The organism is Aeromonas genomosp. paramedia (genome assembly GCF_023093515.1).
GTDB lineage: Bacteria > Pseudomonadota > Gammaproteobacteria > Enterobacterales > Aeromonadaceae > Aeromonas.
The window spans coordinates 228,638-324,853 of record NZ_JAAROG010000003.1 but is presented as its reverse complement, the minus strand read 5'-3'; the positions used below and the strand labels follow the sequence as shown (position 1 = coordinate 324,853).

The window sequence follows — 96,216 nt, the reverse complement described above, 5'->3', positions numbered from 1 at the left end:
GCCCAGTCGGAGGCCTACCCATGCCTGCATCCTTGAGCCCTGTTCACGCCGGGCCACCTGCGGGAGAGGCTCCCATCTTGTTCACCCCATCAGAGGAATACCCATGTCTGCACCCCTGATCCATACCCAGATCGACCGTCGCGACGGTGAAGACGTCTGGTTCCGCTTCACCCTGAGCCAGCTCCCGGCCAGCCCCTGGAAGCTGCACTTCTGCCTGACCCGCCACATAGATCCCCAGTCGGTGGAGGGGGGCTCCCTGGCGCGCCAGAGCGGCAGCTACAAGGTACTGGTGCCCCATGAGGGGGTCAGCGAGCTGCGTTTTTGCTGCCGCAACACCCCCATCAAACGCTACTCCGATCTGCCCCAGGGCTTCTTCCTCAGCCTGACGGACCAAGGCGCCCAGGCCCAGCTGCAACCCGTGGTGCAGGCGGGCCAGGATCTCGGCCTGCCGCCGAGCCCGGCGGCGGCCCCCGATCTGCCCGAGGTGGAGCCCGCCAACGGCATAGTGCCCCAGCCGGCTCAGCTGCGGCTGCCGGAGGGCAACTTCCGCCTGGCCGAGCGGGCCCATGTCAGCGGCCCTGTCTCCCTCGCTCCCCTGCTGGCCCATTTCAACGAGCTGACGGGGCTTGCCCTGACTCAGGATCACGACGCCGAGATCCACCTGGTCGAGGCCCAGCTCCCCCAAGAGGCATACCAGCTCGTCATCACCCCCGAGGAGATCCGCATCCGGGCCGCCGGCGAGGCGGGCTGGCGCCACGGTCTGGTGACCCTGGCCCAGTGGGCCCTGCAACACGGGGAGAGCCTGCCCTGCCTCGAGGTGGAGGATGCGCCGCGCTTCGGTTTTCGCGGCATCTTCCTCGACTGCGCCCGCCACTTCCACTCCATCGCCACCCTCAAGCGCCTGCTCAAGCAGATGAGCCTCTACAAGTTCAACCGCTTCCACTGGCACCTGACCGATGACGAGGGGTGGCGCCTCGAGATCAAGGCCTTCCCCCAGCTGACCGAGGTGGCGGCCTGGCGGGGACATGGCCTGGCGGTCGGTCCCCAGCTCAGCGGCGGCCCCGAGCCCTATGGCGGCTACTACACCCAGAGCGAGGTGCGCGAACTGGTGGCCTATGCCACCGGGCTCGGCATCACCATCATCCCGGAGATAGACATCCCGGGTCACTGCCACGCGGCCATCAAGGCGCTGCCCGAGCTGCTGCGGGAAGAGGCGGACCACTCCCGCTACCTCTCGGTGCAATATTTTGACGACAACGTGCTCAACCCTGCCCTGCCCGGCACCTATCGCTTCCTGGAGGCGGTGATCGACGAGGTGTGTGCGCTCTTCCCCGGCACTCAGGTGCACATGGGGGGGGACGAGGTACCGACCGGGGTCTGGACCGACAGTCCCGCCTGTCAGCAGTTGATGGCTGAGCAGGGCTACTCCGATTGCCGGGAGCTGCAGGGCCACCTGCTGCGCCACTGCCAGCAATACCTGGCGGCCAGGGGCAAGCAGATGCTGGGGTGGGAGGAGATACTGCACGGGGACAAGGTGAGCCGGGACGCCACCATCTTCGCCTGGACCAGCTTCCAGGCAGGGCTGGATGCCGCCTCCGCGGGCTACCCCGTGGTGATGGCCCCGGCCCAGTCTCTCTATCTGGATCTCGCCTGGAGCCCGGACATCCATGAACCCGGGCTCTACTGGGCGGGAACCCTCAATCTGGAGCAGGTCTACCGATGTGATCCTGCGCCAGCCGATTTCCATGCCAACGATAACATCCTGGGGGTGCTGAGCCCCTTGTGGTCGGAACTGATCACCTCTCGCGATCGTCTCGACTACATGTTGTTCCCGCGCATGCTCGCCACGGCCGAGGTGGCCTGGAGCGACCCCGCCCGCAAGGCCTGGGATCACTTCGCCGCCCGTCTGCCCGGCCAGCTGCAGATCCTCGATCAGTTACAGGTGCGTTACCGGGTGCCACAGAGGTAGTGTTGTCTTTCTCTTTTTGGCGACCTTTTGGTCGCCATTTTTTTACCACCAAACAACAGAAATCCAACCTGGCCCCTACTTTTACTCCGCCTTTGTTGGCAAAATAAGGCCCCCGATGAGGCCGGGCAAGACGCACTGCGCCCGGGCCAGCATCCGGCTCAACCACAATAACAACCAGCAACGCATCGGAGCTTATCCCTATGGCCCGCAAACACGTCCAGATCCAGGACAGTGAAGTTGAGTTCCCCGCCGACGTGCAACTCGTCTCCACCACGGATCTGCGCGGCGTCATCACCTACGCCAACCCCGCCTTCTGCCGCATCGCTGGCTACCATGTCGATGAACTGGTCGGACACAACCACAACCTGGTGCGTCACCCCGACATGCCCAAGGCCGCCTTCGCCGACCTCTGGGATCGCCTCAAGGAGGGCAACCCCTGGCGCGGCATGGTCAAGAACCGCTGCAAGGATGGCCGCTATTACTGGGTCGACGCCTATGTGACCCCCATCTACGAGAACGGCAAGATAAGCGGCTACCAGTCGGTGCGCTGCAAGCCGGAGCCCCAACTCAAGCGGGTCGCCGCCCAGGCCTATCAGGCTCTGCTCAAGGCCGAACAGGGCGGCGCCAGCAAGCTGCCCTCCCTGCACAGTGCCAGACCCCTGCTGCTTGGCCTGCTGATGCTGGTGCTCTTTGGCTGGGCGGCCTTCTCCCAGGGGGCCCTGACGGTGCTGCTGATGCTGCTGCCCCTGCTGGCCGTCGCCGGCACTTACTGGCGCGAACTCATCTCGCTGCCACGCTACCTCAAGCGGCTCGGCCAGCAATATGACAGTCTGACCCGGCTGGTCTACTCGGGGGACGCCCCCGGCGCCATCGCCGATTTCCATCTCAAGATGCTGCAGGCCCGCATTCGTACCGTGCTGGGTCGGGTCAACGACGCCACCCATCCCCTGCAGACCCTGGCGACCGACCTGCAGGACTCTTCCCATCAAGCCTTCCTCGACATCAACGAGCAGGATGCCCAGACCCAGCAGATGGCCGCCGCCATGACCCAGATGGCCAGCACGGCCCACGAGATAGCGCGCAACATCCAGGACACCAACAGCCAGGTGACAGAGGCACGCAGCAGTTGCCAGCACACTGTGCAGCAGCTGGATCAGACCGAGCAGCAGATGGAGCTGCTGGCCAGGCAGGCGGAGCATGCCTTCCACTCCGCCGTCGAGCTGGCGAACGAATCCGAGCGGATCGGCAGCGTCATGGGCGAGATCCAGGGCATCGCCGAGCAGACCAACCTGCTGGCGCTCAACGCCGCCATCGAGGCGGCCCGGGCCGGTGAGCAGGGACGCGGCTTTGCGGTGGTGGCGGACGAGGTGCGCACCCTCTCCACCCGCACCCACAAGGCGACCGAGCAGATCCAGGGCAGTATCCGCCAGATCCAGCAGACCCTGGGTCGCTGGCAGGGGATGATGCAGGACAACCTGGCCCAGACCCGTGAGTGCGCCCTGATGACGCGCCAGGGCTCCGGCAACCTGCATCTGGTGCTGGGGGAGATAGATCAGGTGACCGAGTTCTCCACCCAGATAGCCGCCGCGGCCGAACAGCAACAGGCGGTGGTGGAGGAGATCAGCCGCAACATCCACCAGATCTCCCAGTACTCCCGCGCCAACAGCCAGAAGATCCAGGCGGTGGACAACTCCAGCCAGGAGCTGCTCAAGCGCGCCAGCGAGCTCAGGGGGCTGAGCCAGACCTTCGGCTGAGCCGGCTCCCCTGTTGCCCCCCAGACCACGGAAGCGCCACAATGATGGCGCTTTTGTCTCACGCCGAGTAACGCACCATGATGATGACCCCTCCCCCTTCCCCCTTGAACAAGGTGGCGCGCATCGAGGCTATCCTGGCCCTGATCCCGGTCGGCCGGGTGGTGAGCTACGGCCAGGTCGCCGATCTCGCGGGCCTGCCCGGGCGGGCGCGGCTGGTGGGAAAAGTGTTGCGGGAGACGGACAAGACGCTGCCCTGGCATCGCGTGCTGGGCGCAGGCGGTGCCATCTCCTTGCCCAAGGGCTCGGCGGGTTTTGCTGAACAGGTAGGAAGATTGCAGGAAGAGGGGGTGCCGGTGATCAAGGGGCGGGTCAGGATGCGGGAGTGGCAGTGGCAGCCCGACCTCGCCGAGCTGCTCTTTCTGATCCCGTTCTAGTCCCTTTCTGGGCGATTTCGCTAGTCGCTGGCAAGGGGGCCCAGGATGTCGTCGCAACGTACCTGCACCGGTATGGTCTCGTCTTCCCGCTGCAGCAATACCAGCAGACTCTGCCTGTCCACTTCCAGCACATAGGCCGTTCCTTCCCGCGTCAGGCAGGTCATGCCTGGCCGGATTTCATGTATCTCCATGACAACCTCCCTGTCTTGTGCTGCCATCCATGCAGCCCTCTCAGTATACCGCCATCTCCCAATAAAAAGGCCCCTGTACGGGGCCTCTTTCATCATGATGTGAGCAATGGCGCGATCAGGACTTCTTCGCCTTGGCCAGACTTTCCTGCCACTTCCCGTTGTCGTAATGGGCGGTCCAGCCCGTCGCCTTGCCGTTCACCTCCGTCATCACGTACTGCTCCTTGCTCTTGCGGCTGAAGCGCACCACGGATGCGTTACCGTCAGGATCTGACGCCGGGGCGTCGGCCAGGTACTGATGCTTGGGCGACAACCGATCGCGGAAGCGCTTGAGCTCCTCCACCAGAGGCGCGCGAGTCTCACGGGATTTCGGGAAGTTGCTGGCGGCCAGGAACAGGCCGGCGGCGCCATCACGGAGCACGAAGTGGGCGTCGGACTGGGTGCACTTGAGCTCGGGCAGCGGCACCGGATCTTCCTTCGGCGGCGCTATGTCACCGTTTTTCAGGATCTTGCGGGTGTTCTTGCAGGTCTCGTTGGTGCAACCCATGTACTTGCCGAAGCGGCCGTTCTTGAGCTGCATCTCGGAGCCGCAGCGATCGCACTCGATGCTCGGCCCTTCATATCCCTTGAGCTTGAACTGGCCCTGCTCGATTTCGTAACCGTCGCAGTCCGGGTTGCGGCCACAGACGTGCAGCTTGCGGCTGTCATCGATGATGTAGGCATCCATGGCGGTGCCGCAGACGCCGCAGCGGTGCTTGGCACGCAGCGCCTCGGTTTCGGCCTCATCCCCGTCGGTGGCGGAGACGAACTCGTCGGCGCTGACCAGGTTGATGGTTTTCTTGCAGCGCTCTTTGGGCGGCAGGGCATAGCCGGAACAGCCGAGGAAGACCCCTGTGGTGGCGGTACGGATCCCCATCTTGCGGCCGCAATCCGGGCAGTCGATGTCGGTCAGCACCATCTGGTTGGCGCGCATGCCCCCCTCTTCCGCCGGCTTGTCGGCCTGCTCCAGCTCCTGGGTAAACTCGGCGTAGAAGGCGTCCAGCACCTTCTTCCACTCCAGGCTGCCTTCGGCGATGCCATCGAGCTTGTCTTCCATCTTGGCGGTGAACTCGTAGTTCATCAGCTCGACGAAGTTCTCCACCAGGCGGTCGGTGACGATCTCACCCATCTTCTCGGCGAAGAAGCGGCGGCTCTCGACCCGCACATAGCCGCGATCGACGATGGTGGAGATGATGGAGGCGTAGGTGGACGGACGGCCGATGCCGCGTTTTTCCAGCTCGCGCACCAGGGCCGCCTCGGTGAAGCGGGCGGGCGGCTTGGTGAAGTGCTGACGGGGATCCAGCTTGACCAGTTTGAGGATCTCGCCGACGGTCACCGCCGGCAGCTGGCTGTCTTCCCCCTTGCGGCCCATGGGCGGCAGGGCCTTGGTCCAACCGGCGAAGCGCAGGGTGCGGCCACGGGCCTTGAGCTCGAACTCGCCCGCCTTGACGGTCAGGGTGGAGGAGTCGTACTGGGCCGGGGTCATCTGGCACGCCACAAACTGGCGCCAGATGAGGTCATAGAGCCGCATGGCGTCCGGCTCCATCCCTTCCAGCATCTCGGCAGTCACCTGCACGCTGGAGGGACGGATCGCCTCGTGGGCCTCCTGGGCATTGGCCTTGGCACCATAGAGGTTCGGCTCGCTCGGCAGATAGGCGGCGCCATACTGCTCGCCGATATATTCGCGCACCGCCTCGACCGCCTCTTTGCTGAGGTTGGTGGAGTCGGTACGCATATAGGTGATGTAACCCGCTTCGTAGAGACGCTGGGCCATCATCATGGTCTTCTTGACCCCGAAGCTCAGCCGGGTGGAGGCCGCCTGCTGCAGGGTGGAGGTGATGAAGGGAGCGGACGGCTTGGAGCCGGTCGGCTTGTCTTCCCGGTTCACCACCTTGTAGTCGACCCCTTCGAGGGCGGCCACGGCGGCGAAGGTCTCGGCCTGGGTCACCGGCTTGAAGTCGACGCCGTTGCGGCTGACCACTTCCATCCGCAGCTCGCTCTTCTCGGCGGTGAGCAGGTCGGCGTTGAGATCCCAGAACTCCACCGGCACGAAGGCCTTGATCTCGCGCTCTTTGTCGACGATGAGGCGCACCGCGACAGATTGCACCCGGCCGGCGGAGAGACCGCGGGCCAGCTTCTTCCACAAGAGCGGGGAGACCATGTAGCCCACCACCCGGTCGAGGAAACGACGGGCCTGCTGGGCGTTGACGCGGTGGATGTTCAGCTCGGACGGCTGGGCGAACGCTTCCTGGATCGCGGTCTTGGTGATCTCGTTGAACACCACCCGCTTGTAGCGGCTGTCGTCGCCGCCGATGATCTCCCGCAGGTGCCAGGCGATCGCTTCCCCTTCTCTATCCAAGTCGGTTGCGAGATAGATGGTGTCGGCCTTGGCGGCCAGACTTTGCAACTCGCTGACCACTTTTTCCTTGCCGGGCAAAATCTGGTAGTTGGCCTGCCAGCCGGCGGTCGGGTTGATCCCCATCCTGGAGAACAGGGCGTTGCGATCCTTGGCCGCCTTCTCGGATTCGCTGAGCTTGATGCCGCGAATGACAGGTTTTTTGGGCTCTGTGCTGGCGCTGCCGCTGGTCGGCAGATCGCGCACGTGACCGACGCTGGATTTCACCACGTAGTCCTTGCCCAAATATTTGTTGATGGTCTTGGCCTTGGCCGGAGACTCCACTATGACCAGTGATTTGCCCATGCTGTAACTATTATCCTCATTGCACCCGACGGGGTTGGCGTGCGGTTTTGTGGGGCTGTATAAGAGATTTGACGGGAAAAAGCAATCTTGTGAACAAATTTGCCATGCAGCCCGAACCGCCTTGCTTCTTTATTTATTAATGCGAAGGGGACGCGCGGGAAGCAACCGCTTTTTTGTTTTTATGCTATATCCCCCCCTTTTTTAGATTGGAAATGACATATCCAGCCACCCCCGTCACATAAAAAACCATCTTGGTTATCAGCTTGTTACAAAGGATGAAATCTCTTTATAATGGCCGCACGCCGCAGCTTTGTGCGCGGAAGGAACCGCTCCCCATATAAAAATCGAAAGGATGTAGTCATGAAGCACTTCGAGGTCAACTTCGACGGCCTGGTCGGCCCCACCCACAACTATGCCGGTCTCTCCTATGGCAACGTGGCGTCCCAGAGCAACGCCAAGGAGGCGTCCAATCCGAAGGAGGCCGCCAAGCAGGGGCTGCGCAAAATGAAGGCGCTGACCGAGCTCGGCATGACGCAAGGGGTGCTGGCGCCGCAGGAGCGGCCGGATCTCGCCACCCTGCGCCGCCTCGGCTTCACCGGCAACGATGCCAGCGTGCTGGCCCAGGCCGCGAAACAGGCCCCCGCCGTGCTGGCCGCCTGTTACTCCGCCTCCAGCATGTGGACCGCCAACGCCGCCACCGTCTCGCCGAGCGCCGACACCCAGGATGGCCGCATCCATTTCACCCCCGCCAACCTGACCAACAAGTTCCACCGCTCCCTGGAGCCCGAAGTGACCGGTCGCATCCTGCGCGCCGTGTTCAACAACGACCGTCACTTCAGCCACCACCAGCACCTGCCGGAGAACGACCACTTCGGTGACGAGGGGGCAGCCAACCACACCCGGCTGTGCCGCGCCTATGGCGAGGCCGGGGTCGAGCTGTTCGTCTATGGCCGCAGCGCCTTCGACGTCTCCCAGCCGGCTCCCAAGCGCTACCCGGCCCGCCAGACCCTGGAGGCGAGCCAGGCCATCGCCCGCCTGCACGGCCTGGGGGAAGAGAGCGCCGTCTTTATCCAGCAGAACCCGGACGTGATCGATCAGGGGGTGTTCCACAACGACGTGATCGCGGTGGGCAACCAGAACGTGCTCTTCTTCCACCAGCAGGCGTTCCTCAACACCGCCTCGGCCCTGGCCGAGGTGCGCACCAAGTTCGGCGAGGGGGAGCTGCACTTCATCGAGGTGCCGACTGCCGAGGTGTCGGTGCAGGATGCGGTGAAATCCTATCTGTTCAACACCCAGATCCTGACCCTGCCCTCCGGCGAGATGGCGATCATCGCCCCCACCGAGTGCCGTGACAACCCGGCGGTATCCGCTTATCTGGCCAGGCTGGTGACCCTGGGCACCCCCATCAAGGGGGTACATTTCATGGACGTGAAGCAGAGCATGCGCAACGGCGGCGGCCCCGCCTGCCTGCGCCTGCGGGTCGCCATGAACGACGCCGAGCTCGCGGCGGTCAACCCGGCCTGCCTCATCAACGACAGCCAGTTTGCCCGTCTGGACAACTGGGTCGAGCGTCACTACCGCGACAGCCTGTCGCTGGACGATCTGCGCGATCCTGCCCTGGTGCTGGAAACCCGCACCGCCCTGGACGAGCTGACCCAGATCCTCAAACTCGGATCCGTCTACCCCTTCCAGCGCTGAGCACAGGCTCGCAGCGAAGCCGCGACATCAGCATAAACAGAGAGCCGGGCAATGCCCGGCTCTCTTGTTAGTCCTTTGCACTGAGCTATAAAACCTGTTCACGAGCTGTAGCGAGAGATCGTCAGCAAGGTGAAGAGCAGCACAGGAACCGGAGTGTGTAGATACACATGAGAACTCTTGGTTACAAACAAGCGAGCAGCACATGAGCCTTGATCACGACCTCGCAGTAAGCTCGAAACAGGTTCTCAGCGCCAGGGGCTCTGCTGCCACAGGCGACCAAGGGCGCCTTCCAGCGCCTGGGCCCCCTGCTGACCCAGCCGCTGGGTCAGGCTCTTGGGCTTGCGGTAGCTGATGCCGACCACCTTGTGGTGGCTGGCCTGGGCCAGCAGGTAGTCATCGCTGGTGCAGAGTGCATCCACCAGACCGAGCTGCTTGGCCTGACTCGCCAGCCAGTGCTCCCCCGTGGTGACCTTGTCGATGTCGAGGCCGGGTCTGTGCTCGGCCACGAACCCCTTGAAGCGCTCGTGGATGGCTCCCAGCTCCTCGCGAAACTTCTCCCGCCCCAGATCGTCGTTCTCGCCGAACATGGTGATGGTGCGCTTGTACTGGCCGGCGGTGTGCATCTCGAACTCGATGTCATGCTTTTTCAGGAGTTTGTTGAAGTTCGGCAACTGGGCTATCACCCCGATGGAGCCGACGATGGCGAAGGGCGCCGCCAGTATCTTGTCCGCCACGCAGGCCATCATGTAGCCGCCGCTCGCCGCCACCTTGTCGATGGCCACCGTCAGCGTGATGTCCTTGTCCCGCAGGCGCTGCAGCTGGGAGGCCGCCAGGCCATAGCCGTGCACCACGCCGCCGCCGGACTCGAGGCGCAGCAGCACCTCGTCACCGGGCCGGGCGACCCCAATCACGGCGCTCACCTCTTCCCGCAGGGAGGCCACCTCCCTGGCGTCCATGCTGCCGTGAAAATCGAGCACAAAGAGCCGGCTGCGCTCGTCCTCTGTCTTGGCGCGCGCCTTCTCCTCGGCCTTGCGCGCCTTGTCCATCTGCTTGCGCTCGGCCTTGCCTGCCAGGGCCGATTGCAGCTGATGACGCCCCTGCTCCAGCTCCCGGGAGAGATCGGTCACCACCAGCTCCCCCTTGCGGGCCCTGGGCTGACGGCTGCTCACCACCATCAGGACGACGGCGCCTATGGCCAGCAGTAAGGTGAGGGTCTTGGCCAGAAACAGGCCGTATTCGGTCAGAAATGCCACTTGATGCTCCGCGCTATGTTCGGTTTTTTCACATAGTAAGGAGTTTGGCTGCATGGTGCAAAAACTCTGCCATGGGCCAGGGGCAGGCAGCGCCAATTCAGGCTAGCGCCCTGTTTTCTTCACATTTTTGCCGTCTCATACTGGTCAACGGCAGGGCCGGATCAGTACACTTGCCTCCTCTATTGTCGCGCCCATCCGTCACGGATTTGTTAACAGGAGTGCACATGCTCGATTATCAGGCCCCCCGGGATCTGCTCAAGGACAAGGTCATTCTGGTAACGGGTGCCGGTGACGGCATCGGCCGCGAAGCGGCGCTCACCTATGCCGCCCACGGCGCTACCGTGGTGCTGCTCGGGCGCACCAGCGCCAAGCTCGAGGCGGTCTACGACCAGATAGAGGCGGCCGGTCACCCCCTGCCCGCCATAGTCCCTGTGGACCTGAAAGGGGCCACCGCCGCTCACTACCGGGGCATGGCCGAGACCTTCGCCCAGCAGTTCGGCCGCCTCGACGGCGTGCTGTTCAATGCCGGCCTGCTCGGCACCCTCTCCCCCTTCGAGCACATCCAGGAGAAGGAGTGGGACGAGGTGATGCAGGTCAACGTCAAATCCGAATTCCTGCTGACCCAGGCCCTGCTGCCCCTCATTCGCCAGACCGCCAAGGAGCACGGCGAGGCCTCCATCGTCTACACCTCCTCCAGCGTGGGACGAAAAGGGCGCGCCTACTGGGGCACCTATGCCATCTCCAAGTTCGCCGTAGAGGGCATGATGGAAGTGCTGGCGGACGAGCTGGAGAATACCGGGGTGCGGGTCAACACCCTGAACCCGGGCGGCACCCGCACCAGGATGCGGGCCAGCGCCTTCCCGGCGGAAGATCCCCAGTTGCTGAAGACCCCGGCCGACCTGATGCCGCTCTATCTCTATCTGATGGGGCCGGACAGCCGTGGCAAGACAGGCCAGACCTTCGTGGCCCAGCCCAAATAAATCAACAAACTAACCAGATAGGGTTAAAGTGAAGAGGGGTGCCAGTCGCGCCCTGTTGAATCCCATCGGCCCCTGACAGGTTGCACTATGTTTCGTCCCAAGAGCACGTTTGAGCAATGGCGGATCTTCCAGGCCGTGGTGGACTGTGGCGGTTACGCCCAGGCCGCAGAGGCGCTGAACAAGAGCCAATCCTCCCTCAATCATGCGGTCGCCAAGCTGCAACAGAGCCTGGGGCTGGCCCTGCTGGAGGTGAGGGGGCGCAAGGCGGTGCTGACACCGGCGGGGGAGATCTTCCTCAAACGGGCCCGTCAGCTCAGCCAGCAGGTGGAAGAGCTGGAGAACCTGGCCAACAACCTGGAGCGCCAGTGGGAGCCGCAGATCAACCTCTATGTCTCCGCGCTGCAGCCCAGAGACCGGCTCTACCGGGCGCTGGCGCACTTCCACCCCCGCAGCCGGGGTTGCCGCATCAATCTGCACGAGCGGATCCATTGCCACTTCAATGCGCTCCAGGTGGGGGATCTGATGCTCTCCGAGCACCTGCCCCACGATCGCACCGGCCTGCCGCTGGACGAGGTCTGCCTGCTGCCGCTGTGCGCGGCCGGGCATCCCCTCGCCGGGCAGGAGGAGCCCATCACGGCGGAGCTGCTCGCCAGCCATAACCAGATAAGCCTGCACCCGCCCATCCACCGCTCGGTGGACTGGAACGATGCGGACGACACCGGCTGGAAGGCGACCCACTATCACGAGGTGCTCAGCATGGTGCGCCTCGGCCTTGGCTACGCCTGGGTACCTGGCCACCTGGTGCGGGAGGAGCTCGCCAGCGGCGCCCTGGTGCAGCTCGATCTGGCCGGCGGCAGCGAGCGCTACCTCTACACCTACCTGCTCACCCCCTCCACCGATGCCCTGGGCCCGGCGGCCGAGCTGCTGCTGCGCTGCCTGCGCAACGAATACCAGGCCGACAACGGCAAGTAATGCTCCGCCGGCCACCACGGCCGGCCTCTTCTTATGCCGCCGGCGTCAATGCCGCAGTGCCCGCCAGGGGCGCCTCACACATTGGGCACCCGCCAGCAGGCGGCCAGCGCAGCCAGCGCCAATGCGGTGGCCACCATGAAGACCCCGTGAAAACTCCAGATCTCCGCCACGGTCCCCGCGATGGCACCCGCCATGATGGAGCCGGTGCGGATGCTGTTGGCAAACAACGTGGTCGCCACCCCGGCCCGACCCGGCATCAGATCCTGGAAATAGGACATGCCGATGCCGGCGACTATGCCGATGAAGATGGCGTTGAGCAGCTGCAGCGCGATGAGGGCCCCCTGGCTCGACAGCGTCACCAGGCCGGCGTAGAAACCGACCCCGGCCAGCACCGCCAGCAGCATCATGGGCCGCTTGCCAAAGCGCCGGGTGTAGTAACCCGCCAGCAGCATGAAGGGGATCTCCAGGGCCGCCGCCGTGCCCATCAGGATGCCGGCCAGCTTCTCCTCCAGCCCCAGCTCGCGGGTGATGTAGAGCGGCATGTTGATGAGGTACATGCTGTTGCAGGTCCACATCAGGGTGGAAGCGATGAAGAGCGCCCGCACCGAAGGATCTCGCCAGCTGCTGACCCGCTCCCCCCCGCCCTGGCTGCTCGGCAGCGGCAGGGAGGGCAGCCAGCGCCAGACCACCAGGGCGCAGATCAGATAGGCCAGGGCGGAAGCCAGATACATCACCTCGAAGCCGTAGCCGATGGCGAGCGCGAAGGCGGCCGGCGGCCCTATCACCCAGGCCAGGGAGAACTGGGCCCGCAGCACAGAGCTGAACATGTCCGCCCGCTTGTTGCGGCTGTCGGCGTATTCCCGCGCCAGGGCAAACAGCTGGGGGCTGGCGGTGGCGGTCAGGCTCGCCAGCACCACCCCCAGGCTCACCAGCAGCCAGTATTGCCGGTTCCAGGCAAACAGCAGGGAGAGCACTATGCCAGCAAGGCAGCAGCGCAGGATCAGCTGCTTGCGATCCCCCCCGTTGTCGGAGCGATGGCCGAGCCACTGGCTGATGAGGATGCCGATCACCGCGTTGACGGTATAGAAGAGCCCCACCAGGAAGGGGCGCACCTGTACCTCTTCGGCCAGAAACAGGCTCAAGGTGGGCACCTGGAGTGCCACCGCCACCCCGGTCATGAAGGTCACGGCGAGGAAAGAGAGAGAGACGGGATCCGGCCTCTTGCGGGCAGCACTCAGCAAACTCATAGAGATACCATTGATATGGAAGAGAAAAGGAAGCCAGAAGCCGGCGGATGTACAGCATGACGGCGATTATTTTATGCGATTATCAACAGCCACCTCAAGGCTTGCGAGGCCACGTCCAAGTCCGTACATTGGTAAACCCTCTGGCCAGTACAAGGATTTCACATGTTTGATTTTGATCGGGAGATAGATCGCAGCGGCACCATGAGCCTGAAGTGGGACAAGTACAAGGGTCAGGATGTCATGCCCATGTGGGTGGCCGACACCGATTTCGCCTCGCCCCCCGCCGTCATCGAGGCCCTCACCGCGCGGGTGGCCCACGGCGTCTTCGGCTATTCCCGCCCCTCCCCCCCGCTGATCGAACTCATCATCACCCGTCTGCAGCAGCGCTATGGCTGGACCATATCCCCGGAGTGGCTGGTCTTCCTGCCGGGGGTGGTGCCCGGTCTGAACCTCGCCTGCAAGGCCTGGAGCCAGCACGGCCGTGGCATCATCACCCCCAAGCCGGTCTATTACCCCTTCCTGCAGGCACCGGGCTTCAACGATCGCCCCCTGCTGACCGTCCCCATGATGGAGGAGGCCGGACGCTGGGTGCTGGATCTGGAAGAGCTGGAGCGCCAGGCTCCCTCCGCCGACCTGCTGCTGCTGTGCAACCCGCAGAATCCGGGGGGCACCGTCTTCACCCGCGAGGAGCTGCTCGCCATCGACGCCATCGCCGAGCGCCACAATCTGGTGGTCTGCTCGGATGAGATCCACTGCGATCTGCTGCTGGACAAGGATGCCCGCCACATTCCCTACGGTGCCCTGAACCCGTCGGCCGCCGAGCGCTCTGCGGTCATGATGGCGCCGAGCAAGACCTTCAACATCGCCGGCCTGTGCTGCTCCTTCGCCGTGATCCCCAACCCCCGCCTGCGGCTCAAGCTGCAACAGGCGATGCGCGGCATCAGCGCCGACGTCAACCTGCTGGGCTTTGTCGCCGCCGAGGCGGCCTACGAGGGTGGCGAGCAGTGGCTCAGCGAACAGCTCGACTATCTGAGGGCCAACCTGGCGCTGATCGAGCAGGCGGTGGCCCGCTGGCCTGGCGTCAAGCTGGCAAAGAATCAGGCGACCTATCTCGCCTGGATCGATGTGAGCGCCCTCGGGCTGGATGATCCCGTCGCCTTCTTCGAGCAGGCGGGGGTCGGTCTCTCCCCGGGCGCCCAGTTTGGCGACGGCCAGTTCGTGCGCCTCAACTTTGGCTGCACCCGGGCTCGCCTCATCCAAGCCTTGGCGCGCATGGAGAAGGCCATTCTCCAGCGCACGATCTGACAAGGAGTCCCCTTGACGGGAATGGTGAAAGCCATTCAGGTTCACATCTGATATAGATAAGATGTGACACATGACGGGATGAGCCTGGCTCATCCTTTTTTCAGCCATTGTTCCGGTTCACTATGCACCCACGAGCCCTGCGTCACCTGTCGCGCCTGTCACTTGCCGCCCTGCCCTGGCTGGCGGCCATGCTGGCACAGCCCCTCTCGGCCACCCCCGCCTATGTCACCATAGGCACGGGGGCGCTCAACGGCGTCTACTACCCCACGGGGGGCGCCATCTGCCGTCTGCTCAACGACGACAGCAGCAACCACGGGCTGCACTGCACCGTGCAGAGCACCTCGGGCTCCATCGCCAACCTGGCCGCGCTGGCCAAGGGCGACATCCAGCTGGCGCTGGTGCAGTCGGATGTCCTGTACCATGCGGCCCACGGCAGCGGCCCCTTCGCGGGCCAGAGCCCGAACGCGCAGCTGCGCAGCCTGCTGCGGCTCCACAAGGAGTCCCTGACCCTGCTCGCCAGCGCCACCAGCAACATCACCACCCTGGCGGACATCGAAGGCAAGCGGGTCGATCTCGGCGCCCCCAACTCCGGGGACAGGGTCACCAGCCGGGCACTGCTCGACGCCATGGGCTGGCAGGAGAGCCAGTTCGCCGTGCCCCCCGTCGCCTCTGCAGGCAACCGGCTGGAGGGGCTCTGCAACGGCACCCTGGATGCCGCCTTCCTGGTCGCCGGCCACCCCAACCAGGCAATAGGCGATCTGACCGGTCGCTGCCAGGCCCGCCTCATTCCCATCGAGGGGGAGCAGGTCGACAAGCTGCTCAAGCAGTATCCCTACTATGAGCGCAGCCGCATCGGCGCCAACCTCTACCCGGGGCAGACCAGCTCCGTCGCCACCTTTGCGGTGACCGCCGAGCTGGTGGCCGAGGCCAGCCTGCCTGAAGATCAGGTGCGCACCCTGCGCGACGTGCTGAGCCGCAATCTCAAGCAGTTCACTCGCCTGCACCCGGCGCTCACCACGCTCACCCCCGAATCCATGCAGGCGGGAGACATACTCCCGCTCCACCCCGGCATGCTGGATGCCACGCCGACCCTGTTGCCCGACGCTCCCTCCGGGGCCGAGGCCACCTCGGGGGCGCTCCCCACGGCGCCGTCCGCCCCCACCAGTGCGGCCACCCCGCTGGAAGGAGCTGAGGTGCTGCCGGAGCAACCCGCCGGCGCCACCCTGCCGGCCAGTTCGGATGCGGTGACGACCGAACAAGCCCCGGCACTGACCACGCAACCTACGCCGGCAGAGGCAAGGTCGGCGCAGGGCAGCGAGCCGGACGCGGCCGGGATCACCACCCCCTCGGCGGCAAAGGGCACAGCGCAAGCACCGACCGAGGCGCCCGCACCGGGCAGCCCAAGCGGTGCCTCGCCGCTCACCGGCGAGACGCCTGCCTCCGCCCAATGACGGGGAGAGCACAATGCAAGAGGCCACCCAAGGGTGGCCTCTTGTCATCCGGATGTGCGCCGACGAGCGGCGCCGGGCCTATCCCTTGGGAAGCGGCAGCGAGTCCGGGCGCTGGATCTCCTCCTCCACCCAGTGCAGCAACTGCTTGATGGCCCGCGACAGCACCTGGTTCTGACGCACCACATACCCCAGGCTGGTGCCGGGGAAGTCGGTGAGCCGGGTCACCGGGGCGGTGAGCTTGAGCCGCGGATGGAGGGAGAAATCCGGCACTATGGCGACGCCAAAGCCCGCCTCCGCCCAGTCGAGCTGGGCATCCACGCTGCCCACCTCCATGATGCGGCAGCTCGGCAGCCCGAGCAGGGGCAAGGAAGGGTCGATCAGTGCCCGGGTGCGGGTGTCGTGCCCCAGCAGGATGAGGGTGGGCTCGTCGAGGGGATCGCTCTCCCCGGCCTTGGCACGGGCCTGCCAGCGGGTGAGCCCCTGCCCCAGCGCGCACCAGGTCACCTGCTGCAATTCGGTGTAGAAGAGCGGCTCGCTGCGCTTTTGCGCCATCACGAAGCCGAGATCCGCCTTGCCCGCCCTGACCAGATCCGCCGCCTGATCCGAGGTGGTGTTGAACAGGGTGAGATCGATGCCGGGAAAGGCCTGCTTGAAGCGCTGGAACGGCTGGATCAGCAGCAGGCGCGAGATGATGTCGCTGGCGGCGATGGCGAGCGTCCCCTGGCTCAGCTGGCTGAGGGCGTTGAGATCGGACTGGCAGAGCTGCAACTCGTTGATGGCGCGCTCGGCGCTTTGCAGCAATCGCTCCCCCGCCTGGGTCAGTCGAAACGGGCTGCGTTCAATCAGCTTGACCCGGGTGGCCTGCTCCAGGTTCTTGAGGTGCAGGCTGACGTTGGGCTGGGTCATGTGCAATTCGGTGGCGGTCTGGCCGAAGTGCTGCAGGCGAGCCAGGGTGACGAAGGTATTTAACCAGTGAATATCCAACATGAGGTAACTCTCACCCACGGCCGGCGCGGGGTGGCGCGTCATGGCGGGGCTTTGCCGATAAATTGGCCATAATTATATGACTTACTTATCGGAATTATAAAGATAATTAATTTTTCTAATCCGCACAGGGCTCCTAGGATGGACGCCTAACGTCTTAGGAGAAAGAGTCATGTCGTCTATCGTAGTCGTAGGTGCTAACTGGGGTGATGAAGGCAAAGGCCGCATCGTCGATTATCTGGCAGGCCAGTCCGCCGCCAGCATCCGTTTCCAGGGCGGCAACAACGCCGGCCACACCGTGGTCAACGATCTTGGCACCTTCAAGCTGCACCAGCTGCCAAGCGGCGTCTTCAACCCGGATTGCCTGGTCGTGCTCGGCCCTGGCATGGTCATCAGCCCGGAGCCGCTGACCAAGGAACTGGCCGAAGTGAAGGCCGCCGGCGTGACTCCCAAACTCGCCATCTCTGACAGAGCCACCTTCTGCCTGCCGATCCACGCCCTGGAAGACACCCTGGAAGAAGTCCGTCTGGGTGATGGCGCCTATGGCTCCACCCGTCAGGGCATTGCCCCGGCTTACGGTGATCGGGTCATGAAAAAGGCGATCCTGGTGGGCTGGCTGAAACAGCCGGACGTGCTGGTCGAGCGTATCCAGTTCTTCCTCGACTGGAAACTGCCGCAGCTCAAAGCCCTCTACCCCAGCTTCGAATTCAAGCAGACCGCCCAGGAGATGGCCGACTGGCTGCTGGAAGTGTCCGCCCCCTGGATCGACGCCGTCTGCAACGTCAGCGAGCCGCTCAAGGCCATCCAGGCACAGAACGGCACACTGCTGTTCGAAGCCCAGCTGGGCGCCGGCCGTGACCTCATCTACGGCGAGTACCCCTGGGTGACCTCCTCCCACGTCTCCGGCGCCTACGCCGGCATCGGTGGCGGCCTGCCGGCCCTGCGCCCCGAGCGCGTGATTGCCGTGGCCAAGGCGTTCAGTACCTCGGTCGGTACCGGCACCCTGATCACCGCCATGGAGAACCAGGAAGAGTTCCGCAAGTTCGCCAACGAGTTCGGCGCCACCACCGGCCGTCCCCGTGACATCGGTTACTTCGATGCGGTCGCCACCAAGCAGGGTCTGGAGATCCAGGCTGCCAACGAGATCGCCCTGACCAAGCTGGACTGCCTCTCCGGCATGCCGGATCTGAAGATCTGCGTGGCCTACGAAGGTGCCAACACCGAGAACCCGATCTGGCCGCAAACCGCCGGTCTGAAGCCGGTGTACGAGTCCATGGAAGCCTGGAGCGAAGACATCTCCCACATCCGCAAGTTCGAAGACTTGCCCAAGGCTGCCCAGCACTATGTGCTGCGCATCGAAGCCCTGCTGGGTGTGCCGGTTCCCATGGTCTCCGTCGGCCCGGGCCGCGAGCAGATGATACTGCGCTAAGCCGCCCGCGGCTGTCAGCAAGATGTCAAAACCGGCCTCATGGAGGCCGGTTTTTTTATGGCCGGCCCGCTCCCCGCCGAGTGGCTGACGGACGCCCAGGCCACGCCGCAGCGGAAGCCGCGCCTTGAGATAAGCCCGGCTCTGACATTCTGCTTCGAGCGGGTTTGCTCCATGGCCAGCCGCACGATGAGTCAGACCACCCAAGCCCAGGTGCGCATGAGCCACGCCCTCACCCTGCTGCAACAGGGACTGAACCCGCTGGAGGCGGCCCTCGCCTGCGGTTACGACGCCCCCAGCCGCTTCGCCGCCCGCTTCAAGCAGGCGTTCGGTCTGACCCCCTACCAATATCTGCGCACCTGCCCCCGCAACTGACCCGCAACGCCAAGTAAATAGTTACTAAAAACAACTCCTGTGTAACCTCATGTAACCCGGTGATCCCGATCACACAGTTCCCCGCCCGGAGTGTGACGCAGCGCCAACCTTTCCGCTTTCTTTCCCCTAGAATGGCCATGAAAACGTTTTTACTAAAATAAACACAAAAAAGCACCTTCCTTAACCTACAAAATCGTCATTGTAGCGAGATATGTTTCGTAAAAGTTTACTTTCCATCGCCCTGGGTGTCGCCCTGTTTGGCCTGGCCGCCTGCAACGGCAATGACTCGAATGCCCCGACCCCAGCCGGCGCCACCCTGGCGAACCAGTACAGGAACGTGATCGATCGCACCGGCACCCCGCTCCAGTTCCGTGACTTTGACAGCTACTCCAACCTCAAATACAACCCCCTGCTCGATCTCGGGGCCTGGCACGGCTTCCTGCTGCCCAAAAGCGACAACGAGTGGGGGGGCTTCACCGGCCCCATGGTGATCGCCGAAGAGTACAGCCTCTTCTTCGCCAGCGAGCTGGACAAGCTGACCCTGAGCGATGAGAGCGGCCGTCAGTACCCGCTCACCAGCGCCAGCAAGCATGAGATCTACGCCATCCCCGGCGCCCTGGTGCAGCGCTTCGAGTTCGAGCCCTTCACCCTGGAGCTGGAGCTGCGCTACGGCGATGCCCGCACTGCGCTGATCCGCACCCGTCTGGTGAACAATCAGGATGCGCCCCTCACCCTGACCCTCAACTGGCAGGGGGAGCTGCTCCAGCAGTGGGATGCCAACAAGACGGTCGCCGAGCAGTATCCCGACTGGCGCCGCACCATCAGCCAGAGCGAGCGCGGCGTGGCATTCCAGTTCGGCGAGCTGCGCAGCACCTGGAACATCATGCAAAGCGGCAGCGCCAGCTACCGCATCGATCGCACCCTGCCCAGTCGCACCACCCTCGACGAGCAGGGGCTCGGCTACGTGAGCGAGGCCAGCCTCACCCTGGCCGCCAAGGGCCAGCAGGATATCTACACCCTGCAGAGCTATGTCCACAGCAGTGCTGACGCAAACCGCTTCCAGCAGAGCCGCAACGCTCTGCTGGCCAAGCCTGCCAGCTATTTCGACGACTCCATCCGCCGCTGGGAGGATTACCTGGCGCGCGGCCTCTCCAATCAGGGGATCCCGGAGTCGGAGCGCCGCATCGCGGTCAAGGCGATGGAGACCCTCAACGGCAATTGGCGCTCACCGGCTGGCGCCATCCTTCATGACGGGGTGACCCCCTCCAACACCGCCCGCTGGTTCGACGGTGTCTGGGCCTGGGACAGCTGGAAACACGCCTACGCCATGGCCCACTTCAACCCGGAGGTGGCCAAAAATAACGTGCGCGCCATGTATGACTATCAGGTGCAGCCGGACGATCCGGTGCGGCCGCAGGATGCGGGCATGGTGATCGATGCCGTCTTCTACAACAAGCTCGCCGATCGCGGTGGTGACGGCGGCAACTGGAACGAGCGCGATACCAAGCCGCCCCTCTCCGCCTGGGCCATCTGGGAGATCTACAGCGCCACCAAGGACAAGGCCTTCATCGCCGAGATGTATCCGAAGATCCAGGCCTATCACGACTGGTGGTACAGGGCGCGGGACAACAACCACAACGGCATCATCGAGTACGGCGCCACCCGTCACGTCGAGCACAACGACGAGTTCGGCAACATCACCTTCAAGGTGCGATATGGGAGTGGCGTGCCCGCCGGGCTGGATCTCACCAGCTGTACCGACGAGGGGGACGGCTGGTACGGCTGCGCCGGCATGGCGCTTTACCAGCAGATGCTGAGCGTTGGCGGTTACGACGAGATGGATATCGGCGCCCAGCACGGCGCCGGCTGGGAGTCCGGCATGGACAACGCCGCCCGCTTCGGCTTTATCGAGCAAGACCAGTTACAACGTTATGCCGACAAGGCCTATGGCGGCGACATCGACAAAGCCCGCCAGGACTGGAACGTGGCCTTCTTCGAGAACCATGAAGGCAGTGGTGAGCTGATCGGTTTCTCCATCGATCAGGAGTCGGTGGAGCTCAACGCCTTCCTTGCGAAAGAGAAGCGTATCCTGGCGGACATGGCCGAGCTGCTCGGCAAGCCGGACGAAGGGATCCGCTACCGCGAAGGGGCGACCCAGCTCGCCGGCTATATCAACAGCTGCCTGTTCGATGAGGCCTCCGGCTTCTATTACGATCGCCAGATAGCCCAGGGGGATTTGCCCGACGCCAACGGCTGCGTCGGCAAACTGCTGACCGCCCGTGGCCGTGGCCCGGAAGGGTGGAGCCCGCTCTGGGCCGAGGTGGCGGACAAGGAGAAGGCGGCGCGGGTGCGCGAGGTGATGCTCAACGCCCGGGAGTTCAACACCAAGGTGCCGCTAGGCACCGCGGCACTGACCAACCCGGCCTACGACCCCGATATCTACTGGCGCGGCCGGGTCTGGCTGGATCAGTTCTACTTCGGGGTGAAGGGGCTGGAGAACTACGGCTATCGCAGCGATGCCCAGCTGCTGGTCAACAAGCTGTTTGCCAACGCCGAGGGGCTGGCGGGCAGCGGCCCCATCCGCGAGAACTACAACCCGGAGACCGGCGCCATGCAGGGGGCCAGCAACTTCAGCTGGAGCTCGGCCCACCTCTATATGCTCTATCGCAACTTCCTGAAGCAGAGTGACACTGCCGGGTCCCCAGCCCAAAACAGAAAGGCCTCCGCTAGGGAGGCCTTTCTTATGGCGGCGCCAGGGGCTGGCGACTTACTTGACGGTCACCCGGGCAAACTTGCGCTTGCCGACCTGATAGACGGCGGTGCCGGCGCCGACCAGCGCCTTGCCATCCTCCAGCTTGTCGCCATCACGCTTGACCGCGCCCTGCTTGATCATCCGCAGCGCCTCGGAGGTGGTCTCCACCAGACCGGCATCCTTGAGCAGGTTGGCGATGGCCAGCCCTTCCCCTTCCAGGGCCAGTTCGACCTCAGGCATCTCGTCCGGGATGGCGTTCTTGGAGAAGCGCTGAGTGAAGTCTTCGTGGGCCGCTTCGGCCGCCGCTTCGTCGTGATAGCGGGTGATGATCTCTTTGGCCAGCCAGATCTTCACGTCGCGCGGGTTGAGAGTACCGGCAGCGATGCCTGCCTTGAACTCTTCAATTTCAGCCAGCGGACGGAAGGAGAGCAGCTCGTAGTAGTTCCACATCAGATCGTCGGTGATGGACATGATCTTGCCGAACATCTCGCCCGGGGCATCGTGTACGCCGATGTAGTTGGCGGCGGATTTGGACATCTTCTTGACGCCGTCCAGACCCACCAGCAGCGGCATCATCAGCACGCACTGGGCGGCCATGCCGGCATCTTTTTGCAGCTCGCGGCCCATCAGCAGGTTGAACTTCTGATCGGTACCACCGAGCTCGACGTCCGCCTTCAGCGCGACCGAGTCATAGCCTTGCAGCAGCGGATAGAGGAATTCGTGAATCGCGATGGATTGGCCGCCGGTGTAGCGCTTTTTGAAGTCGTCGCGCTCCATCATGCGGGCCACGGTCTGCTTGGCCGCCAGCTTGATCATACCGGTCGCGCCCAGCTCGCCCAGCCAGCTGGAGTTGTACTCGATGCGGGTCTTCGCGGGATCCAGGATCTTGAACGCCTGCTCCGCATAGGTGAGGGCGTTGTGCTTGATCGCCTCTTCGGAGAGCGGCGGGCGGGTGCTGTTCTTGCCGGAGGGATCCCCCACCATGGCGGTGAAGTCGCCGATCAGCAGGATGATCTCGTGGCCCAGATCCTGGAAGGTCTTCAGCTTGTTGAGGATCACGGTATGACCCAGGTGAATGTCCGGAGCCGTCGGGTCCATCCCCAGCTTGATGCGCAGCGGGCGCCCTTCCTTCAACTTGGCGACAAGTTCTTCTTCAACCAGAATTTCTTCCGCTCCGCGCTTGATCTCGGCTAGCGCCACCTCGAGCTGGGACATTTTTTGACTCTCCAATCACGATTCCACAGGGCCAGACATATTACTGGAATGGCAGGCCAATTGGAAAGGCGGTAAACTCCGACCTTCTTCTGGGTTCAACTTCGTCAGCTTCTCATGGTCATTTGGCACGCCTTCAACTCTCTTCCTACCTGGCACCGCAAGATGGTGCTTATTCTGAGCATCCTGGTGATGATGCTGGCGGCCTGGCCAAGCGAACAGGCGGTCGCCACCCGGGTCGATGACAACGGCAACGAGCTTGCCCTGCGCCAGCCCGCCGACGCGGCCGCAGCGACCGATGAACTCGAGGCCGCGCAGCCCCTCACCCCGCCCAAGCCGCGCTACATCACCAAGCAGGTGAAGGTACGCCGGGGCGATAACATGGGGGTCATCTTCCAGCGCATCGGGCTCAATACCACGGATCTGCACCTCATCGATCAGCTCGACGGCAGCGATCCCCTGCGCATGCTGCAGCCGGGGCAGGAGCTCACCTTCAAGCTCACCGAACAGGGCGAGCTGCACAGCCTCTACTACCCCCACAGCCTGGAGCAGGCACTCAAGGTGGGCCGCAAGGACGACGGCTTCGTGGCCAGACCGGTGCGCCTTGAGCTCGACACCCGCGAGCAGGTGGCGAAGGGGGAGATCCGATCCAGCTTCTGGGGCGCCGCCAGCGAGGCAGGCATGACGGAGGATCAGATCATGGATCTCGCCGCCATCTTCGGCTGGGACATCGATTTTGCCCAGGACCTGCAGCCGGGAGACAGCTTTCGGGTGGTCTACGAAGACAAGTACCAGGATGACGAGCGAGTGGCCTCCGGCGACATCCTGGCCGCCGAGTTCATCAACCAGGGGGCCATCTATCGCGCCGTGCTGAACCAGGATGGCAACTACTACACCCCGGAAGGCAAGGCGATGCGCAAGAGCTTCCTGCGCGCCCCGGTCAACTTCAAATACATCAGCTCCAACTTCAATCCGCGTCGCCTGCACCCGGTCACCGGCAAGGTGCGCCCCCACAACGGCATCGACTACGTGGCCCCCGTGGGCACCCCCATCATGGCGGCGGGCTCGGGCAGCGTGGTGGCCGCCGGTTACAACCAGTTCAACGGCAACTATGTCTTTATCAAGCACGCCGGCAACTATGTGACCAAGTACCTGCACCTCTCCAAGCGCACCGTGAACAAGGGGCAGCGGGTGAAACAGGGGCAGACCATAGGCCTCTTGGGAGGCACGGGCCGGGTCACAGGCCCGCACCTGCACTATGAATTCGTGGTGGGCGGCGTGCACAAGAACCCGCGCACCCTCACCCTGCCCCAGGCCGAGACCCTCACCGGACGGGCGCTGGCCAGCTTCAAGGCCGAGGCCAGACCGCAACTGGCCAAGCTCGACAGTAACGAGCTGCAACTGGCACAGAACAAGCGGGACAGCAACGGCAGCTAAGGCCAGAGGGGCTGGCGGGATAATGCCCCGCCAGCCCTTTTTATTCAGCCCACTCTTGGCAACCAGATTGAGGAGAGCTCATGGCTGAGCGTTATATCGGATTAAGGTCGGGCACCAGAATATGGCATGGCATTGAGGCCGTGACCCTATTCCCCAATCTCCAGCTCTCTATCACGACCCGCAATTGAGGAGACACCATGGCTGAGCGCTATATCGGATTGATGTCGGGTACCAGAATATGGCATGGCATTGAGGCCATGACCCTATTCCCCAATCTCCTGCTCTCTATCACGACCCGCAATTGAGGAGACACCATGGCTGAGCGCTATATCGGATTGATGTCGGGTACCAGCATGGATGGCATCGATGCCGTGCTGGTCACTCTGGATGGGGAAACCCTTCGGGTGGAGGCGGCACTCTGCCACCCCTGGCCAGAGGCAACGGCCCGCGAGCTTCACGCCCTCTGCACCCCAGGGGAGAACGAGATAGACCGCATGGGGGTGGCCGACAACCTAGTAGCCCGCGAATTTGCCGCCGCCACCCTGGCGCTGCTTGCCAAGGCCGGGCTTGAGCCCAAGGATATCCGCGCCATCGGCTCCCACGGCCAGACAGTGCGCCACCGCCCCCAGCTCGGCTTTACCCTGCAGATCGGCAATGCGGCCCTGCTGGCTGCCTTGACCGGCATCGATGTGGTGGCCGATTTTCGCGCCCTGGACATGGCCCTCGGCGGTCAGGGGGCGCCCCTGGTGCCCGCCTTCCATCAGGCGATTTTTGCCAAACCCCATGCCCTGCGGGTGGTGCTGAACCTCGGCGGCATCGCCAACATCTCTGTGCTGCCGGGCCAGGCCGACGGCGTCTATGGCTTCGATACCGGCCCGGCCAACACCCTGCTCGATGGCTGGTATCGCCGCCATCAGCCCGACGGCGGCAACTACGACGCCGGTGGCCAGTGGGCGGCCAGCGGCCAGCTTGTTCCCGAGCTGCTAGCCAAGCTGCTGGCTCACCCCTACTTCGCCGCCCTCGCCCCCAAGAGCACGGGACGGGAGATGTTCACCCTGGAGTGGCTAGACCACGAGCTGGCAGGCACGGCATACGCCCCGGTGGATGTGCAGCGCACCCTGCAGGCGCTGACCTGCCACAGCATAGTCCGCCAACTGCCCGCGGTGGATGAGACGCAAACCAGGCCAGAGCTGTTCGTCTGCGGCGGCGGCGCCCACAATGGCCCCCTGCTGGGGGAGCTCGCCGCCCTGTTGCCCCGCTGGCGCCTTGCCAGCACGGCCGAGCTGGGGCTCGCCCCCGACTGGGTGGAAGGAGCGGCCTTTGCCTGGCTGGCACAGCGTTTCGTGACGCGCCAGCCCGGTAACCTGCCCGCCGTCACCGGCGCCAGCCGACCGGCTGTGCTCGGTGCCCTCTACCCCGCCTGAGCGGGCAACCTGCGCACACGAACAGAGAGGGCGGCATATGCCGCCCTCTCTGTCATTGTCCGGCTCTGTCGTCAGCCGTTATCGACCTTGTTCATTCCCCTTCTATTTCCCGCTGCAATTTCATTGCATAAATCTGGATGTCATATGCAGCCCGTATTGGTTGATTACGGCGGCTCGCTTGCGTCAATGACATCGTCGTCATGCAGCCTGGGTGAATGATATTTCCCGCCGCTGTTTCAAGGGTCGAAAACGGACACTGGCTAGCATATTTTTAAGGTCGCTGACAGCCCCGTCCATGGGCATAAAATGCATAGCCATTCATATTTAAATGCATGAACAGCAAAATATTGCCGATGATTAACCCTTTATTCACAGAATTGATCAACGTCGATCCGGCACAAACCCACGCACTGCGGCCATTTCCCTTATAAGGCGCGTTATGACATCCGGCCAGCCGTTATATATGGTGAATTGAACCACATTTTAGCTATATTTCAGAGCATTGAGCCACTTCATAGAAATGCGATCCCGGTTTGCATCCCCTGGTCGACCCCCCATAGAATCCCCCTGTCTGAATCATCAACCCGATCCATTTCTTCATCAGCCGTTCGCCCACGCAGGCGACGTCGAAGCAAGACTCGAAACAGCGATGACTGTTTTCCGTATCACCCGTCGTCATTCGTCGGGAACGGGCAACTGTTGCCGAAATAAAGCGAGACGTGCGGCAATCGAGGAGGGAAGGCGTTGACCCTACATCAATAAAGAGAAAGGAGTATCGCCATGAGTGGTACCATCATCAAATCCGCCAGAAATACCCCCAATGCCCCCCAGGATCTGGGCCCCAGCACCCAGAGCGTGGCCTTCTCCCACTACAACAATATTGCCGCCCAGCTGCCGGTCGATCCCAGGACAGGCAAACTGGTGAGTGGCGATATCCAGACCCAGGCCAGACAGTGCCTGACCAATATCAAGGCCATAGTCGAGAGCATCGGCCACGTCATGGACGACATGGTGAAAGTCACCCTCTTCCTCAAGAACATGGGAGATCTGGAGGCGGTCAACGCCGTTTATCGGGAATTCTTCCCCCGCAACCTGCCGACCCGTACCGTGCTGGCCGTGGCCGCCCTGCCGCTAGGCGCCGCCATTCAGATGGACGCCCTGCTCTCCAACGGGGAAGGTACCTTCCCGCAGGCCCCCTGCCCCCTGATCAAGCTCGCCCGAAACAGCTGCCGGGCGCCGGCCGACCCGCTCTCGACCCATACGGTGGCCTTCTCCCACTACAACAATATCGGTGCCCAGTTGCCGGTGGATGCCGCCACCGGCCAGCTGGTTGCCGGCGGCATCCAGGAGCAGGCGGCCCAGTGCCTGCGCAATATCAAAAACGTGCTGGAGAGCATAGATGTGCCCTTTGACGATATCGTCAAGGTGACCCTCTATCTGACCAGCCTCGCGGATCTGGAGGCCGTCAACGACGTCTACCGCACCTTCTTCCCCGACTCCGCCATCGCCCGCGCCGTCGCCTATCTGCCCGCCCGCAGCGTGATCGCGGCCTCTGCCCTGCCCATGGGCGCCCGGGTGCAGATGGATGCGGTCATCTCCCACGGTGACGGCACCCCGCCCCAACTGGTGGAAGACAGGCACAACCTGGTGATCCGCGCCCGCAACACCGACCAGGCACCACGCAGCCCGCTCCATAGCCAGAGCGTCGCCTTCTCCCACTACAACCATATCGCCGGCCAGCTGCCGCTCGACATGGCCACCGGCAAGGTGCTGACCGGCTGCATCAAAGAGCAGACCGCCCAGTGCCTCGGCCATATCAAGACCATCGTCGAGAGCATCGGCCATGTGATGGACGATATCGTCAAGGTGAATATCCAGGTGAAGAACATCGAGGATCTGGACACAGTAAACGCCATCTACACCAAATACTTCCCGAGCTATCTGCCGGCCCGTACCGTCATTGGCGTGAGCGAACTGCCCGCCGGCGCCCTGATCCAGATGGATGCCGTACTCTCCAATGCGGAAAGTACCCCGCCGCAAGCGTAAGGGTTGTTGCTAATGACAAAAAAGACACCGGCTTAGGCCGGTGTCTTTTTATCGGGTGTCAATATTGACGACCTTATGCTTAAAACTGACCTGTATTATCCGAGAATCTGTTTAAGCTCAGCTTCTTTCAATTTAAAAATCTCATACTCCCGCACATTTCTGCTCTTGGCGGCAGTGATCCATTGCACGCCGGTTTCATCGGCATGTTTAAATTCCAGTCTGAATACGTATTTTGCACTGGTGGCCATCGCCATCACCATACCTGCCAGAAAAGCGACTGCGGGAAGAAATAACGTCATTCCCTTTCCCTGCGCTTCAGTCGGTATAAAGTAAAATAGGATACTTGATGTGATTAACCCAAATAACAACATGTTTGTCAGTTTATCTTTCCATGTAAGTTCTTTTACTTGTACATCGGAGATCCGATTCAAATCATACGAATCAGAATTTATCTTCAGCTTTCCCTCTGACTTATCAATCAATACAGAACAAGCCATTGTAAATACTCCATCTTTTTTTAAAAAACTAGATATCACCTGATTAACTTCAAAAACCATTCACTACAATGTTAGGTCGACAAAATAACTCGCCAGTCCTATATCACTGGAAATAATACTGCATTTAACGCAGATTAATCTCCATTCAGACGCATAGAATATTACAAGCAGCACCATATGGCACCAAAAAAAATATCGTGACATAGCGAAACTTTAGACAGTTAAAATACCCAGTGGTAAACCTGAGTTATTCATCCAGGATGAATCAGGTTGCCTGAAAGAGAATTTTTCTTATAAAAAACGCCCCCCATCTTGCGATGGAGGGCGTTTTATTTTCCGGCTATTGGGCCAGTGCGACCCAATGGTCAGTGATTACAGGGGCTGTTACAGGGATTCAGCGGTCGCAACCACGTTTTCCACGGTAAAGCCAAATTCCTTGAACAGCAGCTCGGCCGGGGCGGACTCACCGAAGGTGGTCATGCCGATGATCTTGCCGCCGAAGCCCACGTACTTGTACCAGTAGTCGGCGATACCTGCTTCGATGGCGACACGCTTGGTGACGCTGGACGGCAGGACGGACTCCTTGTACTCGGCAGATTGGGCGTCGAACACGTCGGTGGCCGGCAGGGAGACCACACGCACGGCGCGGCCCTTGGCGGTCAGCTGCTCGTAAGCTGCAACGGCCAGCTCCACTTCGGAACCGGTGGCAATCAGGAGAAGCTCCGGGGTACCGGCGCAATCCTTCAGCACGTAGCCACCCTTGGCCACATCGGCCAGTTGCTGGGCGGTGCGGTCCATCTGGGGCAGGTTCTGACGGGAGAAGATCAGGGAGGTCGGGCCGTCGGTACGCTCGATGGCGTGCTTCCAGGCGATGGCAGACTCGACCTGGTCACAGGGGCGCCAGGTGCTCATGTTCGGGGTCAGACGCAGGGAGGCGATCTGCTCGACCGGCTGGTGAGTCGGGCCATCTTCACCCAGACCGATGGAGTCGTGGGTGTAGACGAAGATGGCGCGCTGCTTCATCAGGGCGGCCATGCGCAGGGCGTTGCGGGCGTACTCCATGAACATCAGGAAGGTGGCGCCGTAGGGGATGAAACCACCGTGCAGGGCGATGCCGTTCATGATGGCGGACATGGCGAACTCGCGCACACCGTAGTGGATGTAGTTGCCTGCCGCGCTCTCGGGAGTCAGGGACTTGGAGCCGGACCACATGGTCAGGTTGGACGGAGCCAGGTCGGCGGAACCACCCATGAACTCAGGCAGCAGCTTGCCGAAGGCTTCCAGGGCGTTCTGGGAGGCCTTGCGAGTCGCGATCTTGGCCGGGTTCGCTTGCAGGGTCTCGATGACCTTGGCGGATTCAGCGGCCCAGTTGGCAGGCAGCTCGCCAGTGGTGCGGCGCTTGAACTCGGCAGCCAGGGTCGGGTGCGCGGCTTCATAGGCGGCAAACTTGGCAGCCCAGTCGGATTCGAGCTTGGTGCCCTTTTCCTGCGCATTCCACTCGGCGGCGATCTCGGACGGGATGACGAAGGGCGCGTGATCCCACTTCAGGAAGGCACGGGCGGCGGCGATCTCGTCGTTGCCCAGCGGTGAGCCGTGGCAGTCGTGGGAGCCGGACTTGTTCGGTGAGCCGTAGCCGATGATGGTGCGGCAGCAGATCAGGGTCGGCTTGCCGGTCTCGGCCTTGGCGGCTTCGATGGCGGCGTTGATGGCTTCCGGGTTGTGACCGTCAACGGCCGGGATGACGTGCCAGCCGTAGGCTTCGAAACGCTTGGGGGTGTCGTCGGTGAACCAGCCTTCCACGTGACCGTCGATGGAGATGCCGTTGTCATCCCAGAACGCGATCAGTTTGCCCAGGCCCAGGGTGCCGGCCAGGGAGCAAGCCTCGTGGGAGATACCTTCCATCAGGCAGCCGTCGCCCATGAAGGCGTAGGTGTAATGGTCGACGATGTCGTGACCCGGCTGGTTGAACTGCTCGGCCATGGCCTTCTCGGCGATCGCCATGCCCACGGCATTGGTGATGCCCTGACCCAGCGGGCCAGTGGTGGTTTCGATGCCAGGGGCATAACCGTACTCCGGGTGACCCGGGGTGCGAGAGTGCAGTTGACGGAAGTTTTTCAGATCATCGATGGAGAGGTCGTAACCGGAGAGATGCAGCAGGGAGTACAGCAGCATGGAGCCGTGGCCGTTGGACAGCACGAAGCGGTCACGGTCGGCCCACTTGGGGTTGTTCGGGTTGTGCTTGAGGTGGCCACGCCACAGCACTTCGGCGATATCTGCCATTCCCATGGGGGCGCCCGGGTGACCGGAGTTGGCTTTTTGAACGGCATCCATACTCAATGCGCGAATGGCATTGGCAAGCTCTTTACGAGAAGGCATCTGTATCTCCTGCGATTGCTTCATTTGATGGCCAAGATTAAGGCGCGTTATTGTCCCAGCAGGGCGGGCGCGGTGCAAATATTATCTGGGCGAATAAAGTGGCTTTGGGAGCACAATCGCTTTTCTGGCCCGGGAAAACGATTCAATCCGCCCCCTCTCTTACCCCCATCGGGGTGGTTGCCCCCTCAGCCTTGGCCCGGGCGGGTCCAACCCCAAATAGTGCTGGCAATCACCCAGTGACCTAATTAAAATAGACGTCCAGATGTAGATACCTCTACAGATATACTGTCATTTTCCGGTTATGGCCAAGGCGATAACCCCATACGAATCGAGAACCAATCATGGCAAAGCTGTTTACTTCCGAGTCGGTCTCCGAAGGCCATCCCGATAAAATCGCCGACCAGATCTCCGATGCGGTGCTGGACGCCATCCTGGTGCAAGACACCAAGGCGCGCGTCGCCTGCGAGACCCTGGTCAAGACCGGCATGGTGATGGTGGCTGGCGAAGTAACCACCTCTGCCTGGGTCGACATCGAGCAGATCGTGCGCGACACCGTGCGCGAAATCGGTTACACCCACTCCGACATGGGCTTCGATGCCGACTCCTGCGCCGTGCTGAACGCCATCGGCAAGCAGTCCCCGGACATCAACCAGGGTGTGGACCGTACCGATCCGCTGGAGCAGGGTGCCGGTGACCAGGGCCTGATGTTCGGCTACGCCACCAACGAAACCGACGTGCTGATGCCCGCCCCCATCACCTACTCCCACCTGCTGGTGAAGCGTCAGGCCGAAGTGCGCAAGAACGGCACCCTGCCGTGGCTGCGCCCGGATGCCAAGAGCCAGCTCACCTTCGCCTACGACAGCGAAGGCAAGATCCTGGGTGTGGATGCCGTGGTGCTCTCTACCCAGCATTGCGACTCCATCAGCCACAAGGATCTGGTGGAAGCGGTGCGCGAGGAGATCATCAAGCCGGTGCTGCCGGCCGAGTGGATCAACAAGGACACCAAGTACTTCATCAACCCGACCGGCCGTTTCGTCATCGGCGGCCCCATGGGTGACTGCGGTCTGACCGGTCGCAAGATCATCGTCGACACCTACGGCGGCATGGCCCGTCACGGTGGTGGCGCCTTCTCCGGCAAGGATCCGTCCAAGGTGGACCGCTCCGCCGCCTATGCCGCCCGCTACGTGGCCAAGAACATAGTCGCCGCCGGTCTGGCTGCCCGCTGTGAAGTCCAGGTCTCCTACGCCATCGGCGTGGCCGAGCCGACCTCCATCAGCGTCGAGACCTTCGGCACCGGCAAGGTAGCCGAGGAGCTGCTGGTCAAGCTGGTGCGCGAGTTCTTCGAGCTGCGTCCCTACGGCCTCATCGAGATGCTGGATCTCAAGCGTCCCATCTACCAGGCGACCGCTGCCTACGGCCACTTCGGCCGTGACGAGTTCCCCTGGGAGAAGACCGACAAGGCCGCTCTGCTGCGCGACGCCGCCGGTCTGTAAGGCTGGCTGTTGTGATAAAAGGGGAGCCTGGCTCCCCTTTTGCTTATCCGCTACCCGACGAGACCTCGATGTCAGCCACCAGAGTCCAACTCGACGCATCCCTGCTCCAGCTGCTGCACCAGCGGGTCGACGCCTGCTTAGTGCAGGCGGAGACACGCCTCGGCCGCCCCTTCCCGCGCCCGCAGATCCACTGCAACATGCGGGGCCGGGCGGCGGGGTCGGCGCGGCTGCAAACCTGGGAGCTGCGCTTCAACCCGGCGCTCTATCAGGCCAACCAGCAGGCCTTTCTGGCCGAGGTGGTGCCCCATGAGGTGGCGCACCTGCTGGTCTATGCACTCTGGGGGGAAGGGCGCGGCAAGTCGCGGGTGCTGCCCCACGGCCGCCAGTGGCAGTCGGTGATGCGGGAGGTGTTCGGCCTCGCCCCCAACACCACCCACAGCTTCGATCTCGCCGTGCTGGCCCAGCGTACCCATGCCTACGCCTGTGCCTGCCAGCAGCATCAGCTCTCGGTGCGTCGTCACAACAAGGTGGTGCGCGGCGAGGCTCGCTATCACTGCCGCCGCTGTCGCCAGCCCCTGGTGCTGACAGCGGATTGAGTCAACCCGTGTCGCGCCCCTGTGTTAGGGTGCGCAGCTTCTTCATTCACTCGTTTCATTGCCAAGGATCTTCATGTTTCGCCCTCTGATTTCCCTCTGCCTGGCCTTGCTGGTCAGTGCCCCGGCCCATGCCCAGGCCCCCCAGACCTTTCGCGCCGCCAAGCAGGATCTGAACAAGCTCTACCAGAGCCACCCCACCACCTTCTATTGCGGCTGCAACATCAAGTTCAGCGGCAAGCAGATGGCCCCGGACTGGGAGAGCTGCGGCTACCTGCCGCGCAAGCAGGCCAATCGCGCCTCTCGCATCGAGTGGGAGCACGTGGTCCCCGCCTGGGAGTTCGGCCACCAGCTCCAGTGCTGGCAGGAGGGCGGGCGCAAGAACTGCGGCAAGAGCGACGAGTTCAACAAGATGGAGGGGGACATGCACAACCTCTTCCCCGCCATCGGCGAGGTGAACGGCGATCGGGCCAACTACCGATTCTCCGACTGGAACGGCAAGCCGAACCAGTACGGCAAGTGCCAGATGCTGGTGGACTTCAAGGATCGCCGGGTGCAACCGCCCAAGGGGCCGGTGCGCGGCCAGATAGCCCGTGCCTACCTCTACATGGGCCAGCAGTATGGGCTGCGCCTGGCCGCCCAACAGCGTAAACTGTTCGAGGCCTGGGACAGGCAGTACCCGGCCGACCGCTGGGAGTGCGAGCGCAACAGCCGCATCGGCAAACTGCAGGGCAATACCAACCCCTTCATTGAAAAGCAGTGCCAATAGCCCCATTTGACAGGGAAGGTCACCCCTCCCATCACCCAACGCGTTCAAGCCAAGAGATTGTGATCAGCCATGCGCATTCCACGTATCTATGAACCGGCCGCCCTGCAGGTGGGCCAGACTCTCGCCCTGTCGGAAGACGGTGCCAACCACATAGGCCGGGTGCTGCGCATGCAGCCGGGTCAGCAGCTCGAGCTGTTCAACGGCGACGGCAACCAATATGCCGCCACCATCACAGGCGTCGGCAAGAAGTCGGTGGAGGTGCGCATCGACAGCTGCGAGGCCCGCTCGGTGGAATCCCCCTTAGCCATCCATCTGGGCCAGGTGATCAGCCGTGGCGACAAGATGGACTTCACCATCCAGAAATCCGTGGAGCTCGGCGTCACCTGCATCACCCCGCTCTTCTCCGAGCGCTGCGGCGTCAAGCTGCCCGCCGATCGGCTGGAGAAAAAGCGCGAGCAGTGGCAGAAGGTGGTGATCAGCGCCTGCGAGCAGTGCGGTCGCAATGTGGTGCCACAAGTGCGCATGCCCATGGAGCTGGACGCCTGGCTGCGCGAAGAGACCCAGGAGCTCAAGCTCAACCTGCACCCGCGCGCCCCGTACAGCATCAACACCCTGCCGGTCCCCGAGCACGGGGTGCGGCTGCTGATCGGCCCGGAAGGGGGCTTGTCCAGCGACGAGATCGCCCGTACCGTGCAAGAGGATTTCAAGGAGATGCTGCTGGGGCCGCGGGTGCTGCGCACCGAAACCGCCGCCCTGACCGCCATCACTGCGCTGCAGTGCCGCTTCGGCGATCTCGCTTAATACCAGAGGGCAGCGTCGACAAGCCGCGTGGCGGCATCGAATGATTGCAGCCTCAAACGGCCGATTAGGCTTCGCCAATCGCCCCTACCACCCAATCGAGCCACCAGAAGGAATCTCGGATGACCATCAAACTCGGCATAGTGATGGACCCCATCTCGGCCATCAACATCAAGAAGGACTCCAGCTTCGCCATGCTCGAAGAGGCGCAAAAGCGCGGCTACGAGCTCTTCTATCTGGAGATGAAGGATCTTTACATGCAGGCCGGACGGGCGTTTGGCACCATGCGCCCGCTCACCGTCAAGCATGACTACGCCCACTGGTTCAGCCTGGGGGAGGTGGTGGATCAGCCGCTCTCCAGCCTGGACGTGATCCTGATGCGCAAGGATCCCCCCTTCGACACCGAGTTCATCTACGCCACCTACATGCTGGAGCGGGCCGAGGACGAGGGTTGCCTCATCGTCAACAAGCCCCAGAGCCTGCGCGACGCCAACGAGAAGCTCTACACCGCCTGGTTTGCCGAGCACACCCCGACCACCCTGGTCACTCGCCGCGCCGACAAGCTGCGCGCCTTCCACGCCGAGCACAAGGACGTGATCCTGAAGCCCCTGGACGGCATGGGCGGCGCCTCCATCTTCCGCATGAAGGAAGATGACGCCAACGTGGGGGTCATCATCGAGACCCTCACCGCCCACGGCAGCCAGTACTGCATGGCCCAGACCTTCCTGCCCGCCATCAAGGACGGCGACAAGCGGGTGCTGGTGGTGGACGGCGAGCCCGTGCCCTACTGCCTGGCCCGCATTCCGGCCCAGGGAGAGACCCGTGGCAACCTGGCGGCCGGCGGCCGTGGCGAGGCACGCCCCCTGAGCGAGGCGGACTGGGCCATCGCCCGTGCGGTGGGCCCCACCCTGAAAGAGAAGGGGCTCATCTTCGTCGGGCTCGACATCATAGGCGACCGCCTGACCGAGATTAACGTCACCAGCCCGACCTGCATCCGCGAAATCGAGGCGGCCTTCCCGGTGCATATCACCGGCATGCTGATGGATGCCATCGAGCGCCGACTGGGAAAATAACCCAGGGTGACGCCCCTTGAGGCCGTCAACCAGACAGTGACACCACAGGGGCCGACGCGGCCCCTGCTCTTTTCTGTTGCGTGACGATGTGAGCCAGCCCCCGGACTTCCGGGTTTTCTGCGCGAAAAAGCGGTTTTGCCCGCCGCCGTCAACTGCCATAATCACCCCAAATACCTTTGCACTCTTTGATATCTATGCAAACACTGCAAAACCATTTTCTGCTCGCCATGCCGAGCCTCACGGACGCCTACTTCGAACGCTCCCTGGTCTATCTGTGCGAGCACAGCAGCGAGGGGGCCATGGGGCTGGTAGTCAACATCCCGGTGGACATGTCCCTGGATGCCATGCTGACCAAGCTCAAGCTGAGCCCGCCCGCCACTGCCGAGATGAAACAGCCGGTGCTGCAGGGGGGGCCGGTCCATGCCGATCGCGGCTTCGTGCTGCACAGTTTCAGGCCCGGCTTCAACTCCACCCTGCAGGTGAGCGACGAGATGATGGTCACCACCTCCAAGGACATCCTCGAGACCCTGGGCACGGACGAGGCCCCTGACCACTGGCTGGTGGCGCTGGGTTACGCCGGCTGGAGCGCCGGGCAGCTCGAGCAGGAGCTGGTGGATGGCGCCTGGCTGGTGATCCCCCCCAACCCCAGGCTGGTGTTCGACACCCCCATTCACCAGCGCTGGCAGCAGGCCGCCGCCAGCATAGGCGTCAACCCTCTGCATCTCTCCAGCCAGGTGGGGCACAGCTGATGATGTTCGACACACAGATTCACCAGCGCTGGCGGCAGGCCATGGTCGTCATCAGCATAGGCGTCAACCCTCTGCATCTATCCAGCCAGATGGGGCATAGCTGATGATGTTTGACACACAGATTCACCAGCGCTGGCAGCAGGCCATTGTCGTCATCAGCATAGGCGTCAACCCTCTGCATCTCTCCAGCCAGGTGGGACACAGTTAGATCCCTTGCCACGTTCTTTAGTTGATGCAGTTCCCATTTAGTGCCCCTCATCCCCAGCCCTTCTCCCGCGAGGGGAGAAGGGGGTAAATCGGCACGTTTCGGATATATCTACGGCAACCTGTCAGCTAAAACGGAGTTAGCCAGATTCGAGCGAGCATAACCTCGATCGGTTCCCTCTCCCTTCGGGAGAGGGCTAGGGTGAGGGGATACGACATCTTTTTATTCATCTTTTTTCGAGGACATCCATGTCATCACGCAGCATCATGGGCTTTGACTACGGCACCAAGAGCATTGGCGTCGCCATCGGCCAGGAGCTCACGGGCACGGCCCAACCCCTTCGTTCCCTCAAGGCCAACGACGGCATTCCCAACTGGGACGAGATTGAAAAGTTGCTCAAGGAGTGGCAGCCGGATCTGCTCATCGTCGGCCTGCCGCTGAACATGGATGGCACGGATCAGGAGATCACGGTGCGGGCCCGCAAGTTCGGCAACCGCCTCCATGGCCGCTTCGGCAAGCCGGTGGAGTTCAAGGACGAGCGGCTCACCACCACGGATGCCCGTGCCCGCCTGTTCGAACGCGGCGGCTACAAGGCGCTGGACAAGGGCAGCGTGGACGGGGTCTCCGCCCAGCTAATCGTCGAAGCCTGGATGGAAGAGCAATACGGTTGAACCCGGGGGGCCGGCCAGGCTCCCCGCATCAGGCATCTCCCGCCGGTGCCAGCGCCGCCCCTTCCCCGCCCCACGGGAACAGGGCCAGTCCCTGCGCCGCCTGGCCATAGAGCCGCTTCGTCTCATTGCGCAGCCACATCACCTTGGCATCCTGGTTATGGCGTTTGTGCCACAGCAGGATGAAGGCTATCTCCAGTTGTACATAGAGTGCCTCGGGGAGCGGCAGGGGCATGGCGATCAGGTTGCCGTGGTGACTGGCGGCATAGCCAGCGCAATAGGAGGGCGCCACGGCGATCAGTTCGTGACTCGACTGGGAGGCGATGTGCAGGGCCTGCTCGAAGCTCTCGACCATGATGGGCACCTCCCGCCTCTGCCCCTCATCCTCCAGCAGATCGTCCAGCGCCCAGCTGTCGCTGGCCTCCCACACCACGCTTATCTGGGGACAGGCCAGAAAGTTTTCCAGCGACCACGTCCGCCCGAGCAGGGTGTGATCCTTGCGCAGGAACACCACGGGGCGATCGGTGAACAGCACCTCGTGATCGATGTAGTAGGGCAGCCGGTTGACCCTGGCCTGGGAGCGACCATGGGTCTCCCGGGCGCAGAAGCCGAGATCCGCATCCCCGTTTACTATGTCGTTGAGGGAGTGGTGATCCCACCCCAGCATCCTGACCACAGAGTGGGGGTACTTCTGGTAGATGGTCATGGGCAGCTCGCTCAGGAAGCTGATGCCAAAGGGGGACTCCATCACCAGACTGAAGCGGGCCCCCTCGGGGATCGCCTCGCTGTTGAGAGCAGTGATGCTGCCTGTCAGCAGGAACCAGGCCTTGAGCTCCTCCTCCAGGGTCAGGGAGAGCTGGGTCGGCTGCAGCCCCTGCCGCACCCGCACCAGAAGGGGATCGTCAAACCAGTCCCGCAGCTTGGCGAGCGCCTTGCTCACCGTCGAGGGGGTGACGCAGAGCTTCTTGGCCGCCCCTGACACGCTGCGCTCCTGCATCAGGTGCTTGAAGACCACCAGCAGGTTCAAATCCAGTTCACCCAGGTTGCGCATCTTTCCTCTCCCCTTATCCCCGCGACCGCGCTTCGCGCAGCGCGAGCCATGGTAACAGCCCTTTGACGGCCAGGTAACTGAGCAGGGTCAACAGCAGGGCAGAGATCAGCATCCCGGATGGGGTAACGCCAAGCTGGCCCAGCAGCCAGATATAGAGGCCGGAGAGGCTGATCTGCATGATGCAGAGCAGGGCGCTGGCAAATGCCGCCTGGTGCCGACACTCCCCCAGCGCCTCCCCCATCGCCACCCCGAAGCCGCAGGAGAAACCGATGCAGACCAGGGCAAAGCCCGGCAGCAGCAAGCGGACGTCATCCCCCAGCTGCCAGTGGCCGAGCAGGAGGCAGGCCGCCAGCAGGTAGGCCAGATGGGAGAGCGCCAGCACCCTCTGCTTGCCCTGCCAGCGCAGCAGCAACGGTGTCAGGAAAGAGGCGGACATGCTCACCCCGGCCATCACCATCATCACCAGGGCGTACTGCTCGGTGGTGAAGCCAAGCCCCTGCATCAGGATCAGCGGCGAGACGCTCACATAGACCAGGATGGCGGTGACGCTGGCACTGGTCAGCAGCGAGTGCAGCATGAAGTGCGGGGAGCCCAGCAGGGCAAAGGGCCGGGTCGCGCCACTCTGCTGGCGGGCCGGACGGGTCTCCCTGAGCAACAGCAGGTTGACCAGGCCGCTGACGGCGGCCACCAGCGCCATCGCCACGAAGATCCCGCGCCAATCAAAATGCGACAGGATGAGATAACCGAGCACCGGCGCCAGCACCGGGATGACGCAGATCACCCCGTTGATCATGGAGAGCGCCATCGCCAGCCGCCCCTGACTCAGCACATCCCGCAGCACGGTAAAGGTCATGATGTAGAGGGCCCCCGCCCCGGCCCCCTGCCAGAAACGGCCCAGATAGAACTGACTGATCCCCGTCGCATTGGCCGCCACCAGGGAGGCGATGACAAAGATGAGGGCGCCCCCCAGCACTACCCAGCGCCGGCCATGGCGATCCGCAATGATCCCCCCCAGCAGCACTGTGGCCGCCATGCCGAACAGGTAGATGGAGAAGGCGGTGTGGATCTGCGCCTCACTTGCCTGCAGGATATCGGCAATCCGGGGCACGGCCACCAGATAGAGATCGATCCCGAGCGGGTAGAGGATGATCATCAGGAAAGTGCACAGCAGGAAAATGCCCATGGATGCTCCATTGCGAAGGGCCCGCCCACTCAGACCGTCGATGGCATGAGCATGGGGGACAGGATGTATATGGGCAGCACTATAGGAGGGGGCCCCGCTCGCATCGAGTGAAGAGATGGCGAACGGTAGATTCCAGTTTGGAAATCCAGTGGCGAGAGGCAGGCCATTGGAGCCATTCGCCTAGGCGTGACAGTGCCGGGCAGCACCAAAAAGTACGCCGGGCTGTCCCGGCGCACTCACCTCAATCAACGGGGCCGAACCCTCACTCCGTCAGCTTGCTCAGGATGGCGTGGGCCGCCTTGACTCGGGCCTCGTTCGGATAGTTGCGATTGGCCAGCATGACGATGCCGACGCCCTTCGCGGGCACGAAGGCCACGTAGGCACCGAAGCCGTTGGTCGCGCCTGTCTTGTTGTAGAGCCGCGCCTCCCCCGTCTTCCGGGACCCGGCAACGGGGCTGACCTGATTGGCCTTGAAGCTCACCGCCGGGGAGTTGCCCGCCAGCAGCGCCGCTTCGCTGACAGGATAGGGATAGCTCTCCCAGCCGAGCCCCTGGGTCATGGCGCCCACCGAGTAAAGCCCCTTGTGGGTCATGGCAATCGCCTGCTGCATCGCCTCGTCGCCACCGCCTGTGATGTTGGCGCCGACAAAGGCCAGCAGATCCGCCGAGCTGGTCTTGATGCCATAGGCCTCGTCCGCCAGGACGCCCGGGTTGACCCGGATGGGCTTGTCCTCTTTCGAGTAGCCATAGGCGTAGTGCCCCATGGCCGCGGCGGGCACCTTGAGATAGGTGTGGGCCAGACCAAGCCTGGGCAGCAGGGTCTGGCTCATCAGCTGCTCAAAGGGTTGCTCCAGGCTCTGGGCCGCGAGATGGCCGAACAGACCGATGCTGGGGTTGGAGTACTGGCGATGGGTGCCCGCCGGGTAGGCTGGCGTCCACTGGCGATAGTAGGCGCGCATCTTGTCGGTGGAATCCACCTCGTCGGGGAATTGCAGCGGCAGGCCCCCGGCGCTGTAGGTGGCGAGCTCGGCCATGGTGATGCCGTCGAAGGCGGAACCTTTGAGCCAGGGGGCGTGCTGGCTCACCCTGTCATCGAGCTGGAAGCCGCCCTTGACCACGGCGTAGGCCCCAAGCGTTGCCGTAAAGGTCTTGCTGACCGAGCCTATCTCGAACAGGGTCTGCTCGCTGACACGGGCCCCGCTCTCCCGGTTCGCCACCCCGTAGTTGAAGTAGTGGGCCTTGCCATCCTTCAGCACGGCCACCGCCATGCCCGGGATCCTGTGCTCCTTGAGCACGGGCCGGATGCTGGCATCCACCAGGGGGCGCAGGGGATCGCCCTGGGGGGCCGCCGTGGCCTGCGCCAGACCGGTCCAGAGCAGCGTGCCCGCCGTCAGCAATGTCATCCGCACCTGTTGTTGCATGGTTATTTCATCCTCTCGGTTGTTTGGGATCGCCGCACCAGCGACGAGCTGTGGGGCCAGCATAACGGGCCAAGGTGTGCTGGATGTGAAGTGGCGTGAAGTCTCGTCGCTGATGCCAAGGAGGCTCCCAGCCAACCCCCCTTTGAGTCCATCACCCTATGCACCGCCTCGGGCAGGCACAAGTCCATATAGAAGAGGGGAGCCCATGGCTCCCCTCTTTCATTATCCAACCGGATCAACGCAGGGCTCAGGCCTGCTTGCTCTTGGGCGGGTTGTCCCAGATCCCCTCTTCCAGCTGACTGCGCAGCTCGGGGTACTTGTTGGCATCGAAGGTGGGAACGCGACCCACCTTGAGCTGGTCGTTGTAGTCCTTGGCCAGCTTGATGGCAACCCCGGAGAGCAGCAGTATGGCGATCAGGTTGACGATGGCCATCAGCCCCATGGAGACATCCGCCAGGGCCCACACGGTCGGCAGCTCGCCCACGGAGCCGAACATCACCATGCCCAGCACGAACATCCGGAACAGCATCAGGCCGCCCTTGTGGTTGTGCTCCAGGAACACCAGGTTGGTCTCGGCGTAGGAGTAGTTCGCCACTATGGAGGTGAAGGCGAAGAAGAAGATGGCCGCCGCGATGAAGATGTTGCCACCGCCACCGACCTGGGAGGAGAGCGCACGCTGGGTCAGCTCGACCCCGGTCACGCCGGAGCCCGGCTCGAACTGGCCTGACATCAGTATGATGGCGGCAGTACAGGTACAGATGACGATGGTGTCGAGGAAGACCCCCAGCATCTGCACATAGCCCTGGGACGCCGGGTGCGGCGGATAGGGGGTCGCGGTCGCGGCGGCGTTGGGGGCTGAGCCCATGCCGGCTTCGTTGGAGAAGAGACCGCGCTTGATGCCGTTGATCATCGCCTGGGAGATGGCGTAACCCATGGCGCCGGACCCCGCCTGCTCGATGCCGAAGGCAGACTTGATGATGAGGACAAAGACCCCGGGCAGCTCGCTGATGTTCATGGCCACCACGAACAGCGCCATCAATATGTAGGCCAGCGCCATGAAGGGCACCACCAGTTCGGCGAAGCGGGCGATGCCACGGATGCCGCCGAAGATGATGAGACCGGACAGCACCACCAGGGCCAGGCCGCTGACCCAGTCAGGGATGCCGAAGGCGACGTTCATGGCCAGGCTGATGGAGTTGGCCTGCACCGCATTGAACACCAGACCGAAGGCCAGCAGCAGACAGAGGGAGAAGACCACCCCCATCCAGCGCATGCCGAGGCCGCGTTCCATGTAGTAGGCGGGGCCGCCACGGTAGTTGCCGTCTTCGTCCTTGACCTTGTAGAGCTGGGCCAGGGTACTTTCCACAAACGCGGTGGCCATGCCGATAAAGGCGATCAGCCACATCCAGAAGATGGCGCCCGGGCCACCCAGATAGATGGCGACGGCCACGCCGGCCAGGTTGCCGGTGCCCACACGGGCGGCCAGGCTGGTACACAGGGCCTGGAAGGAGGAGATGCCGGCACTGTCGGATTTGCGGCTATTGCGCAGTACCGAGAACATGTGGCCGAAGTGGCGGATCTGGATAAACCCCAGGCGGAAAGTAAAGAAGAGTCCGACCCCGATCAGCAGGTAAATGAGCACGGCTCCCCACATCAGGTCGTTAATCATTGCAATCAAGGTGTCCATAATTCTCTCGTTGTTATCACATCCATGGTCAGTCTGCGCTGACCGCTCTCTGTCAATTTCCGAATTAGCATTGCGCCGAAGGGGCGGAATCTAGCATAGGGAGGGGATTCAGAATAGTGATTAGGTTCACTGGAAAGACAAAAAACGAGCGATTTGATGCAAAAAAGCTTCATTTAGCACGCAAATAATCAACAAAACTTGATGTGCGCTGCTACAGTCGACAAATAAGACCCGAAAGGGGCTCACCTGTCGATATACCCATGGCGGCAAAAACAGATGCCTTGACGGGCCGCGGGAAGACAAGCGTTTGCCTTTGATGCCGCCCAGCCAGGGGCTGGTCGCGCCAAACGTTTTACACGTAATTAAATTTCAAGTAGCTGACAAGAGTATTTGTGTGACATACTGCACAAATTGAAGAATCAACTAAAAAAGTTGCTTTTGTGCCGGCCGGCGGACGCTGCCAAAAGATAAGTAAAAGTCGTTTTTTATCAGACACTTTCCTCCTATCACTCCCCCCCTTCCCGCCACCTGGATGATTCACGTACAAGGCTCCCTATTGCAGGAAGCGCCACATCCGTATTAATTAGGCAGGCAGTGGCGATGGGCCACCCCCATCGTGCTTTTCTGAGCCTGAGTCGCCGGGATTTTGTAATTTTATTTCAGAACGGCCGTCTCACGCCCGCAACCCCTGGGATTGCTCCCTCATATAGAGATGATATTTGCTATGGCCGATAAATTAACCCAGCTGAAAGCCCTGACCACGGTAGTTGCCGACACCGGCGACATCGAAGCCATCAAGCGCTACCAGCCCATCGATGCCACCACCAACCCCTCCCTGGTGTTGAAGGCATCCGAGATCCCCGAGTACGCGGCTCTGATCGAAGACGCCATCAACTGGGCCAAGTCCCAGAGCCAGGACAAGGCACAGCAAATCATCGACGCGGGCGACAAGCTGGCGGTCAACATAGGTCTGGAAATCCTGAAAATCGTCCCGGGCCGCATCTCCACCGAGGTGGATGCCCGTCTCTCCTTCGACACCGACGCCAGCATCGCCAAGGCACGCAAGCTGATCCGCCTCTACAACGAAGCCGGCATCAGCAACGATCGCATCCTGATCAAGCTGGCCTCCACCTGGGAAGGGATCCGTGCCGCCGAAGTGCTGGAGAAAGAGGGCATCCAGTGCAACCTGACCCTGCTGTTCTCCTTCGCCCAGGCCCGTGCCTGTGCCGAAGCCGGTGCCTTCCTGATCTCCCCGTTCGTGGGCCGCATCCTCGACTGGTACAAGGCCAAGCACAACCGTGACTACACCGCCAGCGAAGATCCGGGCGTGGTCTCCGTCACCGCCATCTACAACTACTACAAGCAGCACGACTACCCGACCGTGGTGATGGGTGCGAGCTTCCGCAACACCGGCGAGATCCTGGAGCTGGCTGGCTGTGACCGCCTGACCATAGGTCCTGCCCTGCTGGAAGAGCTGAGCAAGACCGAAGGCGCCGTGGTTCGCAAACTGGACTACACCGGCGAGCGCAAGGCCAAACCGACCCCGATGACCGAAGCGCAGTTCCGCTGGGAGCTGAACCAGGACGCCATGGCTCACGAGAAGCTGGGCGAAGGCATCCGCATGTTCGCCATCGATCAGGGCAAGCTGGAAACCATGCTGGCCAGCCGCCTGTAAAAAGACGGCCTAAGCCATCTCGGCCAGCCCCTCCACAAGGGGGGGTTGCGCCGATAAAACCGGGCTCCCGACAGGGCAGCCCGGTTTTTTTTATCCACCCTCCCGATTGTCACAACCTGGTCATAAAAACGTTTTATTTTCAAATGCGTCGTGTTATACGAATGGTGAAAACCATAAAACCAAGGAGGGAGCCATGGACATGTTCAACTTCGATTTTGACGAGGTCGTTGAGCTGGGTTCACGTAGCCGCGGGACAACGGGAAAGAAACGCAAATGGCGTGAGATAGAGGCGCTTAAAGACAAGCACCGCCTGCAGAAGGAGCTGCAAGCCATCGACATCGCCTATGAAGGTTCGGAAGAACTGGAGCTGTAGCGCTGCCGGCGTTACCGATGACGGCACAGACCCGCCGACACAGTAAAACAAGACGCCCCGGCCAAGCCGGGGCGTCGTTTTTTGGTCCGCCTGCCATTTCAGGATGAGGGGGGCAGCGAGAGCTGCTTGGCCAGCGCCTGGAAGTGCTGGCTCACCTCGGCCCCGAACAGGGGATCATTGATGGCCCTGTTCTGCCAGAGCTGCTCCAGGTGGCGCCAGTCATCCTCGGTCAGGGAGTCACGCAGATGGGGGAAGATCACCCCCTCCTCGTAGTTCATGTGGGCCTCCTGCTGCTCGATGAACTGCTCCAGCTTGGCGGTGAACTGCTCAAGCGGAATGACGGCGTCCATCAGTATCATCTCCACCATCTCCTTGAGCTCGGTGCCAGCCACCAGCAGGCGGGCGTGCTCCTCATGCAGCCGGTTGGCGACCTCCCCCTCCACCACCCTGTACTTCAGGTAGTAGTCATAGATCATGTCTTCCTTGGGGTGATGGAACTTGTCGGAGACCTCCCGCAAGTAGTCCACCACGTCCCGGAGCAGGAAATAGCTCACCGGCTGCTCATTGCGGATGGCTGCCAGCTTGTGCTTGAGCAGCGTCAGCAACCTGGCGATGTTGAGGTGGTCCTTATGGAGACTGGATAACATGAGCACTCCTTGCGCTGAATTGAAAAAGAGACTGTCTCGAGTATACGGTCATTTATTACCCGAACTTTGCACTCAATCAAATCAGTTGCAGACAATCCCCGCCCCGGCGGCGCAGACCAGCAGGTAGGCCTGCATGCCCTGGGCAGGAAGACGGTCAGGCCGGCACGGGCTGGTCATGGCAGACCGAGAGCCAGTCGATGGGGCTCATCCCCTGCTGCACCAGCAGGCGGTTTGCCTCGGAGAAGTGGCCGCAGCCGATGAAGCCGCGGTGAGCGGACAATGGGCTGGGATGGGGAGCCGTCAGCACATGGTGACGCTGCCTGTCGATGAAGCGCCCCTTCTTCTGGGCATGGGCTCCCCACAGCAGGAAGACTACCCCCTGGCAGTGGGAGTTGATCCGCTCTATGACCCTGTCGGTAAAGGTCTCCCAGCCCAGGTGGGCATGGGAGTGGGCCATGCCCGCCTGCACCGTCAGCACCGTATTGAGCAGCAGCACCCCCTGGGTGGCCCAGGACTCCAGATAACCGTGACCGGGTGTGACAAAACCCGGCAGATCCCGCTGCATCTCCTTGTAGATGTTGACCAGGGAGGGGGGCGTGCGCACCCCGGGCAGCACGGAGAAGCAGAGGCCGTGCGCCTGGCTCGGTCCGTGATAGGGGTCTTGCCCCAGGATCACCACCTTGACACTGTCCAGCTCGGTCAGCTTGAAGGCATTGAACACCTCGGTGGCCGGGGGGTAGATCACCTTGCCCGCTTCCCGCTCCTCCCTGACGGTCGCCAGGGTTGCCTTGAAATAGTCCTGCTCTTTCTCAGAACCGATCACGTCCTTCCAGGTCAGCACGCCAGTCTCCTCTCTCTGTGAATCCACTGCCTCTGGCACCCCGATATCCTCGATGAATGCCGCAAGGGGCTCAGGATAGGGGGCCGGGCAGCAAGACGCAACCGCGACTCGGCTCAGGGAGATGGCCGCACCTGCATCCCGGTGCCCTCTTTCCCCTGGCACCCTGGCTATCGAGATGACGGTCGATGGCCTCAGCCATCGGCGCCCTGGCGGCCGCTCCCCCGGCCATCCAGCGGCGCCCTCCCCCTGACCTGATAAGACGCCCCGCCCTGACCTTATAAAGAGAATAACGGCTAAAGGTGTAGTTAAATTACTAGATATACCCAATAAAAAATGCATAATTTATATATCTTACGGAATCATAAAAATGATCTCTTTTTGATTAATCTCAATGAATTAATCCCTTTTCTCGCGCGCAAATCGCGCATTTATTGATTTGGATCAATTTTCGTATTATTACCATCGTGATATATATGACCCCAACGAAGTAAAGGTGTAAGGCAAGGCCCCGTTAAATCATCCCGTCACCAAGGTGGTTTAAAAACATCAGGGTAATGTGCTTACCGTTGAATCCGCTTTCCTATGAGGAGTCATACCATGATCAAGGGCATCCAAATCACCCAGTCCGCCAACGCCGCACTGCTGAACTCTTTCTGGCTGCTGGATGAAGAGAAGCAGCAGGCTCGCTGCATCTGCGCCAAGGGCGACAGCTTCGTCGCCGATCAGGAAGTCGCACTGTCCGATCTGGGCCAGTTCGAATACCGTGAACTGCCGGTCCAGACCGAACCCGTGGTCGAAGGTGGTCAACACCTGAACGTCAACGTGCTGCGCCGCGAGACCCTGGAAGACGCCATCGCCAATCCGGAGAAATACCCGCAGCTCACCATCCGCGTGTCCGGCTACGCAGTGCGTTTCAACGCCCTGACCCCGGAACAGCAGCGTGATGTGGTCACCCGCACCTTCACCCAGAGCCTGTAAGTCGCTCTGCGGTCATCTGCACCATGAAAAACGGCCCACTCGGGCCGTTTTTTTATGGGCAAGCCACAGTGCCTGCCCATCCTCGCCTCGCAGGCCACGCCCGCCGGCTATCCGTGCTGGTCGACCTTCAGCCCCTTGACCGGGTTGGCGAGCACCTCGTTCATCTTCTGCTCGTCGAGCTGATCGCAGTAGCGCGCCACCACCAGGGTCGCCACACCGTTGCCGATGAGGTTGGTCAGGGCCCGCGCCTCGGACATGAAGCGATCTATCCCCAGGATCAGCGCCAGTCCGGCGAGCGGCAGGTGCCCCACCGCCGAGATGGTGGCAGCCAGCACGATGAAGCCACTGCCGGTGACCCCGGCCGCCCCCTTGGAGGAGATGAGCAGCACCACCAGCAGGGTGAGCTGCTGGAACAGATCCAGCGGCGTATTGGTCGCCTGGGCGATGAAGACGGCCGCCATGGTCAGGTAGATGGAGGTGCCATCCAGATTGAAGGAGTAACCGGTCGGGATCACCAGGCCCACCACCGACTTCTTGCAGCCGAGCGACTCCATCTTCACCAGCATGCGCGGCAATACGGATTCGGAAGAGGAAGTACCCAGCACGATCAGCAGCTCTTCCCGGATGTAGGAAATAAAGCGCACTATGCTGAAACCATTTGCCCTGGCAATGCTGCCCAGCACCATGAAGATGAAAAGCAGACAGGTCACATAGAAGCAGGCAATTAACTGACCGAGCTGAACCAGCGAGCCGATACCATATTTTCCTATGGTAAACGCCATGGCACCAAAGGCGCCAACCGGTGCCAATTTCATGATCATGTTGATGATGCCGAAAATAACCTGGGAGAAGCTGTCGATCATATTGAAGACCAGTTTCCCCTTCTCGCCGATATGATGCAGGGAGAAGCCAAACAGCACCGCAAACAGCAACACCTGAAGAATGTTGCCGCTGGCAAAGGCGCCGATCACGCTGCCCGGGATCACGTCAAGCAGGAAGGCGATGATGCCCTGGGACTTGGCTTGCTCGGCATAGGCCGAGATGGTGCTGGCATCCAGCGTGGCGGGATCCACGTTCATGCCAACCCCGGGTTGCAGCAGGTTGACCACGCACAGCCCGATGACCAGGGCTATGGTACTCACCACTTCAAAGTAGAGCAGCGCGATGGCACCGGTTTTCCCCACCGCCTTCATGCTCTCCATGCCGGCGATGCCGGTCACTACGGTGCAGAAAATAACGGGGGCAATGATCATCTTGATTAATTTCACGAAGCCATCACCCAGCGGCTTCATATCAGCCCCGAGATCGGGATAGACATGTCCCAGAAATACCCCCAGGGTGATCGCAAGCAACACCTGGAAATAAAGGCTGCTGAATACTTTCTTGTGCATGATTAACGTCCTGTTAATTAATTGACAGCTCATATGGCAGAAATAGGCATGCAGGGAGCCGTCACGAGAAAATATCCTTCTCTCGCCGGCGTCATGCTATTTCGTCATCGCAACGGCGCCACTTTCACACGTTATAAGAAGCAATTAAGAGACATTAATCACACAACATATTTAACATCATTAACACCACGGCAACCATGATATGTTTGGTCGGTGATGTATTTGGGCTCCCAATGAAAACATGCTGGATAAAAAAATGCCCCGCATGGCGGGGCATTTGGCATCACTCAACCGGCGTGCTGGATCAGACGGAGGTATCCAGGGGCTCGAAGCCCTTGATGAGATCGTCGATGGCCTTCATCTGCTTGAGGAAGCCTTCCAGCTTCTCCAGCGGCAGGGCGCTCGGGCCGTCGCAGCGGGCGATCTTGGGATCCGGGTGGGATTCGATAAAGAGACCCGCCAGACCGACTGCCATGCCGGCACGGGCCAGCTCGGTCACCTGCTCGCGGCGACCACCGGAGGCCGCCCCCAGCGGGTCGCGGCACTGCAGGGAGTGGGTCACGTCGAAGATGACGGGGTAGCCGCCGGTGCTCTTCTTCATTACGCCAAGGCCCAGCATGTCCACCACCAGGTTGTCGTAGCCGAAGCTGGCACCGCGCTCGCACAGGATCAGGCGATCGTTGCCGCACTCCTCGAACTTGTCGGTGATGTTCTTCATCTGGCTCGGGCTCAGGAACTGCGGCTTCTTGATGTTGATGACGTTGCCGGTGCGGGCCATGGCCTCCACCAGATCGGTCTGGCGCGCCAGGAAGGCGGGCAGCTGGATGACATCCACCACTTCCGCCACCGGCTTGGCCTGATGGGGCTCGTGCAGATCGGAGATGACCGGCATGCCGAAGGTCGCCTTGAGCTCCTGGAAGATCTTCATCCCCTCTTCCAGACCCGGGCCGCGGTAGGAGTGGATGGAGGAGCGGTTCGCCTTGTCCCAGCTCGCCTTGAACACGAATGGTATGCCCAGCTTGCTGGTCACTTCCACGTACTTCTCGCACACCGCCATCGCCATGTCGCGGGATTCCAGCACGTTCATGCCACCGAACAGCACGAAGGGCTTGTCGTTGGCGACGTCGATCGCGTTGATCTTGATATTCTTCTGTTCCATCTCAGCATCCTTAAGTGAAAGGGCTTCCCCAGAGGCCCTCAATGGAGGGGCTTGGGGCTAAGATCCAGGCTGGCCAGCTGGGTTTTCAGCACGTCGGCCACAGGATCGTCCGGGCATTGTTCAATAAAGTATTCAAAATCGTCGGCGGCGAAACGGGGGCAGTCGAGCTGCTCGTAGATGAAGCCCCTATCCCGCGTCTCCAGCGGATCACCGGGCTTCATGCGCAGCAGCAGCTCGCTGGTGCGCAACGCCTCGGCCATGCGCTCCTCCCGCAGCAGGGCCCCCTTGCTGACGTTGAGCAGGCGTTCGATGATCTCCCACTGCCCCGCAGGCTGCAAATGGTCATCGCTCAGGGTCGCCAGGTTGCCGAGGGCCCCGCGCAGCAGCAGCTCGATGCGGTGCAGGCTCAGCTCGTCCCCGTTGAAGGGGTCCACATAGACCTCCCCCTCCAGGCCGGCGAAGCTCACCAGGAAATGGCCCGGGAAGCAGATCCCCTCCACATCCAGGCCAATCTTGCGACCCAGCTGGATGATGAGGATGCCAAGGCTCACCGGTATGCCCTTGCGCTGCACCAGCACCTGGTTCAGGTCGCAGTTGGCGGCAGAGAAGTAATCCTGCCAGTCGCCCCGAAACCCCAGGGTCTGGTAGAAGCCCTGCAACAGCTGACGGCGCACCTCGTCACAGTCACCTTCGACTATGGCCTCGTCCAGCCAGCTATCGAGGCGGGCCAGCTCGGCCTCTCCCGCGCCGCCATGGCCCAGGATCTCGTCGCTCACCGACAGCGCCAGTTCGGCCAGGTCGTGGGCCTCGAAGTCGGTCCACTCATCCACACGTATCATCGTCGTCATCCCTAACCGAACAGGTTGGCCTGCTTTTGCACCGCCAGCTTGGCGATAAAGAAGATCCACCCCAGGGCGCCCAGGAAGGCAAACCAGCGGATGCTGTTGCTGCGCGCCAGGCGCAGCGCCATCATGCCGAGGAAGGCCACCGCCAGCACGGCGCTCAGCTTCTCGCTGAGCCAGGGGATCCCGTTGTTGAGGGGATTGAGATCCAGCACCATGCACAGCAGCACGCCGGAGAGCACCACCAGGCCATTGAGCCAGCCGCTGGCCTGCAGCACCCGACCGTTACGGGCATGAATGGAGCCGGTTTGGGCCCAGTAAAAGCGCAGCATGAACATCAGCACGGCCCCGACAATCAGGGTGAGGTGCAGATGTTTGAGAGCAACATACATATGATTTCCTTGCACAGGGGCGGACAGTTCCGCCCGTCATCATCACGGCGCCAGACGACCCAGGGTCACCCGCTCGTTATCCCCATAATCCCGCACGGTTTCCACCTGGCAGTAGCCCTGTTGCAGCAGAAGCTGACGCACCGCGGCTCCCTGCTCCCAGCCGTGCTCCAGCAGGAGCCAGCCCCCCGGGCACAGATGGGCGGGGGCACCGGCGATTATCAGGCGAATGTCCGCCAGCCCCTGCTCGTCCGCCACCAGGGCGGAGCGCGGCTCGAAGCGCACGTCCCCCTCGTCGAGATGAGGATCCGCCCCGTCGATATAGGGCGGATTGGAGACGATCATCGCAAAACGCGGTGCATCCGCCAGGGGCGCAAACCAGCTGCCGTCCCGCACTTCGATGGGCAACCCCAGGGCGGCGCTGTTGGCGCGGGCCAGGGCGGCGGCGTCCGGCATCCGATCCACCGCCCATACATCGGCATCGGGCCGCTCTGACTTGAGCGCCAGCGCGATGGCGCCGGTGCCGGTGCCCAGATCCAGCAGGGCACAGGGGCCGGCCGGCAAGCGCGCCAGCGCCTGCTCCACCAGCACCTCGGTGTCGGGGCGCGGGATCAGGGTGGCCGGGCTCACCTTCAGCGGCAGGGACCAGAACTCCCGCTCGCCGATGAGGTGGGCTATGGGTTCACCGGCCAGCCGACGGTCAAGCCACCCTTGCAGGGTGGCCTGCTGGTCGGCATCGAGCTCGCGCTCCGGCCAGGTCATCAGGTAGCTGCGCCGGCACCCCAGCAGATGGCAGAGCAGCGCATCGGCGTCGGCACGGGGGGATTCCCCAGAGGCCAGGGTCGCCATGATGTGGGCACGAGCCTGCTGGATCTGCATGGGCATTAGTTGCTCTCGGCCAGGGAGGCGAGCTGATCCGCCTGGTATTCCTGCACCAGGGGGGTGATGACGCAATCCAGATCCCCTTCGAGGATCTCCCCCAGCCGATAGAGGGTGAGGTTGATGCGGTGCTCGGAGAGGCGACCCTGGGGGTAGTTGTAGGTGCGGATGCGCTCGGAGCGATCGCCGGAGCCCACCAGGTTGCGGCGGGTGCTCTGCTCGGCGGCACGGTGACGCTCGTCCTCGGCCGCCTGCAGGCGGGCGGAGAGCACCGACATCGCCTTGGCGCGGTTCTTGTGCTGGGAGCGCTCATCCTGGCACTCCACCACCAGCCCGGTGGGCAGGTGGGTGATGCGGATGGCGGAGTCGGTCTTGTTGACGTGCTGGCCACCGGCCCCAGAGGCGCGGAAGGTGTCGATCTTCAGCTCTGAGGGGTTGATCTCGATCTGTTCGGCTTCCGGCACTTCCGGCAGCACGGCCACGGTACAGGCGGAGGTGTGCACCCGGCCCTGGGATTCGGTCTCGGGTACCCGCTGCACCCGGTGACCGCCGGACTCGAACTTGAGGCGGCCGTAGACGTGCTCGCCATCCACCTTGGCGATCACCTCCTTGTAGCCACCGTGCTCGCCGTCGTTGCAGCTGACGATGGAGACGCGCCAGCCCTGGCGTTCGGCGTAACGGGAGTACATGCGGAACAGATCCCCCGCGAAGATGGCCGCCTCGTCGCCACCGGCGCCGGCACGGATCTCGAGATAGCAGTTGTTGTCATCCTTGGGGTCGCGCGGCAGCAGCATCACCTGCAGCGCCTGCTCCTGCTCCTCGAAGGTCGCCTTGGCGAGCGGCAGCTCCTCCTGCGCCATTTCGCGCAGGTCGGCGTCGTCCTCTTCCAGCATCATCTTGGTGGTCTCGAGGTTCTCCTCGGCCTGACGGAAGCGCTGGAAGGCGTGCACTATGTCTTCGAGCTGGGCATATTCCCGGGTCAGGGCACGGTATCTGTCCTGATCCGAGGCGACCCCGGGCTCCCCGAGCAGGGCCTGTACTTCTTCGTGGCGCTCGATGAGGCCTTCCAGCTTTCTGATCAATGACGGGTTCATAAATCTTGTGTTCTCGATGGAGGAGGGGCAGCCGGCTGGCCACCCCCAAACTATGACTCTTGTGACAACCCCAGCACCTGGCGCAGCTGGGACAGCTTGTGGCTGTCCCCCTGGGCGGCGGCCTGGCGCAGGGCCTGGGTCGGTGCGTGGATCAACTTGTTGGTGAGGCGGTGGGCCAGGGCCTTGAGCGCCTGCTCGGCATTCTCGCCCTGTTGCAGGGCCAGCAGGGCACGCTGCAACTCTTCATCCGCCACCTGCTGGGCTTGGTGGCGGTAGTCGCGAATGAGATCCACCGAGTGCTGGCTGCGATACCAGCCCATGAAGTCGTCGCGCTCTTCCTGCACGATGAGCTCGGCCTCGGCGGCCGCCCGCTTGCGGGTCTCGAGGTTCTGCTCGATGATGCCCTGCAGATCGTCCACCGTGTAGAGATAGGCGTCGGAGAGCTCGTCCACCTCGGCTTCGATGTCGCGGGGCACGGCGATGTCCACCAGGAACATGGGTCTGAAGCGGCGGGCCTTGAGGGCGCGCTCCACCATGCCCTTGCCGATGATGGGCAGGGGGCTGGCGGTGGAGCTGATGACGATGTCCGCCTCGTGCAGGTAGTCCGGGATCTCTTCGAGGGTCATCACTTGGGCGCCGAACTCCTCGGCCAGCAGCTGGGCCCGCTGCAGGGTGCGGTTCGCCACCATCATCTGGGTGACGCTCTGCTCGCGCAGATGCCGAGCGACGAGCTCTATGGTCTCGCCCGCCCCCACCAGCAGCACCTTGGTCTGGGAGAGATCGGAGAAGATGCGGCGGGCCAGGCTCACGGCGGCGAAGGCCACCGAGACCGCACTGGCGCCGATCTCGGTGTCGGTACGCACCCGTTTCGCCACCGAGAAGGATTTCTGGAACAGGCGCTCGAGGGAACCCTTCACCGCTTCCGCCTGCTGGGCGTGGGCGTAGGACTGCTTGATCTGCCCCAGGATCTGCGGCTCTCCCAGCACCAGGGAGTCGAGCCCGCAGGCGACCCGCATCAGGTGGCGCACCGCCTCCTCGTCCTGGTGGCGGTAGATGGCGGAGAGCACCTCGCTCGCCTCCAGCGCGTGGAACCGCTGCAGCCAGCTCAGCACCTGCTCCCCCTGCCCTTGCTCCAGGCTGCAGTACAGCTCGGTGCGATTGCAGGTGGAGACGATCACCGCCTCGCTGACGCCGGGCTGCTCCACCAGCTCACGCAAGGCGCGATCGATGCAGTCCGGGCCAAATGCGACCCGTTCCCGCAAGGCGACACTGGCGGTGTTGTGGTTGATTCCGAGGGCAAGCAGACTCATGGGTGGGTGATGATCGTTTCGTGCACAGGGTATGAAGGCCGACAATTGTACGAGAAAGGGTAAGTCTTTAAAAGCAATACGGCCGCCCCTTATACTGTGGCAAATCTCTTATCCGGAGCACGACCTTGTTGTTGCGTATCTTCTCCCTCGCCTGCCTGCTGGTACTGGCCGGCTGTACCACCACTCAACCCCAGCGGGATCAGGTCAACTGGCAGCAGGAACGGGCCCGTCTCGAGCAGCTGACCCACTGGGAGCTGTCGGGCAAGATGGCCATCATCACGGCGCGCCAGAAGGGCAGCGCCCGCCTCAACTGGCAGCAGAACGGCGATGACTATCGCCTCAACCTCACCAGCCTCATCGGCACCCATATCCTGGAACTCTCCCGCAGCAAGGGGGAGATCACCCTGACCGACAACGAGGGCAAGGTGCATCAGAGCCAGGATGCCGAGGCCCTCGTCTATCAGCTCACCGGCTGGAATATTCCGGTCGCCGGGTTGCCGGAGTGGATCAAGGGACTGCCGGGTGAGGCCGAATTCGAGCTCAACCCCGACGCCAGCCTGGCCTCGGTGCGCGACGGCCAGTGGCAGATCGTCTATGGGGACTACCGGGATCAGGACAGCTACCGGCTGCCGCACCTGCTGACCATGACGGGCCAGGGCAGCCGCCTCAAGTTGCAGATCAACCAATGGACCCTGGCGCCATGATGCAGGATACCATCCGGCAGGCGCCGATCCGCTGGCCGGCACCGGCCAAGCTCAACCTCTTCCTGCACGTCAACGGCCGCCGTCCCGACGGCTACCACGAGCTGCAGACCCTGTTCATCTTCCTCAATCACGGCGACTGGCTGGAATTCGAGCCGCTCGCCGATACCGACCTGCTCACCCTGAGCCCGGCCATCCCCGGGGTGCCGGATGAACAGAACCTCATCATCCGGGCCGCCCGCCTGTTGCAGGCCAGGCTGCCAAGCCCGATGGGGGCCCATATCCGGCTGGAGAAGGTGTTGCCCATGGGGGGCGGCATCGGCGGCGGCTCGTCTGACGCCGCCACCACGCTGGTGGCGCTGAATCATCTCTGGCAGGCGGGGCTCGACGAAGAGGAGCTGGCACAGCTCGGCGTGCAGCTGGGGGCCGACGTGCCTGTGTTCGTGCGCGGCCGGGCCGCGTTTGCAGAAGGGGTCGGCGAGAAGCTGCAACCGGTGGAGCTGCCGAGCGCCTGGTATCTGGTACTCAAGCCCGATTGTCATGTGGCAACGGCGGCAGTGTTTCAGGATCCCGAGCTGCCCCGCGACACCCCCAGGATGACATTGCACAACCTGCTGGAAGGGGTGTGGAAAAACGATTGCGAATTGCTGGTGAAAAAGCGCCACCCCGAGGTTGCCAATGCGCTCGGCTGGTTGCTAGAATACGCGCCGTCAAGAATGACGGGCACTGGCGCCTGCGTCTTTGCTCAATTTGAAGACGAAGTGGCTGCTCGGAAGGTGTTGGCAAGGGTGCCGGAAGGCTGGGATGGGTTTGTCGCCAAGGGCGAGAACATATCACCACTCTTCGTCACTTTGCAACAAGTCAGTGATTGGGGTATCGCCAAGCGGTAAGGCAGCGGGTTTTGATCTCGCCATTCCTAGGTTCGAATCCTAGTACCCCAGCCAATCTGACATAATGGCGCCTGAGGTGGTGGCTCTGCCGTCCACCCGGGTAATCCGGCGCCACCATGAACTTCCAGAGACCTTGTCCGTTATCTTGATAAATCGTTTGCCCCCAAACGATACGGGTCTGAATCAGACTCCCCACATACTGGATGCAACCCCGAGGTTTCAAACCGTGCCTGACATGAAGCTGTTTGCTGGTAACGCAACGCCGGAACTAGCCCAGAAGATCGCAGATCGCCTGTTTATCAAACTCGGCAATGCTGCCGTAGGTCGCTTTAGCGACGGCGAGATCAGCGTACAGATCAATGAGAATGTACGCGGTGGCGATATCTTCATCATTCAATCCACCTGTGCCCCGACCAACGACAATTTGATGGAATTGATCGTCATGGTGGATGCACTGCGTCGTGCTTCAGCTGGCCGTATCACTGCCGTTATTCCCTACTTTGGTTATGCCCGTCAGGACCGCCGCGTCCGCTCCGCCCGTGTGCCCATCACCGCCAAGGTCGTCGCCGACTTCCTCTCCAGCGTGGGTGTGGATCGCGTGCTGACCGTTGACCTGCATGCCGAGCAAATCCAGGGCTTCTTCGATGTCCCCGTAGACAACGTGTTCGGCAGCCCTGTGCTGCTGGAAGACATGAAGTCCAAGAACCTCGAATCCCCCGTGGTCGTGTCGCCGGACATCGGCGGCGTGGTCCGTGCCCGTGCCATCGCCAAGCTGCTGGACGACACCGACATCGCCATCATCGACAAGCGTCGTCCCCGTCCGAACGTCTCCCAGGTCATGCACCTGATCGGTGATGTGGCTGGCCGTGACTGCGTCATCGTCGACGACATGATCGACACCGGCGGCACCCTGTGCAAGGCCGCAGAAGCGCTGAAAGAGCGCGGTGCCAAGCGCGTGTTCGCCTATGCGACCCACCCGGTCTTCTCCGGCACCGCAGTGGAGAACATCAAGAACTCGGTCATCGACGAGCTGATCATCACCGACTCCATCCCGCTCACCGCGGAGATGAAAGCCGTCGGCAAGGTCAAGCAGCTGACCCTCTCCTCCGTGCTGGCCGAGGCCATCCGTCGTATCAGCAACGAAGAGTCCATCTCTGCCATGTTTGAGCATTGATAGACCCCGTTGTGACAAAAACCGCCAACTGGCGGTTTTTGTTTTTTCAAGCCTGGTCAATGTAATGCCCTGCCCCCGCAGGTTAAGGATGTCCCCATGAAGTGCTTGCGTCTCCTCACTCTCCTCCCGCTGTGCGCCCTGCTCTCTGCCTGCCTGACCGGCCAGCAGGATCCGCCCTTCACCCTGACCCTGGCACACATGAACGACACCCACTCCCAGTTCGACTCGGTCAATGCCGAGCTGAAGGGGCCCCTCTTCGGCAAACAGGGGGAAACCGACACCCTCTACACCCGCCTCGGCGGTTATCCGCGCCTGCTCACCATGACGAAAGCCTTCCAGGCCGAGGCGCTCGCCAAGAACCAGCCGATACTGCTGCTGCACGGCGGCGATGCCTGGCAGGGCAGCGGCTACTTCAAGCTCAACGAGGGGATGGCCAATGCCGAGCTGCTGAGCCAGTTCGGCCTGGATGCCATGGCCCTTGGCAACCACGAGTTCGATCTCGACAACCAGAAGCTGGCCCGCTTCATCCAGGGGGTGAACTTCCCGGTGCTGGCCGCCAATCTGGACAGCCGCGACGATCCGGATCTGAGCCAGGCCAGCAACCTCAAGCCCTTCGTGGTCTATGCCTTCGATGGCAACCAGAAGAGCCCAGTCACCGATCTCGACCATCTGCCCGCAGACAAGCAGCTGGTCGCCGTCATCGGGCTGGTGCTGGAAGACATGGCCAACATCTCCCCCAACGTCGGCAAGCTGCGCTTTGCCAAGGAGGTGACCTCGGCCCAGGCCACGGTCGACCTGCTGCAGGCCAGAGGGATCAACCGGATCGTCGCCCTCACCCACATCGGCAACGCCCGGGATCTGGCGCTGGCGGCCAGGGTGAATGGTCTCGATGCCATCGTCGGCGGCCACTCCCACAGCCTGCTCGGCGATTTTCACAACATCGGCTGGGGCAAGACGGGGGAATACGCGGCGCTGGTCACCAATCCGGACGGCGTCGGCCTGACCTGCGTGGTGCAGGCGGGATCCTACGCCCAGGCCATCGGTCTTGCCCGGGTCAGCTTCGACGCCCAGGGCCGGGTCATCGCCTGCAAGGGTCAGAACCAGCTGCTGGCCAGCCGCGACTTCTTCGCCGATCCGGCCCGCCAACAGACGCTGGACAAGACCCGCAGCCAGCAGGCCGGCAAGTTCATCGACGCCCAGCCCAACCTGGTGACGGTGGATGAGGATCCGCGCCTGCGCGGCATCATCGACAGCCACTACAAACCGGCGCTGGAGCAGGCCTACGGCCCCGTCATCGGCACCCTTCCCGCACCGTTGCAAAATGCCCGCCGCCCCGGTGACAACGGCAGCGACCACCACGGCTCCGACGTCGCGCCCCTGGTGGCGGAAGGCCAATATTTTTGGGCCAACACCGCGCAGGTGCAGGCCCTGACCGGCGGCCCGGTCGACTTCGCCCTGCTGGCTGTGGGGGGCGTGCGCGCCGACTTGCCCGCCGGTGAACTGCGTGAAGGGGAGGCGGCCCTCAGCCTGCTGCCGTTCAAGAACCCGCTCACCGTGCTGACCCTCACCGGCGCCGAGGTGCGGGCCCTGCTGACCGAGACCATCACCGCCACCCTGCCCGCCAGCGCCCATGCGGGCAAGTTCCCCTATGGCGGCCACCTGCGTTACAGCTTCCAGGAGACCGACGCAGGCAAGGCGGGCCAGCTGACCCGCCTGCAGTGGAAAACGGCCGGGGGTCAGTGGCAGGATCTGGTGGATACAAAGCGCTACCGGGTGGTGACCAACGCCTACAGCGCCAACGGCAACGACGGCTGGCAGGCCCTGGCACGGGCCCAGCGCCACAGTCCAGAGAACCAGGGTCCAGAGAGCCAGAGTGCCGAGCGGGTGGATCTCGCCTGGGTCGCGGGCCAGCTGACCGCCTTCCCGGTGCTGGCAGTGGCACAGCGCGGCGAGCAGCTCAGCGCCGTCTATGGGCCGGGCAAGGCCCTCGACTGCAAGGCGGCCAAGGTGGATTGCGGCACAGACGCAGCCTCGTTCGTGGACTATGTGCGTCATGCCCGCCCCCTGGTGACCGCCCTGGATGAAGAGACGGTGACCCTGCTGCGTGCCGGTCAAGCCGACGCCCCTTGAGTCGCTGGGTCAGAAACGGGCCTGACCAGGCCCGTTTTGGCGATCGTTGACACCCGGTTCCCGGGTTATTCCCCCCGCTCGCCGAGCTTTGGTTGAGTGATCGCCACTCGGCGGCTAGAATATTGCGTCCCATTGCCCCGGGCCATCCGCTCATGGCAAGTAGCGAGTGAAGACATCAAGCGTGACCCATCAAATCAAACTGATTGTCGGGCTGGGTAATCCCGGCCCCGAATATGCCAAGACCCGCCACAACGCGGGGGCCTGGTATGTGGAGCAGTTAGCCCGCTGGCACAATGTCAGCCTGCGCGAAGAGCCCAAGTTCTTCGGCCACACCGCCCGCTTCCTGGTGGAGGGGCAGGATGTGCGGCTGCTCATCCCGAACACCTACATGAACCTCTCCGGCAAGGCGGTGGCGGCCTTGGCCCGCTTCTACCAGATAGTCCCGGAGGAGATCCTGGTGGCCCACGACGAACTGGACCTGCCCCCCGGCATCGCCAAGTTCAAGCAGGGCGGCGGTCACGGCGGCCACAACGGCCTGAAAGACATCATCGCCAGGATGGGCAACAACAATAACTTCTTCCGGCTGCGCCTCGGGATAGGTCATCCCGGTGCCAAGGAGCTGGTCGCCGGTTTCGTGCTGACCAAGGCGCCCAGCAGTGAACAGAGCCTGATCGAGGCCGCACTGGATGAGTCTTTGCGCGCCACCGACATCCTGTTCAAGCAGGACATGACCAAGGCCATGAACCGGCTGCACAGCTTCAAGGCCGAGAAAGTCTGAATACAGATGCCTGACATGAGTCAGGCTCGCACAATATGACAGGGCTGCCCGCGTGGCCCCTCAACAGCATCCATCACGTAAGGTAACAATTCATGGGTTTTAAATGCGGTATCGTGGGCCTGCCCAATGTAGGCAAATCCACCCTGTTCAATGCGCTGACCAAGGCCGGCATCGAAGCCGCCAACTTCCCGTTCTGCACCATTGAGCCGAACACGGGTGTGGTCCCCATGCCGGATCCCCGCCTCGACCAGCTGGCGGCCATCATCAACCCCCAGCGCGTGGTGCCGACCACCATGGAGTTCGTGGACATCGCCGGTCTGGTGGCGGGCGCCTCCAAGGGCGAGGGTCTGGGCAACCAGTTCCTGGCCAACATCCGCGAGACCGAAGCCATAGGTCACGTGGTGCGCTGCTTCGAGGACGAGAACATCATCCACGTGGCGGGCAAGGTCTCCCCGGCCGATGACATCGAGGTGATCAACACCGAACTGGCCCTGTCGGATCTGGACGCCTGCGAGCGCGCCATCCACCGTCAGTCCAAGCGCGCCAAGGGCGGCGACAAGGATGCCAAGCTGGAAGTGGAGACCCTGGAAAAGATTCGGGTTGCCCTGGAAAACGGCCAGATGATCCGCGGCATGAAGCTGGACAAGGAAGAGCTGGCGGCCGTTGCCCACCTCAACTTCCTGACCCTGAAACCCACCATGTACATCGCCAACGTGGCGGAAGATGGCTTCGACAACAATCCCTTCCTCGACAAGGTGCGTGAGATCGCCGCCGCCGAGAACGCCGTTGTGGTGGTGGTCTGCTGCGCCATCGAGGCGGACATCGCCGAGCTGGACGACGCCGACCGCGCCGAGTTCATGGCCGATCTGGGGATCGAAGAGCCGGGCCTGAACCGGGTGATCCGCTCAGGTTACGAGCTGCTGAACCTGCAGACCTACTTCACCGCCGGGGTGAAGGAAGTGCGCGCCTGGACCATTCCGGTCGGCGCCACCGCCCCGCAGGCGGCGGGCAAGATCCACACCGACTTTGAAAAAGGCTTTATTCGCGCCCAGACCATCGCCTTCGACGACTTTATCACCTACAAGGGTGAGCAAGGCGCCAAGGAAGCGGGCAAGATGCGCGCCGAAGGGAAAGACTACATCGTCAAGGATGGCGATATCATGAACTTCCTGTTCAACGTCTAACCCCATGAGAGGCCAGCATTTGCTGGCCTCTTTGTTATGGTCGCAGGTTGCGGATCTGCTGCCAAATGTCGCAAAAAAAACCAGATTGTTGGGCTTTTGCGCGACAGCGTCCAATAACTCGCCAAACGCACCCAAATTCGGTTTTTCTGGCAAAAAAAGGGTTGACGCCCCAGAGCCAGATACGCATAATTCCGGCCGCACAGTGACGAGGCAACGACTCACTGGAAGCACGGTTGGCTATGTAGCTCAGTTGGTTAGAGCATCGCACTCATAATGCGAGGGTCACAGGTTCGAATCCCGTCATAGCCACCATTAATCATTCAGTTGGGGTATCGCCAAGCGGTAAGGCAGCGGGTTTTGATCTCGCCATCCCTAGGTTCGAATCCTAGTACCCCAGCCATTTTTAAAAGTTCTTTGGCCAGTCTCATGACTGTCGAGGAGCACTGTTGGGGTATCGCCAAGCGGTAAGGCAGCGGGTTTTGATCTCGCCATCCCTAGGTTCGAATCCTAGTACCCCAGCCATTTTTACTTGTTTTCGACGAGAGTCGGTCACAAGACGGCTATGTAGCTCAGTTGGTTAGAGCATCGCACTCATAATGCGAGGGTCACAGGTTCGAATCCCGTCATAGCCACCATTAATCATTCAGTTGGGGTATCGCCAAGCGGTAAGGCAGCGGGTTTTGATCTCGCCATCCCTAGGTTCGAATCCTAGTACCCCAGCCATTATTGCCGTTCATCGAACTTGTCGGTGAACACTGTGGTAAACGTAAGAGGTTTTTAATCTCGTCAACGTTCCTAGGTTCGTATCCTAGTGCCACAGCCATTTTTAAAAGTTCTTTGGCCAGTCTCATGACTGTCGAGGAGCACTGTTGGGGTATCGCCAAGCGGTAAGGCAGCGGGTTTTGATCTCGCCATCCCTAGGTTCGAATCCTAGTACCCCAGCCATTTTTACTTGTTTTCGACGAGAGTCGGTCACAAGACGGCTATGTAGCTCAGTTGGTTAGAGCATCGCACTCATAATGCGGGGGTCACAGGTTCGAATCCCGTCATAGCCACCATTAATATTGCGGAAGTGGCGAAATTGGTAGACGCACCAGATTTAGGTTCTGGCGCCCTAGGCGTGAGAGTTCGAGTCTCTCCTTCCGCACCATCAAGGCAGTACCAAACAGACCAGCTCATGCTGGTTTTTTTGTGCCCGGATTTCAGCCCTTGTCTCCTCTCCTTCCCTGCCGTTCTCCCTGCTCACTGGCTTGTCAGCCCAGGACCTCCCCCGCAGCGGCGGGATTGATGGCCACTAAAAAGCGGCCCGCAGGCCGCTTGTCTCTGTTTCCCCTTGTCAGAACGGGAAGAACCAGGGAATGGCGATGACGCTCACCACCATCACCAGCAGGGTAAAGGGCACGCCCACGCGGATGAAGTCCATGAACTTGTAGTTGCCGGGCCCGAGCACCAGGGTATTGACCGGTGAGGAGACCGGCGTCATGAAGGCCGCCGAGGCGGCAATGGCGATGGTCATGGCGAAGGGATAGGGAGAGACCCCCATCTGCTGGGCCGTACCGAGCGCAATGGGGGCCATCAGCACAGCGGTGGCGGTGTTGGAGATGAAGAGCCCGATGGCCGCACAGAGAACGAACAGGCTGGCCAGCATGACACGGGGCCCCATCTCCCCCACCGCCGAGATCAGCCCGCCGACGATGAGGTCCACCCCGCCGGTCTTCTGCAACGCCAGGGCGAAGGGCAACATGCCGACGATCAGGATCAGGGTCGGCCAGTGGATGGACTTGTAGGCGCTTTCCATGTCGATGCAGCGGAACTTGCCCATCAGCAGGCAGGCGATGATCGCCGCTATGACGTTGGGCACGGGATCCGTCACCATCAGCACTATCATGACCGCGAGGGCGATCAGGGCGTGGATGGCCTGGCTGCGGGCCGGCGCCATCTCGTCCACCTCGGCGGGCAGGCCGAGCAGCAGGAAATCCCTGTGGTGGGTCTGCAACTGGCGAATGAGGCTCCAGTTGCCCACCACCAGCAGGCTGTCCCCCATCAGCAGCGGCTCATCCACCAGCTTGCCGGTGAGCGCCTCGCCGTTGCGGCGGATCCCCACCACGCTCAGGCCGTAGCGGGAACGGAAGGTCACCTCGCGGATGCTCTTGCCGAGCAGCCGGGATCCCGGAATGAGGGAGACCTCGGCCATGCCCACCTCCCGCGCCTGATCCGAGAAGTACTCCCCGCGCAATATCATGGGTTCGAGCCGCGCCTCGCTGCAAAACTCCCGCACATCTACCTCGGGGTCGGACATGTCGATAAGCAGCACGTCCTTGGCCTGGAACTCGGTGACGCCGGAGACGGTCACCATCACCCGCCGAAACTTGCGCCAGCGCTCCAGCCCGATGACGTTGGCCCCGAAGCGGGCACGCAGTTGCAGCTCGTCCAGGGTCTGGCCTATCAGGGGAGAGTCGGGGCGGATCGCCAGGCGGCGCGCCCGGCCGGCCAGGCGATAGTCGCGGATGAGATCGCGCATTGTGCTGCGCCCCGCCTGCTTGCCCTTGCCCTCTTCCCCCTCGTGCACCAGACGGTGACGCATCAGCAGCATGTAGATCACCCCCAGCCCGAGGATCAGCACCCCCATGGGGGTGAAACCGAAGAAGCCGAAGCCCTGGATGCCATGGCGCATCAGCTCGCTGTTCACCACCATGTTGGGCGGCGTGGCCACCAGCGTCATCATGCCGCTGATGAGACCGGCAAAGCCGAGGGGCATCATCAGCCGTCCCGCCGGGATCCCCATCCGGTTCGCCACGCTCAGCACCACGGGGATGAAGATGGCCACCACCCCTGTGCTGCTCATCACGGCCCCCAGGGTCGCCACCGCCACCATCAGCAGCACCAGCAGCCGGGTCTCGCTGCTGCCCGCCACCTTCACCAGGGCATCCCCCACCTGGTAGGCGATGCCGGTGCGCACCAGCCCCTCCCCCACCACGAACAGGGCGGCGATCAGGATGACGTTGGGATCGCTGAACCCCGCCAGCGCCTGTGGCAGCGTCAGGGTGCCGCTCAACACGAACAGGATGATGATCAACAAGGCCACCACATCCATGCGCACCCTGTTGGTAATAAACAGGAAGATGGCGCCCACCAGCATACTGAGCACCCAGATCAACTCGGAATTCACACTCGCTCCTTTCGTTCATGTCCGCCGGGCGGAGAACCGCGCCAGACGCCATCAGACCACAGCCAGTCCCCCTCCATTTTGTTACATATCAAGAAAGAGGAGCCCACATCATCGCACATTCGGGTTCAGTTGCGGCCACTTTGCAGGGCAGAGCAAGGGCGCCGGCGCCCGCCCCTCGCACGCCCGGGCAAAAAGTGCTGCGCGCCCTCAATGACGCACCTAGAATGGGCCAGCCGCTGGCTGATCCGGCCCCTGCCCACCCCTTGTCCTTCGGAGAGAAGATGTCTGTTCACACCCCAACCTACCCGGAATTCACCTTCTTCGGCCGCTTCGTCGCCGATATCCAGTCCGGCCGCAAGACCATCACCATCCGCGACGAGAGCGAGGCCAACTGGCAGCCCGGCCAGCGGCTCGCGCTCTTCACCAATCCGGAGCACCAGCCCTTTGGTGCCATAGAGGTGCTCTCGGTCACCCCCGTGGCCTTCGATGAGCTGACCGACGAGCACGCTCGCCAGGAGAACATGACCCTCGCCGAGCTCAAAACCGTCATCCGGGACATCTACCCCGCACTGCCGCCGCTCTATGTGATTGAATTCACACTGATTGAAGCCTGATTTTGTGAGCTGCCTCAGCTAACGCCGGTTGCGCTCCCGGGCCAAAAGCGCACAATACCTGTTTTTATATACAGTTGATGGGTGCGTTATGGATACACAACTTGAACCGGCCATTGCGGCCATGGTGGCGGATTTCATTGCAGCAGGTCGCCCCAAGGCAAGCAAGCTAAGCTGGCAGGCCAGGCGTGAGGGCTATCTTGCCTCTGCCGTCTTGGGGGGCGAGCGGGCAGAGGTGGGCGCCATCGAAGAGTGGCAGGCCGATCACTACGCCATCCGGCTCTACCAGCCCAAGTGCCCCCCTTGCCCCGCCTATCCGGTGCTGATCTATTTCCACGGCGGCTGTTTCGTCAGCGGGGATTTCGAGACCCACGATCGCCAGATGCGGATGCTGTGCAACAGCGCCCATGCCCTGGTGTTTGCCGTGCACACCCGCCTCGCCCCCGAGCATACCTATCCTGCCGCCCATGACGACGCGCTGGCAGCGACCCTCGCCATCCTGGCCGCGCTGCCGCAGTGGCACGGCGATCCCGGGCGGGTCGCACTCGCAGGCGACAGTGCCGGTGGCCACCTCGCCCTGGTCACCACCTTGCGGCTCAAGGCGGCGGGAGCACCACTGCCCGCCGCCCAGATCCTCATCTATCCCATGCTCGATGCTGCGGGCGACAGTGACAGCTATCAACAGCTCGGTGAGGACTACCTTATCACCCGTGACATGCTGCTCAGCGGATTTCAGGCCTATCTGGGCGAGCTGCCCGCCAGCCATCCCGAGGCGAGCCCGCTGCACCATCCTGATCTTGCGGGGCTGCCGCCCACCCATATCCTCACGGCCGAGTACGATCCCCTGCGTGACGAGGGGGAGGCCCTCTATGGCAAACTGCTGCAAGCCGGTGTCACGACTACCTGTCAGCGACAGCTCGGGGTGATCCACGGTTTCTTCCAGCTGGCGGGCATCAGCCCTGCGGCCCGTCATGCCATCGCGCAGGTCGCCATGCTGCTCAAGGGGCTCTGAGTTGGATCCGGCCCCATGCCGTGCTAAAAGTGTCTCTTTTGAATCAGCGAGGTAATCCCAGTGTTTGAGATAGCGAGCCTGAAAGAGGGCATGATGCACGGGGTCGAGCTGTTCCAGCTGCTGCTGGAGATCATCTCCATCGCCTGCGTGGTGATTGGGCTTGGCAAGACCCTCTGGCTGGCGGCGCGGGTGCGGGATCACGAGCCCGGTTTTCCGCGCATTCGCCTCTGCTTCGGCAGCTGGCTCATCCTGGCCCTGGAGTTCCAGCTCGCCGCCGACATCCTGGCCACCACGGTCGCGCCGAGCAAGGAGGAGCTCGTCCGCCTCGCCATCATCGCGGTGATCCGCACCTTCCTGAACTACTTCCTCGGCAAGGAGCTGGACGCCCAGGCCGAGCGTCAGCGGGCACCCGGCGCCGGACAGACCGAAGCGACCCGATAAGGGCCCATGGCGGCGACCATATGAGTTCGCCGCCATCCCGACCACGCTCTGGTCGGGATGGCGCTGTTGTGACCCTGCCCGCAGTTTTGGCAATCAGCCAATAATGGAACCCTTTTCAAGGCCCTCCCCACCCTGTCGTCCCCGACGCCCTCTGCGTAACATGGCAGGACCACTTCGCCACCGGCCGCGCTGATGCATCCTCACCCCGTTTTCGCTCTCGAGCAGTGCGTTATCTACCAGATCTACCCCATGAGTTTTCAGGACAGCGACGGCGATGGCATGGGGGACATCAACGGCATCCGCCAGCGCCTGGACTACCTGGCGACGCTCGGGGTCGACCTGCTCTGGCTCACCCCTGTCTATCGCTCCCCCAGGCGGGACAACGGCTACGACGTGGCGGATTACCGCGCCATCGACCCCGCCTTCGGCACCCTGGCGGAGATGGACTCGCTCATTGCCGAGGCGGCCGCCCACGGCATGGGCATCATGATGGACATAGTCGCCAACCACACCTCCACCGAACATCAGTGGTTCAGGCAGGCGCTGGCGGGGGATCCCCGCTATCAGGCCTACTACGTCTTTCGAGACCAGGCCTTCGTCGATGCCCACCCGGTGGACTCCATCTTCGGCGGCAGCGCCTGGGAATTCGTGCCTGCGCTCGGCAGCTACTACCTGCACAACTTCGATGCGAGCCAAGCCGATCTGGACTGGGACAACCCGGCGGTGCGGGCCGAGATGGCGGAAGTGATCAACTTCTGGCTGGCCAGGGGCATCAAGGGGTTTCGCTTCGATGTGATCGACATGGTGAGCAAAGAGTGGTCGCCCCTTGCCATGAGCAACGGCCCCCGCCTGCACGACTATATCCGCGAACTCAATGCCGCCAGCTTCGGCGGCAAGGGGATCATCACGGTCGGTGAAACCTGGGGGGCAGATCTGGCCCAGATGAGGCGCTATTCGAACCCGGATGACAGCGAGTTCAGCATGGTGTTCAACTTCGAGCACCTGGGGCTGGGGCAGGGCAAATGGACCTCCCGCTTTGACCCCCTCACCTTCAAAGGCGCCATGGCCCGCCACCAGAGCGGGCTGCACGGCCAAGGCTGGAACAGCCTGTTTCTGGGTAACCACGACCTGCCCCGCGCCGTCTCCCGCTTCGGCAACGACAGCGCCGAATGGCGCGAGCTGAGTGCCAAGCAGTGGGCCCTGGTGCTGCACATGATGCAGGGCACCCCCTTCATCTATCAGGGGGAGGAGCTTGGCATGACCAATCGCCGCTGGCAGCCAGATGAGCTGCGCGATGTGGAGGCCATCAACTACAGCGCCAGCCAGCCGGATCTGGCGCCCGCCGAGCTCGCCCGCCGCCTCGATGCCATCGGCCGCGACAACGCCCGCACACCCATGCAGTGGGACTCGGGCCCCCGGGCCAGTTTCAGCACGGCAGAGCCCTGGATCGCGCTCAACGCCAACCACGTTGAAATCAACGCCGCCGAGCAGCTGGCCCGCCCCGACTCCCTGTTTCACTGCTATCGCCGGCTGATTGCATTGCGCAAGGCCCACCCCGTCATTCGCCATGGCGACTTCGAGCTGCTGGATGGAGACGATCCCCTGCGTATCGGCTATCGCCGCCGGTGGCGGGATCCCGCCACCGGCCAGACGCAAGTGCTGCTGCTGCTCGCCAATCTCACCGCAGACCCCTTGCCCATGCCCCATTTTGACAAGCTAGCCAGCGGCGCCAGTTTGTTGATGGGCAACTACCCCGGCCAGCCAGAGTGCTGCTTTGCCCCCTACCAGACGGCGGTCTGGCTTCTCGTGGAGCCCGCCATGGCGCTCCCGCCAGACCCCCATAGAACCGAGCTGAGCAGGCCTGGTCAGGGGCGTTCGGGTTGACTCTCCCCCGGGATCTGCGTATTTTGCGTCCAGATTTCATGTTGGACTGCTCTGCAATGTTGTACATCCTGTTCAAATGCTCTGTCAGGAGGCTGTGCTCCGTGCACTAACACGATGAAGTGTTGCCCGGAGCCCATCTCTTCTGAATCTTCATCAGATAGCGCTTGCGCCCTCCAGAGAGGGAGGCGACCCCGCATCTGATGAGAACAGGAAAAAGGCCGGCGAGATGCTTCATCGCCGGCCTTTTTGTTTCTGATCTTCAGGACAAAGTTTCAATATTGCTTGAAACGGGGGCCGGTACGCCAAGTACCGCCCCCGTTTTTTATGGATATAGCACCATGAGTCTGCTCAGCATTCACCATCTGACCTGTCACCTCGGTGACAAGACACTGTACCAGGACGCCAGCTTCACCCTGCTTCCCCGCGAACATATCTGCATCAGCGGCAGGAACGGCGTCGGCAAAAGCACCCTGCTCAAGCTGCTCCAGGGGGAGCGCCAGCCTGACGCCGGGGATATTCTCTGGCAGCCCGGTCTTGACCGGGGCTATCTCGACCAGCATGCCCAGCTGGACGGGCAACTGACGATACGGGCATATCTGCAAACGGCCTTTGCCCCCCTCTATCGGGCCGAGGCGGAGATGATGGCCATCTATGCCAGTCCGGCGCGCTGTGCCCAACCCCATCAGCTGGCCCTGGCCGCCAGCCTCCAGACCACCCTGGAGAGCCAGTCGTTTTACCAGATAGAGAGCCGGATCGACGAGGTGGCCGCCGGCCTTGGCCTCACCCAGCTCGGCATGCAGACCCGCCTGGCCAATCTGAGCGGCGGCCAGCGCCACAAGGTGATGCTGGCCGGCTTGCTGCTGCGCTCGCCGGATCTGCTGCTGCTCGATGAGCCGACCAACTACCTGGACAGCGCCCACGTCGCCTGGCTGGCAAGCTACCTGGAGGGCTTCGCGGGCGCCTTCCTGGTGGTCTCCCACGACAGGGATTTCGTGAACCGCATCGCCACCGGCATCTGCGATATCGATCGCCTGCAGCTTCGCAAATACCAGGGCAACCTCGACAAGGCCATGGCCCAGAAGGGGGCGGATGATGTCGCTCACGCCCGGCAATACCAGGCGCAGCAGAGGCAGATCGACAAGCTGGAGCGGTTCATCGCCAAGAACGGCGCCGGGGTCAACGCCAGCATCGCCAACGGTCGCAAGAAGCAGCTGGCGCGCATCGAGCGCCTGACCAGCCCGGAGCGGGACAAGGGGGTCTCCCTCGCGTTTCGCAGCGCCGGGGGCGGCGGCCAGCAGGTGCTCGCCGCCTCTGAACTGGTCATCGGCCATGATCGCGCGCTGCTGGCGCCCCTGACCCTGACCCTCAGCCGGGGGGAGAAGGTGGTGATCGCCGGGTTCAACGGCGTCGGCAAGTCCACCCTGCTCAAGACGCTGGCGGGGGAGCTGGCCCCCCTGGGCGGTGGGCTCAGTCTCGCCCCCGGGGTCAAGGCGGGCTACTTCGAACAGGCGCTGCACTGGCCCCATCCGGATGCCAGCCCGCTCGCCCTGGTGAAGGCCGCCTGCCCCGCCCTCGATGACAAGGGCGCCAGGCTGCATCTGGCCCGGGTCGGCATCACGGGCAAGCTGGCACTGCAACCGATCGCCGCCCTGAGTGGCGGGGAGCAGACCAGGGTGAAACTGTGCCGTCTGGCCCTGCAACCCAGCAACCTGCTGCTCCTGGACGAACCGACCACCCACCTGGATGCCGCCCTCAAGGCGGCCCTGCAACAGGCGTTGCAGGACTATGCCGGGACTGTGGTGGTGGTCTGCCACGAGCAGGCCTTCGTGGCCGGCTGGCCGGATCGGGTGCTGGACATTCACGCCCTCGCGGCCACCAACTCGGTATCACATGCGTAAGGTGAAGATCATGTTATTGAAAGTATTGCTCTTTTTTATTGCGTTCCTGGTGGGTGCCGATGAGCTGATGCTGGGCCCCCTGCTGACTCCCATAGGCCGGGAGCTGGGGGTCCAGCCCGAGCGGGTCACGCTGTTCATCACCGCCTACAGCCTGGCGCTGGCGCTGATCGCCCCCCTGCTCGGCAGCCTCTCGGATCGCCTCGGCAGGGTGAGCATCATGCTGCCCGCCGCCCTGCTGTTCGGGGCCGCCTCCCTCGCCACCGGCCTGGTCGATGGCTTCGAGTGGGGGCTGGCAAGCCGGGTGCTCACCGGCCTCGCCAGTGCCGGCATGCTGCCCATCGCCTTTGCCCTGGCGGCAGACGGCACTGGGAGGGATGCCATGAAGCGCATTGCCTGGGTGCAGTCCGGCCTGACGCTGGGCATGATAGCGAGCCCGGCACTGGGGGCGCTGCTCGCGCAGTGGCACTCCTGGCGCGCCGCCTTTATCCTGCTCGGCCTCTGTGCCTGGGGAGTGGCGGCGGCCCTGGCCCTGTTGCCCGCCGGCAGGTCTTTGGCAGACACATCGGCGCCGCAGCAGGAGGAGAAGGGCGTCCGCCTGCTGGCCATCCCGGGGGCGGTCGGCGCCCTGCTGGCCATGTGCCTGGGCCTGGGCGGCGGCATTGGCCTGTTCAATCTGGTCGGCCAGCACCTGCGCGACACCCTGGGTCTGTCGATGGGGTCTGTGGGGCTCCTCTATGGGGCTCTCGGCATCATCAGCGTCATCGGCAACCTGCTGATGCCCCGCTTGTCTGGCCGGGTCGAGAGCGGGCGCGTCCTGATGCGCCTGGCCCTGGTGGTCTGCGTGCCGGTCAGCGTCGGCTTCTATCTCTCTCCCGCCTCACTGCCTGCCCTGCTGCTGCCGCTCGGACTGTGGGCGCTGGCGGGCGGCATAGGATCCCCCGCCCTGCAGGGCCACATTGCCGGGCTCTCGTCGGCCCACAGGGGCATGCTGATGTCGCTGGCGATGACCATGATGCACCTCGGGGTGGCGCTCTGGTCCGCCGTCGCCGGGTTTGCCTACAGTGCGGGGCCTGTGGCCCTGGCACTGCTGGCCATGGCGCTCTTTGGCGGGGCCATCGTCGCCCTGCGCCCCGTCCGACCCGGGGCCTGATGGGCAGATCCGCACTATCACACGCAAACAAGGGCTCCCTCGGGAGCCCTTTTTCGTCTCAAGGGAGCGCATCAGGCCGGGATGCTGGCCAGCTCGTGGCGCTTCAACGCCAGCAACGTGATGAGGAAGGCGGCGCTGGCGATCAGCGCCATGCCCACATAGGTGGCGCTGAACCCCGGGGCCAGCTCGGCCGGGCTCAGGCTCGCCAGGTTGTGGCTGGTCCCGGCCGGCAGGGCCCCGTGGAACAGCACGGCGCAGATGGCCACCCCGACCGCGCCCCCCAGCTCGCGACCGAAGTTGAACAGGGACATGCCGATGCCGCGATCTTCCCGCGGCAGGGCGTTTTGCACCACCACAGAGAGGGCCGGCAGCACCAGTCCCAGCCCCAGACCGGCGAAGCCCAGCCCCAGATTGGCAAAGAGATCGAAATGGATCTGCCACAGCGCCAGCGCCGCCAGGGCGAAGCCCGCCACCACGAAGCGCTTGTAATGACCGGAGTGGCCGATCAGCTTGCCGCCGACGAAGGCCCCCGCCGTGATGCAGACCATGAAGATCACCATGTAGAGGCCGCTCTCGCTGGCCCCCATCCCCTTCTGCCACTGCATCTGCAGCGGCAGGTAGACCAGCACGGCGAACATCAGCAGTTGCGAGGCCAGCGCCAGCAGCACGCTCACCAGATAACCGGGCAAGCGGGCCAGATGGGCGGGCAGTATGGGGTCGTGGGCGCGCCGCTCCACCAGGATCAGCAGCAGCAGGGCTATCGCCAGTCCTGCCGCCAGCCAGATGGCAGGCAGAGCTGTCTCGGGCGAGAGCAGCAACAGGCTCAGCGTGGTGACTGTGATCAGCAGCGCCGCCCCCTTCCAGTCGAAGCGACTGTGGCGGCGCACATTGAGGTGGCCCAGATTGCGGTTCACCAGCCAGAGCGCCAGGGCCCCGAGGGGCAGGTTGATCCAGAAGATCCAGCGCCAGCTCAGCTGCTCGGTGAAATAACCCCCGAGCAGGGGGCCGGCGATGCTGGAGACCGCATAGACCGCCGAGATGTAGCCCTGATACTTGCCCACCTCCCGCGGGGGAATGCAGTCGGCGATGACGGTGAAGGCGAGCGCGATCAGGCCACCGCCCCCCAATCCTTGCAGCACACGAGCCGCCAGCAGGGTCGGCAGATCCTGGGCCAGGGCGCAGGCCACCGACCCCGCCAGAAACAGGCCTATGCCGATGTTGAGCATCCGCACCCGGCCGAACAGATCGCTCAGCTTGCCGTAGATGGGCAGGGCGGCGGTGGCCGCCAGCAGGTAGGCGGTCACCACCCAGGTGAGGGCGGCGCCGGCGTTCAGCTCGGCTCCTATGATGGGCAAGGGGGTGGTGACTATGCTCTTTTCCAGTGAGCCCAGGGCGATCACCAGGGCCACGCTTGAGAAGACGGTTTTTGGGGACATAAAAGAGGCTCGCTACAGTGAGTTGCCGGCACCCGAGGCGCAGAGCGCATTATTGTCTCATAAATCAGCAGCCCATGGTCAAACCCGCCGCCTGCCCAGGCCATGACGGCGGTCGCGGCATCCGGGGAGCGGATCTGGTACTGTGCTCTTTTGGCCGAGGAGGAAGTACCCCATGTCCGAGCAGTTCCAGTTTGAGCAATACGACGCCCTGATCTTCGATATGGACGGCACCCTGGTGGACTCCATGCCCCTGCACCTGGATGCCTGGGAAACCACCAGCGCCGAGTTCGGCCTGCCGTTCGATCGGGCACTGCTCAACGAGTACGGTGGCATTCCCACCCGCAAGATAGTGGCCATGCTGGCCGAGCAGCACGGGCTGGCCATCGACGTGGAGGCCTTCGCCCGCCGCAAGATAGCCCTCTACCTGGAGCGGATCGACAAGGTCCGCGTCTTCCCCGCCATGTGGGAGCTGGTCAAGCGCTGCCACGGCAAAGTGCCCATGGGCATAGGCACAGGCTCAACCCGGGATCATGCGACGCACATACTGAGAAATACCGGCCTCGATGCCTTCATCCCCGTGCTGGTGAGCGCCGACGACGTGACCAACCACAAGCCCCATCCCGACACCTTCCTGAGAGTGGCCGAGCTGCTCGGCGCCAACCCGGCCAACTGCCTGGTGTTTGAAGACACCCCCATCGGCATCCAGGCGGGCAAGGCTGGCGGCATGACCACCTTGCTGGCCACCGAAGGGGCGCTGCAACGGGTGTGAGACCGGGTTAGCGAAGCCCCCGCCACTGCTGCCAGAGTCCGCCAAGGAAGGCGAGCAGGAAGAGGCCCAGGGCCATCTCCCAATGGAAAGTGAAATAGAGATCCGCCGGCAGGGACGCCAGATAGATAAACAGGACGCTGAACAGGCCGCGACAGAGCGGCCCTTTCAAGACAGACCAGCGCAGCAGCGTGGCAACGCCGGCCCCCTTGCCAGACAGGGCCATCAGCTCATCCCCAGCAGGCCGAGAATGCCGGCGACTGTGTACCACGGATTGTGCACCCTGCGCTCCTCTTCCAGCGCCTCATGATCCTGCAACAGCATCAGCGCCTCGGCCGGGGTATCGGCAAAAGAGGGGGCAACGACAGTCACAAACCCCTGCTCGACCAGTTGGCGACGCTCATCGTCATAACCGACCGCCCAGGTATCGAGATAGGTAAATGACCGGCCTTGTTTGAAGAAGTGATAGCGAGACATGGTGGGCTCCGAGGCATTGGACCCCCACTCTACACCGGCGGTTGCAAACTGGCTCACCCCGAATGGGTAGCCAGCTCACACTCAGTTTGCCGTCACCTCATCCTCCCCTTCCCCCTTGTCGCCGCCAGGGGCAGCGCCCGTCGGCCTGGCAAAGCCCAGCTTGGCCATGCAGCCGTCAAATTCGGCCTCCCCCGGTTTGCCACTCTCCTCGCAGCTCTCGAACGCCGCCTTCATCTCGGCCGACATCTCGCGGGGTGGCTTGGGCGGGGTGCGGCTGCCCTGATCCGCCGCCATGGCGATGCAGGTAACCAGGGACAACAGCAGGGGCAGAACAATCTTCATGGCATGACTCCGTGCAACGAGTGTCATCGACCGGCAGAGGGCGGCGATGGCCCGGCAGTCCGGGCGGGATCATGCTAGCGAATAACGCGGCGCTTCGGGGTCAAGGGGGCGTAAAGGGGGCGTAGGCCAGGCGCAAAGTGCCATAAAAAAACGCCCCGTCCGGGGCGTTTTTACCAACAACCGCCGTTACATGGCGTTGGTGGATTCGAAGATCTTGTCCGCCGACGCCTCGACGAAGCCCGGGTAGAGCACGCCATCCGGCTGCGGGTAGCGCAGGGCAAACTCGTAGAAGCAGCTCGGTATGGTGCGCACGCCGTCGCTGAAGGGCACCTCGGCCTTGTCCGCCATGGTGGAGGATTGCTCCAGCATCACCTGGGGATCCCCCTTCACCTCGCCGCCGACGGTATTGAGCACGAAGCCCGCCGCCTTGAGCGCTGCATTGACCTGCTGGATGGTGTCGAAGTCCTTCAGGCGGTTGATGTTGACGGTGAAGTGGTTGGCACGATAGCCCCAGGCGGCCATCCAGGCGGCATACTCGCTCTCCGCCAGCAGGGTCTGGTAGTCGGCGTGGGAGACCTGCCAGGGGGCGCCGGCGTAGAGGAAGGCCGGGGTGTCGGTCAGGTGGTCGGGCACCTGATCCACCAGCTTGTGGATGATGGCCTGGGCGCCTTCGGAGAGCTCTTCCACCTTCAGCTCGCTGATGAACACCTTGGGGGCATCGGGATCGGCATGTTCGAAGTGCTTGGCATAGAGCTTCTTGGCCTTGAACACATACTCGCCCTTCTCCTCGTACCCCAGGGCACGGAAGTGGGCCGCCAGTTTCTCGAGACCGAGCTTGGGCAGGTTGTAGGTCCGAAACGCCACGTGATCGTTGATGATGGGGGCACCGCCCCCCAGCAGTTGGTGAACCTTGTGGGCACTGGGGGTGACTTGAATGTAGTTGTCCCACAGATGGCCAAACAGGGTCTCGATATCCTTTTGCATCTCTCTTTCCTTTGATTGCGGGTACAGACAAGGGCACCTGTTCAGTGCCCCTCTTTTATTTTCTTGTTATCAGAAGGTCAGACCGGGAGACAGCTGATCCGGCATGCTCGCCTTGCTGTCTTCTACCGAGGCAACCGGGTACGCACAGTAGTCGGCGGCGTAGTAGGCGCTCGCCCTGTGGTTGCCGGAGGCACCGATACCGCCGAAGGGCGCGGCGCTGGAGGCGCCCGTGATGGGCTTGTTCCAGTTGACTATGCCGGCGCGGATCCGCTTGAAGAAGTGGTTCCAGTCCGCCTCGTTGTCGCCGAGCAGGCCGGCGGAGAGGCCGAAGCTGGTGGCGTTGCCCTGGTCGATGGCGGCATCGAAGTCGTCGTAGCGGATGAGCTGCAGCAGCGGGCCGAAGTACTCTTCATCCGGCAGCGCGCTGACCGCGGTCACGTCTATGATGCCCGGAGAGACGAAGCCGGTGCCCGCTTCCAGGTGCTTGAGGCTGAGCAGGCTCTCGCCGCCGAGCGCTTGCAGCTTGGCTTGTGCCTCGACCATGCCGAGCGCCGCCTTCTCGCTGATCATGGCGCCCATAAAGGGCTGCTCGGCGGCGTCATAGAGACCGACCCTGATCTGGCCGACCACCTCTACCAGGCGCCTGACCAGGGCATCGCCCTGGGCGCCGCGCTCCACGAACAGGCGGCGGGAGCAGGTGCAGCGCTGGCCGGAAGTAATAAAAGCAGACTGGACGATGGCATGGACAGCGCCGTCGATGTCGCTCACATCCTTGACGATGAGCGGGTTGTTGCCCCCCATCTCGAGGGCCAGGATCTTGCCCGGCTGGCCGGCAAACTGCTGGTGCAGGAAGTGGCCGGTGCGGGACGAGCCGGTGAAGAAGAGGCCGTCGATGTCCGGATTGCCGGCCAGCGCCTTGCCTGTCTCCACTTCGCCCTGCACCAGATTGAGCACCCCCTTGGGCAGCCCAGCCTCCTGCCAGATCTTCAGCATGGCCTCGGCCACCATGGGGGTCAGCTCGGAGGGCTTGAACACCACCGCATTGCCGGCGATGAGCGCAGGCACTATGTGGCCGTTGGGCAGGTGGCCCGGGAAGTTGTAGGGGCCGAACACGGCGACCACGCCGTGGGGCTTGTGGCGCACGAACGCCTTGGCACCGGGCATCGGGTTCTCCACCGTGCCGGTACGCTCGTCATGGGCGCGGATGGAGATGGCGATCTTGCCCTGCATGGCCGCCACTTCGGTGCGAGTCTCCCACAGCGGCTTGCCGGTTTCCCGGGCTATGGTCAGGGCCAGTGCCTCCTTGTGCTCGCCGAGCAGATCGGCATAGCGGCGCACTATGGCCAGACGATCCTCGAGGGCCAGATCGGACCAATGGTAGAAGGCCGCGCGGGCAGCCTTGACGGCGGCGTCCACCTGGGCTGCGCTCGCAGCCTCCCCGCGCCAGATCACTTCGTTCCTGGCCGGATCTTTTGATTCGAACGGCTTGCCTTCACCGGCCAGCCACTGGCCATCGATAAACTGGACTAAAGACATCATCAATTCACTCCCTGTGGTGCACAGGCCGCCTCGGCAGCCTGCTTCAATGCGGTGATATGGACCCGTTATTCCAGATCGACGACCCGCACCATGTCGCCATTCTCCACCTTGAGGGCGGCCGCCATCTTGGGCGGAATGATGACTTCGTGCTTGTCCAGATCGACCCGGATGTTGCCGTAGCAGGCGCGGTATTGCTCGAACCTGGTGTTGCAGATGAGGTAGGTGTGACCGCCGATGGGCTCGCCCACCAGCACCGCCAGCTTCTGGCTGCGGCGCACGCTGCGGATGTGCTTCACGTCGCATTCGACGGTGGGGCCGGCATCGAAGATGTCGACATAGCCACGGTTCACGAAGCCCTCGTCCTGCAGCATCTTGATGGCCGGGCGGGTCTTCTCGTGGGTCTGGCCTATGACGGCCCGCGCCTCGTTGCTCAGCAGGTTCACGTAGATGGGGTACTTGGGCATCAGCTCGGCGATGAAGCGCTTCTTGCCGATGCCGGTGAGGTAATCGACGGTGGGAAAGTCCATCGAGAAGAAATGCTTTTGCAGCCACTCGTAGAAGGGGCTGTGACCGTTCTCATCGGAGACGCCGCGCATCTCGGCGAAGACGGTCTTGTCAAACAGCTCGGGGTGCTCGGCCATGAACAGGAAGCGGTGCTTGGAGAGCAGACGGCCATTGAGCCCCTCGCGGGCACATTCGCGCAGAAACAGGGTGCACAGCTCGGAGTTGCCGGTGTAGTCGTTGGAGAGCGTGAGCGTCTCCACCACGTTGTAGATGCCGAGCTTGGGGGAAGAGTGCACCACCTTGCCGATGTGGTAGTTGTAAAACGGCTGGGACAGGCCGACCGCCGCGTCTATGGCGCAGGTACCGACCATCTCGCCGGTCTCCAGGTCTTCGGCCACGAAGAAGTAGAGGCAATCGCCCTTGCCGGCGGGCTTGTCCAGGAAGGTCTGGGTCGAGGCATCGATCTTGCGTTGCAGCAGTTCATCGTTGACCGGCAACGAGGTCATGCCGGTGCCGGATTCGATGGCACAGGTCTTGAGGCCGGCGAAGTCGCGCTGCTCGATAGGACGGATAACCAACATAAATGACAACTCCCTTTCATTGACGACAGGTGGGGTCCCGGCTCCTGCCGGGAGGGCTCCCCACCTCAACTTGGATCAGGCGTTGACCACCTGAGCAACCGCTTTCTCAAACCGTGCCAGCCCTTCCTTGATGTCCGCTTCCGGGATCACCAGGGAGGGGGCGAAACGCACCACGTTGGTGCCTGCCACCAGCGCCATCAACCCCTGGTCGATGGAGGCCAGCAGGAAGTCACGGGAGCGTCCCTTGTAGTCATCGTTCAGCACGGCACCCAGCAGCAGGCCCTGACCACGCACTTCGCTGAAGCAGTGGTACTTGGCGTTGATGGCGGCGAGACCGTCACGGAACAGTTGCTCGCGCTGCTTGATGCCGCTCAGCACCTCCGGGGTGTTGACCACGTCCAGCACGGCTTCGGCCACGGCGCAGGCCAGCGGGTTGCCGCCGTAGGTGGAGCCGTGAGTGCCCACTTTCAGGTGAGAGGCGATCTCGGTGGTGGTCAGCATGGCGCCGATGGGGAAGCCGCCGCCGAGCGCCTTGGCGCTGGTGAGGATGTCCGGCGTGACGCCAAGGCCCATGTAGGCGAACAGCTCGCCGGTACGACCGACCCCGGATTGCACCTCGTCATAGATCAGCAGGGCATTGTGCTTGTCGCACAGCTCGCGTACCCCTTTGGCAAACTCGTCGGTGGGGCTGATGATGCCGCCCTCCCCTTGCAGCGGCTCCATCACCACGGCGCAGGTATTGTCGGAGATGACGGAGGCAAGCTCAGCCAGATCGTTGTAGGTCACGTGAGTGATGTCGGCGGGCTTGGGACCGAAGCCATCGGAGTAGGCCGCCTGGCCGCCGACGCTCACGGTGAAGAAGGTGCGACCGTGGAAGCCCTGGTGGAAGGCGATGATCTGGGTCTTGTGGGCACCGAACTTGTCGATGGCGTAACGACGGGCCAGCTTGAGGGCGGCTTCGTTCGCTTCGGCGCCGGAGTTGCAGAAATAGACCTTCTCGGCAAAGGTGGCGGCGACCAGCTTCTTGGCCAGGCGCAGGGCCGGCTCGTTGGTCATCACGTTGGAGAGGTGCCACAGCTTCTCGCCCTGGGTTTTCAGGGCTTCGACCAGCTTGGGATGGCAATGGCCCAGACCATTGACCGCGATCCCGCCCGCGAAGTCGACATACTCGCGGCCTTCCTGATCCCAGACACGTGATCCCTCACCGCGCACCGGAATGATCTTGGCGGGCGCATAGTTGGGAACCATCACTTCATCAAACACTTCACGTGTCACTGCCAACAACTCTGACATATTGCTCTCCTGCTAGCTCGCGGCAGAATAATCCACCGCCCAAAAGTTAAATCCGTGTAAACGTGGCGGAATTATCACAGAAAAAAAGTAAAAAGTCTGTAACTTAACCGCCAATGAGGAACAATGTTCGATTGCCCGTGAGATTTTAGGCAACCGCATTGCATAACGGCTCAGGGGGTGTTGGCAAGAGATAATTTGGGCAGGAAGCAGGGTGAATAAAGTGTCAGGGAAAAGTTTTTTGGCCTCATTTCGATTATGAGACGAGGATCACGATTTTTTCAGGAAACGGCCAAAAAGTTGGCCAGCAACTGGTGGCCCTGATCGCTCAAAATACTCTCCGGATGGAACTGAACCCCTTCCAGCGCCACTGTTTTATGGCGCAGCCCCATGATCTCGTCCATGGAGCCATCGGCGTGTTCGCTCCAGGCGGTCACCTCGAAACAGTCGGGCAGGGTTGCGCGCTCCACGATGAGGGAATGGTAGCGGGTGACCCGCAGTGGATCCTTGAGCCCCTTGAACACCCCCTCCCCCGTATGGCGGATGAGGGAGGTCTTGCCGTGCATCACCTGACGGGCACGGACCACATGGGCGCCGAACGCCTGGGCCAGGGACTGGTGACCGAGGCATACCCCAAGAATGGGTATCTCACCGGCAAAACGGGAGATGGCCGCCAGCGAGATGCCCGCCTCGTTCGGCGTGCAGGGGCCGGGAGAGATCACCAGATGGCTTGGGGCAAGCCGGGCTATCTCTTCAAGGCTGAGCTCGTCGTTGCGCCTGACCACCACCTCCTGGCCCAGGGCGCCGAAATATTGCACCAGGTTCCAGGTAAAGGAGTCGTAGTTGTCGATGAGTAACAGCATGCAAAAGCCCTGAGAAGGAAGTCGAGGCGGTGATCGGACAGCCCATTGTGGCTATCTACGGACAAACGCCGCGCATTCTGGCATGTCTGCCCGGGTTAATAAACCGCTGAGGGGCTGTCGCACGGGTATGGAGACGGCCTCTTTACTACAAGATTAACTGTCTGTCAGCTCGACGGCATTGCCCCATGCAACCCATGCCCTTTAGCAGGGAGGCAAACGAGAGCAGGCAGAAGACGCCGGATAGCCCATGACTGGACTGGGGAAAAGGCGAAGCAAGGCGCGAGGGCCAAAAGCGGGGTGTGAAATGGCGGCCCATCGGCAGATGGGCAGAGCCCGGGAGCGCCTCAGCGATCCAGATAACGCCCCTGCTCCAGCTCGCGCTCGCGCTGGCATTCGGCCAGATAGATGGCGGCGGCGATGGCCGGGGTCTTGTGGTGCTTGTCGATGGCATTGGAGACCATCAGCTGCAGGGTGTTGAGGTTCTTGGCCTTGCGGAACTTGCGCAGCCAGTGGCCCTTGTCACTCAGTTCTTCAATCACTGTATTTGATTCGACAGACATGCTTTCTCTTGGGGCAAGCGCCCGCGTTTGACATTGGAATAGGAGATGACGAACCAGGGGTCGGGTAAAACAAAGAAAGCCAGGCAAATACCCAGCTCTCTACAACTACACCTTCCCAGTATGTCAGGCTCGAGGAACGAAGCCGACAACATCATATACGCTGATCAGGGTTTTTTCAGCCCTTTCCCGCGCCTTTTGTGCGCCAGCCGCCAAAATTGCCTGCAGATGAGTCTCATCCTGACGCAGCTCGCGGAAGCGGGCCTGGATGGGCTCCAGCAGGGCGACCACGGCATCGGCCGTCTCGCTCTTGAGGTGGCCATACATCTTGCCCTCGAAGTGCTGCTCGAGCTCGGGGATGGAGCGACCAGTCACCCCGGACATCAGGGTCAGCAGGTTGGAGACCCCTGGCTTGTTCTCGGGATCGAAGCGCACCACGGCCGGCTCGTCGGAGTCGGTCATCGCCCGCTTGATCTTCTTGACGATCTGCTTGGGATCTTCCAGCAGGCCGATGAAGTTCGCCTCGTTGTCGTCGGACTTGGACATCTTCTTGGTGGGATCCTGCAGGCTCATCACCCGGGCACCGTCGGTCGGGATGAAGGGCTCAGGCAGGGTGAACACCTCGCCGTAGAGGTTGTTGAACCGGGTACAGATGTCGCGGGTCAGCTCCAGATGCTGCTTCTGGTCGTTGCCGACCGGCACCTGGTTGGCCTGATAGAGCAGGATGTCCGCCGCCATCAGCACCGGATAGCCGAACAGGCCGACGTTGACATTGTTCTCGAAACGGGCGGACTTGTCCTTGAACTGGGTCATGCGCGACAGCTCGCCCATCTGGGTGTAGCAGTTCAGGATCCAGCCGAGCTCGGCGTGCTGAGGCACGTGGGACTGGATGAAGACGGTGCTCTTGGCCGGATCTATGCCGACCGCCAGATAGAGGGCAGCGGCATCCAGGCACGCCTTGCGCAGGGCGGCAGGCTCCTGGCGGGTGGTGATGGCGTGCAGATCGACGATGCAGTAGAGGCAGTCGAAGTCATCCTGCATGTTGACCCACTGACGCAAGGCTCCCATGTAGTTGCCTATGGTCAGCTGGCCCGAGGGTTGGGCCCCGCTCAATACGATTGGTTTAGCCATGAATGTGTTGATCCTTGTTATTCAGCCAACAGGGCATCGAGCTCTGCAAACTGCTCGCATACCCAGTCAGGGCGGGAATCTGCGATGGGACGGCCATAGTTGTAGCCGTAGGTGAGCCCCACCACCTTCATGCCGGCAGCCTGGGCGGCCAGCACATCATTTTCGGAGTCCCCCACCATCAGGGTGCGGGACGGGCTGACCCCAAGCTCGTGGCAGGCGTGCAGCAGCGGATCCGGGCTCGGCTTCTTGACGGGCACGCAGTTGCCCCCCAGCCAGAGAGCGAAACAGTCGCCGATGCCGAGGGCATCCAGAATGGGCTGCACGAAGTGACTCGGCTTGTTGGTCACCACGGCCTGCCGGTAACCGAGCGCCTGCAGGCGACGCAGGCTCTGCTCCACCCCGTCATACATGGCCAGCCCTTGCAGCAGGCAAGCCTGATAGTGCTGGTCGAACAGGGGGCGGGCCTTGGCAAACAGCTCGGGCGCCTCGCGGTAGTCCAGCGCACGCTGGATCAGCTTGTCGGCGCCGTTGCCGACCCAGGTGCGTACCACGGCCTCATCGGCCTCGGCCAGCCCCAGATCGGTCAGGGTGCGGTTGACTGCCAGCGCCAGCTGGGAGGCGCTGTCAATCAGGGTGCCATCCAGATCGAACAGTACCAGATCGAAGGGACGTTCAACGGACATGAGCCAGCTCCGCCCGCATCTGGTCGATCACCGCCTTGTAATCCGGCTTGCCGAAGATGGCGGAGCCCGCCACGAACATGTCAGCCCCGGCGGCAGCGATGTCGCGGATGTTCTCCACCTTGACGCCACCGTCGATCTCGAGGCGAATGTCACGGCCGCTCTCGTTAATCAGGCGACGCACCTGACGCAGCTTGTCGAGGGTGCCGGGGATGAAGCTCTGACCACCAAAGCCCGGGTTCACCGACATCAGCAGGATCACGTCCAGCTTGTCCATCACGTACTCCAGGCAGGTGAGCGGCGTGGCCGGGTTCAGCACCAGACCGGCCTGGCAACCCTGCTCCTTGATGAGACCCAGGGTACGGTCCACGTGATCGGAGGCTTCCGGGTGGAAGGTGATCAGGTTGGCACCCGCCTTGGCAAAATCGGGCACGATGCGATCCACCGGCTTGACCATCAGGTGCACATCGATGGGAGCCTCGATGCCGTAGTCACGCAGGGCCTGGCAGACCATGGGGCCTATGGTCAGGTTGGGGACATAGTGGTTGTCCATCACGTCGAAGTGCACCACGTCGGCTCCGGCGGCCAGCACCTTGGCCACATCCTCGCCCAGACGGGCAAAGTCGGCGGAGAGGATAGAGGGGGCAATCAGAAAGTCTTTCATCAGCGTCATCCATTGGCAGCGTGGCAGAAAAAGCGGCGCAATTTTACCGCAAACGTGGAATGAAAACGACCCGCAAGTGCAGAAGACGCAAGCAGCGAGTCTCACCGCAAACACGGAATGAAAACGACCCGCAAGTGCAGAAGACGCGGACCACGAGTCTCACCACAAACACGGAATGAAAACGACCCGCAAGTGCAGAAGACGCGGACCGCGAGTCTCACCGCAAAGGTGGGATGAACACGACCCGCACCTGCAGAAGACGCGGGCCCGTGCTTACCCGACCAGACAGGCGCAATGCCCGGGCAGAAACGACAACGGTCCCCGCAGGGACCGTTCATGACTCAGCCGACAGAGACCAGCTCGGCCTCACCGGGGTAATGGCCCTGCTCGGGGGCTATGCCGGGCGGATAGAGCGCCAGCAGCTCGGCCACCTTGTTGCGGCTGCCACCGTTGCGGCTGATGGTTCGCTTGACCAGGATCTCGTCCAGCCGGGCCCCGCGGTAGAGTTCCCGGGTCAGCTCGATGTCGTGGTTGCTGATGAGCACGGGCACCCCCTTGTGGGCGGCGGTATGACGGGCCAGCCTGGCCAGCAGGGCCTGATCGTCCAGGGTGAAGCCGCCGGCCGAGTAGGTGGTGAAACTCGCCGTGGTGGAGAGCGGCGCATAGGGGGGATCGCAGTAGATCACCCAGTCCTCCTCCGCCCTGGCCATGGCATCGGCATAACTCTCGCAGATGAAGGTGGCCTTCTGGGCCTTCTCGGCGAAGGCCCACAGCTCTTTCTCCGGGAAATAGGGCTTCTTGTACGAGCCGAACGGCACGTTGAAGCCGCCCTTCTTGTTGTAGCGGCACAGGCCGTTGAACCCGTGGCGATTCAGAAACAGGAACAGCTGAGCCCGTTCGAACCCGGCTTCGGTCTGGTTGAACTGGGTACGCAGCCGATAATAGGCGGTCTTGTGGTTGTGCTCGGCCACAAACAGCTTGCGCGCCTCGCGGATGAAGTTGTCCGGCTGCCGCTTGAGGTGATTGTAGAGACCGATCAGATCCGGATTGATGTCGTTGAGCACATAGGCATCGTAATCCGTGTTGAGAAACACCGAGCCCGCTCCGACGAAGGGCTCCAGCAACACACGCCCGGCCGGCAAGCGCTCGGCAATCTCTTCGACCAGGGAGTATTTTCCCCCGGCCCATTTTAAAAACGCGCGTGTTTTTTTCATGGAAGTCCGGTGTTAAGAAGGCAATGCCCAAAAAAGGGGGACGATTCTACCCCCTTCCCCGGGCGACTGGCTATTGCTTCAATTCTTTTTGTATCTGGGCAAACGACTTGGGCCAGGGTTGTCCCTTGAGCAAGGCGGGGGAGAGCTTGCGGATCGCCGCCTTGGCCTGGGTGCTGTTGGCATAGTCGCCCTGCACCACCACGTACCAGGGGCTGCCACGGAAGCGGGTCTTGTAGACCCAGACCTTGCCCGCCAGCCCATGCTCGGCCACGAAGCTGTCGACCGCCTGGGTGTTGCTCGCCCCCATCAGCTGGATGCTGTAGTGGTTCCTCGCCTTCTTGTTGAGGGTCGCCACCGGCGTCAGGGCCACCCTGGGTGCCGGCGCCGCGGCGGGCGCAGTCGCGGCAGGAGTGGCAGTCGTCTTGGCAACGGGCGCCGTGCTCTGTGCCTGTGCCGCCGCCCCGGTCGGAGCAGCACGGGAACTACCTCCGACCAGCTCGTCCACCACGGCCGTCGGCAGGGCACCGCTGACGTTGGGCTGTGTCATCAGTTTCTCAACCACTTCGTCGGAGATGACGACCCGGCGCCCCTCGTAATTGCTCGATTCGGTGGTGACCGTCTCGCTCTCGACCTTCTTGGGCAAGGTCTTGGCATCGGGCTGCCAATCCCGGGCGACCTGGTTGCCTGAAGTGCTGGCATCGGCGCCACTGCTCGCCTGGCTCCCCTGGGCACCGCTCGCCGCGCCGACGCTCAGCGGATCGGTCGCGACGGGGTCGGGCAACGCCATCCCCTGGGTCGAGGTCTGGGGTTGCTCCTTGCCCGCCTCCTCGAACAGGGGGAGATAGCTCAGGGCCAGCAAACCGGCGGCCGCCAGGGCCAGCACGGTCGCAATCTTCTTGACGGGCAACTCGGCCTGACGTTTCTTGGGCCTTCTGTCGGTCATGACATCCTCCAATGACTGCATGATGGCGGACGGGTGTCCCCCCGCCCCCTTCAGGATCTCTTCCACTTTCGGCTTGGGCAAGAGGGCCGCCGGGATCTTCAGCTCCTTGGCCTTCTCATACAGGAAAATCCGTTGCTCAGGCGCGCTCAGTGGCGCGACTTCCAGCTCGAGCGCGGGCATGGCACGCCCCTTGAGGGCACTCTTCTGATCGCGACACCAGACGTCACAGCCCGAGAGCAGGATGGCCAGTTTATGGGGAGAGGCCAGGGTATCGTTGTGGCGACAGACTGCCCACAGCTCCCCCACCAGTTCGGCGGGCAAGGTGTCGGCGCGCTCGATCATGAGCAGCATGCTGGAAGGCTTACCCTCCTGCATGCGGAAGAAGCTGTCGGCCAGTGCATCCTGCGCATTGAACAGGGGGCGCGCCACCACCTGCTGAAGCAGCAACTGGCGCACGTCCGCCATCTTCATGGCCGGGCTGCCGATAAGGCTCACCACCCGAACCGAGTCAGGCAGTTGGGCAAGCAGGGATTCACACAGGGTGCCACGGCCGCTGCCGGGCTTGCCCGAGAGAAAAATAAAGGGGTGATTGAACTCAATCAGATGCAGCAGCCGGTCAACCAGCTGCCGCTGGGAAGGCAATTTCAGCAATTTGTTATTGGTCACGACCAGACTCGATCACCGCCATCAATTGCGCATCCGTCACATCGGCCACTACCTGGGCCTGTCCGATCCCGATTGGCAACACCAGCCGCAGCTTGCCTTCCAGCACCTTCTTGTCACGGCGCATATGGCGAATGAAGGCGGCAAAATCCATCTCGGGCGGCGCCAGCACCGGCAGGTCCGCCGCCAGCAGCAGATCGCGGACTCGTGCAACCTCTTGCGCCGTCATGTCGCCACGGGCCAGGGCAGTCTCGGCCGCCAGCATCATGCCCGCCGCCACCGCCTCCCCATGGAGCCAGTTGCCATAGCCCTTCTCGGCCTCGATGGCATGGCCGAAGGTGTGACCCAGGTTCAGCAGGGCGCGCACGCCATGCTCGGTCTCGTCCTGACCGACCACGTCGGCCTTGATTTCGCAGCAACGGCGAATGGCATAAGAAAGGGCATCGGCGTCAAGGCGTTGCAGCCGCGCCATGTTGACTTCGAGCCAGGAGAAGAAGGCCGCATCCCAGATGATGCCGTACTTGATCACCTCGGCCATGCCGGCGGCAAATTCCCGCGCAGGCAGGGTCTTGAGGCAATCGGTATCGATGATCACATGCTTGGGCTGATAGAAGGCACCCACCATGTTTTTGCCAAGAGGGTGGTTGACGGCGGTCTTGCCGCCGACGGAGGAGTCAACCTGGGAGAGCAGTGTGGTAGGCACCTGAATGAACGGAATGCCTCGTTGATAGCTTGCCGCAGCAAAGCCGACAACGTCGCCTATCACGCCGCCCCCCAGGGCGATGAGGGTGGTGTCACGACCATGACTGGTTTCCAGCAGAGCAGACATGATCCGCTCGAAGGTAGCCAGGGTCTTGTAGGCCTCGCCATCCGGCAGGATCAGGTGTTCAACCTGAAAACCGGGCAGCAACTGAATGATCTGCTCAAGATACAAGGGGGCGACGACAGTGTTGGTCACTATCATGACCCGCTTGCCCTTGATCGTCTGCGCCAGCACCTCGGGGCGTTGCAACAGACCAGCAGCTATCTCAATCGGGTAGCTGCGCTCACCCAGTTCGACCTTCAACCTTTCCATGGACGTCCTCTATTGATTACATGCCAATCAACTTAACGATTTGATTAGCTACAACTTTTGCACTTTGATCATCCGTCTGGATGACAAAGTCAGCGACTTCTTCATACAGGGCGTTGCGCTCGAGGGCCAGACGCTCCAGCACTTCGCGGGGCGGCTCTTCGGTTTGCAACAAGGGGCGACGCTTGTCTCTCTGGGTACGCGCCAGTTGCTTTTCAATGGTGGTTTCGAGGTAGACCACGATGCCGCGCGCAGAGAGTTTGTTGCGGGTTTCACGGCTCTTGATGGCGCCGCCGCCCGTTGCCAGCACGATACCCTGCTGCTCGGCGAGTTCACCGATCACCTTCTCTTCGCGGATCCGGAAACCCTCTTCGCCTTCAACATCGAACACCCAGCCGATATCGGCACCACTGCGGCGCTCAATCTCATGATCTGAGTCGAAAAACTCCATGTGCAGTTGTTCTGCCAGATGTCTACCTATGGTGCTCTTGCCCGCACCCATGGGACCTATCAGGAAAATATTGCGTTTCTCAGCCATGTCTTTTCGTTAGTAATTACAAACTGTATGGCCCCGGTAACTACTCGACCGGGGTACCTATGAACCTTATCTTGCGATGGATCAGGAGGGGGATTATCTCAATAGAAACCAGGACTGGCAACCGCAGCCCTTACGCCCCAGCCTCATCGGGGCGTAAGGTTATATGTGTTTTACCCTCACATGTAAAGTTTTCAGAGGGCGTCGGTGACTATCCTCGGGGTCACGAAGATCAGCAGTTCACGCTTCTTGTTCTCGCTGGTGGTTTTCTTGAACAGGTAACCGAGACCGGGAATATCCCCCAGCAACGGCACCTTGCTGACGTCGCTCTTGATGGTCTGCTGATAGATGCCGCCCAGCACCAGGGTCTCGCCGTTGTTGACCAGCACCTGGGTGGTGATGGACTGAGCGTTGATCGAGACCGCATCCCCGGTACCGGTCGGGACGGTTTCCCCCTTGGTATCCTGAGTCACGGTCAAATCCAGGATGACCCTGTTGTCCGGGGTGATCTGTGGCGTGACCTTGAGACTCAGCACCGCCTTCTTGAAGGTGACCGAGGTCGCCCCGCTGGACGAGGACTCCACATAGGGGATCTCTGTCCCCTGCTCGATCAGGGCCGGCTTCTGGTTCGCCGTGGTGACCCGAGGACTCGCGATGATCTCGGCCTTGCTCTCCTTCTCCAGCGCCGACAGTTCAAGGTCGAGCAGAGTGCCATTGGCCAGACGGGCAACCTGGAAGGCCAGGGTACCGGCGGCATTGGTCACCGGCAGGTTGACGTTCAGCCTGTCTTCAATCTCAGGACGAGTATTTATCCCTGTACCATTACCCGACCCGTCATTGCCCTCTATGGTGCCCGAGGTACTGTTACCGTGACCGTCATTCTTGGTCACCCCCCACCGCACCCCCAATGCCTCGTCGAAGCCGTCGTCTATGGTCACCATGCGCGCCTCGATCACCACCTGCTTGACCGGAATATCGAGGATGTCCAGCATCCGTTTGACGTTGCCGATGACATCCGCCGTGTCCTTGACCACCAGCACGTTGGTGCGCTCATCCACGCTCACCGCCCCTCTGGGAGAGAGCAGCTTGGTACTCTCGGAGGAGAGCAGGGCCGCCACTTCGGATGCCTTGGCATAGTTGATCTGCAGATATTCGGTATAGAGCGGTGCGAGATCGGCCACCTGGTTGCGGCTCTCCAGCTGCTGTTTCTCTCGTGCGGCAATCTCGTCCGCCGGGGCCACCAGCAGTATGTTGTTGTCCAGCCGCTTGTCGAGCCCTCTGACCTTGAGGATGATGTCGAGCGCCTGCTCCCAGGGCACACCGTCGAGGCGCAACGTGATGTTGCCGGAGACGGAATCCGTGGTCACCAGGTTGAGATTATTGAAGTCGGCGATGATCTGCAGCACGGTTCGTACAGGAATATCCTGGAAGTTCAACGAGATTGGCTTGCCCTGATATTGTTTCGCTGTCGTGGTGGCAACCCGTTTTTTCACCTCTATGATGAACATCTTGTCGGCCTGGTCGTAGCGATAATCAAACTGGCCGTTGACCGAGAGCTCAAACAGGGTGTCATTGCCCTGGCGGAACACCTCCACCTGAGAGACCGGGGTCGCAAAATCCTGCACATTGATAAGATTCAGCTGATCATCCGGGATCCGGGTACCGTGGAACTTGGCGAGCACCTTCTGGCCACGACTGCTCACATCCACCGCCGCCGAGCTGTTGTCCAGGGTCACGAGAAACTCCCCCTGCCCCTCCTTGCCACGGCGAAAATCCACCCCCTTGACCGAGTTGAAATAAGCGCCGCCCGCATTCGCCTGAGAGACGGACAGCACGGGTTTGCTGGCCGCAACGGGGGCGGGAGCCGCCACGGGAGAGGAGACAGCCGCGGGCTGGTACTGAGACTGGTTCTGGGCAACCCGCTGGGTATCAATCAGTGCAGACTGGGTCACAGGCTGACTCCTGACTAGTGCCGACGGACTGGCAGCAGGGGAGCTCGTCGTCGCAGCCACCGGCTGGCCGGCCTTCTCTCCCAATGACACCAGCAATTTGTTGCCCTGCTGATGGACCTGATAAGGGGTCAGTTGATCGAGCGCTATCTTGATATCCAGCCCCTCTCCCTTGCCCTCCACCTTGAGGTTGTCCACCCCCTGCTGCTTGATGGGCAGCGGATTGACCGTCAGCGCCCCTATGGCGCCTGGCACGTGCAGCAGGAGCTGATTGGGCTCATACGACAGTCTGTCGGTAAATCCGCTCACTGGCTCGCTGAAGCTCAGCTCCAGCAGGAGTTGATCGGCCAGCAGCGGATTCACCTTGACCTCCTGCAACGCCGGCACCGCCCACACCTGGGTACATGCGCCCAGCCACAGCAGCGCCACACCCCTCATCCTTCTTATTGTTGTTCTCATCTCTGCTCATCCCTGATCATAGTTTTGCGTCGAGATTGGCCATGGCCAGCTGAGTTTCTCGGGTGACCCAGCATCCTTTGCCATCCGGTACCGTTTCCATCAAGTCAACATGGGTATTCGTTATCTTGATGACTCTTCCCTGATCCAGTCCCATGTACTGATTGAGCCCCACACGCACGGCTTGCCCGTCCGGAGTCCTGATCAGTGCCCACAACTGTCCCTGCTTGCCGATGGACCCCTTCATGCTCAGACTGGCCAGCGAGTAACGCTCCAGCACCTCCTTCTCCCGACTGGCCACTATCTGGGCGCAGTCCGGCTTGGTCTTGGCATCCACCCTGGAGCTGGTCTCCGGTTGCGGTTCAATGAAGGGACTGCGCTGATCGCTGTGCTGATAGGCCATAGGGGAGAATGGCTTTATCTCCGGCAAGGGCTCGATCGGGATGGGTTTCCTCGCCTTGGTTTGTTGTACGTACTCGTCCATGTCCTCCTGCCCGCCGCAGGCCGTCAACAACAGCACCGGCAAGAGGAGTGCGATCACTCTCATGCTCATGGCTTCTGCTCCAGGTTTTTACCGTTGTATTTGTAGGTCTTGGCCTGCATGGACATGCCTATCAACTCGTCCTGACCCGGGCCTTGATTGAGCTGAAACGACTCCAGGATCACGATGCGCGGCAACGCGGCCATGTCTGCCGTGAACTTGCCGAGCTCATGATAGGTGCCCACCACCTCGATGCGCATGGGCAGTTCGGTCGAGAACTCGTGTTTGACCTCTGCCTCCCAGTTGATCCTGTTCAATTTGAGCCCGTTATCGGTGGCAATGAAGCTGATGTCATCCAGCAACCCCGCCACTTCATGGGTGTTGGGCAACTGCTTGAGCTGGGTATCCACCAGATGCTCCAGTTGCACCATCTGCTTCCTGTACGCCTCCAGATTGGCGGCCAGCATGGCCTTGCTCTCGAATTGGGCCTTCAGCTCCTGCTCTTTAGCGGCTTCCTGGCGCAAGGCCGTCAGGGAGTTGGCAATCACATAGTAGTAAATGGCGCCGCCCAGCAGGGCGCAGCAGAACAGGATGAAGATCCCCTTGGCGACTTTCGGCCAGCGCGCAATGTCATTGAGATCCAGGTCATTGAGCTGTTGCAGGTTCATTGTTGCCCCTTAGTCGCGACCGGAGCGACGCCGGCAATCTGGAACATCATGGAGAACTGGCTGAGAGCCACGGGCGCCACGTCTGCCGAGAAGATGGTACTGAGCTGGGACTGTCCCAACCAGCCAGACCCGTCGATGCGCCTCATCATGCTGGCAACCCGGCCATAAGCTTCTGCCTTGCCGTTGACATCGATTCTGTTTGCCTGCAAGGCCAGGGTATTGAGATAGACCCCATTGGGCACCAGCACGGGTAGCTGGTTGAACAGACGTACCGGTATGTTGCGCCTTGTCTGCAACTGCTCGATAAGCTGCATTCGATCGATCAGCTCCTTGCGGCGCTCCTTGAGCAGCCGGATCTCGCCGAGCTGGGTATCGAGCGTGGCCATCTCCTGCTGCAGACGCTGGTTGCGTTGCTGTTGAGACCCGATCTGCTGCTGCACCAGCCAGTCGACAGCAAAGGCAAGAGAGGCGGTGGCCGCCAGAAAAAGGCCGATCATGATGCCAAACTGCTTCTTCTGGCGCTGGGCCCTGGCCAGCCGCCATGGCAGGAGGTTTATATTTGACATGGTGTGAAGCTCCGCAGTGCCAGACCGAATGCCGCCATGTATTTGGCTCCATGGATGAGGCCGCCCTCCCCCTTCGGCTTGCCAAACAAGGCGAAGGGGTCGGGATGCAGCACTTCACAGTTGAGCTCGCTGCCTATCTGCCCGACGAGACCAGGCAGCAGACTGCCCCCTCCCGTCAGCACCAGTTTTGACAGCTCCTTGTTGCCGGACGAGCTGCAAAAGAGCTGCACATTGCGCCTGACCTGCAGCACCAGGGTGCTGAGGTGGGGCAACAACACATCCACTTCATGGTCGGCAGGCAAGCTGCCCTGAACCTTGGCAAGCTCCGCCTCGTCCAGGCTCATGCTGTAAAAAGAGGCCAGGGCCTGGCTGTATTGATCGCCACCGAAATTCTGCAGGCGGGAGTAGACGACCTCCCCCCTGAGCAGGGCGGCAAAGGTCATGGCACTGGCGCCGATGTCGACGATGCCGACCGGCTTGTCCCAGGTTTGCAGCTCGGGCAGACAGGCCAGCACGGCACGTCCCAGCGCATGGGCCCCCACGTCCACCACCATGGTATTCATGCCTGCCTCCGTCAGCGCACTGACCCGACCGTTGACGCTCTCGGTGCGCGCCGCGCTCAGCAGCACCTCCTGGCGGCTCTCGTCGGCCGTCAGGCCGAGGATCTCGAAATCCAGGCTGACCTCGTCGAGGGGGAAGGGAATGAGCTGTTCTGCCTCCAGGTGAACCTGGTTCTCCAGCTCGTTCTCGTTGATGTTGGCATCAACCTGAATAACCTTGGTGATGACATTGGAGCCTGTCACGGCGGTGGCCACCTGCTGACAATCCCCTTGAATGAGCCGCTTGAGCGACTTGAGGGACTGGCTGACCCGTTCAATGTCCTGCAGTTGATAATCGACCAGGGTGCCCTTGGGCATGGGTATCTCGGCAACCGATTCGAGATGCACCTTGCCAGGACGTCCGCTGAGGGTGACGGCCTTGATGGTTTGACTGCCAAAATCAATGCCCGCCAAGGAGAGGAGGGATCCCTTACTTAATAGCCCAAACATATACACATCCATGCGTTATTGGGTTTTAGGACTTATTGTAGGACAGCGCATCACGAGGTGATGACTTAACTCAATATAATGCTCTATCTATCAATGTCATAAAGTTTATGTCAAAAGTTGACGCTGCTCTCCTTTCGGCCTTGATTGCGGCCCCCTTGGTAATTGCGTTCTGGAATGCTACCCTCCCGCCTCTTCTCGAGGTCGATGTCCCCGGACAGGAAAACCTCGAATCCGCGAGGGTAAAAAGGCTATACTCTGCGCCCGTTGGCTAATTTTAAGACGATTGGTAGTTCTTCCATGCTGAAATGGCTCGTTCGCCTGTTTATTGTCATGATGCTGGGTGCAGTGCTGGGTGTTGCCAGCCTCATCGGCATCTACTTCTACATCAAGCCCCAGTTGCCGGATGTGAGCGCCCTGCGCGATGTCAAACTGGCCACCCCGATGAAGGTGTACAGCCGGGATGGGGAGTTGATCTCCCAATTTGGCGAAATTCGTCGTATCCCGTTGCGGCTGGATGAAATTCCCCAGTCCATGATAGATGCCGTGCTTGCCACCGAAGATGCCCGCTTCTATGAGCACCCGGGCATAGACCCCATCGGCATTATCCGGGCCGCCACCGTCTGGGCCGTCTCCGGCCAGGCCCGCCAGGGCGCCAGTACCATCACCCAGCAGGTTGCGCGCAACTTCTTCCTGAGCAACGAGAAGACCTTGGTGCGCAAGATAAAGGAAGTCTTCCTGGCCTGGCGCATCGAGCAGAATCTCTCCAAGGATGAGATCCTCACCCTTTATCTCAACAAGATCCCCCTCGGTTATAGAGCATTCGGGGTCGGCGCCGCCGCCCAGGTCTACTTCGGCAAAGACGTCAAGGATCTGACTCTGGACGAAATCGCCATCATAGCCGGGTTGCCGAAAGCCCCCTCCATGCTGAACCCCATACGTTCGCCTGAGCGTGCCTTTGCGCGCCGCAACGTGGTGCTGGGCCGCATGCTGGAGACCGGCAAGATCACCCAGGCCCAGTTTGACGAGGCCTCCAAGATGCCGGTCAAGGCCCGTTACCACGGTGCCGAAACGACTCTCAATGCCCCTTACCTGAGCGAGATGGTGCGCCAGAAGATGGTGGAGCAGTTTGGTGAAGATGCCTACACCATGGGGCTGCACGTCTACACCACTGTCACCGCCAAGCGTCAGCGTGCCGCCCACCAGGCGCTGCTGGACGGCGTATTCGACTATGACACCCGCCACGGCTATCGCGGCCCGACCGCCCTGCTGTGGAAGGCCGGGGAAACGGCCTGGGACTACGACCAGATCATGGCCCACCTGGCCAAGCAACCGACCTACCAGCCGCTGATGGCCGCCGTGGTCACCAAGGTCGGTGACAAGAGCGCTACTCTGGTGCTGAAGAATGGCAAGCAGGCCGAACTCGGCTGGAACGGCATCAAGTGGGCCCGAACCTTCATCACCGACGATCGCCAGACCTATCCCCCTAAATCGGCACGGGACGTGCTGAAGGCCGGCGCCCAGATCTGGGTGCGGGAGAAAGGGGAAGAGCTGCTGCTCTCCCAGATCCCTGACGTCAACGCCGCCCTGGTCGCCATGAACCCGCAGGACGGTGCCATCGAGGCCCTGGTCGGCGGCTTCAGCTTCGAGATCTCCAAGTTCAACCGGGTCGATCAGGCTCGCCGCCAGGTCGGCTCCAACATCAAGCCCTTCCTCTATGCCACCGCGCTGGAGCAGGGCTATACCCTGGCGTCCCTCATCAACGACGCCCCGATCAATCAGTGGGATCCCGCCAAGGGCCCCATGTGGCAGCCCAAGAACTCGCCGGCCATCTATGAGGGCCCGACCACACTGCGCCTTGGCCTCGCCAAGTCCAAGAACGTGATGTCGGTCCGGCTGATGCGTGCCATCGGGCTGGATACCTATATCGATGGCCTGACCCGCTTCGGCTTCGCCCGCGAGCACATCTCGGCCAACGAATCCCTGGCCCTGGGGGCCGCCGAGTTCACCCCGCTGGAAGTGGTGCGCGGCTACTCGGTACTGGCCAATGGCGGCTTCCAGGTGACGCCTTACTTCATCACCGAAGTGACCGATAGCTTTGGCACCCCCCTGTATCAGGCCAATCCGGCCGCCGCCTGCCGTGACTGCGGTGTGCTGGCCGCCGCCGGGCTCGACAGCGCCGATGCCTACGCCAATACCGTCCCTGACTGGAAGGCCCAGTGCCCGATTGACCCTGTCGTGCCCAACAACATGGCGCCCCAGACCATCAGTGCCCAGAGCGCCTTCCTGATCACCGACACCCTGACCACCGCCATCTGGGGTGGCAATGGCTGGCGTGGTACCGGCTGGCGCGCGGCCCGTGACCTCAAGCGTCACGACATCTCGGGCAAGACGGGGACCACCAACGAATCGAGGGATGCCTGGTTCTCCGGTTACACCCCGAATCTGGTGGCCACCTCCTGGATAGGTTTTGACAACCACCAGCGCGGTCTCGGCCGGGCCGAATTCGGTGGCGGCGCCGCCCAGCCCATCTGGATCGACTTCATGAAGACGGCCCTGCAGCAAGTGCCCGAGCGCAAGATGCCGGTTCCCGAAGGGATCATGCAGGTACGCATCGATCGGGAGACGGGTCTGCTGACCAACCGCACCGATGGCGCCAGCATGGAGGAGTTCTTCAAGGAGGGGACTGAACCGACCCGCTATGCGAGCCAGCTCTCCGATGGCAATCAGGTCTACGGCGGCGATGGCTCCAGCAGCGATGGCCCCGTCTCCACCGACGACATCTTCTAAGCTGCCCGTTGAGGCAAAAAAAACCGGCGCCCTGGCGCCGGTTTTTTTATCTGCCCTCAGCCGAGCAGCCCCTTCATCAGGGCCGAGATGCGGGAGGCCAGTTCATTGAAGCAGGGGCGACGCACCGAGTAGTGGCGATAGAGCAGGGAGATGGTGCGCCCCGGCACCGGGTCTATCACCGGACGATAGCTGACGCCTCCCTCCTCGGCGTTGGCGGGCACCGCCAGCCTGGGCACCAGCGTCATGCCGCTGCCGGCCGCCACCATGTTGCGCAGGGTCTCGAGACTGGTGCCCTTGAAGCGCTGATCCTCGCCGATGCCGGCGGCAAAACAGAAGCCCATCGCCTGATCCCGCAGGCAGTGACCGTCGGCCAGCATCAGCAACTTCTTGCCCTTGAGATTGCCAAGCGGCACCGCCCTGGCACTGGCTTCAGGATGATGCTGGGGCACCGCCAGCCACATGGGCTCCTGATAGAGAGGGATGGAACCAAAACCGTCCATGCCCTCCAGCTCGGCGAGCACCAGGCAATCCAGCTCCCCCTCCTCCAGCCGCTTGAGCAGCACCTGGGTCTGCTCTTCGTAGAGATAGAACTCCAGCTTGGGGAAGTGTTCCCGCAGATCCTGAATGATGTGGGGCAAGAGATAGGGGCCCACGGTGGGAATGAAGCCGATGTGGATTTCGCCGGACATGGGCTCGGCGAAGTGCTGGCCTATGCTCTTGAGCTCGCGCACTTCTTTGAGCACCTTGCGGGCCTGCCGGGCCATGGCATCGCCGGCCGGGGTAAACAACACCTTGCGGGAGGTGCGCTCGATCAGGATCACCCCCAGTTCATCTTCCAGCTTGCGCAGCTGGCCGCTCAGGGTCGGCTGGCTGACGAAGCAGCGCTCCGCCGCCTTGCGAAAATGTTTCTCCTCTTCCAGCGCTACCAGGTACTCGAGATCGCGAAGGTTCATAGGTACTGCATCCTGCCAATCAAAGAGGCCGTTAGCATGCCCAAGAACGGTGCGGGGGACAAGGGAAGCCCGAAACGGGGAGTGCTCTCCCCTGCCCCGCTCACCCGACATGCCCATTGCCGTGACCCTGAGGGCCGGTGCGGCAAACCCGGGCATGGCACGGATCAGGCCGCCATCAGGGCGGCGAGATGGCTCGCGAATGCTTGCGGCTCCCCCAAGAACGAGGAGACGGGCAGCGGGATGAGGCTTCCCCCCCG

Annotated in this window: 83 protein-coding genes, 9 tRNA genes and 1 pseudogene (1 of these 93 running past the window's edge); 47 read left to right on the top strand and 46 right to left on the bottom strand. The window is 62.4% G+C overall.

The genetic code is table 11. The features are described from left to right. Window positions 1-103 precede the first annotated feature (103 nt). The 3 genes from HB860_RS04015 to HB860_RS04005 all read left to right on the top strand — a co-directional run bounded on the left by HB860_RS04015 (window position 104) and on the right by HB860_RS04005 (window position 4,157). Window positions 104-1,969, top strand: coding sequence for a beta-N-acetylhexosaminidase (locus tag HB860_RS04015; protein ID WP_247625800.1), 1,866 nt, complete (start codon window positions 104-106; stop codon window positions 1,967-1,969). 200 nt (window positions 1,970-2,169) lie between these two features. Then, window positions 2,170-3,723, top strand: a complete 1,554-nt coding sequence (locus HB860_RS04010) for a methyl-accepting chemotaxis protein (protein WP_139435563.1) — start codon at window positions 2,170-2,172, stop codon at window positions 3,721-3,723. A gap of 77 nt (window positions 3,724-3,800) precedes the next feature. Further along, a complete protein-coding gene (locus HB860_RS04005; protein ID WP_139435565.1) occupies window positions 3,801-4,157 on the top strand; it encodes an MGMT family protein in 357 nt (118 codons plus the stop codon). A gap of 20 nt (window positions 4,158-4,177) precedes the next feature. Here HB860_RS04005 and HB860_RS04000 read toward each other — a convergent pair whose 3' ends face one another. Both HB860_RS04000 and topA read right to left on the bottom strand, forming a co-directional pair. Beyond that, window positions 4,178-4,348 (bottom strand): hypothetical protein, encoded by a 171-nt coding sequence (locus HB860_RS04000; protein WP_162852227.1) that lies wholly within the window; start codon window positions 4,346-4,348, stop codon window positions 4,178-4,180. A 115-nt stretch (window positions 4,349-4,463) separates the two neighbouring features. Next, window positions 4,464-7,085 carry a type I DNA topoisomerase gene (gene topA, locus HB860_RS03995; protein ID WP_247625799.1) on the bottom strand — a complete coding sequence of 874 codons (2,622 nt, stop codon included), beginning with the start codon at window positions 7,083-7,085 and terminating at the stop codon, window positions 4,464-4,466. 360 nt (window positions 7,086-7,445) lie between these two features. Here topA and astB point away from each other — a divergent pair, with 360 nt between their 5' ends. Further along, on the top strand, window positions 7,446-8,783 hold the full coding sequence (gene astB, locus HB860_RS03990; protein WP_202046423.1) for an N-succinylarginine dihydrolase: 1,338 nt from the start codon (window positions 7,446-7,448) through the stop codon (window positions 8,781-8,783). Between the two features lie 245 nt (window positions 8,784-9,028). Here the strand turns inward: astB and sohB are convergent, their stop codons facing one another. Then, window positions 9,029-10,036 carry a protease SohB gene (gene sohB / locus HB860_RS03985; protein ID WP_247625798.1) on the bottom strand — a complete coding sequence of 336 codons (1,008 nt, stop codon included), beginning with the start codon at window positions 10,034-10,036 and terminating at the stop codon, window positions 9,029-9,031. Between the two features lie 224 nt (window positions 10,037-10,260). On the opposite strand from sohB, the gene HB860_RS03980 reads away from it, so the two are divergent. Further along, window positions 10,261-11,016 carry a YciK family oxidoreductase gene (locus HB860_RS03980; RefSeq protein WP_139435573.1) on the top strand — a complete coding sequence of 252 codons (756 nt, stop codon included), beginning with the start codon at window positions 10,261-10,263 and terminating at the stop codon, window positions 11,014-11,016. An 87-nt stretch (window positions 11,017-11,103) separates the two neighbouring features. Further along, entirely contained in the window at window positions 11,104-11,988 is an 885-nt protein-coding gene (locus tag HB860_RS03975; protein ID WP_139435575.1) for a LysR family transcriptional regulator, read from the top strand. A gap of 74 nt (window positions 11,989-12,062) precedes the next feature. On the opposite strand, the gene HB860_RS03970 is transcribed toward HB860_RS03975, so the two are convergent. After that, complete coding sequence (locus tag HB860_RS03970) at window positions 12,063-13,235, bottom strand: MFS transporter (protein ID WP_043128994.1); 1,173 nt, start codon at window positions 13,233-13,235, stop codon at window positions 12,063-12,065. A gap of 162 nt (window positions 13,236-13,397) precedes the next feature. Here HB860_RS03970 and HB860_RS03965 point away from each other — a divergent pair, with 162 nt between their 5' ends. Together HB860_RS03965 and HB860_RS03960 are read left to right on the top strand one after the other, a co-directional pair. After that, on the top strand, window positions 13,398-14,540 hold the full coding sequence (locus tag HB860_RS03965; protein ID WP_247625797.1) for a MalY/PatB family protein: 1,143 nt from the start codon (window positions 13,398-13,400) through the stop codon (window positions 14,538-14,540). A 122-nt stretch (window positions 14,541-14,662) separates the two neighbouring features. Further along, on the top strand, window positions 14,663-15,991 hold the full coding sequence (locus tag HB860_RS03960) for a TAXI family TRAP transporter solute-binding subunit (RefSeq protein ID WP_247625796.1): 1,329 nt from the start codon (window positions 14,663-14,665) through the stop codon (window positions 15,989-15,991). Between the two features lie 78 nt (window positions 15,992-16,069). Here HB860_RS03960 and HB860_RS03955 read toward each other — a convergent pair whose 3' ends face one another. Continuing rightward, entirely contained in the window at window positions 16,070-16,978 is a 909-nt protein-coding gene (locus HB860_RS03955) for a LysR family transcriptional regulator (protein WP_247625795.1), read from the bottom strand. A gap of 169 nt (window positions 16,979-17,147) precedes the next feature. Here HB860_RS03955 and HB860_RS03950 point away from each other — a divergent pair, with 169 nt between their 5' ends. The 3 genes and pseudogenes from HB860_RS03950 to ygjK form a co-directional block, all read left to right on the top strand. Continuing rightward, window positions 17,148-18,404, top strand: coding sequence for an adenylosuccinate synthetase (locus HB860_RS03950; protein ID WP_139435583.1), 1,257 nt, complete (start codon window positions 17,148-17,150; stop codon window positions 18,402-18,404). A gap of 57 nt (window positions 18,405-18,461) precedes the next feature. After that, window positions 18,462-18,776, top strand: coding sequence for a helix-turn-helix domain-containing protein (locus HB860_RS03945; RefSeq protein WP_432612667.1), 315 nt, complete (start codon window positions 18,462-18,464; stop codon window positions 18,774-18,776). A gap of 211 nt (window positions 18,777-18,987) precedes the next feature. Continuing rightward, a pseudogene (ygjK, locus tag HB860_RS03940) lies at window positions 18,988-21,456 on the top strand (alpha-glucosidase); the annotation flags it as partial. 87 nt (window positions 21,457-21,543) lie between these two features. Here the strand turns inward: ygjK and tyrS are convergent. After that, entirely contained in the window at window positions 21,544-22,743 is a 1,200-nt protein-coding gene (gene tyrS / locus HB860_RS03935; RefSeq protein WP_247625840.1) for a tyrosine--tRNA ligase, read from the bottom strand. A gap of 114 nt (window positions 22,744-22,857) precedes the next feature. Between tyrS and HB860_RS03930 the strand changes: the two genes are divergently transcribed. From HB860_RS03930 to HB860_RS03920, 3 genes are all read left to right on the top strand, one after another. Further along, window positions 22,858-24,177, top strand: a complete 1,320-nt coding sequence (locus HB860_RS03930; RefSeq protein WP_247625794.1) for a peptidoglycan DD-metalloendopeptidase family protein — start codon at window positions 22,858-22,860, stop codon at window positions 24,175-24,177. Between the two features lie 314 nt (window positions 24,178-24,491). Further along, on the top strand, window positions 24,492-25,601 hold the full coding sequence (locus HB860_RS03925; RefSeq protein WP_247625793.1) for an anhydro-N-acetylmuramic acid kinase: 1,110 nt from the start codon (window positions 24,492-24,494) through the stop codon (window positions 25,599-25,601). Between the two features lie 780 nt (window positions 25,602-26,381). Continuing rightward, window positions 26,382-27,647, top strand: a complete 1,266-nt coding sequence (locus HB860_RS03920; protein WP_247625792.1) for a RidA family protein — start codon at window positions 26,382-26,384, stop codon at window positions 27,645-27,647. 95 nt (window positions 27,648-27,742) lie between these two features. Here HB860_RS03920 and HB860_RS03915 read toward each other — a convergent pair whose 3' ends face one another. Both HB860_RS03915 and tkt read right to left on the bottom strand, forming a co-directional pair. After that, the gene (locus HB860_RS03915; protein WP_247625791.1) at window positions 27,743-28,204 is read right to left on the bottom strand and encodes a hypothetical protein; all 462 of its coding nucleotides are present in this window, start codon (window positions 28,202-28,204) and stop codon (window positions 27,743-27,745) included. Between the two features lie 324 nt (window positions 28,205-28,528). Then, window positions 28,529-30,520 (bottom strand): transketolase, encoded by a 1,992-nt coding sequence (gene tkt, locus HB860_RS03910; RefSeq protein WP_139435601.1) that lies wholly within the window; start codon window positions 30,518-30,520, stop codon window positions 28,529-28,531. A gap of 341 nt (window positions 30,521-30,861) precedes the next feature. Here tkt and metK point away from each other — a divergent pair, with 341 nt between their 5' ends. The 7 genes from metK (at window position 30,862) to ruvX (ending at window position 36,871) form a co-directional block, all read left to right on the top strand. Then, entirely contained in the window at window positions 30,862-32,013 is a 1,152-nt protein-coding gene (gene metK / locus HB860_RS03905) for a methionine adenosyltransferase (protein WP_005330558.1), read from the top strand. 68 nt (window positions 32,014-32,081) lie between these two features. Then, window positions 32,082-32,609 (top strand): SprT family zinc-dependent metalloprotease, encoded by a 528-nt coding sequence (locus HB860_RS03900; RefSeq protein ID WP_247625790.1) that lies wholly within the window; start codon window positions 32,082-32,084, stop codon window positions 32,607-32,609. 73 nt (window positions 32,610-32,682) lie between these two features. Further along, the gene (locus tag HB860_RS03895; protein ID WP_005330560.1) at window positions 32,683-33,375 is read left to right on the top strand and encodes an endonuclease; all 693 of its coding nucleotides are present in this window, start codon (window positions 32,683-32,685) and stop codon (window positions 33,373-33,375) included. Between the two features lie 69 nt (window positions 33,376-33,444). Further along, window positions 33,445-34,176, top strand: coding sequence for a 16S rRNA (uracil(1498)-N(3))-methyltransferase (gene rsmE / locus HB860_RS03890; RefSeq protein WP_247625789.1), 732 nt, complete (start codon window positions 33,445-33,447; stop codon window positions 34,174-34,176). Window positions 34,177-34,295: 119 nt separating this feature from the next. After that, window positions 34,296-35,246: a glutathione synthase gene (gshB, locus tag HB860_RS03885; protein ID WP_025326198.1), complete on the top strand. Its 951-nt coding sequence runs from the start codon at window positions 34,296-34,298 to the stop codon at window positions 35,244-35,246. 194 nt (window positions 35,247-35,440) lie between these two features. Continuing rightward, complete coding sequence (locus HB860_RS03880) at window positions 35,441-35,995, top strand: YqgE/AlgH family protein (protein ID WP_139435608.1); 555 nt, start codon at window positions 35,441-35,443, stop codon at window positions 35,993-35,995. Between the two features lie 453 nt (window positions 35,996-36,448). Next, window positions 36,449-36,871 (top strand): Holliday junction resolvase RuvX, encoded by a 423-nt coding sequence (gene ruvX, locus HB860_RS03865; RefSeq protein WP_025326196.1) that lies wholly within the window; start codon window positions 36,449-36,451, stop codon window positions 36,869-36,871. 28 nt (window positions 36,872-36,899) lie between these two features. Here ruvX and yidZ read toward each other — a convergent pair whose 3' ends face one another. The 4 genes from yidZ to HB860_RS03845 form a co-directional block, all read right to left on the bottom strand. Next, a complete protein-coding gene (gene yidZ / locus HB860_RS03860) occupies window positions 36,900-37,919 on the bottom strand; it encodes an HTH-type transcriptional regulator YidZ (protein WP_247625788.1) in 1,020 nt (339 codons plus the stop codon). 13 nt (window positions 37,920-37,932) lie between these two features. Further along, a complete protein-coding gene (locus tag HB860_RS03855; protein ID WP_247625787.1) occupies window positions 37,933-39,102 on the bottom strand; it encodes an MdtL family multidrug efflux MFS transporter in 1,170 nt (389 codons plus the stop codon). Between the two features lie 262 nt (window positions 39,103-39,364). Beyond that, window positions 39,365-40,522: an FOX/MOX family class C beta-lactamase gene (ampC, locus tag HB860_RS03850; protein WP_247625786.1), complete on the bottom strand. Its 1,158-nt coding sequence runs from the start codon at window positions 40,520-40,522 to the stop codon at window positions 39,365-39,367. Window positions 40,523-40,769: 247 nt separating this feature from the next. Continuing rightward, a complete protein-coding gene (locus tag HB860_RS03845; protein ID WP_139435616.1) occupies window positions 40,770-42,209 on the bottom strand; it encodes an alanine/glycine:cation symporter family protein in 1,440 nt (479 codons plus the stop codon). Between the two features lie 724 nt (window positions 42,210-42,933). On the opposite strand from HB860_RS03845, the gene tal reads away from it, so the two are divergent. Both tal and HB860_RS03835 read left to right on the top strand, forming a co-directional pair. Further along, a complete protein-coding gene (gene tal / locus HB860_RS03840) occupies window positions 42,934-43,884 on the top strand; it encodes a transaldolase (RefSeq protein WP_139435618.1) in 951 nt (316 codons plus the stop codon). 193 nt (window positions 43,885-44,077) lie between these two features. Then, window positions 44,078-44,257 (top strand): DUF3545 family protein, encoded by a 180-nt coding sequence (locus HB860_RS03835; RefSeq protein ID WP_025326190.1) that lies wholly within the window; start codon window positions 44,078-44,080, stop codon window positions 44,255-44,257. A 98-nt stretch (window positions 44,258-44,355) separates the two neighbouring features. On the opposite strand, the gene HB860_RS03830 is transcribed toward HB860_RS03835, so the two are convergent. Further along, a complete protein-coding gene (locus tag HB860_RS03830; protein WP_202046443.1) occupies window positions 44,356-44,904 on the bottom strand; it encodes a hemerythrin domain-containing protein in 549 nt (182 codons plus the stop codon). A gap of 154 nt (window positions 44,905-45,058) precedes the next feature. Beyond that, the gene (ung, locus tag HB860_RS03825) at window positions 45,059-45,745 is read right to left on the bottom strand and encodes a uracil-DNA glycosylase (RefSeq protein WP_202046444.1); all 687 of its coding nucleotides are present in this window, start codon (window positions 45,743-45,745) and stop codon (window positions 45,059-45,061) included. A gap of 597 nt (window positions 45,746-46,342) precedes the next feature. Between ung and grcA the strand changes: the two genes are divergently transcribed. Further along, the gene (grcA, locus tag HB860_RS03820; RefSeq protein ID WP_025326187.1) at window positions 46,343-46,723 is read left to right on the top strand and encodes an autonomous glycyl radical cofactor GrcA; all 381 of its coding nucleotides are present in this window, start codon (window positions 46,343-46,345) and stop codon (window positions 46,721-46,723) included. 107 nt (window positions 46,724-46,830) lie between these two features. On the opposite strand, the gene HB860_RS03815 is transcribed toward grcA, so the two are convergent. The 7 genes from HB860_RS03815 to hemA all read right to left on the bottom strand — a co-directional run bounded on the left by HB860_RS03815 (window position 46,831) and on the right by hemA (window position 53,787). Continuing rightward, window positions 46,831-48,114, bottom strand: a complete 1,284-nt coding sequence (locus HB860_RS03815; protein ID WP_247625785.1) for a dicarboxylate/amino acid:cation symporter — start codon at window positions 48,112-48,114, stop codon at window positions 46,831-46,833. A 304-nt stretch (window positions 48,115-48,418) separates the two neighbouring features. Beyond that, the gene (gene kdsA, locus HB860_RS03810) at window positions 48,419-49,273 is read right to left on the bottom strand and encodes a 3-deoxy-8-phosphooctulonate synthase (protein ID WP_139435627.1); all 855 of its coding nucleotides are present in this window, start codon (window positions 49,271-49,273) and stop codon (window positions 48,419-48,421) included. Window positions 49,274-49,311: 38 nt separating this feature from the next. Continuing rightward, window positions 49,312-50,112, bottom strand: a complete 801-nt coding sequence (locus HB860_RS03805; protein WP_139435629.1) for a SirB1 family protein — start codon at window positions 50,110-50,112, stop codon at window positions 49,312-49,314. A gap of 11 nt (window positions 50,113-50,123) precedes the next feature. Next, the gene (locus tag HB860_RS03800; RefSeq protein WP_139435631.1) at window positions 50,124-50,507 is read right to left on the bottom strand and encodes a SirB2 family protein; all 384 of its coding nucleotides are present in this window, start codon (window positions 50,505-50,507) and stop codon (window positions 50,124-50,126) included. Between the two features lie 42 nt (window positions 50,508-50,549). After that, window positions 50,550-51,383, bottom strand: a complete 834-nt coding sequence (gene prmC / locus HB860_RS03795) for a peptide chain release factor N(5)-glutamine methyltransferase (protein WP_247625839.1) — start codon at window positions 51,381-51,383, stop codon at window positions 50,550-50,552. Window positions 51,384-51,388: 5 nt separating this feature from the next. After that, entirely contained in the window at window positions 51,389-52,477 is a 1,089-nt protein-coding gene (prfA, locus tag HB860_RS03790; RefSeq protein ID WP_041205238.1) for a peptide chain release factor 1, read from the bottom strand. Between the two features lie 50 nt (window positions 52,478-52,527). After that, on the bottom strand, window positions 52,528-53,787 hold the full coding sequence (gene hemA, locus HB860_RS03785) for a glutamyl-tRNA reductase (RefSeq protein ID WP_139435633.1): 1,260 nt from the start codon (window positions 53,785-53,787) through the stop codon (window positions 52,528-52,530). Window positions 53,788-53,912: 125 nt separating this feature from the next. On the opposite strand from hemA, the gene lolB reads away from it, so the two are divergent. From lolB to HB860_RS03710, 15 genes are all read left to right on the top strand, one after another. After that, on the top strand, window positions 53,913-54,491 hold the full coding sequence (gene lolB, locus HB860_RS03780) for a lipoprotein insertase outer membrane protein LolB (RefSeq protein ID WP_247625784.1): 579 nt from the start codon (window positions 53,913-53,915) through the stop codon (window positions 54,489-54,491). After that, entirely contained in the window at window positions 54,488-55,378 is an 891-nt protein-coding gene (ispE, locus tag HB860_RS03775; protein WP_247625783.1) for a 4-(cytidine 5'-diphospho)-2-C-methyl-D-erythritol kinase, read from the top strand. Before lolB ends, ispE begins: the two co-directional genes overlap by 4 nt. Next, window positions 55,358-55,432: transfer RNA gene (locus HB860_RS03770), tRNA-Gln, on the top strand. The genes ispE and HB860_RS03770 overlap by 21 nt, the downstream gene beginning before the upstream one ends. A gap of 172 nt (window positions 55,433-55,604) precedes the next feature. Beyond that, window positions 55,605-56,552, top strand: coding sequence for a ribose-phosphate pyrophosphokinase (locus HB860_RS03765; RefSeq protein ID WP_139435637.1), 948 nt, complete (start codon window positions 55,605-55,607; stop codon window positions 56,550-56,552). Between the two features lie 96 nt (window positions 56,553-56,648). Beyond that, window positions 56,649-58,682, top strand: coding sequence for a bifunctional metallophosphatase/5'-nucleotidase (locus HB860_RS03760; protein ID WP_247625782.1), 2,034 nt, complete (start codon window positions 56,649-56,651; stop codon window positions 58,680-58,682). A gap of 181 nt (window positions 58,683-58,863) precedes the next feature. Further along, window positions 58,864-59,460 carry an aminoacyl-tRNA hydrolase gene (gene pth / locus HB860_RS03755; RefSeq protein ID WP_005330168.1) on the top strand — a complete coding sequence of 199 codons (597 nt, stop codon included), beginning with the start codon at window positions 58,864-58,866 and terminating at the stop codon, window positions 59,458-59,460. A 92-nt stretch (window positions 59,461-59,552) separates the two neighbouring features. Next, window positions 59,553-60,644: a redox-regulated ATPase YchF gene (gene ychF, locus HB860_RS03750; protein WP_005330171.1), complete on the top strand. Its 1,092-nt coding sequence runs from the start codon at window positions 59,553-59,555 to the stop codon at window positions 60,642-60,644. A 235-nt stretch (window positions 60,645-60,879) separates the two neighbouring features. Beyond that, a tRNA-Met gene (locus tag HB860_RS03745) sits at window positions 60,880-60,956 on the top strand. Between the two features lie 13 nt (window positions 60,957-60,969). After that, window positions 60,970-61,044: transfer RNA gene (locus HB860_RS03740), tRNA-Gln, on the top strand. A gap of 47 nt (window positions 61,045-61,091) precedes the next feature. Then, a tRNA-Gln gene (locus tag HB860_RS03735) sits at window positions 61,092-61,166 on the top strand. A 36-nt stretch (window positions 61,167-61,202) separates the two neighbouring features. Further along, window positions 61,203-61,279 (top strand) — tRNA-Met (locus HB860_RS03730). 13 nt (window positions 61,280-61,292) lie between these two features. Next, window positions 61,293-61,367: transfer RNA gene (locus tag HB860_RS03725), tRNA-Gln, on the top strand. Window positions 61,368-61,514: 147 nt separating this feature from the next. After that, window positions 61,515-61,589: transfer RNA gene (locus HB860_RS03720), tRNA-Gln, on the top strand. 36 nt (window positions 61,590-61,625) lie between these two features. Next, window positions 61,626-61,702: transfer RNA gene (locus HB860_RS03715), tRNA-Met, on the top strand. 8 nt (window positions 61,703-61,710) lie between these two features. Further along, window positions 61,711-61,794 (top strand) — tRNA-Leu (locus tag HB860_RS03710). Between the two features lie 186 nt (window positions 61,795-61,980). Here HB860_RS03710 and HB860_RS03705 read toward each other — a convergent pair. After that, on the bottom strand, window positions 61,981-63,813 hold the full coding sequence (locus HB860_RS03705) for an SLC13 family permease (RefSeq protein ID WP_202046449.1): 1,833 nt from the start codon (window positions 63,811-63,813) through the stop codon (window positions 61,981-61,983). 281 nt (window positions 63,814-64,094) lie between these two features. Between HB860_RS03705 and yqfB the strand changes: the two genes are divergently transcribed. The 6 genes from yqfB to HB860_RS03675 all read left to right on the top strand — a co-directional run bounded on the left by yqfB (window position 64,095) and on the right by HB860_RS03675 (window position 70,809). Further along, the gene (yqfB, locus tag HB860_RS03700; RefSeq protein WP_042648466.1) at window positions 64,095-64,427 is read left to right on the top strand and encodes a N(4)-acetylcytidine aminohydrolase; all 333 of its coding nucleotides are present in this window, start codon (window positions 64,095-64,097) and stop codon (window positions 64,425-64,427) included. Window positions 64,428-64,515: 88 nt separating this feature from the next. Further along, window positions 64,516-65,436: an alpha/beta hydrolase gene (locus tag HB860_RS03695; protein WP_247625781.1), complete on the top strand. Its 921-nt coding sequence runs from the start codon at window positions 64,516-64,518 to the stop codon at window positions 65,434-65,436. A gap of 60 nt (window positions 65,437-65,496) precedes the next feature. Continuing rightward, complete coding sequence (locus HB860_RS03690; protein WP_247625780.1) at window positions 65,497-65,877, top strand: DUF1622 domain-containing protein; 381 nt, start codon at window positions 65,497-65,499, stop codon at window positions 65,875-65,877. A gap of 249 nt (window positions 65,878-66,126) precedes the next feature. Then, window positions 66,127-67,761, top strand: a complete 1,635-nt coding sequence (locus HB860_RS03685; protein ID WP_247625779.1) for an alpha-glucosidase — start codon at window positions 66,127-66,129, stop codon at window positions 67,759-67,761. Between the two features lie 338 nt (window positions 67,762-68,099). Further along, window positions 68,100-69,659: an ABC-F family ATP-binding cassette domain-containing protein gene (locus tag HB860_RS03680; RefSeq protein WP_247625778.1), complete on the top strand. Its 1,560-nt coding sequence runs from the start codon at window positions 68,100-68,102 to the stop codon at window positions 69,657-69,659. A 10-nt stretch (window positions 69,660-69,669) separates the two neighbouring features. Next, complete coding sequence (locus HB860_RS03675) at window positions 69,670-70,809, top strand: MFS transporter (protein WP_247625777.1); 1,140 nt, start codon at window positions 69,670-69,672, stop codon at window positions 70,807-70,809. A gap of 71 nt (window positions 70,810-70,880) precedes the next feature. Here HB860_RS03675 and HB860_RS03670 read toward each other — a convergent pair whose 3' ends face one another. After that, on the bottom strand, window positions 70,881-72,245 hold the full coding sequence (locus HB860_RS03670; RefSeq protein ID WP_247625776.1) for an MDR family MFS transporter: 1,365 nt from the start codon (window positions 72,243-72,245) through the stop codon (window positions 70,881-70,883). Window positions 72,246-72,417: 172 nt separating this feature from the next. Here HB860_RS03670 and HB860_RS03665 point away from each other — a divergent pair, with 172 nt between their 5' ends. After that, window positions 72,418-73,014, top strand: coding sequence for an HAD family hydrolase (locus HB860_RS03665; protein WP_247625775.1), 597 nt, complete (start codon window positions 72,418-72,420; stop codon window positions 73,012-73,014). Between the two features lie 7 nt (window positions 73,015-73,021). Here HB860_RS03665 and HB860_RS03660 read toward each other — a convergent pair whose 3' ends face one another. From HB860_RS03660 to tapM, 21 genes are all read right to left on the bottom strand, one after another. Then, the gene (locus HB860_RS03660) at window positions 73,022-73,237 is read right to left on the bottom strand and encodes a hypothetical protein (RefSeq protein ID WP_139435663.1); all 216 of its coding nucleotides are present in this window, start codon (window positions 73,235-73,237) and stop codon (window positions 73,022-73,024) included. Further along, window positions 73,237-73,488 carry a hypothetical protein gene (locus HB860_RS03655; protein ID WP_247625774.1) on the bottom strand — a complete coding sequence of 84 codons (252 nt, stop codon included), beginning with the start codon at window positions 73,486-73,488 and terminating at the stop codon, window positions 73,237-73,239. The genes HB860_RS03660 and HB860_RS03655 overlap by 1 nt, the downstream gene beginning before the upstream one ends. An 81-nt stretch (window positions 73,489-73,569) precedes the next feature. Then, a complete protein-coding gene (locus HB860_RS03650; RefSeq protein WP_247625773.1) occupies window positions 73,570-73,830 on the bottom strand; it encodes a hypothetical protein in 261 nt (86 codons plus the stop codon). 186 nt (window positions 73,831-74,016) lie between these two features. Next, window positions 74,017-74,814, bottom strand: a complete 798-nt coding sequence (locus HB860_RS03645; protein WP_247625772.1) for a DUF1338 domain-containing protein — start codon at window positions 74,812-74,814, stop codon at window positions 74,017-74,019. 69 nt (window positions 74,815-74,883) lie between these two features. Continuing rightward, complete coding sequence (gene astD, locus HB860_RS03640) at window positions 74,884-76,353, bottom strand: succinylglutamate-semialdehyde dehydrogenase (protein WP_247625771.1); 1,470 nt, start codon at window positions 76,351-76,353, stop codon at window positions 74,884-74,886. Window positions 76,354-76,418: 65 nt separating this feature from the next. Continuing rightward, window positions 76,419-77,438, bottom strand: coding sequence for an arginine N-succinyltransferase (gene astA / locus HB860_RS03635; protein WP_139435675.1), 1,020 nt, complete (start codon window positions 77,436-77,438; stop codon window positions 76,419-76,421). 75 nt (window positions 77,439-77,513) lie between these two features. After that, window positions 77,514-78,731, bottom strand: coding sequence for an aspartate aminotransferase family protein (locus HB860_RS03630; RefSeq protein ID WP_247625770.1), 1,218 nt, complete (start codon window positions 78,729-78,731; stop codon window positions 77,514-77,516). A gap of 278 nt (window positions 78,732-79,009) precedes the next feature. After that, on the bottom strand, window positions 79,010-79,591 hold the full coding sequence (locus HB860_RS03625; protein ID WP_247625769.1) for an aminodeoxychorismate synthase component II: 582 nt from the start codon (window positions 79,589-79,591) through the stop codon (window positions 79,010-79,012). A gap of 344 nt (window positions 79,592-79,935) precedes the next feature. Further along, complete coding sequence (locus tag HB860_RS03620; RefSeq protein WP_106887541.1) at window positions 79,936-80,151, bottom strand: hypothetical protein; 216 nt, start codon at window positions 80,149-80,151, stop codon at window positions 79,936-79,938. Window positions 80,152-80,274: 123 nt separating this feature from the next. Then, window positions 80,275-81,279 (bottom strand): tryptophan--tRNA ligase, encoded by a 1,005-nt coding sequence (gene trpS, locus HB860_RS03615; RefSeq protein ID WP_025326158.1) that lies wholly within the window; start codon window positions 81,277-81,279, stop codon window positions 80,275-80,277. Between the two features lie 17 nt (window positions 81,280-81,296). Then, a complete protein-coding gene (locus HB860_RS03610) occupies window positions 81,297-81,962 on the bottom strand; it encodes a phosphoglycolate phosphatase (protein WP_005329960.1) in 666 nt (221 codons plus the stop codon). Next, the gene (gene rpe / locus HB860_RS03605; RefSeq protein WP_247625768.1) at window positions 81,952-82,623 is read right to left on the bottom strand and encodes a ribulose-phosphate 3-epimerase; all 672 of its coding nucleotides are present in this window, start codon (window positions 82,621-82,623) and stop codon (window positions 81,952-81,954) included. The genes HB860_RS03610 and rpe overlap by 11 nt, the downstream gene beginning before the upstream one ends. Before the next feature lie 341 nt (window positions 82,624-82,964). Beyond that, complete coding sequence (locus tag HB860_RS03600) at window positions 82,965-83,837, bottom strand: Dam family site-specific DNA-(adenine-N6)-methyltransferase (protein ID WP_247625767.1); 873 nt, start codon at window positions 83,835-83,837, stop codon at window positions 82,965-82,967. A gap of 70 nt (window positions 83,838-83,907) precedes the next feature. Next, window positions 83,908-85,446, bottom strand: a complete 1,539-nt coding sequence (locus HB860_RS03595) for an SPOR domain-containing protein (RefSeq protein ID WP_247625766.1) — start codon at window positions 85,444-85,446, stop codon at window positions 83,908-83,910. Beyond that, window positions 85,436-86,518, bottom strand: a complete 1,083-nt coding sequence (gene aroB / locus HB860_RS03590) for a 3-dehydroquinate synthase (RefSeq protein WP_202046466.1) — start codon at window positions 86,516-86,518, stop codon at window positions 85,436-85,438. The genes HB860_RS03595 and aroB overlap by 11 nt, the downstream gene beginning before the upstream one ends. 16 nt (window positions 86,519-86,534) lie before the next feature. Further along, a complete protein-coding gene (aroK, locus tag HB860_RS03585; RefSeq protein ID WP_005329951.1) occupies window positions 86,535-87,053 on the bottom strand; it encodes a shikimate kinase AroK in 519 nt (172 codons plus the stop codon). Window positions 87,054-87,244: 191 nt separating this feature from the next. Next, window positions 87,245-89,458, bottom strand: a complete 2,214-nt coding sequence (locus HB860_RS03580) for a type IV pilus secretin PilQ (RefSeq protein ID WP_247625765.1) — start codon at window positions 89,456-89,458, stop codon at window positions 87,245-87,247. Between the two features lie 16 nt (window positions 89,459-89,474). After that, window positions 89,475-90,002, bottom strand: coding sequence for a pilus assembly protein PilP (locus tag HB860_RS03575; protein ID WP_247625838.1), 528 nt, complete (start codon window positions 90,000-90,002; stop codon window positions 89,475-89,477). A 2-nt stretch (window positions 90,003-90,004) separates the two neighbouring features. Next, the gene (gene tapO, locus HB860_RS03570; protein WP_247625764.1) at window positions 90,005-90,604 is read right to left on the bottom strand and encodes a type 4a pilus biogenesis protein PilO; all 600 of its coding nucleotides are present in this window, start codon (window positions 90,602-90,604) and stop codon (window positions 90,005-90,007) included. Continuing rightward, window positions 90,601-91,170, bottom strand: a complete 570-nt coding sequence (gene tapN, locus HB860_RS03565; RefSeq protein ID WP_247625763.1) for a PilN domain-containing protein — start codon at window positions 91,168-91,170, stop codon at window positions 90,601-90,603. The genes tapO and tapN overlap by 4 nt, the downstream gene beginning before the upstream one ends. Beyond that, window positions 91,158-92,219 carry a PilM family type IVa pilus assembly protein TapM gene (gene tapM, locus HB860_RS03560; protein WP_348773018.1) on the bottom strand — a complete coding sequence of 354 codons (1,062 nt, stop codon included), beginning with the start codon at window positions 92,217-92,219 and terminating at the stop codon, window positions 91,158-91,160. Before tapM ends, tapN begins: the two co-directional genes overlap by 13 nt. A 297-nt stretch (window positions 92,220-92,516) precedes the next feature. Here tapM and HB860_RS03555 point away from each other — a divergent pair, with 297 nt between their 5' ends. Next, on the top strand, window positions 92,517-95,006 hold the full coding sequence (locus HB860_RS03555) for a penicillin-binding protein 1A (RefSeq protein ID WP_139435703.1): 2,490 nt from the start codon (window positions 92,517-92,519) through the stop codon (window positions 95,004-95,006). A gap of 56 nt (window positions 95,007-95,062) precedes the next feature. On the opposite strand, the gene oxyR is transcribed toward HB860_RS03555, so the two are convergent. Continuing rightward, window positions 95,063-95,959, bottom strand: a complete 897-nt coding sequence (oxyR, locus tag HB860_RS03550; RefSeq protein WP_139435706.1) for a DNA-binding transcriptional regulator OxyR — start codon at window positions 95,957-95,959, stop codon at window positions 95,063-95,065. A 164-nt stretch (window positions 95,960-96,123) separates the two neighbouring features. Further along, window positions 96,124-96,216, bottom strand: the final stretch of a protein-coding gene (locus tag HB860_RS03545; RefSeq protein WP_247625761.1) for a DsbA family protein. It continues 543 nt past the right edge of the window; the window shows 93 of its 636 coding nt (coding positions 544-636); its start codon lies off the right edge, out of view; the stop codon is at window positions 96,124-96,126.

Bases quoted from the DNA above. Each gene is read 5' to 3' on its own strand.
- tapM (WP_348773018.1), bottom strand. From the start codon at position 92,219: ATGTTTGGGCTATTAAGTAAGGGATCCCTCCTCTCCTTGGCGGGCATT.
- metK (WP_005330558.1), top strand. From the start codon at position 30,862: ATGGCAAAGCTGTTTACTTCCGAGTCGGTCTCCGAAGGCCATCCCGAT.
- HB860_RS03760 (WP_247625782.1), top strand. From the start codon at position 56,649: ATGAAGTGCTTGCGTCTCCTCACTCTCCTCCCGCTGTGCGCCCTGCTC.
- HB860_RS03960 (WP_247625796.1), top strand. From the start codon at position 14,663: ATGCACCCACGAGCCCTGCGTCACCTGTCGCGCCTGTCACTTGCCGCC.
- HB860_RS03610 (WP_005329960.1), bottom strand. From the start codon at position 81,962: ATGTCCGTTGAACGTCCCTTCGATCTGGTACTGTTCGATCTGGATGGC.
- HB860_RS03925 (WP_247625793.1), top strand. From the start codon at position 24,492: ATGGCTGAGCGCTATATCGGATTGATGTCGGGTACCAGCATGGATGGC.
- HB860_RS03880 (WP_139435608.1), top strand. From the start codon at position 35,441: ATGCAAACACTGCAAAACCATTTTCTGCTCGCCATGCCGAGCCTCACG.
- HB860_RS03655 (WP_247625774.1), bottom strand. From the start codon at position 73,488: ATGTCTCGCTATCACTTCTTCAAACAAGGCCGGTCATTTACCTATCTC.
- HB860_RS03695 (WP_247625781.1), top strand. From the start codon at position 64,516: ATGGATACACAACTTGAACCGGCCATTGCGGCCATGGTGGCGGATTTC.
- HB860_RS03675 (WP_247625777.1), top strand. From the start codon at position 69,670: ATGTTATTGAAAGTATTGCTCTTTTTTATTGCGTTCCTGGTGGGTGCC.
- trpS (WP_025326158.1), bottom strand. From the start codon at position 81,279: ATGGCTAAACCAATCGTATTGAGCGGGGCCCAACCCTCGGGCCAGCTG.
- HB860_RS04000 (WP_162852227.1), bottom strand. From the start codon at position 4,348: ATGGAGATACATGAAATCCGGCCAGGCATGACCTGCCTGACGCGGGAA.
- tapO (WP_247625764.1), bottom strand. From the start codon at position 90,604: ATGAACCTGCAACAGCTCAATGACCTGGATCTCAATGACATTGCGCGC.
- aroB (WP_202046466.1), bottom strand. From the start codon at position 86,518: ATGGAAAGGTTGAAGGTCGAACTGGGTGAGCGCAGCTACCCGATTGAG.
- oxyR (WP_139435706.1), bottom strand. From the start codon at position 95,959: ATGAACCTTCGCGATCTCGAGTACCTGGTAGCGCTGGAAGAGGAGAAA.
- astA (WP_139435675.1), bottom strand. From the start codon at position 77,438: ATGTTGGTTATCCGTCCTATCGAGCAGCGCGACTTCGCCGGCCTCAAG.
- HB860_RS03555 (WP_139435703.1), top strand. From the start codon at position 92,517: ATGCTGAAATGGCTCGTTCGCCTGTTTATTGTCATGATGCTGGGTGCA.
- HB860_RS03915 (WP_247625791.1), bottom strand. From the start codon at position 28,204: ATGGTTTTTGAAGTTAATCAGGTGATATCTAGTTTTTTAAAAAAAGAT.
- HB860_RS03900 (WP_247625790.1), top strand. From the start codon at position 32,082: ATGTCAGCCACCAGAGTCCAACTCGACGCATCCCTGCTCCAGCTGCTG.
- HB860_RS03650 (WP_247625773.1), bottom strand. From the start codon at position 73,830: ATGAAGATTGTTCTGCCCCTGCTGTTGTCCCTGGTTACCTGCATCGCC.
- ispE (WP_247625783.1), top strand. From the start codon at position 54,488: ATGATGCAGGATACCATCCGGCAGGCGCCGATCCGCTGGCCGGCACCG.
- grcA (WP_025326187.1), top strand. From the start codon at position 46,343: ATGATCAAGGGCATCCAAATCACCCAGTCCGCCAACGCCGCACTGCTG.
- HB860_RS03620 (WP_106887541.1), bottom strand. From the start codon at position 80,151: ATGTCTGTCGAATCAAATACAGTGATTGAAGAACTGAGTGACAAGGGC.
- HB860_RS04005 (WP_139435565.1), top strand. From the start codon at position 3,801: ATGATGATGACCCCTCCCCCTTCCCCCTTGAACAAGGTGGCGCGCATC.
- HB860_RS03670 (WP_247625776.1), bottom strand. From the start codon at position 72,245: ATGTCCCCAAAAACCGTCTTCTCAAGCGTGGCCCTGGTGATCGCCCTG.
- HB860_RS03835 (WP_025326190.1), top strand. From the start codon at position 44,078: ATGGACATGTTCAACTTCGATTTTGACGAGGTCGTTGAGCTGGGTTCA.
- prmC (WP_247625839.1), bottom strand. From the start codon at position 51,383: ATGCAGATCCAGCAGGCTCGTGCCCACATCATGGCGACCCTGGCCTCT.
- HB860_RS03625 (WP_247625769.1), bottom strand. From the start codon at position 79,591: ATGCTGTTACTCATCGACAACTACGACTCCTTTACCTGGAACCTGGTG.
- HB860_RS03920 (WP_247625792.1), top strand. From the start codon at position 26,382: ATGAGTGGTACCATCATCAAATCCGCCAGAAATACCCCCAATGCCCCC.
- HB860_RS03845 (WP_139435616.1), bottom strand. From the start codon at position 42,209: ATGGACACCTTGATTGCAATGATTAACGACCTGATGTGGGGAGCCGTG.
- astD (WP_247625771.1), bottom strand. From the start codon at position 76,353: ATGATGTCTTTAGTCCAGTTTATCGATGGCCAGTGGCTGGCCGGTGAA.
- HB860_RS03895 (WP_005330560.1), top strand. From the start codon at position 32,683: ATGTTTCGCCCTCTGATTTCCCTCTGCCTGGCCTTGCTGGTCAGTGCC.
- HB860_RS03645 (WP_247625772.1), bottom strand. From the start codon at position 74,814: ATGCAAAAGGATATCGAGACCCTGTTTGGCCATCTGTGGGACAACTAC.
- rsmE (WP_247625789.1), top strand. From the start codon at position 33,445: ATGCGCATTCCACGTATCTATGAACCGGCCGCCCTGCAGGTGGGCCAG.
- aroK (WP_005329951.1), bottom strand. From the start codon at position 87,053: ATGGCTGAGAAACGCAATATTTTCCTGATAGGTCCCATGGGTGCGGGC.
- HB860_RS03930 (WP_247625794.1), top strand. From the start codon at position 22,858: ATGGTCATTTGGCACGCCTTCAACTCTCTTCCTACCTGGCACCGCAAG.
- tyrS (WP_247625840.1), bottom strand. From the start codon at position 22,743: ATGTCCCAGCTCGAGGTGGCGCTAGCCGAGATCAAGCGCGGAGCGGAA.
- kdsA (WP_139435627.1), bottom strand. From the start codon at position 49,273: ATGGAACAGAAGAATATCAAGATCAACGCGATCGACGTCGCCAACGAC.
- rpe (WP_247625768.1), bottom strand. From the start codon at position 82,623: ATGAAAGACTTTCTGATTGCCCCCTCTATCCTCTCCGCCGACTTTGCC.
- tkt (WP_139435601.1), bottom strand. From the start codon at position 30,520: ATGCCTTCTCGTAAAGAGCTTGCCAATGCCATTCGCGCATTGAGTATG.
- HB860_RS03970 (WP_043128994.1), bottom strand. From the start codon at position 13,235: ATGAGTTTGCTGAGTGCTGCCCGCAAGAGGCCGGATCCCGTCTCTCTC.
- HB860_RS03975 (WP_139435575.1), top strand. From the start codon at position 11,104: ATGTTTCGTCCCAAGAGCACGTTTGAGCAATGGCGGATCTTCCAGGCC.
- HB860_RS03580 (WP_247625765.1), bottom strand. From the start codon at position 89,458: ATGAGAACAACAATAAGAAGGATGAGGGGTGTGGCGCTGCTGTGGCTG.
- HB860_RS03680 (WP_247625778.1), top strand. From the start codon at position 68,100: ATGAGTCTGCTCAGCATTCACCATCTGACCTGTCACCTCGGTGACAAG.
- tapN (WP_247625763.1), bottom strand. From the start codon at position 91,170: ATGTCAAATATAAACCTCCTGCCATGGCGGCTGGCCAGGGCCCAGCGC.
- HB860_RS03815 (WP_247625785.1), bottom strand. From the start codon at position 48,114: ATGCACAAGAAAGTATTCAGCAGCCTTTATTTCCAGGTGTTGCTTGCG.
- ruvX (WP_025326196.1), top strand. From the start codon at position 36,449: ATGTCATCACGCAGCATCATGGGCTTTGACTACGGCACCAAGAGCATT.
- yqfB (WP_042648466.1), top strand. From the start codon at position 64,095: ATGTCTGTTCACACCCCAACCTACCCGGAATTCACCTTCTTCGGCCGC.
- tal (WP_139435618.1), top strand. From the start codon at position 42,934: ATGGCCGATAAATTAACCCAGCTGAAAGCCCTGACCACGGTAGTTGCC.
- HB860_RS03665 (WP_247625775.1), top strand. From the start codon at position 72,418: ATGTCCGAGCAGTTCCAGTTTGAGCAATACGACGCCCTGATCTTCGAT.
- topA (WP_247625799.1), bottom strand. From the start codon at position 7,085: ATGGGCAAATCACTGGTCATAGTGGAGTCTCCGGCCAAGGCCAAGACC.
- HB860_RS03945 (WP_432612667.1), top strand. From the start codon at position 18,462: ATGGCCGGCCCGCTCCCCGCCGAGTGGCTGACGGACGCCCAGGCCACG.
- HB860_RS03950 (WP_139435583.1), top strand. From the start codon at position 17,148: ATGTCGTCTATCGTAGTCGTAGGTGCTAACTGGGGTGATGAAGGCAAA.
- ampC (WP_247625786.1), bottom strand. From the start codon at position 40,522: ATGCAACAACAGGTGCGGATGACATTGCTGACGGCGGGCACGCTGCTC.
- HB860_RS03855 (WP_247625787.1), bottom strand. From the start codon at position 39,102: ATGGGCATTTTCCTGCTGTGCACTTTCCTGATGATCATCCTCTACCCG.
- prfA (WP_041205238.1), bottom strand. From the start codon at position 52,477: ATGAACCCGTCATTGATCAGAAAGCTGGAAGGCCTCATCGAGCGCCAC.
- HB860_RS03630 (WP_247625770.1), bottom strand. From the start codon at position 78,731: ATGTCAGAGTTGTTGGCAGTGACACGTGAAGTGTTTGATGAAGTGATG.
- HB860_RS03830 (WP_202046443.1), bottom strand. From the start codon at position 44,904: ATGTTATCCAGTCTCCATAAGGACCACCTCAACATCGCCAGGTTGCTG.
- HB860_RS04015 (WP_247625800.1), top strand. From the start codon at position 104: ATGTCTGCACCCCTGATCCATACCCAGATCGACCGTCGCGACGGTGAA.
- HB860_RS03685 (WP_247625779.1), top strand. From the start codon at position 66,127: ATGAGTTTTCAGGACAGCGACGGCGATGGCATGGGGGACATCAACGGC.
- yidZ (WP_247625788.1), bottom strand. From the start codon at position 37,919: ATGCGCAACCTGGGTGAACTGGATTTGAACCTGCTGGTGGTCTTCAAG.
- gshB (WP_025326198.1), top strand. From the start codon at position 34,296: ATGACCATCAAACTCGGCATAGTGATGGACCCCATCTCGGCCATCAAC.
- HB860_RS04010 (WP_139435563.1), top strand. From the start codon at position 2,170: ATGGCCCGCAAACACGTCCAGATCCAGGACAGTGAAGTTGAGTTCCCC.
- HB860_RS03660 (WP_139435663.1), bottom strand. From the start codon at position 73,237: ATGGCCCTGTCTGGCAAGGGGGCCGGCGTTGCCACGCTGCTGCGCTGG.
- HB860_RS03980 (WP_139435573.1), top strand. From the start codon at position 10,261: ATGCTCGATTATCAGGCCCCCCGGGATCTGCTCAAGGACAAGGTCATT.
- astB (WP_202046423.1), top strand. From the start codon at position 7,446: ATGAAGCACTTCGAGGTCAACTTCGACGGCCTGGTCGGCCCCACCCAC.
- HB860_RS03800 (WP_139435631.1), bottom strand. From the start codon at position 50,507: ATGTATGTTGCTCTCAAACATCTGCACCTCACCCTGATTGTCGGGGCC.
- HB860_RS03575 (WP_247625838.1), bottom strand. From the start codon at position 90,002: ATGAGAGTGATCGCACTCCTCTTGCCGGTGCTGTTGTTGACGGCCTGC.
- HB860_RS03965 (WP_247625797.1), top strand. From the start codon at position 13,398: ATGTTTGATTTTGATCGGGAGATAGATCGCAGCGGCACCATGAGCCTG.
- ychF (WP_005330171.1), top strand. From the start codon at position 59,553: ATGGGTTTTAAATGCGGTATCGTGGGCCTGCCCAATGTAGGCAAATCC.
- HB860_RS03955 (WP_247625795.1), bottom strand. From the start codon at position 16,978: ATGTTGGATATTCACTGGTTAAATACCTTCGTCACCCTGGCTCGCCTG.
- HB860_RS03600 (WP_247625767.1), bottom strand. From the start codon at position 83,837: ATGAAAAAAACACGCGCGTTTTTAAAATGGGCCGGGGGAAAATACTCC.
- hemA (WP_139435633.1), bottom strand. From the start codon at position 53,787: ATGAGTCTGCTTGCCCTCGGAATCAACCACAACACCGCCAGTGTCGCC.
- HB860_RS03805 (WP_139435629.1), bottom strand. From the start codon at position 50,112: ATGATACGTGTGGATGAGTGGACCGACTTCGAGGCCCACGACCTGGCC.